At 61.4% G+C, this 105,663-nt stretch carries 87 protein-coding genes, 1 tRNA gene and 5 pseudogenes; 61 read left to right on the top strand and 32 right to left on the bottom strand.

The genetic code is table 11. The features are described 5' to 3' along the window. A partial coding sequence (locus LB536_RS22995; protein WP_263489276.1) for a beta strand repeat-containing protein occupies positions 1 to 2,219 on the bottom strand: 2,219 nt, incomplete at its 3' end. Positions 2,220 to 2,542: 323 nt separating this feature from the next. Between LB536_RS22995 and LB536_RS22990 the strand changes: the two genes are divergently transcribed. Continuing rightward, complete coding sequence (locus tag LB536_RS22990) at positions 2,543 to 3,496, top strand: transglutaminase-like cysteine peptidase (protein ID WP_224596619.1); 954 nt, start codon at positions 2,543 to 2,545, stop codon at positions 3,494 to 3,496. A gap of 111 nt (positions 3,497 to 3,607) precedes the next feature. Here LB536_RS22990 and LB536_RS22985 read toward each other — a convergent pair whose 3' ends face one another. The 7 genes from LB536_RS22985 to LB536_RS22955 all read right to left on the bottom strand — a co-directional run bounded on the left by LB536_RS22985 (position 3,608) and on the right by LB536_RS22955 (position 11,175). Then, positions 3,608 to 4,159, bottom strand: a complete 552-nt coding sequence (locus LB536_RS22985) for a ribbon-helix-helix domain-containing protein (protein WP_224596626.1) — start codon at positions 4,157 to 4,159, stop codon at positions 3,608 to 3,610. Between the two features lie 79 nt (positions 4,160 to 4,238). Further along, positions 4,239 to 5,528 (bottom strand): HlyD family type I secretion periplasmic adaptor subunit, encoded by a 1,290-nt coding sequence (locus LB536_RS22980; RefSeq protein ID WP_224596618.1) that lies wholly within the window; start codon positions 5,526 to 5,528, stop codon positions 4,239 to 4,241. Positions 5,529 to 5,578: 50 nt separating this feature from the next. Next, positions 5,579 to 7,711, bottom strand: coding sequence for a type I secretion system permease/ATPase (locus LB536_RS22975; protein WP_140761034.1), 2,133 nt, complete (start codon positions 7,709 to 7,711; stop codon positions 5,579 to 5,581). A 38-nt stretch (positions 7,712 to 7,749) separates the two neighbouring features. Beyond that, positions 7,750 to 9,198, bottom strand: a complete 1,449-nt coding sequence (locus LB536_RS22970) for a TolC family protein (protein WP_224596616.1) — start codon at positions 9,196 to 9,198, stop codon at positions 7,750 to 7,752. 619 nt (positions 9,199 to 9,817) lie between these two features. After that, positions 9,818 to 10,261: a VOC family protein gene (locus LB536_RS22965; RefSeq protein WP_224596615.1), complete on the bottom strand. Its 444-nt coding sequence runs from the start codon at positions 10,259 to 10,261 to the stop codon at positions 9,818 to 9,820. A 42-nt stretch (positions 10,262 to 10,303) separates the two neighbouring features. Then, positions 10,304 to 10,726 carry a BA14K family protein gene (locus tag LB536_RS22960; protein WP_224596613.1) on the bottom strand — a complete coding sequence of 141 codons (423 nt, stop codon included), beginning with the start codon at positions 10,724 to 10,726 and terminating at the stop codon, positions 10,304 to 10,306. A gap of 26 nt (positions 10,727 to 10,752) precedes the next feature. Further along, complete coding sequence (locus tag LB536_RS22955) at positions 10,753 to 11,175, bottom strand: EF-hand domain-containing protein (protein WP_224596611.1); 423 nt, start codon at positions 11,173 to 11,175, stop codon at positions 10,753 to 10,755. Positions 11,176 to 11,411: 236 nt separating this feature from the next. Between LB536_RS22955 and LB536_RS22950 the strand changes: the two genes are divergently transcribed. From LB536_RS22950 to LB536_RS22930, 5 genes are all read left to right on the top strand, one after another. Beyond that, positions 11,412 to 11,846 (top strand): EF-hand domain-containing protein, encoded by a 435-nt coding sequence (locus LB536_RS22950; RefSeq protein WP_224596609.1) that lies wholly within the window; start codon positions 11,412 to 11,414, stop codon positions 11,844 to 11,846. A 27-nt stretch (positions 11,847 to 11,873) separates the two neighbouring features. Continuing rightward, entirely contained in the window at positions 11,874 to 12,257 is a 384-nt protein-coding gene (locus LB536_RS22945; protein ID WP_224596608.1) for a hypothetical protein, read from the top strand. Between the two features lie 91 nt (positions 12,258 to 12,348). Next, complete coding sequence (locus LB536_RS22940; RefSeq protein WP_224596606.1) at positions 12,349 to 12,945, top strand: RNA polymerase sigma factor; 597 nt, start codon at positions 12,349 to 12,351, stop codon at positions 12,943 to 12,945. Continuing rightward, positions 12,942 to 13,382 (top strand): hypothetical protein, encoded by a 441-nt coding sequence (locus tag LB536_RS22935; RefSeq protein ID WP_140761011.1) that lies wholly within the window; start codon positions 12,942 to 12,944, stop codon positions 13,380 to 13,382. The genes LB536_RS22940 and LB536_RS22935 overlap by 4 nt, the downstream gene beginning before the upstream one ends. After that, positions 13,379 to 13,783: a periplasmic heavy metal sensor gene (locus LB536_RS22930; protein ID WP_224596605.1), complete on the top strand. Its 405-nt coding sequence runs from the start codon at positions 13,379 to 13,381 to the stop codon at positions 13,781 to 13,783. Before LB536_RS22935 ends, LB536_RS22930 begins: the two co-directional genes overlap by 4 nt. Positions 13,784 to 13,817: 34 nt before the next feature. On the opposite strand, the gene LB536_RS22925 is transcribed toward LB536_RS22930, so the two are convergent. The 3 genes from LB536_RS22925 to LB536_RS22915 form a co-directional block, all read right to left on the bottom strand. Then, complete coding sequence (locus tag LB536_RS22925) at positions 13,818 to 14,024, bottom strand: hypothetical protein (RefSeq protein ID WP_140761007.1); 207 nt, start codon at positions 14,022 to 14,024, stop codon at positions 13,818 to 13,820. Positions 14,025 to 14,705: 681 nt separating this feature from the next. Next, a tRNA-Gln gene (locus LB536_RS22920) sits at positions 14,706 to 14,780 on the bottom strand. Between the two features lie 128 nt (positions 14,781 to 14,908). Beyond that, positions 14,909 to 15,253 carry a VOC family protein gene (locus LB536_RS22915; RefSeq protein ID WP_224596604.1) on the bottom strand — a complete coding sequence of 115 codons (345 nt, stop codon included), beginning with the start codon at positions 15,251 to 15,253 and terminating at the stop codon, positions 14,909 to 14,911. Positions 15,254 to 15,478: 225 nt separating this feature from the next. Between LB536_RS22915 and ppdK the strand changes: the two genes are divergently transcribed. The 3 genes from ppdK (at position 15,479) to LB536_RS22900 (ending at position 20,279) form a co-directional block, all read left to right on the top strand. Beyond that, positions 15,479 to 18,157: a pyruvate, phosphate dikinase gene (gene ppdK / locus LB536_RS22910; RefSeq protein ID WP_224596603.1), complete on the top strand. Its 2,679-nt coding sequence runs from the start codon at positions 15,479 to 15,481 to the stop codon at positions 18,155 to 18,157. A 128-nt stretch (positions 18,158 to 18,285) separates the two neighbouring features. After that, positions 18,286 to 19,413, top strand: a complete 1,128-nt coding sequence (locus tag LB536_RS22905) for a glycosyltransferase family 9 protein (protein WP_224596601.1) — start codon at positions 18,286 to 18,288, stop codon at positions 19,411 to 19,413. A 125-nt stretch (positions 19,414 to 19,538) separates the two neighbouring features. Then, positions 19,539 to 20,279, top strand: coding sequence for a polysaccharide deacetylase family protein (locus LB536_RS22900; protein WP_140760996.1), 741 nt, complete (start codon positions 19,539 to 19,541; stop codon positions 20,277 to 20,279). 94 nt (positions 20,280 to 20,373) lie between these two features. On the opposite strand, the gene LB536_RS22895 is transcribed toward LB536_RS22900, so the two are convergent. Both LB536_RS22895 and LB536_RS22890 read right to left on the bottom strand, forming a co-directional pair. Continuing rightward, entirely contained in the window at positions 20,374 to 20,763 is a 390-nt protein-coding gene (locus LB536_RS22895) for a DUF427 domain-containing protein (protein WP_140760994.1), read from the bottom strand. Between the two features lie 92 nt (positions 20,764 to 20,855). Next, positions 20,856 to 21,209 carry a hypothetical protein gene (locus LB536_RS22890; RefSeq protein WP_224596599.1) on the bottom strand — a complete coding sequence of 118 codons (354 nt, stop codon included), beginning with the start codon at positions 21,207 to 21,209 and terminating at the stop codon, positions 20,856 to 20,858. A 333-nt stretch (positions 21,210 to 21,542) separates the two neighbouring features. Between LB536_RS22890 and LB536_RS22885 the strand changes: the two genes are divergently transcribed. Together LB536_RS22885 and LB536_RS22880 are read left to right on the top strand one after the other, a co-directional pair. Then, positions 21,543 to 23,171, top strand: a complete 1,629-nt coding sequence (locus tag LB536_RS22885; RefSeq protein ID WP_224596597.1) for a fatty-acid--CoA ligase — start codon at positions 21,543 to 21,545, stop codon at positions 23,169 to 23,171. An 80-nt stretch (positions 23,172 to 23,251) separates the two neighbouring features. Further along, positions 23,252 to 24,037 (top strand): DUF1499 domain-containing protein, encoded by a 786-nt coding sequence (locus LB536_RS22880; RefSeq protein ID WP_224596595.1) that lies wholly within the window; start codon positions 23,252 to 23,254, stop codon positions 24,035 to 24,037. 63 nt (positions 24,038 to 24,100) lie between these two features. Here LB536_RS22880 and LB536_RS22875 read toward each other — a convergent pair whose 3' ends face one another. After that, positions 24,101 to 25,009 carry an MBL fold metallo-hydrolase gene (locus LB536_RS22875; protein WP_224596592.1) on the bottom strand — a complete coding sequence of 303 codons (909 nt, stop codon included), beginning with the start codon at positions 25,007 to 25,009 and terminating at the stop codon, positions 24,101 to 24,103. Between the two features lie 115 nt (positions 25,010 to 25,124). On the opposite strand from LB536_RS22875, the gene LB536_RS22870 reads away from it, so the two are divergent. From LB536_RS22870 to LB536_RS22795, 16 genes are all read left to right on the top strand, one after another. Next, entirely contained in the window at positions 25,125 to 25,715 is a 591-nt protein-coding gene (locus LB536_RS22870; protein ID WP_224596590.1) for a biotin transporter BioY, read from the top strand. 95 nt (positions 25,716 to 25,810) lie between these two features. Further along, positions 25,811 to 26,836, top strand: coding sequence for an NAD-dependent epimerase (locus LB536_RS22865; protein WP_224596588.1), 1,026 nt, complete (start codon positions 25,811 to 25,813; stop codon positions 26,834 to 26,836). Positions 26,837 to 26,934: 98 nt separating this feature from the next. Next, positions 26,935 to 27,747, top strand: a complete 813-nt coding sequence (locus LB536_RS22860; RefSeq protein WP_224596584.1) for a class I SAM-dependent methyltransferase — start codon at positions 26,935 to 26,937, stop codon at positions 27,745 to 27,747. A gap of 209 nt (positions 27,748 to 27,956) precedes the next feature. Further along, positions 27,957 to 28,838, top strand: coding sequence for a glucose-1-phosphate thymidylyltransferase RfbA (gene rfbA / locus LB536_RS22855; RefSeq protein WP_224596580.1), 882 nt, complete (start codon positions 27,957 to 27,959; stop codon positions 28,836 to 28,838). Beyond that, positions 28,839 to 29,393, top strand: a complete 555-nt coding sequence (gene rfbC, locus LB536_RS22850) for a dTDP-4-dehydrorhamnose 3,5-epimerase (protein WP_224596577.1) — start codon at positions 28,839 to 28,841, stop codon at positions 29,391 to 29,393. Between the two features lie 29 nt (positions 29,394 to 29,422). After that, complete coding sequence (gene rfbB / locus LB536_RS22845; protein WP_224596624.1) at positions 29,423 to 30,493, top strand: dTDP-glucose 4,6-dehydratase; 1,071 nt, start codon at positions 29,423 to 29,425, stop codon at positions 30,491 to 30,493. Then, on the top strand, positions 30,490 to 31,398 hold the full coding sequence (gene rfbD, locus LB536_RS22840; RefSeq protein WP_224596575.1) for a dTDP-4-dehydrorhamnose reductase: 909 nt from the start codon (positions 30,490 to 30,492) through the stop codon (positions 31,396 to 31,398). Before rfbB ends, rfbD begins: the two co-directional genes overlap by 4 nt. 24 nt (positions 31,399 to 31,422) lie before the next feature. Beyond that, positions 31,423 to 32,175 carry an ABC transporter permease gene (locus LB536_RS22835; RefSeq protein WP_224596573.1) on the top strand — a complete coding sequence of 251 codons (753 nt, stop codon included), beginning with the start codon at positions 31,423 to 31,425 and terminating at the stop codon, positions 32,173 to 32,175. Between the two features lie 37 nt (positions 32,176 to 32,212). Then, positions 32,213 to 32,938, top strand: coding sequence for an ABC transporter ATP-binding protein (locus tag LB536_RS22830; protein ID WP_224596570.1), 726 nt, complete (start codon positions 32,213 to 32,215; stop codon positions 32,936 to 32,938). Continuing rightward, positions 32,938 to 34,416 carry a hypothetical protein gene (locus LB536_RS22825; protein ID WP_224596568.1) on the top strand — a complete coding sequence of 493 codons (1,479 nt, stop codon included), beginning with the start codon at positions 32,938 to 32,940 and terminating at the stop codon, positions 34,414 to 34,416. Before LB536_RS22830 ends, LB536_RS22825 begins: the two co-directional genes overlap by 1 nt. Before the next feature lie 79 nt (positions 34,417 to 34,495). Next, positions 34,496 to 35,140 carry a sulfotransferase gene (locus LB536_RS22820; protein WP_224596566.1) on the top strand — a complete coding sequence of 215 codons (645 nt, stop codon included), beginning with the start codon at positions 34,496 to 34,498 and terminating at the stop codon, positions 35,138 to 35,140. A gap of 696 nt (positions 35,141 to 35,836) precedes the next feature. Further along, complete coding sequence (locus LB536_RS22815) at positions 35,837 to 36,484, top strand: hypothetical protein (RefSeq protein ID WP_224596565.1); 648 nt, start codon at positions 35,837 to 35,839, stop codon at positions 36,482 to 36,484. Between the two features lie 245 nt (positions 36,485 to 36,729). Then, positions 36,730 to 37,860 (top strand): class I SAM-dependent methyltransferase, encoded by a 1,131-nt coding sequence (locus tag LB536_RS22810; RefSeq protein WP_224596564.1) that lies wholly within the window; start codon positions 36,730 to 36,732, stop codon positions 37,858 to 37,860. A gap of 380 nt (positions 37,861 to 38,240) precedes the next feature. Next, on the top strand, positions 38,241 to 40,229 hold the full coding sequence (locus LB536_RS22805) for a UDP-N-acetylglucosamine 4,6-dehydratase (RefSeq protein ID WP_224596563.1): 1,989 nt from the start codon (positions 38,241 to 38,243) through the stop codon (positions 40,227 to 40,229). A gap of 65 nt (positions 40,230 to 40,294) precedes the next feature. After that, positions 40,295 to 41,227: a glycosyltransferase family 2 protein gene (locus LB536_RS22800; RefSeq protein WP_224596561.1), complete on the top strand. Its 933-nt coding sequence runs from the start codon at positions 40,295 to 40,297 to the stop codon at positions 41,225 to 41,227. Between the two features lie 86 nt (positions 41,228 to 41,313). Further along, a complete protein-coding gene (locus LB536_RS22795; RefSeq protein WP_140811791.1) occupies positions 41,314 to 41,853 on the top strand; it encodes a sugar transferase in 540 nt (179 codons plus the stop codon). On the opposite strand, the gene LB536_RS22790 is transcribed toward LB536_RS22795, so the two are convergent. Both LB536_RS22790 and LB536_RS22785 read right to left on the bottom strand, forming a co-directional pair. Continuing rightward, complete coding sequence (locus LB536_RS22790; RefSeq protein ID WP_224596559.1) at positions 41,792 to 42,778, bottom strand: NAD-dependent epimerase/dehydratase family protein; 987 nt, start codon at positions 42,776 to 42,778, stop codon at positions 41,792 to 41,794. The two genes, LB536_RS22795 and LB536_RS22790, sit on opposite strands and share 62 nt — an antisense overlap. Positions 42,779 to 42,795: 17 nt before the next feature. Further along, positions 42,796 to 44,148, bottom strand: coding sequence for an O-antigen ligase family protein (locus tag LB536_RS22785; RefSeq protein ID WP_224596557.1), 1,353 nt, complete (start codon positions 44,146 to 44,148; stop codon positions 42,796 to 42,798). Positions 44,149 to 44,230: 82 nt separating this feature from the next. On the opposite strand from LB536_RS22785, the gene LB536_RS22780 reads away from it, so the two are divergent. From LB536_RS22780 to LB536_RS22760, 5 genes are read left to right on the top strand one after another with little or no spacing between them, the layout of a single operon-like run. Beyond that, on the top strand, positions 44,231 to 44,584 hold the full coding sequence (locus LB536_RS22780) for a hypothetical protein (RefSeq protein ID WP_224596556.1): 354 nt from the start codon (positions 44,231 to 44,233) through the stop codon (positions 44,582 to 44,584). Positions 44,585 to 44,628: 44 nt separating this feature from the next. Next, complete coding sequence (cysD, locus tag LB536_RS22775) at positions 44,629 to 45,534, top strand: sulfate adenylyltransferase subunit CysD (protein ID WP_140763037.1); 906 nt, start codon at positions 44,629 to 44,631, stop codon at positions 45,532 to 45,534. A gap of 2 nt (positions 45,535 to 45,536) precedes the next feature. Then, on the top strand, positions 45,537 to 47,474 hold the full coding sequence (gene cysN, locus LB536_RS22770) for a sulfate adenylyltransferase subunit CysN (RefSeq protein ID WP_224596555.1): 1,938 nt from the start codon (positions 45,537 to 45,539) through the stop codon (positions 47,472 to 47,474). Between the two features lie 10 nt (positions 47,475 to 47,484). After that, entirely contained in the window at positions 47,485 to 48,285 is an 801-nt protein-coding gene (gene cysQ, locus LB536_RS22765; RefSeq protein WP_224596623.1) for a 3'(2'),5'-bisphosphate nucleotidase CysQ, read from the top strand. A 54-nt stretch (positions 48,286 to 48,339) separates the two neighbouring features. Further along, positions 48,340 to 49,602, top strand: coding sequence for an O-antigen ligase family protein (locus tag LB536_RS22760; protein WP_224596553.1), 1,263 nt, complete (start codon positions 48,340 to 48,342; stop codon positions 49,600 to 49,602). A 71-nt stretch (positions 49,603 to 49,673) separates the two neighbouring features. Here LB536_RS22760 and LB536_RS22755 read toward each other — a convergent pair whose 3' ends face one another. The 4 genes from LB536_RS22755 to LB536_RS22740 form a co-directional block, all read right to left on the bottom strand. Next, entirely contained in the window at positions 49,674 to 50,816 is a 1,143-nt protein-coding gene (locus LB536_RS22755) for a DegT/DnrJ/EryC1/StrS family aminotransferase (RefSeq protein WP_224596551.1), read from the bottom strand. A gap of 230 nt (positions 50,817 to 51,046) precedes the next feature. After that, entirely contained in the window at positions 51,047 to 51,970 is a 924-nt protein-coding gene (locus tag LB536_RS22750) for a carbohydrate kinase family protein (RefSeq protein ID WP_224596549.1), read from the bottom strand. Beyond that, complete coding sequence (locus LB536_RS22745) at positions 51,967 to 52,413, bottom strand: RbsD/FucU family protein (protein WP_224596547.1); 447 nt, start codon at positions 52,411 to 52,413, stop codon at positions 51,967 to 51,969. The genes LB536_RS22750 and LB536_RS22745 overlap by 4 nt, the downstream gene beginning before the upstream one ends. A 1-nt stretch (position 52,414) precedes the next feature. Further along, a complete protein-coding gene (locus LB536_RS22740) occupies positions 52,415 to 53,641 on the bottom strand; it encodes an ROK family protein (protein ID WP_224596546.1) in 1,227 nt (408 codons plus the stop codon). A gap of 267 nt (positions 53,642 to 53,908) precedes the next feature. On the opposite strand from LB536_RS22740, the gene LB536_RS22735 reads away from it, so the two are divergent. The 10 genes from LB536_RS22735 to LB536_RS22690 all read left to right on the top strand — a co-directional run bounded on the left by LB536_RS22735 (position 53,909) and on the right by LB536_RS22690 (position 69,916). Further along, positions 53,909 to 54,886, top strand: coding sequence for a sugar ABC transporter substrate-binding protein (locus tag LB536_RS22735; protein ID WP_411966572.1), 978 nt, complete (start codon positions 53,909 to 53,911; stop codon positions 54,884 to 54,886). Between the two features lie 155 nt (positions 54,887 to 55,041). Further along, positions 55,042 to 56,103 carry an ABC transporter permease gene (locus LB536_RS22730; protein ID WP_140763009.1) on the top strand — a complete coding sequence of 354 codons (1,062 nt, stop codon included), beginning with the start codon at positions 55,042 to 55,044 and terminating at the stop codon, positions 56,101 to 56,103. Further along, the gene (locus tag LB536_RS22725; protein ID WP_015318692.1) at positions 56,100 to 56,882 is read left to right on the top strand and encodes an ATP-binding cassette domain-containing protein; all 783 of its coding nucleotides are present in this window, start codon (positions 56,100 to 56,102) and stop codon (positions 56,880 to 56,882) included. The genes LB536_RS22730 and LB536_RS22725 overlap by 4 nt, the downstream gene beginning before the upstream one ends. 132 nt (positions 56,883 to 57,014) lie before the next feature. Beyond that, positions 57,015 to 59,477 carry a glycogen/starch/alpha-glucan phosphorylase gene (locus tag LB536_RS22720; protein WP_224596544.1) on the top strand — a complete coding sequence of 821 codons (2,463 nt, stop codon included), beginning with the start codon at positions 57,015 to 57,017 and terminating at the stop codon, positions 59,475 to 59,477. A 69-nt stretch (positions 59,478 to 59,546) separates the two neighbouring features. Next, positions 59,547 to 61,760, top strand: a complete 2,214-nt coding sequence (gene glgB / locus LB536_RS22715) for a 1,4-alpha-glucan branching protein GlgB (protein WP_224596542.1) — start codon at positions 59,547 to 59,549, stop codon at positions 61,758 to 61,760. A gap of 51 nt (positions 61,761 to 61,811) precedes the next feature. After that, positions 61,812 to 63,077 carry a glucose-1-phosphate adenylyltransferase gene (glgC, locus tag LB536_RS22710; RefSeq protein WP_140763000.1) on the top strand — a complete coding sequence of 422 codons (1,266 nt, stop codon included), beginning with the start codon at positions 61,812 to 61,814 and terminating at the stop codon, positions 63,075 to 63,077. A gap of 78 nt (positions 63,078 to 63,155) precedes the next feature. Next, positions 63,156 to 64,601 (top strand): glycogen synthase GlgA, encoded by a 1,446-nt coding sequence (gene glgA / locus LB536_RS22705; RefSeq protein WP_140811846.1) that lies wholly within the window; start codon positions 63,156 to 63,158, stop codon positions 64,599 to 64,601. A 3-nt stretch (positions 64,602 to 64,604) separates the two neighbouring features. Further along, positions 64,605 to 66,233 (top strand): alpha-D-glucose phosphate-specific phosphoglucomutase, encoded by a 1,629-nt coding sequence (locus LB536_RS22700; protein WP_224596539.1) that lies wholly within the window; start codon positions 64,605 to 64,607, stop codon positions 66,231 to 66,233. 55 nt (positions 66,234 to 66,288) lie between these two features. Beyond that, positions 66,289 to 68,292, top strand: coding sequence for a glycogen debranching protein GlgX (gene glgX, locus LB536_RS22695; RefSeq protein ID WP_224596536.1), 2,004 nt, complete (start codon positions 66,289 to 66,291; stop codon positions 68,290 to 68,292). Then, complete coding sequence (locus tag LB536_RS22690) at positions 68,282 to 69,916, top strand: alpha-glucosidase family protein (RefSeq protein ID WP_224596532.1); 1,635 nt, start codon at positions 68,282 to 68,284, stop codon at positions 69,914 to 69,916. The genes glgX and LB536_RS22690 overlap by 11 nt, the downstream gene beginning before the upstream one ends. A 28-nt stretch (positions 69,917 to 69,944) precedes the next feature. On the opposite strand, the pseudogene LB536_RS31250 reads toward LB536_RS22690, so the two are convergent. Both LB536_RS31250 and LB536_RS22675 read right to left on the bottom strand, forming a co-directional pair. Next, positions 69,945 to 71,701: pseudogene (locus LB536_RS31250) on the bottom strand (hypothetical protein). Positions 71,702 to 71,708: 7 nt separating this feature from the next. Further along, positions 71,709 to 72,149 (bottom strand): annotated as a pseudogene (locus LB536_RS22675) (TadE/TadG family type IV pilus assembly protein); the annotation flags it as partial. A gap of 282 nt (positions 72,150 to 72,431) precedes the next feature. Between LB536_RS22675 and LB536_RS22670 the strand changes: the two are divergent. From LB536_RS22670 to LB536_RS22655, 4 genes and pseudogenes are all read left to right on the top strand, one after another. Continuing rightward, positions 72,432 to 73,772, top strand: a pseudogene (locus LB536_RS22670) (peptide ABC transporter substrate-binding protein); the annotation flags it as partial. Between the two features lie 415 nt (positions 73,773 to 74,187). Next, positions 74,188 to 75,111 carry an ABC transporter permease subunit gene (locus LB536_RS22665; protein WP_140762985.1) on the top strand — a complete coding sequence of 308 codons (924 nt, stop codon included), beginning with the start codon at positions 74,188 to 74,190 and terminating at the stop codon, positions 75,109 to 75,111. Next, positions 75,104 to 76,225, top strand: a complete 1,122-nt coding sequence (locus tag LB536_RS22660) for an ABC transporter permease (protein WP_224596521.1) — start codon at positions 75,104 to 75,106, stop codon at positions 76,223 to 76,225. Before LB536_RS22665 ends, LB536_RS22660 begins: the two co-directional genes overlap by 8 nt. A gap of 17 nt (positions 76,226 to 76,242) precedes the next feature. Further along, on the top strand, positions 76,243 to 77,862 hold the full coding sequence (locus tag LB536_RS22655; protein WP_224596519.1) for an ABC transporter ATP-binding protein: 1,620 nt from the start codon (positions 76,243 to 76,245) through the stop codon (positions 77,860 to 77,862). Positions 77,863 to 77,890: 28 nt separating this feature from the next. On the opposite strand, the gene LB536_RS22650 is transcribed toward LB536_RS22655, so the two are convergent. From LB536_RS22650 to LB536_RS22630, 5 genes are all read right to left on the bottom strand, one after another. Further along, positions 77,891 to 78,154, bottom strand: coding sequence for a hypothetical protein (locus tag LB536_RS22650; protein WP_318013489.1), 264 nt, complete (start codon positions 78,152 to 78,154; stop codon positions 77,891 to 77,893). A 214-nt stretch (positions 78,155 to 78,368) separates the two neighbouring features. Further along, positions 78,369 to 78,818, bottom strand: coding sequence for a hypothetical protein (locus tag LB536_RS22645; RefSeq protein WP_224596516.1), 450 nt, complete (start codon positions 78,816 to 78,818; stop codon positions 78,369 to 78,371). Beyond that, positions 78,815 to 78,967, bottom strand: a complete 153-nt coding sequence (locus LB536_RS22640; protein WP_411966569.1) for a hypothetical protein — start codon at positions 78,965 to 78,967, stop codon at positions 78,815 to 78,817. Before LB536_RS22640 ends, LB536_RS22645 begins: the two co-directional genes overlap by 4 nt. A gap of 314 nt (positions 78,968 to 79,281) precedes the next feature. Continuing rightward, complete coding sequence (locus LB536_RS22635) at positions 79,282 to 79,563, bottom strand: hypothetical protein (protein WP_140762970.1); 282 nt, start codon at positions 79,561 to 79,563, stop codon at positions 79,282 to 79,284. 924 nt (positions 79,564 to 80,487) lie between these two features. Beyond that, positions 80,488 to 81,798: a tyrosine-type recombinase/integrase gene (locus LB536_RS22630; protein ID WP_224596514.1), complete on the bottom strand. Its 1,311-nt coding sequence runs from the start codon at positions 81,796 to 81,798 to the stop codon at positions 80,488 to 80,490. Between the two features lie 689 nt (positions 81,799 to 82,487). Between LB536_RS22630 and LB536_RS22625 the strand changes: the two genes are divergently transcribed. The 7 genes and pseudogenes from LB536_RS22625 to scpB all read left to right on the top strand — a co-directional run bounded on the left by LB536_RS22625 (position 82,488) and on the right by scpB (position 87,802). Further along, entirely contained in the window at positions 82,488 to 83,450 is a 963-nt protein-coding gene (locus LB536_RS22625; protein WP_224596512.1) for an ArdC family protein, read from the top strand. Further along, positions 83,447 to 83,854: a DUF2958 domain-containing protein gene (locus LB536_RS22620; RefSeq protein ID WP_224596510.1), complete on the top strand. Its 408-nt coding sequence runs from the start codon at positions 83,447 to 83,449 to the stop codon at positions 83,852 to 83,854. Before LB536_RS22625 ends, LB536_RS22620 begins: the two co-directional genes overlap by 4 nt. A gap of 65 nt (positions 83,855 to 83,919) precedes the next feature. After that, positions 83,920 to 84,285, top strand: a pseudogene (locus LB536_RS31150) (ParB/Srx family N-terminal domain-containing protein); the annotation flags it as partial. Then, the gene (locus tag LB536_RS22615) at positions 84,259 to 85,437 is read left to right on the top strand and encodes a CapA family protein (protein ID WP_263489278.1); all 1,179 of its coding nucleotides are present in this window, start codon (positions 84,259 to 84,261) and stop codon (positions 85,435 to 85,437) included. The pseudogene LB536_RS31150 and the gene LB536_RS22615, both read left to right, overlap by 27 nt. Before the next feature lie 59 nt (positions 85,438 to 85,496). Further along, the gene (locus LB536_RS22610) at positions 85,497 to 85,952 is read left to right on the top strand and encodes a helix-turn-helix domain-containing protein (protein WP_224596507.1); all 456 of its coding nucleotides are present in this window, start codon (positions 85,497 to 85,499) and stop codon (positions 85,950 to 85,952) included. A gap of 215 nt (positions 85,953 to 86,167) precedes the next feature. Continuing rightward, positions 86,168 to 87,121: a DUF1403 family protein gene (locus LB536_RS22605; RefSeq protein WP_224596505.1), complete on the top strand. Its 954-nt coding sequence runs from the start codon at positions 86,168 to 86,170 to the stop codon at positions 87,119 to 87,121. Between the two features lie 2 nt (positions 87,122 to 87,123). Continuing rightward, positions 87,124 to 87,802 (top strand): annotated as a pseudogene (gene scpB / locus LB536_RS22600) (SMC-Scp complex subunit ScpB). 218 nt (positions 87,803 to 88,020) lie between these two features. Here scpB and LB536_RS22595 read toward each other — a convergent pair. Both LB536_RS22595 and LB536_RS22590 read right to left on the bottom strand, forming a co-directional pair. Continuing rightward, positions 88,021 to 89,172, bottom strand: a complete 1,152-nt coding sequence (locus LB536_RS22595; RefSeq protein ID WP_224596503.1) for an ImmA/IrrE family metallo-endopeptidase — start codon at positions 89,170 to 89,172, stop codon at positions 88,021 to 88,023. Beyond that, positions 89,169 to 89,468 carry a hypothetical protein gene (locus LB536_RS22590; RefSeq protein WP_224596501.1) on the bottom strand — a complete coding sequence of 100 codons (300 nt, stop codon included), beginning with the start codon at positions 89,466 to 89,468 and terminating at the stop codon, positions 89,169 to 89,171. Before LB536_RS22590 ends, LB536_RS22595 begins: the two co-directional genes overlap by 4 nt. Positions 89,469 to 89,639: 171 nt before the next feature. Here LB536_RS22590 and LB536_RS22585 point away from each other — a divergent pair, with 171 nt between their 5' ends. The 8 genes from LB536_RS22585 (at position 89,640) to LB536_RS22550 (ending at position 101,492) form a co-directional block, all read left to right on the top strand. Beyond that, positions 89,640 to 90,122: a hypothetical protein gene (locus tag LB536_RS22585; RefSeq protein WP_224596500.1), complete on the top strand. Its 483-nt coding sequence runs from the start codon at positions 89,640 to 89,642 to the stop codon at positions 90,120 to 90,122. Then, positions 90,115 to 90,615, top strand: a complete 501-nt coding sequence (locus LB536_RS22580; RefSeq protein ID WP_224596497.1) for a hypothetical protein — start codon at positions 90,115 to 90,117, stop codon at positions 90,613 to 90,615. The genes LB536_RS22585 and LB536_RS22580 overlap by 8 nt, the downstream gene beginning before the upstream one ends. Continuing rightward, entirely contained in the window at positions 90,569 to 91,084 is a 516-nt protein-coding gene (locus tag LB536_RS22575) for a hypothetical protein (RefSeq protein WP_224596495.1), read from the top strand. Before LB536_RS22580 ends, LB536_RS22575 begins: the two co-directional genes overlap by 47 nt. Positions 91,085 to 91,089: 5 nt before the next feature. Next, positions 91,090 to 92,436, top strand: a complete 1,347-nt coding sequence (locus LB536_RS22570) for a hypothetical protein (protein ID WP_224596494.1) — start codon at positions 91,090 to 91,092, stop codon at positions 92,434 to 92,436. Positions 92,437 to 92,562: 126 nt separating this feature from the next. After that, entirely contained in the window at positions 92,563 to 93,822 is a 1,260-nt protein-coding gene (locus tag LB536_RS22565) for an exonuclease SbcCD subunit D (RefSeq protein WP_224596621.1), read from the top strand. After that, positions 93,819 to 97,289, top strand: a complete 3,471-nt coding sequence (locus LB536_RS22560) for an ATP-binding protein (protein ID WP_224596492.1) — start codon at positions 93,819 to 93,821, stop codon at positions 97,287 to 97,289. The genes LB536_RS22565 and LB536_RS22560 overlap by 4 nt, the downstream gene beginning before the upstream one ends. 1,202 nt (positions 97,290 to 98,491) lie before the next feature. Beyond that, positions 98,492 to 99,949 carry a metallophosphoesterase family protein gene (locus LB536_RS22555; RefSeq protein WP_224596489.1) on the top strand — a complete coding sequence of 486 codons (1,458 nt, stop codon included), beginning with the start codon at positions 98,492 to 98,494 and terminating at the stop codon, positions 99,947 to 99,949. A 166-nt stretch (positions 99,950 to 100,115) separates the two neighbouring features. Next, the gene (locus LB536_RS22550; RefSeq protein ID WP_224596486.1) at positions 100,116 to 101,492 is read left to right on the top strand and encodes a hypothetical protein; all 1,377 of its coding nucleotides are present in this window, start codon (positions 100,116 to 100,118) and stop codon (positions 101,490 to 101,492) included. Here LB536_RS22550 and LB536_RS22545 read toward each other — a convergent pair. The 3 genes from LB536_RS22545 to LB536_RS22535 all read right to left on the bottom strand — a co-directional run bounded on the left by LB536_RS22545 (position 101,489) and on the right by LB536_RS22535 (position 104,515). Next, entirely contained in the window at positions 101,489 to 102,211 is a 723-nt protein-coding gene (locus tag LB536_RS22545; protein WP_224596483.1) for a DUF7002 family protein, read from the bottom strand. The genes LB536_RS22550 and LB536_RS22545 overlap by 4 nt on opposite strands. Further along, entirely contained in the window at positions 102,189 to 103,742 is a 1,554-nt protein-coding gene (locus LB536_RS22540) for an adenylosuccinate synthetase (RefSeq protein ID WP_224596481.1), read from the bottom strand. Before LB536_RS22540 ends, LB536_RS22545 begins: the two co-directional genes overlap by 23 nt. 215 nt (positions 103,743 to 103,957) lie before the next feature. Continuing rightward, complete coding sequence (locus tag LB536_RS22535; protein WP_224596479.1) at positions 103,958 to 104,515, bottom strand: hypothetical protein; 558 nt, start codon at positions 104,513 to 104,515, stop codon at positions 103,958 to 103,960. Between the last annotated feature and the right edge of the window lie 1,148 nt (positions 104,516 to 105,663).

The following is a 105,663-nucleotide window of genomic DNA, read 5'->3' as shown; positions in this document are numbered from 1 at the left end:
GAGATGGTCAGCGTGGTGTGCGACAGATCGCCGTCGCCGTCCTTGATGGTGTAGGTGAAGACGTCGTTGACGCCGCCGAGCGAGCCGGCGTTGCGGGTGTAGGAATAGTCGCCGTTGGCGCCGAGTGTCAGGTCGCCATAGGTGCCGTGGATGACGGCACCGATGGTTGCGGCGCTGTCGAGATTGGCATTGGTGGTGCCGGCGGCGACGCCGGCGACGGTTGCGCCGTCGGCGCCGAGCACGTCGACGCCGGCGACCGGCGAGGTGGTGCCGACCGCGGTCAGCACGTTGCCGGCTTCTGCCGTGAACTGGTTGGCGGCGACGCTGTCGGTGTCGGCATTGGCGGTCGGCACGTCGTCGACGATGTTGATGGTGAGGTTGCCGGCCGGGGCGGTGTCGCCGTCGGCGTCGGTGACGACGACCGCGAAGGAGGTGCTGGTGTTGTCGCCCGAAGTGTTGGTGGTGAGCGTGTAGGCATAGCTGATCGAGCCGATGCCGGTGGCGGCATTGTAGGCATAGCTGGCCGTCATCGAGCCGGTGGCGTCGGTGAAGGTCTGCGGCACGCCGGTCAGCACATGGCCGCCGAGCGAGACGGTCTGGATGCCGTCGGGCGAGGTGAAGCCGATGGTGCCCGATGTGGTCTCGGACGTGTTGGAGTTGTTGTTGGGATTGCCGTCGGCGATCTCGCCGGAGCCGGCCGGCAGCCCGCCATGCGGCGGCAGGCCTGCTTCATAGACGGTGGTCGTCGCGCCGCCCGGCGCCGGGATGCTGTCGGTCGGGGTGGAGTCGCCGATCGAGATGGTCAGCGTGGTGTGCGACAGATCGCCGTCGCCGTCCTTGATGGTGTAGGTGAAGACGTCGTTGACGCCGCCGAGCGAGCCGGCATCGCGCACATAGGTGTAGGTGCCGTCGGCATTGAGCGTGAGCATGCCGTAGTCGCCATGGACCTGGGTGCCGACATTGGCGTCGGCGCCGCCCACGGTCGTGCCCTTGGCCACGCCCACGACTCCGCCAGCTGCGTCCTCGCCGTCGGCGCCGAAGACGTCGTTGACGAACACATCGCCGTTGAGCGCGGCATTGCTGCCGGACGGCACGTTGCCGACGTCGGCATTGGCGGTCGGCACGTCGTCAATGATCTGGACTGACAGTGTCCCGGGAGCCGAGATGTCTCCGTCGGTGTCGGTCACCGTCACTGTCATGTCGTCGAAGATGGAATCGGTTCCCGCACCGGGGTGAACCGCGCCATGGACGAGCGTGTAGGTGTAAGTCACCTGCCCGGTGCTGGCGTCGTAGCCGGTGACGGTGAGCGTGTTGCCGAGTGGGGTGGTGATATCGATGGGCGTGGTGCCGCTGTTGGCAAGGGCAGCGCCAGAAATTACCTGGCCGGCAATGGTCAGCGAACCGATACCGTCGGGTGAGCTGATGGTGAATGTGCCTGTGTTGTGTTCAGACGGGTCGCCGTCAGCGCCGGGCGCGGCCAGTTCGCCCGAGCCTTCCGACCCCGAAGTTGCCGGCAGGCCCTTCTCAGAGACAATGGTGTCGCCGCCGTCGACCGCAGGCGTCAGGTCGAGGATCGACGGCGTGTGGTTCGGTGCCAATCCCGCAAACAGCTCGCGATGGTCCGGCTGACCAAATTGCAGGTCCGTCGGCGGCAGGAGCGCCGACAGGCCGAAGCCGTCGCCGATCCCGCCGGCAGGCTGTTCGAAATTGCCGCCGGCGCTCGAGGTCGAACCTCCCGGACCGGCCGAGATGGAACCATCCGTGCCGAAGGCGACATCGACATGGCTCGCTTCCAGCGCTGCGATCAAGGCCACGCGCGGCACTTCGACTTCGCCGATGATGAAGGTCGGCACATTCAGGGCACCGTCCTTGATGACGATGACCGAGCCGTCCGCCTGCTCGAGCACGAGGTTGTGACCGTCGACCTTGATGTTGTCGATCGAGACATTGGCGGGAAGCTTTACGACGTTGCTTGCGTCCGCGACGTATTCGTGCGGGGCATTTGCCGCTGGCGGAGCAGCCGCGGGCGCGCCGCCGCCGACATCGACCGGCACAGGCTCGGCTGCGGCCGGTGCTGTTTGAGCCGGAGCGGCCGCTTGCTCGGCCGGCGCGGCCTGGGCCACCAACTGGATCGGGGCCGTCAGGTCGTGGTGATCGTTGGAGACGGAATGCTCGTCCCACGAGTTCGAAACGTTGTCCAATTCAATACTGGTCGCCATAGCTTAAACCCCTCCGGCATTTCCCGGAAAGAGACAGGTGGCGGCTTGACTTTGCAACGGTCCGTCAATCCATTCTATATATTTGGATATGCGTTCGATGACTTTTTTTACGCTTGGTAAACTGTGAACATATAATCTGTTATATCATGCCTGGAATGCACGGCGCCTTGTCGCGAGTAACGCGAAAAACTTGGTAAATATAAGTATAAATACGTATAAAATTTTACACAAAATAGCAAAATCACTTTGCGGGAAAGTTATCCACCTTCCTTTCCAGTAATTTGAGACAAGATTGGTAGCGTCCACGGTCAAAGGTGGGCGTCATGAAAAAACAAAAGAATGCTCCGGGGAAGCGCGAACTCAAGTTGCTTCTGCTGGCACTGGGGATAGCCGGCTCGGCGCAGCCGGCCCTTGCCGGGCCAGCCGTCAGGGATTTCCTGCCCGAAACAGCACTGCTTGCGACGGTCCAGGCGCCGTCTGGTCTCGGTGGCATTTCGCTGCAAAGGTACCGGCCCTGGCAGCCGGCCGCCCCCTACCGGATCAGCCTCGTCCTGAACGGCTACAGTCCCGTTCCGGCGCAAGACGGGTCCGCCGCCGCGATGGCGCAGGAAGCCAGGGGTGTCGACCCGATTCAGACTGCGTCGATTATCCCGGGGGTGTTCGGATCGGTTGCGCTGTCCATGCGCAATTTTCCGGTTTCGGCGCGCTGGGCACCGGTCTACCAGGCCATAATCGATTGCACCGCGGGCAGTCCCTGTGATCACGAGAGCCCGGCCTTCGTGGCCATGGTCTCGGCTGCCCAGGGCAAGGGGTTCGTCGAAAAACTGTCGTTCATCAACAGCGGCATCAACCACCTGATCGCCTACAAGAAGGACAGCGTCGTCTACGGCAAGTTCGACTACTGGGCGAAGCCTTCGGAAGTCCTCGCCAATCGCGCCGGCGACTGCGAGGACTTCGCAATCCTCAAGATGACGGCGTTGCTGAGGGCCGGCATTCCGGCACGCAGCATGTCGCTCGTCGTTCTCCAGGACCGCAAGCGAGGTTTCTTCCACGCCGTGCTTGCGGTGAGCACAGCAAGCGGCGCTTACATTCTCGACAGTCTCAACAATACGGTGCTCAAGGACAGCGCGCTTCCGGACTATCAGCCCCTGTACTCGTTCAGCACCGACCGGGCATGGATCCATGGGTCCAAACCGGGGGCCGCGCAGGTGGCCGACGTCAAGGGCGGTTTCGAAACCGTCGCGCCTGGCGAAGGCGCGCAGACGGAAGTCAAGTAAAGACAACGCGCGGTCGCTTTTTTGTCCTGGCCGAATGCCCAGAGCAATTCCTAGGGAAAGCGCTACGCGCCTTTCCCGGGAAAACCGCTACGCACTTCTCCTGGAGTTGCTCTAACCGTTGAAGACAAAAGCCATCAGCAATTCCAGGTCCAGCGCCGGCGCCCGCACCACGTTCAGCTGGCCCCGGTAACGGCGCTCGCCGGCGCCGATCACAAATCCGCTCGCAACGGCAACGTCGCCGTTGGTGTCGAGGCGCGCGAATATATCCGCCACGTTGAGATCCAGCGCCAGCTTCAGGTCCTGCCGCGTGTCTCCGTCGAACGCCGTCGGCAACTGCCGTTTGACCAATTGCTGGAACGGCGCATTGAACGTCACGATCTTCTTCGTCGATGCCAAGGCGAAAGCCGGCGACGGACAGGCAAGCAGAATGGCGTTTACCGTCCTGATCGACGCAAGCCTGCGCAAATTCAGGTTCTCGTGTCCCAACGCGCGTATGCAGGCCACCCGAATTGCCGAGGTCAGGTTTCCTTTCTCCGCGTGACTTTCGGCGATCTCGTCGACCAGCATGCCGATGGTGCATTTGCGGCTCTCGGCCATCTGTTTCAGCGAAAGCCAGAAAGCCCGTTCCAGACGGATGCCGCGCCTTGTGCCGCCGCGCGCCACGACGCGGAACTCGAGCTCGAAATCGTCTGTCGGGAGCGGCAGAAGCAAACGGTCTTTCGGGGGCGGGGGAGAGATGGCGCTAGCGCTCACTCATTGCCTCCTGACGTGCTTTGTTGATCGGCTTCAGCAGGTAGCTCAGGATCGTCTTGCGCCCGGTCTTGATATCCACGGAACAGATCATGCCGGGGATGATCGAATATGCCTTTCCGTCTCGTTCCAGTGTCGATTTGTCGGTTGAAACGCGCACCTGATAATAGGGTTCGCCCGTCTTCTGATCGACCAGGCTGTCGGCGGTTATGTTGGAAACCTTGCCTTCGATGCCGCCAAAGATCGAGAAATCGTAAGCCGTGACTTTTATCAAGGCATCCTGATCGGGGCGGATAAAGGCGACATCGCGTGGCGAAACACGCGCTTCGACCAGCAATGTCTCGGAAGTGGGGACGATGCCGGCTACGACAGTACCGGGCTGGACGAAGGCGCCGACGGTGTTCAGTTCCATCGTGTTGACGATACCGTCCACCGGAGAACGGATGTCCGTTCGCGCGACTTTGTCGGTCGCGCCGCGAATGGTTTCGTCCACCACCGAAAGATCGGCCAAGGCCTGCGTCAGGTCATCGAGCGCTTCCTGCTTCAACTGCAGACCGAGTTCCTCGACCTGGAGTTGCGCCTCGGTGATCGCCGACTTGGCCTTCTTTATCGTCTCGCCGGCCAGGTTCAATTGGCCGTTGAGTTCGGTTTGCTCCTGCTCGACCTTGAGTTGCTCGGTCCTTGCCATCAGACCTTTCTTGACCATCGCCTCGACCAGCTTCGCCTGCTGGTCGCTCACAGCCAGGTTTTTTGTCAGGCGGTCGACATTGGCGTTCGCCTCGTCGAGTTCTTTTTCGCGCTGGTCGAGGCGCGACTTGAGCACCGACAGCTTGTTGTCGAAGTTTTCGCGCCGGGCAACGAGGAGATTTTGCTCGTTGTCGCAGATTTCCGGCGCCACCGACTGAATGTCCTGCGGACACGGAAACGATCCGGTGATGCTGCCGCTCTGTTCGTATTTGAGCCTGGCGATGCGTGTTTGCAGGGCCCGCGCCTTGGCTTGCTGTTCGCCGAGGCTGGACGTGTTCAAAGTATTGTCGAGACGAATGATGAGGTCGTTCTTCCTGACGACCTGCCCCACCTTGACAGCGATTTCCTGAACGACGCCCGGCTCGCTGGCTTGGATGACCTGGGTCTTGGAGGCCGGTATGACCTTGCCATCGCCACGCGCGATCTCGTCGACCTCGGCGAATGATGACCAAGCGACGAAGGCGACGAAGAGCGCCGCTATGATGAATATGGACGCCGTCGCAAAAAGCGGCGGGCGGTCTTCCCTGGCAAGCATTTCCTACGCCCCGTTATCATATCGGTTTCAGCCCGATATAATTTGTTCATTCAGGAATTCGTTCTCTGCAGCGCCTGAATGACTTGTTCTTTTGGTCCATCGGCAACGATCTTTCCTTGCTCGACAACAATAAGGCGATCAGCCAATTCGAGCATGCTGAAGCGATGCGTCGAGACGATCAGCGTCGTGTCGCGGTCAAATGCTGTCTTGAGTTGTTTGATCAGCTGTCGTTCCGAAGCCAGATCCATCGAGCCGGACGGTTCATCCAGAAAGACGATCTTCGGCTTGGTCAAAAGCAGCCGGGCAATCGCCACCGTCTGTCTCTGCCCGCCGGAAAGATTGGTGCCTCGCTCGCCGACATTCATGTCGTAGCCGCGCGGATGGCGAGACACGAACTCGTCGACGCCGGCGGCTTTCGCGGCTTCGATGATCTGTTCGTCGGTCGCCTCGGGAGATGCCATGAGCAGGTTCTCCTTCACCGTGCCCGAAAACAGATCGCCAGCTTGCGCAACGATGCCCACTGCGGCGCGCACCTCCGAAGGGTGATACTGGCGGATGTCGATGCCATCCAGCAGCAGCTCGCCGGAACTCGGCAGGAAAAGCCTTCCGATCAGGCGTCCCATCGTCGTCTTGCCTGACCCGATGCGGCCGATGATGCCAATACGCTCCCCCGGCTTCACCGAGAAGTTCAGGCCGGACAGAACCTCGTTTTCCGATCCGGGATAGACGAAGCCGACATTCTTGAACGTCATCGCTCCATTGCGGATCGGGCGATTGACAAAGCCCACCGTGTCCGGCCGGTCCTCCGGCTGGGACATGATGGAATTCACCATTCTCAAGGAGAGCATGGCCTGGCGAAATCTCGACAAGGTGATCGCGATCTGACCGAGCGGAGCCACGGCCCGGCTCGCCAGCATCACCGTTCCGATGATGGCTCCTGTCGAAACGTGCCCTTCCGAAAAGGCATAGGCTCCGGCCACGACCAGGGCGACCGTCACAAGCTGCTGGATGGCCTGGGTGATGTTGCCGGCCGCCGCCGAGAGCTGCTTGATCTTCTCGGAGGTGTTGGCCGCATTCTTCGAATGCTCGCCCCACTTCCTCAGCAAATAGGCTTCGGCGCGCAGGGACTTGATTGTTTCCAGCGTGGAGATGGACTCGACCAGCAAGGCCTGGCGCTGGGATGCTTCGTTCATCGAGGCGGCGACCCGCTTGCCGATGCGACGTTGCGTGACGAGGCCGACGATTACCGACGCCACGAATGCCAAGGCCGGTATGACGACCAACCAGCCGCCGATCGCGTAGATGACCAGCAGGAAGATGAAGACGAAGGCCGTGTCGATGAAGACGCTGATGGTGTTGGAGGTGAAGAACTCCCTGACGAACTCATATTGAGTGACACGGTTGGCATATTCGCCTGTCGAGCCCGGGCGCGCGGACAAGGATGAATTCAGCACCTTCTCGAACAGCAGATACGATATCCGCAGGTCCGCCTTGCGCCCGGCATAGTCGATGAGCGAGGCCCGGGCCGTCTTCAGCAGCAGGTCGAAGAGAATGACGGCGCCGATACCGATCGCCAGCACCCAGAGCGTCGATATCGCCTTGTTCGGCAATATGCGGTCATAGACGTTCATGGTGAAGATTGGCGAGGCGATGGCCAGCAGGTTGATGAAGATCGCCGACAGCACGACCTTCGAATAGGTGCGCCAGAAAGCGCCCATCGTTCCCGTCAGCCAATGGCGCCGTTCGATCTGCTGCGCCGACCCGACCTTCATGCCTTCGGTGGCGTTGGCATAGGTGATCGAGAAGGATACGCCGCCACTGATGTAACTTGCGGCCAGTTCGGATTTGCCGACAGTCGTGCGCCCGTCTTCCTGCGGCGCCGTGAGATACCCGTCGCCGTCGATTTCCGCCAGCAGGGCGATCGGCAACTGACTGACACGGAAGAGAATTGCCGGAAGATCGACGCGGCCGCGCAAGAAGTCGCGATGGTTGAATTCGCGGGTCTCGAGACCGATGCGTTCGGCAAGATGCCTGATCTCGGCGACCTCGATGCGCGTGTCCGAAATCGGCACCCCGGCAAACAGCACGGTCTCCGCGCTCGGCCTGCCGAGATAGGCGGCGACCGCCGAAAAGCAGGCCTTGAATGCCTCCTTGGGCGACAGAATGTTTGGCTGCTGATTCACGACCGCCCGCCAGGACCCTCAACCCTCGTTACACCGGCTCATTTCTTCCTGACCGGGGCAAGGATGTCGAAGGGTATATCGTTCGTCTGTTCCGACGGGGTCCGGGCATAGGTTTCGGTATCCGCGGTCGCCGGAACGGCAAATTCATCCTTGGCGTAGGCCGTGGCCTGCTTTGGCGGATGGATGTCCATCGTTTTCAGCAACTGCCCGGTCGCCGCCAGGAGCCGGTATTGGGCAAAGAGGGATGCATAGGACGCGGTGTCCGCCAGCGTTGCTGTGTTGAACCGTGTGTTCTGCGCATCCAGCACATCGAGCAGTGAGCGCTGTCCGACCTTGAACTGCTCGCGATAAGAGGCAACCAGCTTCTCGTTGGCGGCGGCTTGCAGCTTCAGGGTCTTTGCCAGGTCGGCTTGCCGGAAGCGGCGATCCCACGACGTGCGAACGGCTTCTTCGATCTCCCGCAGAACCTGATGCAGCCCAAGCCGCTGCTCGCTGGCGCGGCGGATTTGCTCCTGCTCATTCGCCTTGTCGATGCCGCCCCGGTACAGGTTCCAACGCAGCACCAGCCGTGCCTGCAAATCGGACGTGTCCCCATTGTCGCCGTCAATGTCGTATCCGGCCCGGGCCGTGCCTTCGGCGACGATCGAAGGGCCGTATTTCGCCCGAGCGGCGTCAACCTGCGAGGCGGCGGCGGCAATATCACTATTGGCCATGTGGACGCGCGGATTGTTTTCCCGCGCAATGCCCAGCGCGTCGTCCAGGGACCTTGGCAGCGCGGAGGAAACATCGCCTGGCCGCGAGGCATTGGTCAGCGGTTTCCCGACGGTCTTGAAGAAGCGTATCCTCGAGGCCTCGAGTTCCTCGGAGGCTTCCTGCATGCGGGCCTTGGCCGCGAACAACCGCTCCTCAGCCTGCTGCCGATCGGCTTCGTTCAACCCGCCGCCTGCTATGCCTTCCCTGATGTCGTGGAGAATCGCTTGATGAAAGCCCAGATTCTTCTTTGCCTCGGCCACGATCGAGCCCTGAAGCATGTATTCCAGGTAATCCTGGACAACCGAAAGTCCGATGAACTCGGATCGCTCCAGCACGCGGAACGAGGCGCCATCGACTCGTGAGGCCTGACGGTTGAGTTCGGCTCGCCTTGCGCCGCTATCATAGAGCGTTTGCGAAACCGTCAGATCGGTCTCCGCGGGATAAAGCGCGTCGTGCTCGATGGAGAGCGCGCGGCGGGTGGAGTTGTCCAGGCGGCGAGCGCCGGTAGATGCCTCCAGGTCGACGCTTGGGAGATAGAGCCCCTTTGCCTGCCGCAGCTCGAACTCGATCGCCTCGCGGTTTTCGATGGCCTGGCCGATTTCCGGGTTGGATTCAACCGCAACCGCCATGGCCTCCTTGAGCGTCAGCGCATGTGCCCCCCAGCAGTTCAGCATGGTAGCCGTCATCAAGAGGCCAACGCCCATGATCTTGGTCGACAGACCTATCGTCTTCATTTTCCCACCCACGTTTCCCCGCGCTTTTTAAGAGCGCCCCAGCCGGGTTCGGCACCTGGCTTTGTTCGCTATCTTACAAATTAATGTGGACGTTTCATTATTAAGCTGTGACTAAAAGATAGATTTTGGGCAGACGGCCAGAAAATGTAGCAAAAATAGCACACATTTGAGGTGTTGGCGGGATCAAGTGCCGGTGTCGAAACTTGAAGCACCGCAACAAGATATGGAATGTATGCAAATAAGGTTGCTCTTGCGGAGGCAATAAGGGCACCCTCATCAATTCGGGTGCAGTAGGGGCTGGTCCGGCCCATCCCGACTGCCAACATCTCGCGCCTGGCGCGGCGTTTTGAGCAGGGCCGATTCGGTGCGTGCTCAGTCTCAATGAATGTCTGCGCTTGGCTGGGGTTCTTGGAAGCTTTTCGAACTTTCTGGATCGCGCCGCAGCCCGAGTTGCAGTTGCTTATGGACAAGGTGGGTCAGTAGATTCGACCTTCGGGTAAGAGGCGTCGACCTCTGGCACGTGTGCCTTGCTGATATAGCGCGCGTCAGCACGAGCGCTTAAGCATTCCCAACTGCAGCTTTGCGCCCGTTCAGGCGGCGGCATACGTCAAAACAACGCTTAAAACGTGTCGTCTGAATCCGTTTCGACGTGACGCTCGGCTCTGCCGCCCCATTCCTCGGGCGCGACATCGGCGATCGTTTGCGAGAAGGTCCAGGCGTGACCGGCGAGATCGCGGCAGGAATATTGCCGTTCGCCATAGGGGTAGCTCGTCGGCGCGGTCAGCGCCATGGCGCCACGGCGCATCGCGCGGCGGTGGTGCGCATCGACATCCTCGACACGCACCATGACCGAGAATTCCTCGGGCGGCGGCACGGATCCACCGCTCTTCAGGGTTGTGACCACGACGGCGCCGTCACGGAAGCCGAGTTGGGCGCGATGATTGCCGATCGTCAGCCGCAATTCGAATCCGAAGGCTTCGCAGAGCCAACGACTCGCCGCTTCCACGTCTGGGTAGGCAAGCACCGGTATGACCGTATTGGCAGGCATGGAGCGGTTCTGCATGGGCGAGCCTCCTTCCGGCGTCGATGACGGCAGCGCCGAGTTTCAATTATAGGGCGACCGGCATTGCTGCCGAGGGCCGTCATAGGGCTGGTAGCTGTTATCCCAGGCGCGGTAGGAGCGGTAGCGATCGTAGCACCAGCGCACATGGGCGGCCGCCAGGCGCGCCGCGGGGGGCGGGGGTGGCGCGACCGTGGCGGCCCCCACGCCGGCCGCGAAGGCGGCGGCCGGGAACCAGTAGCCGTTGTAGTAGCGGTAGCCGGGCCGCACCCGCCAATAGCCCCGGTAACCATTGTAGTAATAGGCGCCGCCGACGACGTAGAAGCCGCGCCGGTACCAGATCGGCGTTGCCTGGCTCGTCACGGACGTCGGCGCTGCCGGCGCCGCAAGCGGCACGGCCTCGGCCGGCGAGGCAAGGGCCGTAGCGCTGAGCATCACGCCGCACAAAGCAGTGATCGTTCTGTTCATCGATTGTCTCCTCTGGTCTGGTGTGGTCACTGGCGCCGCAGCGCCCGCAACTCGGTGATCGACAATGCTTTGTCGCCGTCGGTGTCCGCCTGCAGCAGCCTGTCGGGGACGGCAGCCGTAAATTCGTCGCGCGAGATCTTTCCGTCGCCGTTGCGGTCCATGCGGCTTGCTTCGGCCTGCAGGCCGGTGAACCGTGCAGCCTGCACATCGCGCTTCGACTTGATCTCTTCGATTGCCGCCCGCACCTCGCCAGGCTCGAGCACGCCATTGTGATTGACGTCCAACCGGTCGAACATCCGCGCCCGCGCTGCCTGGATTTCGCTGAACTCGAGCTTTCGGTCGCCATTGGTGTCGATGCGTCGGAACGCCTCCCTGGCGCCCTGGTCGGCAGCGAACGCGCTGCAGCCGCACAGAAGCAGTCCCGCAAGGGCGGTCACGATCTTGGTCATCTGGGTCTCCGCTGTAATCGACGGCCCGCCGCGGACCGTCCTTGCAGCGTCTCCTACGCAGGCATTCGATGACTCCTACGCGCCGCCTGCGTTTTTTTTCGCGAGTTCGACGCTCGGGACACTGACGCTAAGTGGGCCAACGAAAAAATCCGGCCGCCGGCGTAGGAGTGCGAGCCGGGCTGCGTATTGACCGACAGTCGCTCACCCCGCGACGTCACAATCGAAAGGAACAACCCATGAAACGCTCAGCGATCTTTGCGTGCCTGCTTCTAGGCTTCACGCCGATCTGCGCCGCCGCGGCGCAGGACATCCCCGGCCAACGCATCCTCCAGCGCCTCGACACCAATAGCGACGGCGCGATCTCGAAGGACGAGATCCTTGCCGCCCGCGAACGCATCTTCAAGAGGCTCGACCGCAACGGCGACGGAATCATCGACGAGAAGGAGGTCGAAACCGCCCGGCAGGCCGTAGAAGACCGCGCCGAGGCGGCCGAGGCCCGCCTCGGCAATCGTTTGCGGCGCATGGACAGGAATGGTGACGGCAAGGTCACCGAGGACGAGTTTCAGGCGAGCACGCCGCTCTTCGATCTCGCCGACCGCAACGGCGACGGCAGGCTCTCCGCCGACGAGATCGCGACCATTCGCAACATCGTCTCCGCTCACGCCAACTGACGCGCGACCTGGAAGGAAAAACGTGACATGATTTCCATAGCCAAACTTGCATTGCTAAGCCTCGGCGCAGCGGTGGTCTGGTCGGCGGCTTCCCCTGCCTCGGCGGAAGACTGGACACGCAAGACCGCCCGTGGCGGCGAGTTGAGCCGCAGTGTCAGCCGGGACGGCAACATCTATACCGGCTCGACGACGCGAATTGGACCGAACGGCGGCACTTACACGTCCGGTTCCACTTGCAAGGCCGGCGTTGTTGACCGCTGCTCCAGGAGCTATTCTGCCACGGGGCCGAACGGCAAGACCGTTTCGGGCCAGCGCTATTCCGCGGCCGGGCCGTTTCGCGGCCGTTCGGTCGGCAGCTTCACGGGCCCGAACGGCAATACGGTCCGCGGCTTTCGCCGCTGGCGCCGCTGACATCTGGTGAGGGACTTGACGTCGGAATTCGCCCTTCTGCCGAGCCGGATCGTCGCGGTTTTCGTCCTCGCCGTCGATGCTTCGTCAACCGGTGCCGGCCGCCGTGCCGGGTGAAGCGTCCCGCGGCGATGACGAGCTTCTGGCCCACATCGCCGCGGGGGGGCAGGCGGCTTTGTCCGAGCTCATGGCCCGCCATGGCCGTGGGCTGCGGACGTTCGCCACGCGCTATCTCGGCCATGCCGCCGATGCCGAGGATGTGGTGCAGGAGGTGTTCGTGACCGTCTGGAAGCAGGCCGCGCGCTTCGATCCCGGCAGAGGACGCGCCTCGACGTGGCTCTACCGGATCACGGCCAACCGCTGCATCGACCAGCGCCGGCGCCGCGCGCTGCGCAACTTCTTCCGGCTGGACGACATCGGTGAGGAGCCCGCCGCGCCGGAAGTAAATGCCGAGACCGCGACGGCCGCCAGGCAGGAACTGGCGATCGTGCGCGATGGCCTGTCTCGCTTGCCGGAGCGCCAGCGGATGGCGCTGCTTCTGAGGGCCGTGGGCGAGCTTGACATCGGCGGAATAGCCGAGGTGATGGGCACCAGCGCGGGTTCGGTCGAGCAACTGCTCGTGCGCGGGCGTCGCACGCTCAGGGATCATTTGGCAGATGCGGCCCAGGGCCGCGAAAGGAAGTCCTCATGACACGCGAGGAATTCGAGAAGAACCGGCGCCGCTTCGGCGACGATATCGATGCCTGGCCGGCACCCTTGAGGGGACCGGCTCTGGCGTTCATGGCGCTTGACGGCGATGCCGGCGCCGACGCGGCACTCGACAGGCTCGTGCGGCAGGCCGCGCTGGTCGAGAGCGACGATGATGCTCTGGCGCGCGAGGTGATGGCACGGATCCAGCGTGGCGCGGTGCGGCCGTCCCTGCTCCTGCGCTTCCTTGTTGCGCCGGCGGGCCTCGCCGCTTGCACCGCCGCTGTCCTCGTCGCCGCGACGGTCGCCGGCTACCAGGTGGCGCGCCTTCAGGACCAGCCCCAGGATTCCGAACTTCTGGCGCTCGCTGCGGGCGCCAGGCTTGCAGATGATGGAGGGTCGGCGATCGCGGCCGACCCGGGCGAGGGGGACCAGCTATGACCAAGCGCTCATGGATCTGGGCGGCCGTGCTGGTTGTGCTCGCGCTGTCGCTTGCCCTCAACTTCTTCTTCATCGGCTATGCCGCGCATGGCCTGCGCCAAGCGGCCGTTGCGCGCGGGTTGCTGGCGGAGGTCGCGGGCGCCTACTCGCCAGAGGTGCGCAAGGAATTCCGCACGGTCACGCGCGACAACCGCGCCCGCACGTTCGAAGCGCTGCGGCAGCTGCGCGCGGCGCGCGCTGACCTGACGGCGGCCGAGAAGGCGCGGCCCTTCGACGAAGCGGCGGTCAGCCAGGCGATGGCCGCGGTGCGCGCCGCCACGACCAATCTTCAGGCAACGGTGCAGGATTATCTGCTTGCCGCCATGAAGAACGTCAATGCGAAGCCGGCCGGCGGCGGATGAGCGGTCGCCGCACTCGCGGCACAATTGCCGTGACCTATTTCAACATCGGAAACACGATGACGGTCCAATGCGGCACGACGGGCTTGTCCTGATATTGCTCTGGCGCGAGCTGGTCGCCGGCCTGCGTGCGATGCGGCGCCGCGATCTTGCCTGGATTGCGTTCGGCGGCAGTGGTCTTCCGGCCTATGCGGTCGCCGATATCGTGATCGCCTTGGATACTGGGGCGCCGAAACTCCGCCACGACCAACTTCTATGGACTGTCGGCCTGCCACTTGCCTTGGCGGTGCTCGGAGTGCTCGCCGGCAAAGCGGTGTCCGAGCTCTGCCTTCAACGCGCCTTCGCGCCCTTCCTCAGGGCGCTGCCGCTTGCGCCCGGCAGCGCTGCCATATGGCCGGCGTGGCGACGCTCGTGCTCGCAGCACCGCTCGTGCTGTTGGTTGCCGTTTCGGCCGGCCTTGCCTGCGCTGTGATTGGCAAGCCGTTGGCGCTCGCCGGGGGCTTGGGCGCTGCGATCATCGATGCCAGGTCGAGTACAAGCGGCTCGAGGATCGGCTGCACGCCATGTATCTCGACAAGCTCGATGGCCGCATCGACAACGCATTCTATGACCGGATGTCAGCACATGGCGAACCGAACAGACGCGGCTGTTTCCCGAGATAGAGCGCCATGGTAGCGCCGAAGAATCATACATGGAGGACGGCATCCGGCTGTTGGAACTGGCGCGCAATGCCTGCCGACTGTCTGTGAAACAGCCTGTGCACGAGAAAAAGCGACTCTTGAATCTCGTGCTGTCGAACTGCCAATGGGACAAAGGCGAGGGTCACGCCGTATTCAGGCAACCCTTTGATCTACTTGCGGAAACGGTCGCGTCCGGAGCGGCAACTAGCGCACAGCAAACAGCGTTGCCGACGGGGAGTCCAGTTTGGCTGGGGCGCCAGGATTCGAACCTGGGAATGTCGGTACCAAAAACCGATGCCTTACCACTTGGCGACGCCCCAATAGCCGTCAGAGTCGCTGTGCGGGCGCGTTATTAGCAGAGCAGCCGAAAAGCACAATGCTTATGAGCGACCGCGAAGGCACTCAGCTGACCAGCAGTGCGATTGCCGCCAGATGATCCACAAACGGACTATACGGACCACACAGCCAACTCGTTGCCGGCCGGGTCGACAAAGTGGAAGCGTCGGCCGCCCGGGAATGCGAATATCGGCTTGACGATCGTTCCGCCGGCGCTTTCGACCGCGCCAAGGGTTTCTTCCAGATTCTCACTGTAAAGCACGGGCAGCGGCTTGGCCGGCGCTTCCTCTGCATCGGCCTGAAAACCTCCGTCCAGCCCCTCGGCAAAGGCCGAATAGGTTGGTCCATAGTCGGTGAACGACCAGCCAAAGGCAGCACTATAGAAGCCCTTCATCCGGTCCAGCGTGCCGCCTGTCGCCGGCATTTCCAGATAGTCCAGTTTTCCAGGCTGTTGCATGAGGCACCTCTTTGTTCCCTTTATGTTCTAGGCCTCGAACCGTGAGGTGGCAAGTCTTTTTGACGCATCCCGGGGGATGGCTTTTTCTTAATCGATTGTAGTGACCCGGCGGCTTGCCCGGCGCTTGCCTTTCGCATTGCAGCATCATATCGCTCCAAAGTCGGACACGGGTGGAGCTTTCCGTTTCGCCAATCTTTCCAATCTCCTGCAACCGGAGAGCAAAGCATGACCAAATGGGTTTTCACCTTTGGCGATGGTGCGGCGGAAGGCCGTGCCGGCGACAGGAATCTGCTGGGCGGCAAGGGCGCCAATCTGGCCGAGATGTGCAGCCTGGGCCTGCCGGTGCCGCCCGGCTTCACGATCACCACCGAGGTCTGCAATGCCTACTATGCCAATGGCCGGACCTATCCGGCGGGATTGGAAGCCGACGTCGCCGTCGCGCTCGACCGTATCGGCCGGCTGACCGGCCGCCGGTTCGGCGACCCGTCGAAGCTGCTCCTTGTTTCGGTGCGTTCCGGCGCCCGGGCGTCGATGCCCGGCATGATGGACACCGTGCTCAATCTCGGATTGAACGACGAGACGGTCGAGGCGCTGGCCTCCGATTCCGGCGATGCGCGATTTGCCTATGACAGCTACCGCCGTTTCATCCAGATGTATTCCGATGTCGTCATGGGCCTCGATCACGAGGTATTCGAGGAAATTCTGGAAGACCAGAAAGCCAGCCTCGGCCATGAGCTCGACACCGAGCTGACGGCCATCGAATGGCAAGGCGTCATCGCGCTCTACAAGGCCAAGGTCGAGGAAGAGCTGGGCAAGCCGTTCCCGCAGGATCCGCACGAGCAGCTCTGGGGCGCGATCGGCGCGGTGTTTTCGAGCTGGATGAACAACCGCGCCATCACCTACCGGCGCCTGCACGATATTCCCGAAAGCTGGGGCACGGCGGTCAATGTCCAGGCCATGGTGTTCGGCAATATGGGTGAGACCTCGGCCACCGGCGTTGCCTTCACCCGCAACCCGTCGACCGGCGAAAAGCAGCTCTATGGCGAGTTCCTGGTCAACGCGCAGGGCGAGGATGTCGTTGCCGGCATCCGCACACCGCAGAACATCACCGAGGCGGCGCGCATCGCGGCGGGCTCCGACAAGCCGTCACTGCAGAAGCTGATGCCGGACGCCTTCCGGTCCTTCGTCACCATCTCCGACAGCCTGGAAAAGCACTACCGCGACATGCAGGACCTCGAATTCACCATCGAGCGCGGCAAATTGTGGATGCTGCAGACAAGGTCCGGCAAGCGGACCGCCAAAGCGGCGCTCAGGATCGCCGTCGAGATGGCCAGGGACAGGCTGATCACCAAGGAAGAGGCGGTCGCGCGCATCGATCCGGCTTCGCTCGACCAGTTGCTGCACCCGACCATCGACCCAGAAGCCGCGCGCGACGTGATCGGTGTCGGCCTGCCGGCGTCTCCCGGGGCCGCCACCGGCGAGATCGTCTTTTCCTCCGGCGATGCCGAGGATCTCAAGGCGCAAGGGCGCAAGGCGATCCTGGTGCGCATAGAGACCAGTCCGGAAGATATCCACGGCATGCATGCGGCCGAGGGTATCCTGACCACGCGCGGCGGCATGACCAGCCACGCCGCGGTGGTCGCGCGCGGCATGGGCAAGCCTTGTGTGTCCGGCGCCGGCTCGTTGCGTGTCGATTACAGGGCCGGCACGCTGATCTCGATGGGACAGACCTTCCGCAAGGGTGACATCATCACCATCGACGGCGGCAACGGCCAGGTGCTCAAGGGCGCCGTGGCGATGCTGCAGCCCGAACTGTCAGGCGATTTCGCCGCCATCATGGAGTGGGCGGACGCGGTGCGCCGCATGAAGGTGCGCACCAACGCCGAAACGCCGCTCGACGCCCGCATGGCGCGCTCCTTCGGCGCCGAAGGCATCGGGCTATGCCGCACCGAGCACATGTTCTTCGACGGCGCCCGCATCGTCGCCATGCGCGAGATGATCCTGGCCGACACCGAGAAGGACCGGCGCGCCGCGTTGGCCAAGCTTCTGCCCATGCAGCGCTCGGATTTCCTGGAACTGTTCGAGATCATGGCCGGCCTGCCGGTGACGATCCGCCTGCTCGACCCGCCGCTGCACGAATTCCTGCCCAAGACCGAGGCCGAAATCGCCGAAGTCGCGGCCGTGATGAATGTGTCGCCCGACAAGCTCAGGCAGCGCACCGAGGCGCTGCACGAATTCAACCCGATGCTCGGCCATCGCGGCTGCCGGTTGGCCGTGTCTTACCCCGAGATCGCCGAAATGCAGGCGCGCGCCATTTTCGAGGCGGCCGTCGAGGCCGGCAAGAAAGCCGGCGCACTGGTGGTGCCCGAGATCATGGTGCCGCTGGTCGGCCTGGTGAAGGAACTCGATTATGTAAAGGCGCGCATCGATGCGGTCGCCAAGAGCGTCATGGACGAGAGCGGCGTCAAGATCGATTACCTCACCGGAACCATGATTGAGCTCCCCCGCGCGGCGATCCGCGCCCATGTCATCGCCGAGACGGCCGAGTTCTTCTCCTTCGGTACCAACGACCTCACCCAGACAACCTTCGGCATCTCGCGCGACGATGCGGCCTCCTTCCTGGAAACCTACCGCCAGAAGGGCATCATCGAGCAGGATCCGTTCGTCTCTCTCGACATTGACGGTGTCGGTGAACTGGTGCGCATGGCGGCGCAAAAGGGCAGGGCGACGCGGCCCAGCATCAAGCTTGGCATCTGCGGCGAGCATGGCGGTGATCCTTCGTCGATCCGCTTCTGCGAGGAGGTCGGGCTCGACTACGTCTCCTGCTCACCCTATCGCGTGCCGATCGCCAGGCTGGCTGCGGCGCAGGCCGCTGTGCAGGCGGCAAAGGTAGGACGCGGATAGACCGGTACGAAGCTTGCGGTTTGTATGAAAACTCACGCGGACGTACTGGCGACATGAGCGTAATCTCGACATTGTTTGCGATCAATTTGCGGATGACCGCCAATTGTCTCCGGAAACACACGTTTTAGATGCCACCCGCTCCGTTCCGCTCGATCCTGATTATTCAAACGAAGTTCATAGGCGATATCGTCCTCGCCTCGACGCTCGCCGGAAACCTGCAGCTCGAATTTCCCGGCGCCAGGATCGTGTTCCTCTGCGAAGCCCACTTCGAGAGCTTCGTGGTTGCGCATGGCATCGCTTCCGAGGTGGTTGCGTTCAGGCGAGCCCGCATTCGAGGCAACCCGCTGGAGCGTGGAAAAGAGCTCTATGCCGTGGTGCGGGCGCTGCGCCGCTTCCATTTCGACCTGACGATCGATTTGACCGATTCCAAGACCTCTCGGGTGGTCAGCGGCTTCGTCAACGCCAGGACACGTATCGGCTACAATCCTCCCGAGAGGCCGCTGAAGCTGTTGGAGAGGCAGCCCGCCAATGTGTTTGCCAGACCATTTGGGTTTGGCGGCCAGCATTTTGTCTATCGCTACCTCTCCCCGCTTGAAGCGCTCGGCATCGATCTGCGCGTGACGGTACCGAGCATCCAGCCGTTGCCGTCCGAGGCCGCGAAAGCCTTGGTGCTTCTGGACGGGCACCATATCCACTCGAACGCCTTCGTCGCCATCCATGCGGGCGCGAGTTTCAAGGGCCGGCAATGGCAGCCGGAACGGTTTGCCCAGGCGATTGACGAGATTGCGGCCGAAACCGGACTGGGTGTCGTCCTGGTGGGAGGGCCTGACGAACGTGAAACCGCCGCACGGATCGTTACCGGGACGGCGGCGCCGGTGGTCGATCTGGTTGGAGCGCTGTCGCTCGAGAGCCTGCTGGCGGTCCTGGAACGGGCCCGGCTGTTTCTCGGCAACGAAAGCGGCCCTATGCACATGGCCGCTGCCGCGGGCACCCCGGTTGTCGGCCTTTTCGGCCTGACGCATCCGGCACGCTGGGGACCTGTCGGCGTGCCCAGCATCGTGCTCCGGCCGCCAATGCCGTGCGATTGCGTGGCCAGGGATTTGTGTCGCCGAACCGATCCCAGCAAGGCGTGCTGCGTCTGGCGTCTTGAGGTGAAGCCGGTGGTCGATGCGGTGCGCGAGATCCTCGCACGCACCGAGCTGGAAAAGGAACGCGCTGTCCGAGGGCAATGGACCGGCCGGACTGTCGCCGAATGACGCGTTCACCAAGCGGAAGTTCAAATTGCCGCGTCACGCGTTTTTCTGCTATCCCTCGTCCGATTTTCGCCTTCATGCGGGTTTTGGGATAGCGGCTTGAAGTCGCGGGTCGGGAATTTGGTTTGATGCATCTGCTGCAAAAACATGTCTGCATGATCGCCGTGTCGGTGGCGCTGATATCCAGCGCCCATGCCGCGCCGCTGGTCGAACCCACGCTGCACATCAAGCCGGCCGCAAGCGGAACCGGCCGCGTTGCGCTCACGCTCGATGCCTGCGGCGGCAAGACCGACACGCGCATTCTCTCGGCGCTGGTGGAGAACAAGATACCGGCCACCATTTTCGTCACCGGCATCTGGCTGAAGCGCAACGCCGATGCCGTCGCGATCATGCGGGCGCATCCCGACCTGTTCGAACTGGAAAATCACGGCGGTCGCCATGTTCCGGCGGTCGACACGCCACGGAAAATCTATGGCATAAGCAGCGCCGGCAGCCCGGAGGCTGTGCTCGCCGAGGTCGAGTCAGGGGCCGCGGCTCTGGCCACGACCGGCGAACCGGCGCCGAAATGGTTCCGCGGCGCAACGGCCGAATACAGCCCCTCGGCCATCGCGATGATCCGCAAGCTGGGCTTCAAGATTGCCGGCTTCTCGATCAATGGCGACGGCGGCTCGCTGCTCGGCGCCAAGGAGACGGCCAGGCGTATCGCTGCGGCCAAGGATGGCGACGTCATCATCTCTCATATCAACCAGCCGACCCATGCCGCGGGCGAGGGCGTTGTGCAGGGCCTGCTGGCGCTCAAGGACAAGGGCATGACCTTCGTGCGGCTCGACGACGCCGATGGGACGGGCGATCACGGTACCACCGAGTAGGGCTGTTCAGTGTTTGATGGAATCGCCGAACCGCTCTAACGACTGGGCCTGATCTGAATCTCAATGCACCCGTAGATGCGTCGGGCCGAAGCGTTCAGTCCGGCTTGGCTTCGATGGTGACCTTGCTGGCGTAGAACGCGCCGTGGTCGCGGATGTCGGCCATCTCGTCGAACGGCTGCCGGTAGGCCCACATCGCGTCCTTGCCCGCTTCGCCCGCCGGCAGCACGCTCCAATAGCTGGCGTCACCCTTGTAGGGGCAGTGGGTCGAGTGGTCCGTTCGGCTGAGCTTGTCGAAATCGATGTCGGCGAACGGAACGTAGAAGGCTGCGGGGTAGGGTGCCTCCGTCAGCACCTTCGCCTTCGTGGACGACGCGATGACCGTATCGCCGGCGCGGACCGTGACGGTGCCGGAATACGGCTCTATCGTGATGACCTTGTCGGGATTGCGTTGGAAGCCGGGTGCCGGGTTGGCGATCTTGTCCATGCTGGTTCTCCTTGCCCCGACCTTAAGTGTGGTGGGCGGCCGGATAGAACAAGGCCCGTGGCGCAAGACTAGCCTTCGCGTTGCCGCGGAAATCAGGCGGCGGTTTTGAAGGCGTCCATCAGCCCGGCATAGGCGGCCGCGATGCCCGCCACCGGGTTGCTGCTTCTCGAAATGGTCTCGACTTTCAGCGCCCCGCCGCCGATTGGCAAGGTGAGCAGCAGGAACTGGCGATTGCCGCCATCGCCGACGGATGCCGCCGCGACATGCTGGCCTTCCCCTTCGTTCTGGACGCACATCTTGAACAGCAGCGTGCCGCCGACCGCTTCGAGCGCGCCGCCGACAACTTCGACGAACTCGTCTTCGGAAACAGTCTTTTCGTCCGGCACCAGATCGGCCAGGCTTTCGGCAAGAGTACTCTCGAGAACCTTATCGTCGAGCGCGTCCATGCGAACCTCTTTCCGTCGCCAATCGCACCCCTTTGCCCGTTAACGAAGATTAACGCCGACGATGGCCGGATTATGGCACTTTTTGCGGTTGGTCCGATCACGAGAGTTTGCGCCGGCGTAATGTATTTGAAGCCCATGCCATTCGAATGGCAGCAGGCCAGCCAGGCAAAATCAAAAAGCGTCCGGATTCAATCATTTGCCAAATACAGGCCGAACTCCGACTTTCGTCAGCCGCGCCGGTGGGTGGCTGGACAATTCGCCGGTTCGCTTCACAATGCGGTCAAAAGCGCGAGGCGAAAAGCTCGGGGCAAAAAGCGTCACGGAGGGAACGGCATGCTGGGACTGATGCAGGAATGGCCGCTGCTGTGCCACAAGCTGATCGACAATGCCGAAAGGCAACATGGTGTGCGCGAAATCGTGTCGCGTTCGATCGAGGGGCCGATCGTGCGCACCACCTACGCCGACATCCATCGTCGTTCCCTCAAGGTCGCCCAGCGCTTGGAGCGCGACGGCTTTGCCTTGGGCGACCGCATCGCGACGCTGGCCTGGAACACCGCCCGCCACATCGAGGCCTGGTATGGCATCATGGGCATCGGTGCTGTCTACCACACCCTCAACCCGCGCCTGTTTCCCGAACAGATCGTCTGGATCATGAACCACGCCGAGGACAAGGCCGTCTTCGTCGACCTTACCTTCATCCCGTTGCTGGAGAAGATCGCGGGTGCCGTCCAATCGCTGAAGAAGGTGATCGTGCTCACCGACAAGGCGCACATGCCGCAAACGACCCTGCCCGGTGTCGTTGCCTACGAGGACTGGCTTGACGAGGTCGATGGCGACTTCGCCTGGAAGACCTTTCATGAAGGCACCGCGGCCGGCATGTGCTATACGTCCGGCACGACGGGCGACCCGAAGGGCGTCCTCTACAGCCATCGCTCGAACGTGTTGCACGCCATGATCGCGGCCATGCCCGACTCCATGGGCCTGTCGGCGCGCGACACGATCCTGCCGGTGGTGCCGATGTTCCATGCCAATGCCTGGGGCCTTGGCCAGAGCGGTCCGATGACCGGCGCCAAGCTGGTCATGCCTGGCTGCAAGATGGACGGCGCCTCGATCTATGAGTTGCTCGATCAGGAGAAGGTGACCTTCAGTGCCGCCGTGCCGACCGTTTGGATGATGCTGCTGCAATATCTAGAAGAGACCGGCAAGACACTTCCCTATCTGAACAAGGTCGTTATCGGCGGTTCGTCCTGCCCGCGCGCACTGATGACGAAATTCCAGGACAATTACGGTGTGCAGGTCATCCACGCCTGGGGCATGACCGAAATGTCGCCGCTCGGCACGCTATGCACCTTGAAGCCGGACTATGTCAGCCTTGACGGCGAGGCCCGGCTCGACGTCCAGGGCAAGCAGGGTTATCCGCCCTTCGGCGTCGAAATGAAGGTGACCGATGACGAGAACAACGCGCAGCCCTGGGACGGCAAGACGTTTGGCCGGCTCAAGGTACGCGGCCCGGCCGTGGCCCGCGCCTATTATGGCGGTGCGGGCGCGGAGCAGTTCGATGAGGAAGGCTGGTTCGATACCGGAGACGTCGCTCATATCGATGCTGGCGGCTACATGCAGATCACCGATCGCGCCAAGGACGTCATCAAGTCCGGCGGCGAATGGATTTCGACCATCGACCTGGAGAATCTGGCCGTCGGCCATCCCGATGTAGCGGAAGCGGCGGCCATCGGCGTCCAGCATTCGAAATGGGGTGAGCGGCCCTTGCTGGTCGTCGTCGCCAAGCCGGGCAAGGAACCGACCAAGGCCGAGATTCTCGATTTCATGGATGGCAAGGTGGCCAAATGGTGGATGCCGGACGACGTCGCCTTCGTCGGCGAGATACCGCACACCGCCACCGGCAAGATCCAGAAGACCACCTTGCGTCAGCAGTTCAGGGACTATCGCTTGCCGACGGATTGAGGGGATGTTGCGTGTTTCGGCTTCAAGCCGCCGCAAAAAGGCACTAAACCTCCATCCGGGTTGGGGCAGCGCAGAGAATAATGGTTAGCATTCCCGAACGGCAAACGTCGAAGGCTGCCGGCTGGTCGCGGCGCACGGCCGCCTTTTCGATGGTTCTTTTGCTGACGAACTTTGTCGGCCATCGCTTCGGCCTCGTCCAAACGCCGGTGTTCCTGTGGGTGCTGGGCATTGTCGCCCTGCTGGCGGCGTTGGCGCTGCTGTTTGCCGGCCTGGCCTTTGCGAGGCTGTGGAATTTTGGTGACCGTGGTGGCCGTGATCTCAGCGTCGGCGCCTTGCTGGCGCTGCTGGTGCTCACCCCCTACGGCGTTGCCGTCTACTGGGCGACGATCTATCCGCCGCTGCGGGACATCTCGACCGATTTCGACGAACCGCCCGCGCTCGATGTCGGTGACCGGACCAAGGACATGAACGTACTGTCCCCGCCGACGCCGGGTGAGCAGACGTTGCAGACCGACAGCTATCCATTGGTCACCGCGCGCAGCTACGACCTGCCATTCGAGACCGTCGTCAATGCCGTTGAAACCGTGCTCGACCGGCGCGGCTGGGATCTTTCGGAGCCTTATCCCGAACTCGCCGGACAGACAGAGGTGACCATCATCGCCGTCGCCCCGAGCTTCGTTCTTGGCCTTCCTGCGGACGTCGCCATTCGCGTGAGGGATGACGGCGACACGGTCATCGTCGACATGCGGTCGGCCTCGCGCTACGGCCGCCACGACCTTGGCGACAATGCCGCGCGCATCACCGATTTCCTGGCGGAACTGGATCAGGAAGTCGCCGGCCAGGTCGGCGCGGCGCCGGCCGAGTAGCCATGTCCGGGCGAATTCACGCTCGCGACAATGGCAGGATCAACGCGTGGGTGGTGGGCAGGCCTATCGGCCCGGCGTGAAGATGCCGTCGATGGCGGGGGCGGCGTCCGTCGCCACCACGCCGCGCGCCACCAGGTCCTCCAGATGGGCAAGCACCGACAGGCCGGCGGCGCCGTGCAGCCGGGGATCGGTATCCCTGTAGATCGCCTTGACCATGTCGGGAATGGTCCTGTCGCCGGCTCTGATCCGCTCCAGTATGGCTCGTTCGCGCATCTTGCGATGGGTCTTCAGCCCGCGCATGAAAGCGCGCGGCGCCGCTACCGGTCCACCATGGCCAGGCAGCAGCAGGCGATCGCCGCGCTCGATCAGCCGGTCCAGCGATGCCATGTAATCGGCCATTGCCCCGTCCGGCGGCGCGACGATGGAGGTTGCCCAACCCATGACATGATCGGCTGAAAACAGGATGCCGGTTCCTTCCAGCGCGAATGCCGCGTGATTGGCGGTGTGGCCGGGCGTCAGGACCGTCCGGATCGCCCAGCCGTCGCCGCTGACCAGTTCACTGTCCAGCAACGCGATGTCGGGAACGAAAGCGGTGTCGGCGCTGGCGTCGAGCGCATTGGTTTCGCCGATATGCAAGGGCCTCGCCGTTCGGTGCGGTCCTTCCGCCAGCACCAGGGCGCCGGTGTGCTCCTTCAACCGGGCCGCCAGCGGAGAATGGTCGCGATGCGTGTGGCTGACGAAGATGTGGCTGACCGGCCGTCCGGCGATCACGTCGAGCAAGGTCCGGAGATGCGACCCGTCATCCGGTCCGGGATCGATCACCGCCAGCGTGTCGCGTCCCACGACATAGCTGTTGGTGCCATGAAAGGTGAAGGGACTGGGATTCCGGGCCGTGACGCGCTGCACGTCGGGGGCCACGCTTACGCCCTGGCCATATGCGGGGTCGAAGCTGGTATCGAATTTGAGAGCCATGTCGGCGCATTGTTCCAAGAACGGCAAAACCGATTGCCGCATAGCACGCAAGCCAATATAGGAAAATGCAAGACCGCGATTTCTGGTTCGCGGCAAGATTGAATTGGGGAAGACCATGACAACCGCAACGACGACGCGCCCGCTTGTTTTTCTGGCCTTGCCGCAGGAAGGTGCTGCGCGACTGGCGACGCAGTTTTTGCTGGCGATCGCCGGCACACTGCTGTTGACCCTTTCGGCCAAGACCAAGGTGGTGCTCGGGCCTGTCGATATCTCGATGCAGACGCTCGCCGTCTTTCTGATCGCCGCCGCCTTCGGCATGCGGCTCGGCGTCGCCACCCTGCTGCTCTACATGGCGGAAGGCGCGATGGGCTTCCCGGTCTTCCAGGGCACGCCGGAAAAAGGCATCGGCATCGCCTACATGCTGGGCTCGACCGGCGGCTATCTCGCCGGCTTCGTGGTAATGGCGGCGATTGTCGGCTGGGCCGCCGACCGCGGCTGGGACCGTCATCCGATCAAGCTTTTCAACGCCATGCTGGTTGCCGAAGTGGTGATGATGGCGATGGGTTTTGCCTGGCTGGCGCTGCTCATCGGCCCGGAAAAATCCTGGCAGTTCGGCGTCGTGCCGTTCATCGTCGGCGACCTGATCAAGGTCGCTCTCGCGGCCAGCCTCGTGCCGGCCGTCTGGTCGTTGCTGAAGCGCTCCTGATTTGAGAGCATCCGGCCCGGATCACTCCGGGCCGGGGCTTGGCCTGCGATGAGCTCGGGCCTGTTCCCCAGGCATGTCACGGACGGGCGTTTCTGATGAAGGTTCTGGTCACCGGCGCCGCCGGCTTCATAGGCTATCATGTCGCCAGGCGGCTCCTGGAGCGTGGTGACGAGGTTGTCGGCATCGACAGCATCAACGACTACTACGACCCCGACATCAAGCAGGCGCGGCTGCGGCTGCTGGCCGAGGCGAGCCGCGGCACCAATGCCGGCTATCATTTCATCCATGGCAATCTTGCCGACCGTGGCGTGGTCGATGGCTGCTTTGCCGACCACGCCTTCGACCGGGTGATCCATCTCGCCGCCCAGGCAGGCGTCCGCTACAGCCTGGAAAATCCGCGCGCTTATGTCGAGAGCAACATCGTTGCTTTCACCAACATGCTCGAGGCCTGCCGTGGCAGCCGCGTCGGGCACCTGACCTATGCCAGCACCTCCAGTGTCTATGGCGCCAACACCGACATGCCGTTTTCCGAGCATCGCCCGGCCGACCATCCCTTGCAGTTCTACGCCGCCACCAAGCGCGCCAACGAACTGATGGCGCACAGCTACAGCCATCTATTCGGCCTGCCGACCACGGGGCTGCGTTTCTTCACCGTGTACGGTCCCTGGGGGCGACCTGACATGGCTCTGTTCCTGTTCACCAGGAGCATCCTGGCCGGCGAGCCGATCAAGCTGTTCAACAACGGCAACCACACGCGCGACTTCACCTATGTCGAGGACATAGCCGAGGGCGTGATCCGTGCCAGCGACAGCCCTGCCGCGGCCAACCCGGCCTGGGATTCCGGCCATCCGGATCCGGCGACCAGCAGTGCGCCCTGGCGCATCTTCAACATCGGCAACAACAACCCGGTGAAGCTGACCGCCTATGTCGAGGCGCTGGAAAACGCGCTTGGCCGCAAGGCCGTGGTCGAACTCTTGCCGCTGCAGGCCGGCGACGTGCCCGACACCTTCGCCGACACTTCGGCGCTGCATGCGGCGGTCGGCTACCGCCCCCGCACCTCGGTCACCGAGGGGGTAGGGCGGTTCGTCGAGTGGTACCAGGATTATTTTGGGCGGCGTTGAACGCGCTCTTGGCCGCGTAGAGGCCGGCTCCTGGTCGAAAAGGACCAGGAACTAAAAAATGTGCTAGTCTCCCAAGTCATCAGACGGTGGGGATTGCCATGTTGGAAACGGACAAGCTGTTCGCGGGCTCGATTCCGGAAAACTACGACCGCTACATGGTGCCTTTGATTTTCGAGCCGTTCGCCGTCGATATCGCGCAACGAGCCGCGGCTCTGTCGCCGGGCGCGGTCCTGGAAATCGCCGCGGGCACCGGGGTCGTCACCCGCGCGTTGGCGCCAAGATTGGCCCCTGGCGCAAGCTATGTCGTCACCGACCTGAACCAGCCGATGCTCGACTATGCCGCCTCGCGACAGACACCCGACAGCCGCATCGAATGGCGCCAGGCGGATGCGATGGCGCTGCCGTTCGAGGATGCGGTCTTCGATCTCGTCTGTTGCCAGTTCGGTGCGATGTTCTTTCCAAACCGCACCTCCGCCTACCGCGAAGCCAGGCGGGTCTTGAAGCCGGGAGGACGGTTCTTGTTCAACGTATGGGATCGCATCGAGGAGAATGTGTTCGCCGATGACGTGACCAATGCGCTGGCGCGGATTTTTCCCGACGATCCGCCGCGCTTCCTGGCACGCACGCCGCACGGCTACCACGATAAGGCGCTGATCCGTCGCGACCTGGAGGATGCGGGTTTCTCCGACGTTGCGATCGAGACGACAGCCGAACAAAGCCGCGCATCCTCGCCGCGCCTTCCGGCCGTCGCTTATTGTCAGGGCACCGTCCTTCGCAGCGAAATCGAGGCCAGGGACGCTGGAAAACTGGACGCCGCAACCGATTACGCGGCATCCGCCATCGCCGACAGACATGGCAGTGGCGAAGTTGCCGCCAAAATCCAGGCACATGTAATCATGGCTGTGGCCTGAATGCTGGAACGTCTGCCCTACGGTGATCGGGGCCTCGGCCTTGCCAAGATTGGGATCAGGCGGGTCCGGCCGAAGCGGGAGGCGCCCGTCGATGGACGGTATTCAACATGGCCGACACGTTTGTCGTGTGCCGCATTGACAAGCCAATGCATGAAACCTAAGCACAGGCACTCAGGGCCGGGGGGCTTTGGCATGTCGAGGAGAGCTTCTTGAAAGGAATTATCCTTGCTGGAGGCAGTGGAACACGTCTTTATCCACTAACATTAGCAGTCTCTAAGCAAATTCTTCCCATTTACGACAAGCCGATGATCTATTATCCGCTGAGCGTGTTGATGCTCGCGGGAATACGAGAGATTCTGATCATTTCGACGCCTCGTGATCTGCCGGCTTTCCGTGCTTTACTCGGCGACGGATCGGACTTCGGGCTGGCACTGTCTTATGCCGAGCAGCCGCAGCCCAATGGCCTCGCGGAAGCCTTCATCATCGGCCGCGATTTCATCGGCAAGGACTGCGTGTCGATGATCCTGGGCGACAACATCTATTTTGGCGACGGGCTGTCGCAGCTTTGCCGTGCCGCGGCATCGCGCCAGAGGGGGGCTTCGGTGTTCGCCTACCATGTCGAGGACCCCGAACGCTATGGCGTGGTGTCTTTCGACAAGGCGACCGGAACCGCGCTGACGATCGAGGAAAAGCCGCAGAAGCCGAAGTCCAACTGGGCCGTCACCGGTCTCTATTTCTACGACAACGACGTCGTCGACATCGCCCCGACCATTCGTCCTTCGGCGCGTGGCGAGATCGAGATCACGGCGGTCAACAATGTCTATCTCGAGCGCGGCCAGCTCCATGTTCACCGGCTGGGCCGCGGCTATGCCTGGCTCGACACCGGCACCCATGACAGCCTGCACGAAGCCTCTTCCTTCGTGCGCACGATCGAGCATCGCCAGGGCATCAAGGTCGCCTGCCCGGAGGAGATCGCCTTCGAACAGGGTTGGCTGACGGCGGACATGGTGCTGGAGCGCGCGACCCGCCTGGGAAAGAACGAATACGCCGCCTATCTGCGCAGGCGTGTCGCCGATCTTTCGGAGGGCTAGATGCTGGAGGTGAGATCCCTGGGCATCGACGGGGTGCTCGAAATCGTTCCCAAACGCCATGGCGACGCACGCGGTTTCTTCATGGAGACCTACAATGCCGAGCGCTTTTCGCAGGCCGGCATCGACCTGACTTTCGTGCAGGACAACCACTCCTATTCCGCCGCCCCGGGCGTCCTGCGCGGGCTTCACTACCAGCTTGCGCCGCGCGCCCAGGACAAGCTGCTGCGCGTCATCCGTGGCAGCATCTTCGACATCGCGGTCGATATCCGCCGCGCCTCGAAAACCTTCGGAAAATGGGTCGCGCTGGAAGTGTCGGCCGAAAAGGGCAATCAGATCCTGGTGCCAAAGGGTTTCGCGCACGGCTTCGTCACGCTCGTGCCCGACACCGAGGTGCTGTACAAGGTGACCGACACCTATTCGCCCGAGCATGACCGCTCGATCCGTTTCGACGATCCCGCCATCGGCATCGAATGGCCGTCGCTGGCCGGCGGGTTCCAGCTTTCCGACAAGGACCTCAAGGCGCCGCTGCTGGCGGCGGCCGAGGTGTTCGCCTGATGGAGCGTGTGGTGCATAAGGACGGCGCGATGAATTTTCTGGTGACGGGCGGTGCCGGCTTCATCGGTTCGGCGGTATGCCGGCATCTGTGCGCCAACCCGGCCTACCGGGTGACCAATCTCGACAAGCTGACCTATGCGGGCAACCTGGCCTCGCTGCGGCCGATCGAGAATGTCCACAATTACAGCTTCGCCCAGGCCGATATCTGCGACGAGAGGGCGGTGCTCGATCTCCTGCGCCGCGACGATATCGACATCGTCATGAACCTCGCCGCCGAGAGCCATGTCGACCGCTCGATCGACGGCCCGGGCGCCTTCATCGAGACCAACATCGTCGGCACCTACAAGATGCTCAATGCCGCGCTCGAATACTGGCGCGGCCTGTCAGGCGACAAAAAGGGCCGCTTCCGCTTCCATCACGTCTCGACCGACGAGGTGTTCGGCGACCTGCCTTTCGATGGCGGCATGTTCGTCGAGGAGACGCCCTACGCGCCGTCCTCGCCCTATTCCGCCTCGAAGGCGGCCTCGGACCATCTGGTGCGCGCCTGGCACGAGACCTACGGCCTGCCGGTCGTGCTCTCCAACTGTTCCAACAACTACGGCCCCTATCATTTCCCCGAGAAGCTGATCCCGCTCGTCATTCTCAACGCGCTCGACGAAAAGCCGCTGCCTGTCTATGGCGCCGGCGCCAATGTGCGCGACTGGCTGTTCGTCGAGGATCACGCGCGTGCCCTGGAACTGGTCGCCATGAAAGGCCATCCGGGCGAGAGCTACAATGTCGGCGGCAATTCGGAACGCACCAACCTCGCCGTCGTCGAGACGATCTGCGACCTGCTCGACACCAGGCGTCCGCGCGCCGGCGGCAGGCGCTATCGCGAGCTGATCTCCTTCGTCACCGACCGTCCCGGCCACGACCGCCGCTATGCCATCGATGCCACCAAGATAAGCCGCGAGCTCGGCTGGACGCCGAGGGAGAATTTCGACAGCGGCCTTGCCAGGACGGTGGACTGGTTCCTCGACAACAAATGGTGGTGGGGGCCGATCCGCGAACAGCGTTATGCCGGCGAAAGGCTGGGCGAAGCACGCAAGGTGGGCGCGTGAGGCTCCTCGTCACCGGACGCGACGGCCAGGTCGCGGCGAGCCTGCTGGAGGCCGGCCGCGCGGGCACGGAGGTCGTCGCCCTCGGTCGCCCGGAGCTCGATTTGGCAAGACCCGACACCGTCATCGACGCCATCGCGGCGGCGAAGCCCGATATCGTCGTGTCGGCCGCCGCCTACACCGCCGTCGATCAGGCCGAGGACGAGCCCGATCTGGCCTTTGCGGTAAACGCGACCGGTGCCGGCAAGGTGGCCGAGGCCGCCGCGCGGCTCGGCGTTCCCGTCATCCATCTTTCGACCGACTATGTCTTCGACGGAACCAGGGCCGGCGCCTATGTCGAAACCGACCCGACGGCGCCGCTCGGTGTCTACGGCGCCTCCAAGCTCGCCGGCGAGCAGGCGGTAGCAGTCGCCAACCCGCGCCACCTGATCCTGCGCACAGCCTGGGTCTACAGCCCGTTCGGAAAAAATTTCGTGAAGACCATGCTGAGGCTCGCCGCCGACCGCGACGAGATTTCGGTGGTGGCCGATCAATGGGGAAATCCCACATCGGCGCTCGATATCGCCGACGCGATCCTGCATACGGCCGCCATGCTGCACGCCGACAAGGACTTCGCCGCGTTCGGCACCTATCACCTGGCCGGCACGGGCGAGACCAACTGGAGCGGCTTTGCCCGTCATATCCTCGACACAAGCCTGAAGTCTGGTGGCCCCTGGGCGCGGGTACGGGATATCACAACGATGGATTACCCAACCAAGGCGCGCCGCCCCGCCAACTCCCGGCTATCGAGCGCGAAATTCGCGGGCGTGTTCGCATGGACGGCGCCGGACTGGCGGAAGTCGGCGGAGGAGGTGGTGCGCCGGGTTGTGATGGGCAAGCAACTCCAACCGAACGTCGCCGGACGCTGAAGCGCTACCCTGAAGGAATCGCAAATGAACGCTGACGGATCAATGCTGTGGCTTAGGCTCGCGCAGTTTGACATACGGCTTCGATATCGGAACTCGACCTTCGGCCCTCTGTGGATCACATTGAATACGGCGATATTCGCTGCGTCAGTGGGATTTTTGTACGCTGTCCTGCTCAATCAGCCCATCAAAGAGTTCCTGCATCATCTGGCTGTCAGCATAGTCCTCTGGCAATTCTTCTCAGCGAGTGTGGTGGAGGGCGCTGAGACTATAATTAACTCCCACGACCTCATCCTCAATACGAAGATTTCACCTGCTTCTTGCGTCTTAAGGAGCGTAACAAAGAATTTTATTATATTACTTCACAACATTATTGTAGTTTTTGTAACTATGATAATAGCGTATCCAAATATAGGTTTGAATTTCCCGATGTTTGCTGTCGGGGTCTCGCTGTTGGCAATCCATGCCACATGGGCAGCGTTTATCGTGGCAATAATTTCCGTAAGGTTCAGGGATGTCCCATTGATCACCACCTCAGCGATGCAGCTTCTGTTTATGCTCTCGCCCATTCTGTGGACGGCGAAAATCCTCCCTTCGAATTCTCCGTTTTTAGTTCTCAATCCCATCGCCTACATGATCGATGCGGCGCGAACGCCTATTCTGAATGGCGGTACCGACTATACGAGTGTGGCGGTTTCGGCAGCGATTGCTGCTTTCGGCGCGGTTGCTGCCTACTTGCTCTATCGGAGGACCGAACGCCGAATTCCTTATTGGCTTTGAGTTCTTGATCCATCCTGCCAAATAGCATCGGAATCCTATGTCGTCGCCATCGATTCAACTGACGGACGTTGTCGTCCGAATCCCGATTTGGTCCGCTCCGGCCAATCGTTCGCTCAAGCAGGCCGCCCTCAGGTTCACCACTGGTGGGCGCTTGCTAGCCGATGACTTTGGTCGCTTTGAGGTCGCGGCGCTCGATGGCGTATCGCTTGATCTTCAGGCTGGCACGCGATTGGGATTGTCTGGCCACAACGGCGCAGGTAAAACAACATTATTGAGGGTATTGGCAGGCATTTTGAAGCCTACGAGCGGCACAGCGGCCGTAAGAGGAGATACCGCTGTTCTGATAAAGCCCTCGATGGGGTTATCCCCCGAACTTACAGGTCGAGAGTTTATCCGACTTCAAAGCCTTATGGCCGGGATTTCGCTGAGAGAAGTTGAGCGGCAGATTGATTCGATTATCGACTTCTCGGAGCTAGGCGATTTCATCGACCTTCCCGTGCGCACATATTCCACGGGCATGCAGACACGGTTGTCGTTCTCGGTCGTTACAGCCTATCCCACGGACATCGTTCTATTGGATGAAGGCTTGGGAACCGGCGACGAATCGTTCCAGAAGAAAGCGCGAGATCGAATGGATCATTGGCTCAACAACGCTGCAATAGTTGTTCTGGCGTCTCACTCCGATGCCTTGATACGATCAATGTGTCACTCGGCTATCTATCTTGAAAAAGGTCGAATCGTTAGAGAAGAGGTTTTCAGCTAATGCGTCGTCAGCTTACTGCAACGCTCGCTGGTACTGGGGCTCGTCTATTCGGGCATCAGGAGTTAAAGCAGTCTTATCACAAGATCTTTGACCCGAATGTTAAGTTGCAGAGCTATAAGGGCCGGTTTGCCTACATGTGCATGTCCACGGCCTATCGTCTTGGCTTGCTTGCTGATCTGCAGTCATCCTACCTCGCGCAGCTGCCCCTCGTTCCAGCAGTGGCTCCGCCGAACCATGTCTACGACCGCGATTTCCTTAATCTGCGATTAAATCGCGTCTATGATCTGCCCGAAGTCGAGATTGATGGGGATCGGCCGCAGACGATTAACGTTCTCGTGCCGGCTTTTGACTTCAAGTCGATCTCGGCCGGCTTTTTTGGTGTATTCCAGATGGCGCTTTTCCTGCGGAAAACCGGCATTAATGTTCGCTTGGTGATGTTCGACAATTTTTATTTCAATCTATCGGAGTTTAGAGAGAAAATTCTAAAGTATCCAGGGATGGAGAGAATATTTGACGAGCTAGAAGTGGAGTATATTGGGGAGAGGAGAGCGCCGCTTAGCGTTTCAAAGTATGACTATGCTGTCGCTACCGTGTGGTATTCGGCTTATCTTGCTGACAAAATTCAGTCAGTGACCAGAAATGAGAAATTCATATACCTTATACAGGATTATGAGGCGTTATTTTACCCGGCAAACAGCTTACATGCGATTGCCGACCGAACATATTCGATGAATTATAGTGCGATTTTCTCCAGCGAGAGCTTGATGGATTTCTTTGTTGCAAACGATGTTGGGGGAATAAAATCTCGCGGATTGTCCTATACATTCTTCAACAACGCGTGCTCGTCGAATCTGCTGCCCAAAAATACCTTCATCGCGCGTAACCGCGAAAAAAAGAAGAAGAAGATCGTCTTCTATTCACGTCCTGTCGTGGATCGGAACATGTTCGAACTCACGGCGCTGGCTCTTGCCACTGCATTCAAGCGGGGAATATTCGACCCCGCTGAATGGGAATGCGTCGGGATGGGGCTTGGTGAAGGAGTTGTCGAACTACTCCCGGGGGCTCGATCGGTTTCGCTGCCGAGGATGGATCTCAGCAGGTATATCGAAGAGGTTTCCAGCTTCGATATCTGTCTGACGTTGATGGCGTCTCCGCACCCAAGTATGATTCCGATGGATTTGGCCGGGTCTGGCTGCGTGGTTGTTACAAACACGTTCAAAACAAAAACCGATGAATATTTGAAGGGACTTAGCGAAAACATCATACCGGCTCAACCGGGGTTAAATGAGCTCGTTGCAGCGCTGGAACTAGCGAAAGCGAAGAGTATGAACTTGGACGACCGATACAAATTTGCGAAGGCTATGAAGTATCCGCGCGATTGGGATCATTCCCTCACTTCAAAACATCTGAATTTCTTCAAGCGGCGTTTGCAAGCAAAATCAACTGCGGGATCAAGTAGTAATCGGACGGCGCCGTAGGTTCTTGGATTCCACTGGCCCCTGTGCTCCAGCCAACAATCGAGTTCCGCAACCGAGATACCGAGCAAGAATCGAGACGATGACAACAACACATACAGCGATCAAGTTTGCCTCACCAGGAGTTCAACGTACTCTGATAGTGGTGGGATGTGGTCGGGGCGGAACAAGCCTTGTTGCGGGCGTCGCCGCCATTCTTGGTGTGCCGATGGGAGCACCACATGGTTCCACCAACCATGAGGATGTGGAGCTTGTTAACTTAGCTCAAGGTCGGGATCTTGACGGCAATCCGATCGGGTTGTCCGCAGAAGTTCATTTGGAAAAGCTGAGGAGCTTAATTCAAGCCCGAAACCGGGCCAATGACCTCTGGGGCTGGAAAGATCCCTCTGCCGATATGTATCTGGATGCGGTTTCGGACGTTTTAAGAGACCCCTTGGTGCTATTTGTTAACCGCGATATGGCCGCAATCGCGCAGTCCGAAGTCAATCAGATGCAGGGTTCGATTGAGCAGGCCTATGACATGGCGCTTCAGCGGTTCGGTAGGTATTGGGGACTGCTGCAGCGACTCCAGTGGCCCACCCTCCTGGTGAGCTATGAGCGGGCCGTTTTGGACCCTGAAGCATTGCTTTGCGAGATTGCCGATTTTGTGGGGCTTACGCCGCCGACGGAAGAGCAGCGGGGAGTGGCCAGAAGATTCGCCGAAGATCGAGAGTACCGAACGCTATAGCGTTTGGTGCATCTAAATTAGTTGTCCTCTCGTTCTGTTCTGCTGATCATGCCGATCAACTGCTGAGCTTGGGCGAATCAATCTTTGTTTGGCTTTATAGTCGGCATGACGGGGCTCAGAATTGGTCTGAGCCGGAGCATTTACCTTTTTCACCTAAGCCATTCGGCAAGGTCGCGGGGGCTCATCAGGAAACATTGGACTCTGTCGCTCGGTTTCTCGCTATCAAGCCGTTCCCTCGTTTGTCCCCGCGAAGGGATCGCCTTGGATAAAACGGGAAAACAACCTCCGAGCGGAAGATGTGGCTCACTTGCGCGAGATCTTATATGATGACACAGTCGAATTTCCAAAATTTCTTGGCTCTCGGATTCTAGTTGGCCGACGGTTGATTTGAGCTTAGCGGTGAAAGGCTGATGGGCGGCCGAATATCTGTGCATGCTGGTCGACTATCCCAGTCGCTGATCGCACTATCAGCCCCTTTGTATCTCGCAGGCGGCGTTCCTGCGCTTTCTGTTCCGTTCCGACTGCAATGCGAGCCAGAACGTCCGTTCTCTAATAATGTCGCCTCACGAAGTGTTGGGGCAGCAGCGCTCGAAAGGGTGACGCCATCCAGGACCAAGGCGCCGGAAATATTCTAAAAAATTGCTGAACTCTGTACTTGCAATGTCGCAAAGGGAACGCCGGGGATAGTGGACGGGGATGATCAGTATACATAGGGCAGCCAATTTGCCTGAATGCTCGGATCAGCTAACTTTGATTGTGATCGGATGCGGGCGCGGCGGTACTAGCCTTGTTGCTGGTGCGGCCAGTATCTTAGGCGTCGATATGGGATCTCCTCACGATTCTATCAATCACGAGGATATGGAAATTGTTTTTGCAGCACAAAATAGAAATTCGGATGGCATCCTGATCGACGAAACTGTAGAAGTAAATATAGAAAGGGTCGTAAATATAATTCGGAAAAGAAATATCGAAAAAACCATATGGGGTTGGAAGGACCCTTCGGCGGACATGTATCTTGCGGAAGTCGCGAATGAGCTGAGGAATCCGTTTGTATTGTTTGTCAATCGTGACATGGCGGCGATAGCGCAGTCCGAAGTTAAGCAAATGCAATGCTCAATTGAGCAGGCCTACGAGATGGCTCTGCTCAGGTTTGGGCGGTATTGGGAGTTGTTGCAGAAGTTGAGATGGCCAACTCTTTTCGTCAGCTACGAGCGTGCGGCATTGGACCCGGAATCACTTCTTTCCGGAATTGCGGATTTTGTCGGGCTTGACCAGCCATCCGGATGCCAGCTCGATTTGGTCCGCAGGTTTGCCTCGGGGCGTGCCTACCGGGCGCTCGCTTGAGCGACGCTGTTGCCCTTGGGCCATCACACTTTCATGTTAGCTTTGTAGGCCGCTTTGCCTTGCAATGTTGATTGCCGGCTCGAACGATAATGCATAGGCTACCCCACCGGCAAAATAAGATCTAGCTAATATAACGGGATCAGTTTCGACAGGAAGCGACCACTTAACTTGAAGGGCTACTTCCGGAGTTCCATGCGGCTGTCGATTGCCGTTTGGGGTGGTTATGCCACGCACAAAGTTACCTGGTGCCGCTCGAAATTGCCCGCATGCGACGGGAGTTTTTAGTGAATCGCCTAGACCAGCTTAGAAGGAACCTCGACAAAGACACAATGGTCGGCGTCGAAATTGGCCCATTCTTCAATCCGGTTGCCCCAAAGGCGGATGGCTGGAACACGACTGTTATTGACTACCAGGACGGTGAGACGCTTCGCAAGATTGCACGAAAGCACTCGGACAGGGGTATTCGCAGCAAGGTCAACGTAATCGAGGATGTCGATATCGTATGGCATGGCCAGCCACTGGACAAAGTGACGCTACAACGGAATCCCGACGGCTATGACTTCTTCATCGCCAGCCACGTAATCGAGCACACTCCCGACATTCTTCGCTTCCTGCAGCAGTGTTCGCGCGTTCTGAAGCCGGACGGGATCGTGTCGCTTGCTGTTCCCGATATGCGAAAGTGCTTTGACCTGTTGAAGTCGCCGACTAGCGTCCGGGAGATCCTTACCGCCTATAGAGAGCGCCGTGTCAGGCACACTCCTGAGGCGCTGTTCGAAGCCCGTGCCTGGGCGACGACTCGGGACGGCAAAACAGCATGGGTTCGTGGTAACCATTTACCCATTGGTTTTGCCCACTCCTTCGGGAGCGCGCTAAAAGGCTACAAGAGCGATGTCAGGCGAGTTGGGAAAGCTCATCCCTATATAGACGCACACACTTGGTTTTTTACGCCGGCGTCGTTCGAGCTTGCGATTTTGCAACTGAATCAGATCGGCTTTCTTGATCTCAATATCGCGTGGCTGGAAGAGAACCATGGCTCTGAATTCATCGTCCAGATGAGGCACGCCGAGGAACCAGGAACAATCCCACGCGAGAAGTTCGACGCAGAAAGAATAAGGCTGGCACTTAAGCACCACGCCGAGTTCGACAGTGAGGTAGGCCCGAGTTACCGCGAGATACCGCCCATACCAGAGCCGGAGCGAATGATTGTTGAAGTCCCTGTAGAGGTGAGGGTTGAAGTTCCGGTGGAGGTGCGAGTTGAAGTTCCAGTCGAGGTATTTGTGCCAGTTGAGCCTCCGATCGAGTCCACCGTTGATCTGGCGAAGCGATTGGCTCTCCGTATCCACCGAAAGATAATGTCGCTCGTTGGGCTAGTCTAACGGCAGCATCCGGTTCCTTGAAAGCATACCTGCAACCAGATCCGGACCTCGCTATGGTATTTGGAGAGGCTGGTCCACGGGTTGGTATTCAGTTGCTTTTCTGCCCTGTCAGGTTTCCTAATTTCGGCAATCGCCGTTCGGGGTTGCCTATTAACTTGAGTCCTAAGCCGCCGGGTTGCACGTGGCTGGGATAAGCTTGGTCGGAGCCCAACGTCTGTACAAGTTGCTGGAACCCAAAAAACATCTGGCTATGCCTCGTCCCCCGCAGTATGCGATACAGCAGGCGGGGGCCGGAGATGCTACTTGGAAGTGTACGAATGATTCTCATGTTCACACTTTGCTGGTGGTTTCGCCGACAGCCCGGAGTTTAGTACTGCCTAATGAATACTTCCCTGGAAGCTGTGTTCGGACTCAGGCCCGGGATGCGGCGCGCCTTCATCATGGTCCAGGACGTGGCCATGGTCCTGGTCGCGGTCGCGCTCAGCCTTGTCCTGTCGCGATCGGATCTTTCATTCGGGGCGCTCTCCACGGAGGGGCTTCTCACCTGGGCAAGCATCGTGCTCATCAGCCATCTTCTGTTCAGATATTGCGGCCTCTACACCACGGTCTGGCGCTTCGCCTCGACGCCCGATTTCTTCAACATCCTGAAGAGCTGCGCGATCCTGACATTCGTGCTCTACGCCGTTTCGCTGGTCGTGCGTTCCTTCCAGCCGGTCGCGGGCCTCAACGAGCGCCAGTTCATCGTCTTCCTGCTCGTCTCCTTCACCATCATCTCGGCGCCCCGGCTGTTCTACCGCTTCCTACGCGACGGCGCGAGCTGGGGTATTTTGAACGGCAAGGCCGACAAGACACGAACCAAGCAGGCCCTGTTCGTCGGGCGGCTCGGCGAGGCCGACCTGATCATTCGTTTCACGCGCACGGCGCAGCCCGCCGACCATTCCATCGCCGGCATCATGGCGACCGAGCGCGGCGCGCCGCTCGGCACGCGCATCCAAGGGGTTCCCGTGGTGGCGACCCGGCCGCGCCTAATCGATGTCCTGGAGGACTATGCGACCGGCAGCAAGAGCCTCGACCTGCTGATCTTCGGCAGCGGCGCCGAGCATGAGATCGAGGAATATTCCGAGCTGGTCCGCGTCGCGCGCCACGGCGACATCGGGGTCGTGCAGTTCGCGGGGCTTTCGCAGGTCGGCCAGGAGGGCAAGCTCGTTCTCGATGCCGTCGAGATGGAAACGATCCTGCGCCGCCCGACGGTGCCGTCCGACATCGAGCGCATCGGCGCCTTCGTCGGCGGCAAGCGCGTCCTGGTCACGGGAGGCGCCGGCTCCATCGGGCGAACGCTGGTCAAGCGGTCGTTGGAGCTTGGGGCCGAGGCGGTGCTGGTAGCCGACAATTCCGAATTCGGCATCTTCCAGCTGAGCCAGTATGTCGACGAGAAGGACCATGACCGCCTCAAGGTCCGCATCGTCGATGTCGCTGACAGGCGCCAGATGACGCGCGTCGTCACCGAGTTCAAACCCGACATCCTCTTCCATGCCGCGGCGTTGAAGCATGTTCCGTTGCTGGAGGAGAACTGGGAATCGGCCATCCAGACCAATGTCTTCGGCACGCTTGTCTGCGCCGAGGTCGCCGCCAGGTGCGGCGTGGCGCAATTCGTCATGGTCTCGAGCGACAAGGCCGTCGATCCGACGTCCGTGCTCGGCATGACCAAGCGGGCCGCCGAACAGATCGTCAGCGCCTTGCACGGAACGCCAGCCGGCGAACCGGGCGGCCGCCGAGCCGCCACCAAGTTCATCGCGGTGCGCTTCGGCAATGTCTTCGGCAGCAATGGCTCGGTGGCGACCATATTCCAGGCCCAGATCGAGGCCGGCGGGCCGGTCACCATAACCGACCGGCGCATGACGCGCTATTTCATGACTGTCGCCGAGGCCGTCGACCTCGTCATCATGTCGGCGGCCGATGCCGCGTCGCGGCCGGCCGACCAGGACTATGCCGTCTACATGCTCGACATGGGCAAGCCCGTGCCGATCGTCGAGGTCGCCGAAACGATGATCCGCATGGCGGGAAAAAGCCCCTATACGGACATCCCAATCCGCTTCACGGGCATCCGGCCGGGCGAAAAACTCCACGAGACCCTGCACGGCGAAGACGAGGAATTGGTCGAGCTCAGCATTGCCAAGATCTTTGGCCTCAGCACCGATGTCGCCCGGTGGTCGGATGTCCAGGCAGCACTCGCGGCGCTGCAGCAATCCATGAAGAGCCAGGACAAGGCGGCCTCGCTCACCATCCTGGCCGATCTCGACCGCGCGACGAAGACAAGGGCGAACGCGCAGCAGGACGCGGTCCCGAAGACGGCCGGGCAGGCGAGCTAAAGCAATTCCAGGAAAGTCTGTATTTCGTGGCTCGGAAAACCTCGCGCGCAAGGCGTTTGACATCGGTGGATAAGACAGATCTGCGCATTGCGGTCCTGATGGCCACGAAGGACGGCGCCGCCTTCATCGACGAGCAACTGCAGTCGCTGCTCGCGCAGTCCCATCCTCTGATCGACCTCTGGGTATCCGACGACGGCTCCGTCGACGGCACGGTTGCCGTCATTGAAGCCTGGAAGCGCCGCTGGGCAAAAGGTCGGATAAATCTGGTGGAGGGGCCGCGGCAAGGCTTTGCCGCCAATTTCCGGTCGATGATCCTCGACCCGCGCATCGATGCGGATTGTTACGCCTTCAGCGATCAGGACGATGTCTGGGAGCCCGACAGGCTTGAAAGCGCCCTTGACTGGATGCAGGCATTTGACGCGGAAGTCCCGCTGATGTTCTGCTCGCGAACCGCGACCATGACCGAAACCGGAAGCCTGGTCGGCCATTCGCCGTTGTTCAGCCGTCCGCCGACCTTCCGCAACGCGCTGGTGCAGAGCATTGCCGGCGGCAACACCATCCTGCTCAACCGTGCCGCGCGCGATCTGTTGGCCAGGGCCTCCGCCCGCACCGGTTTCGTCAGCCACGACTGGTGGGCCTATCTTGTTATCACCGCCGCCGGCGGCGTCGTCCGCTACGATCCGCGGCCATTGGTGCGCTACCGCCAGCATGCGGCAAACCTGGTCGGCGCCAATGCATCGTGGCAGGCGCGGATCTCGCGGCTCGGCCGCCTGTTCAAGGGCCAGTTCGCGGACTGGACCGATGTCAATCTTGCCGGCCTTGCCGTCAATCGCGATCTCCTTACGAAGGAGGCGCTGGCATGCCTCGATCTGTTCGCGAAAGGTCGGCGAGGCAGCCTTTTCCAGCGCCTGGGCGCGCTGCGCAAAAGCGGCGTCTATCGACAGACCTTTGCCGGGACGCTCGGGCTCTATCTCGCCTTCGTGCTGGGTCGTATCTGAATATCGAGACGGCGTGGCGCGCTTGGTCAGGAAGGCGACCTCGTGCTACCGCGTGAAGCCCTGGCAGGGAGCCCTATCGGCCACTCATGAAGACAGACAAGAAAATCTTCGATCTCGCCGGTGCCGCTGTGCTGCTGGTGGCAACCTCTCCCATTCTGTTGCTTGCCATTCTTGCCGTCCGTGCATCGTCACCTGGCCCGGTGATTTTTTCCCAAACGCGGGTTGGCCGCGAAGGCGCGCTCTTTCGCTGCCACAAGTTGCGGACGATGTACCAGGGCACGCCATCCTTGCCCTCGCATGAAACCCCGGTGAGCGCCGTGACATCGGTTGGAAAAGGTCTGCGGAAATTCAAGCTCGACGAGTTGCCGCAGCTCTGGAATGTCCTGCGCGGTGAAATGAGCCTGGTTGGGCCGCGCCCCTGCCTGCCGACCCAGACGGAACTGATCGAATGCCGCAGGCGGCTGGGGGTTTTGCGGGCTCTGCCCGGGATGACAGGCTTGGCCCAGATCAGGGGCATCGACATGTCGAACCCGCAACTTCTGGCCGAAACCGATGCCACCTATCTCAGGACCGCGTCGTTCTGGCTCGACCTTCGGATCCTGTTTGGAACGCTCTATCGCGGCTGAGCTGCCGCGCTATCTCGGTCAGCCGCTCCAGAGTGCTGGTTTCCGGCGCCCAGCCTTGCGAGGCAAGCAGCGAAGGGTCGCATATCTGTGTCGCGGTCAGGCTGTCCCAGAACGTCCGCTTGCCAAGCAGTATGCCGGCCGCCCGCATCGGTGCGGCCGGCATTGTCATCAGGCGCGTCGGCCTCCCGAAACCGCGGCGAAAGGCACCGATGATGGCAGCGACGGAAACCGGCGGCACGTCGCTGGCGGTATAGATCTGATGAAGCGGCCGCGAATGGCAAAGCAGATGCCACACCGCCCGTGCCGCCGATTGCGATGACAGCAGCGAGCGGTTTGCCGTCAATGCGCCTGTTGGCATCGGCAGAGCCGTATCGGCGAGCCGCATCAGCGTCACCAGGTTTCCTTTCATGCCGATCCCGTAGACTGGAGGCAGCCGCAATATGGCGGCGTCTGTGCGGCCATGCGAGGCATAGGCGCCCAGCACTGCGATTTCCGCTTCGCGCTTCGAGCGCCCGTAGGCGTCTTGCGGTTCGGGGACCGTGTCTTCGTTGATCGTTGCGCTGGCACGCGCGCCGATCACGGCCCGGACCGAGGAAAGATGGATGAACCGTCCGCTTGCCTGCGTGGCTGCGGCATGCGCCAAACGTGCGCTCAATTGCGCGTTGGCTGCCAGAAAATCGGCTTCGGTGGCATTGCCCTGGTCATTGTTCAGACCCGCGCAATGGACGATATCCGTAACGTCCGTGGTCAGCGCCAGGAAAGCCGCGGCCGGTGCATCGAACCCCGGCATCGGCACGGCGCCGGTCCCCGCATCTAGTCTCTCCGGCTGGCGGGAGGCGAGGCGAAGCTCGACACCGGCCTCACGAAGCCGATGGACCACTTGGCGGCCGATGAAGCCCGTCGCGCCCGTAACCAGGACTTTCATCGTCTCGCCCGGACCGGCTATTGGGCGACTGGCGGAGATGCCAGGCCTTCCACTGCTGGAGCGGCTTGGCCCTTCGCTCGTGACATCGCCTGGGTTTCCACAACTGGTGGAAGGGCTTGCCCTTCCACCAACGCAACCTGGCGCCCACAGGCAAGATATGTTCCCGACACCAGGAAGACCATGAAGACCGAGTCCAGAATGTCATGACCGATCAGGATGCCCGTCATTCCGGCGGTCAGATAGGTGATCACGACGGCGACAATCATGGTGGCACCAAACCGCTCGATCGGATCGGTGCTGTCGCGAAGGACCCGGGCGGCATTTCTGGCGGCAACCACAAAGATCGCTGCCAGCGTCACCGCACCCAGGATCCCGGCCTGCACCAAGGCGGTCAGGAAGCCGTTGTGGAAATGATTGAAACCTTCATCCATCCCGAACTGATCCTGAAAGCCCTGCTTGATCAAGAGCCGGGTGGCGCCCACTCCATGTCCGAAAAATGGCATCTCACGAAATGCCTTCAGCCCGATGTCCCAAAGGGCGACGCGCGATCCCAAAGCTGTCGCGTAGTCACCGTGGGCCGCCAGCGCATCCCAGTCGGAGTGCAGAAATTCGACACGCCCCGCTATCGTCTGGAACCCGAAAACCGCGATCGTGACGGCGATCGCGGCCAGCAGCAAAAGCACGCGAACGGCATTTCTACCTCTCAGCCTCTGCTGGTTGATCAGCAGAACGGCGATACCGGCAATCAGCAGTGCCAGCCAGACAATGCGCGTACCGGAGTAGACGATGGCGATCGTTCCGCCGAGTGCGGCGCAGATGAGGGCGATCCTGTATCTCTCTATGCCGGATAGTGCAGCGGCCACGCAGGTTACCACCGCAAGGCAGAGGACCTCAGCGAAAACGATAGCATTCCCGGCCCCGCCCTCGGCGCGTATACCAAGCCGATACTGCTGGTAGACCGCCAGCAGCAACGCGCCAAAACAGGCCGCCATGCTGGCCAGCACAATGATGCGGACGAGCATTGTCTTTTGCGAAATGCTCCAGGTCGAATAGGAGATGGGAAAAAACAGAAAGGTGATCAGCGGGATAAGATGCCGCGCGTCCTTGACGATCGCGTGGTTGACGAGGGACGCCAGGACATTGCTTGCGCAATAGGCATAGATCGCGATCGTCAGCGCCATCATCGCCCGGTCGACATTGAAGCGTCTTCTCTTCAAGGCAATCAACAGGACGGACCACAGGCCGCCACCATTGAACACGAAGCTGACCACCGATCCCAGGACCGGAGGGAAAAAGAAGCAGAGAATGGAGAAGTAGATATTGATCCGCGAAGGCGTGAATTGCTGCCTTATGGATGAAAGCCGGTTCAATTTTCGGACCTGCTATCCAGAGAAATTTTATGCGGCACATCGTGTTTGGTCAAACCGAATGCGCTCGCCTCGAAACTGCCCCATGCTTCATCACGCACTTGCCCGCTCTCGAAAAGCGTATAGCGGCTGGGTCGCTGTTTCGATAGTGCGCCAGGATCGATTGCCGCCGAAATCCCGCAGTCGGGCCCAACTGACCCCTGCAGCGTCGCCGCAGCGTCCCTTACAGGCAATATTTTCCCTGCCTTTTCCCGGCCGGAGGGCTTTCAAGCAGAAATTTCCGGGTTTTGCCAAAAGCATGGAAAATTCATTCCCGAACGGACTGCTGCCGGGCTCGTCTTGCATTGTTCTGGGCCGCGACGATCTGCTAGAACGCCCGCACGAAACACTTTGTCCAGAAGCGAAGCTTGAACCGGGCGCAAAAGGCTCGATGATTTGATGCAGGATCTTCTGTTGCAAGGCATGAGAGAACGCTCACGGTCCATGATATCAGCGCTTACGCATCTGCAGCGGCTTGAAGCCGAATCCATTCACATATTCCGCGAGGTCGCGGCCGCCTTCGCCAAGCCGGTCATGCTCTATTCCGTCGGCAAGGATTCGTCGGTGCTGATGCATCTGGCGATGAAGGCGTTCTATCCGGCCAAGCCGCCATTCCCCTTTCTTCACGTCGACACCACCTGGAAATTCCGCGAGATGATCGCATTTCGCGATCAGATGGCGCAGAAGTTGGGTTTCGACCTTCTGGTTCATGTCAACGAAGACGGCGTACGCGACAACATCAATCCGTTCGATCACGGTTCGAACACCCACACCCATGTGATGAAGACCGTGGCGTTGCGCCAGGCGCTCGACAAATACGGCTTCGATGCGGCCTTTGGCGGCGCCCGTCGCGACGAGGAGAAGTCGCGCGCCAAGGAGCGCATCTTCTCTTTCCGCAATGCCCAGCATGTATGGGATCCGAAGAACCAGCGGCCCGAAATGTGGAAGATTTTCAACACACGTATCGCGCAGGGAGAATCGATCCGCGTCTTTCCCTTGTCGAACTGGACCGAACTCGACATCTGGCAGTACATTCTGCAGGAAAACATCCCGATCGTACCGCTCTATTTCGCCAAGCAGCGGCCGGTTGTCGAACGCGATGGCATGTTGATCCTCAAGGACGATGATCGCATGAAGCTGCTGCCTGGCGAGGTCGTGGAGGACCGGTTGGTGCGGTTCCGCACGCTTGGCTGCTATCCGCTGACCGGTGCCATCGAATCCGACGCCGACACTCTCGAAGCCATCGTTGGCGAGATGCTGACGGCACGCACATCCGAACGGCAGGGTCGCCTGATCGACCGCGATGAAGCCGGTTCGATGGAAAAGAAGAAGCGCGAGGGGTATTTCTGACCATGCGCCACATCATGGCAAAGAGCCTCGCTCCCACGGACGGCGTCCGCGATTATCTGGCCGCGCAGGAGAAGAAATCGCTGCTGCGCTTCCTGACCTGCGGTTCGGTGGATGATGGCAAGTCGACGTTGATCGGACGCCTGCTGTCCGACACCAAGCAGATTTTCGAGGATCAGCTCGCCGCGCTCGAACGCGATTCGCGCAAGCACGGCACGACGGGCGACGACATCGACTTCGCGCTGCTGGTCGACGGCCTCGAGGCTGAGCGCGAGCAGGGCATCACCATCGACGTCGCCTACCGCTTCTTCGCCACGCCAAAGCGCAAGTTCATCGTCGCCGACACGCCCGGCCACGAACAATACACCCGCAACATGGCGACCGGTGCCTCGACCGCCGATCTGGCGATCGTGCTGATCGATGCCCGGCAGGGGGTGCTGCACCAGACTAGGCGCCATTCGATCATCGCCTCGCTGCTCGGCATCCGCCACATCGTGCTGGCAGTCAACAAGATCGATCTCGTCGATTTCGACCAGGCGGTCTTCGACGGGATTGTCGAGGACTACGGACAGTTCTCGCGCGATCTCGGTTTCCAGACCATCGCGCCGATCCCGATGTCGGCCCGCTACGGCGACAACGTTAGCGCCCGCTCCCAAAACACGCATTGGTATTCAGGCCCGACATTGATCGAGCATCTCGAAACCGTCTCGGTCGACGAAGCCACGGCCGAGTTGCCGTTCCGCTTTCCGGTTCAGTACGTTAACCGCCCCAATCTCGATTTTCGCGGTTTTGCCGGCACCATTGCGTCCGGTACCATTGCGCAAGGCGACGAGGTCGTCGTCGCCAAATCGGGCAAGTCCTCGCATGTCAAACGCATCGTCGCTTACGGCGGCGATCTCAAACAGGCGGTGGCCGGCCAGGCCATAACGCTCGTCCTTGACGACGAGGTCGAGGTTTCCAGGGGCAACATGCTGGTTTCGCCGGCCGCACGGCCGCAGGTCGCCGATCAGTTCGTCGCCAACATCGTCTGGTTCGACGAGCACGCGCTTCTGCCGGGCCGGTCTTATATCCTGCGCACCGAGACCGATCAGACCAGCGCCACCGTCACCGACTTGAAATACCGCATCAACGTCAACGATTTTGCCCATGAGGCGGCCAAGTCGCTTGAGATGAATGAAGTCGGTATCTGCAACATTTCGACGCGGGCGCCGATCGCCTTCGATCCGTTTGGCGAGAACCGTACCACTGGCGCCTTTATCCTAATCGATCGCATCAGCAACGCCACGGTTGGCGCAGGCATGATCGTGCACTCGCTGCGTCGCGCCGAAAACATCCATTGGCAATCGCTCGATGTCGGCAAGCGCGTGCGCGCCGACATGAAGAATCAGCGGCCCGCCGTGTTCTGGTTCACCGGGCTTTCGGGCTCCGGTAAGTCGACCATTGCCAACCTGTTCGAGAAGAAGCTGTTCGCCACTGGCCGCCATACCTATATTCTCGACGGCGACAATGTCCGTCACGGTCTCAACCGCGACCTCGGATTCACCGACGCCGATCGCGTCGAGAACATTCGCCGCGTCGCCGAAGTGGCCAAGCTGATGGCCGACGCCGGGCTGATCGTCATTGTCTCCTTCATTTCGCCGTTCAGCGCCGAGCGGCGCATGGCCAGGGAATTGATGGCAGATGGCGAGTTCATCGAGGTGTTTGTCGACACGCCGTTCGAGGAATGCGCCAGGCGTGATCCGAAGGGCCTCTACGCCCGCGCGCTGAATGGCGAGATCAAGAATTTCACCGGTGTCGATTCTCCTTACGAGGCACCGGAGAAACCGGAAATCCATCTGAAGACGCTCGGCAAGTCGGCTGAAGAGATGGTAGATGCCCTGGAACACTGGCTGAACGAGCGTGACATTGCCGAAGACCAATATGACAATGGCGGCGGCATCTGACGACACGTCGATGCTTGAAATCTTCGAGCGGCTGGCTCTAGCCGCCGGGCGCGAGGTCATGCGTGTGTTCCACGCCGGCTGCGCGGTCGACCGCAAATCGGATTCCTCGCCGGTGACCGAGGCGGACCGCGAGAGCGAGAAGATCATCCTAGCCGGCCTGCGCGCGGAATTCCCCGACATTCCCTGCGTGGCCGAGGAGGAAGCGGCGGCCGGTGTCATGGCGGGCGAACTTGGCGAGGCCTTCTTCCTCATTGATCCGCTTGACGGCACCAAGGAATTCGTCAACCGGCGCACCGACTTCACCGTCAACATCGCGCTGGTCCGCCATGGCGTACCGGAAGTCGGCGTCGTCTTCGCGCCATGCAGCGGCCGCTTCTTTTCCGGTCTGCCGGGCAGGGCGGAAGCCCTCGAAGTCGATGGCGACTACCAGATCGTTTCTCGCCGGCCGATCTCGGTGAGAACGGCCGCGACGCCGCTGGCCGTGGTTGCCAGCCGCTCGCACAATACGCCGGAAACCGAAGCCTATATTCGCGACCTTGGTGCTGCCGAGATCGTCTCGGTCGGTTCGTCGCTGAAATTCTGCCTCCTTGCCAATGGCGAGGCGGATGTCTATCCGCGCTTCGGCCGCACCATGGAATGGGACACGGCGGCGGGTGACGCGGTGCTGCGCGCCGCCGGCGGCACGACACGCACGCTGGACGGCAAGCCCTTGGCCTATGGCAAGCGCAACCAGGCCGATGACGAGGACTTTGCCAATCCGCATTTCATTGCCAGCGGCAGGGTTGCAACCGGAGGACGTATCGAACGTTGAGGTGCCTCCGTCGATGACCTATCCTGTATCGGCGTTCCCTGAGTCGGTAGTTGAATGTCCTTTTTTCAGAAATGCCATACCGTCATTTTGGGCGGGTTTCCGGTATGGACCAGCAGTCGTGACGAAATAGTCCTCAGGATGTTGCTGGGCCTCTACGCCCTCTCTCCCGCCCTTTTCGTCTTCATCGAAATGTCTCCGACGGCCCTGGCACTTGTCGCGGGTGTCATGGGCGCTCTTGCCCTTTTGACGAAGGGTGCACGCTTTGGCCGGGCAACGACAGGCCTTGCCGTCACTCTGGCCCTGTTGTCCGGCTTTTTCCTGTCGAGCGCCCTGTGGTCGGTCAGCCCGAGCCGCTCTCTCATGGCGGCGAAGGACGTCTTTGGCTACTCGGTCGCCGCCATCCTGCTATTCGAGTGCATTCTGGCGCTTCCGAGCGCTCAACGCGACCGGCTCGCGCGGGTCTCATTGGTCGGCATGCTGATCGGCCTGGAGTCGGTGATGGGTTGGGAACTGTATTTTGCGTTTTTGACCGAAGATCCACGATTTGTGGGAAATGTTTTCACCCTCCACAAGATCACGGTCTACGGAGCTTTTTTTGCCGTCATATTTCTTACCCAGCCGAGGCTGGTCTGGAAGGGGCTCGCGGCTCTCTTTGCCGTGCTGACATTGCTCTACGGTCAATCGACCGGCGTCAATCTGGCGATTGTCTTCGTGGCGGCGATGTTTGTCATGCCCGCGAAATGCCGCCAACACGCCTTGGTCGGATTCTTCGCCGTCTACCTGTTTCTTGCCCTGATCGCCCCCTTCGTCGTCTCGCCGCTGTTCGCCTACCTCAAAACGACGGGATTGCTGACTTTCTATCCAGGAACGTTCGCGGCGCGCCTTGATCTTTGGCAGATGATCTCGCCCCACATTGCGGAGCAGCCGTTTCTCGGCCATGGCGCCAATACGATGAGAAACGCGGTCGGGGTTGTCGTGAGTCCAACATATTATGCGCAGGTGGATCTCCCAAGCGCACACAATATCGTATTCGATTTGTGGTACGAACTGGGAGCGTTGGGCATCATTGTGTACGGGCTGGTCCTGGGTGCGATCATAAGAATGATCGGCGGTTTGAGCGGCCCCGGACATTTCATAGCCAGCAGCTACCTGATCATAGCTGTGGTCGAACTGTCGGTCGACCATCGGATCTGGTTGTCATGGGTGCTGGGCACTTTGGTCTTCACAGCGGGCATCTGCATATTGCAGTGCCGTTCCGTGACCCGGCCGGGAATGGATGAGTGGATCACAAGACGCGCGGCGAGCTTCTCAAAATAACGGCGCGAAGCGCACGTCCTGCGCCCCGCCACCCTGTGCCGACGAAGTGTCGGCCTTCTGGTATCCGACGCCTATTCGGCCGCGGCCTGCGCCGAGTTCGAGCCGATATAGTTGCGGATGGTTTCGATGATCCGGTCCTGGTCGGCCTCGCTGAGATAGGGATGCATCGGCAGGCAGAGGATACGTTTCGGCAGGTCCTCCGAAACGGCAAGACCGGTCGGTGTGCGCGGATAGTCGCGATAGGCGATCTGCTCATGCAGCGGCTTGACGTAGTAGATGACAGACGGGATGCCCTTTTCGCTCAGATGCGCTTTAAGGCCGTCACGTTTGGGCGTTTCGATCGCGTATTGCGCCCAGGCCGAGCGGCTGCCATCCAGATTGCGGGCCGCGGTGACGATGTCGCCGAGGCCTTCTGAGTAGCGCTGGGCTACCAGTTGCCGCGCCACCATTTCTTCCTCGAGGATAGCGAGCTTCTCGATCAGGATTGCCGCCTGCAGCGTGTCGAGCCGTGAATTGATGCCGACGCGGATGTTGTCGTACTGCGTCTCGCCCTTGCCGTGGAAGGCGAAGGAACGCAGCGCGTCGGCCAGAGCGTCGTCATTGGTGAACATCGCGCCGCCGTCGCCATAGCAGCCGAGCGGCTTGGCCGGATAGAAGCTGGTCGAGCCGACATGGCCGAACGCGCCGCACATCCTGCCTTCTAGCGAGCCACCCATGGACTGGGCGGCATCCTCGATCACCAACAAGCCTTCGCGATTGGCGATAGCCATGATCGCCTCATAGTCGGCGGCAAGACCGAACAGGTCGACGGGGATGATCGCCTTCGGCTTCAGTCGGCCTTCCTTCTTGATGGCCGCGATCGCCGCCTCGAGGCTGGCGATGTCGATGTTGTAGGTCTTCGGATCGACATCGACGAAAACCGGCTCGGCCTTGGCCAGCGCCACCACTTCTGCCGTGGCGGCGAAGGTGAAGCTCGGCACGAACACTGCGTCACCTGGGCCGATGCCGGCGGCAAACAGCGGCAAAAGCAGTGCGTCGGTGCCGTTGGCGCAGGCAACCACATGCTTGACGCCGACATAGGCGGCGAGCTTCTTCTCGAATTCGGCGACCTGGGGGCCAAAGATGTAGCGGCCATCCTCGACGACGTGGTCGATCGCGGCTTTCAGCCGGTCGCGGATTCGTTCGCGCTGCGCGCCAAGATCGATGAACTGCATGTCGGCCTCAATACCTGCCAATAACCGGCCCGCTGGTACCAGACTTGGCGCGGCTGAAAAAGCCGGCTGCGGACCGGGCATCGGGTGCAAGTGTCGCAGCCCGTTACCGTGTTTTGCCGGCGCATTGCCCCAAAAAACCCGGAATCCGGGCTTGGCGGTGCAATTCAGGGCCATTTTTATCGCGGTTTTCCGGCGCATCGAAACATAAAGTGATCGCGTCGGAGAGCCGATCAGCCGATCTCGTGCCGCCAGGGGGGATTGGCGCCGGCCCGTGATACCGTCACTGCCGCCGCCTTGGCGCCGAGCGCCAATGCTTTGCGGATGGCATCTTCGGACAGGCCGGAAATCGCCGCCTTCGTCAACAGGCCTTGCTCATGCAGGGAGGCAAGGATGCCGGCGTTGAACGTGTCTCCGGCGCCGACGGTGTCCACCACCTTCACCGTCTCCGGCATGACTGTGACACGGTGCTGCTTGCTGTAGCCAACGGCACCTTGGCTGCCATGCGTGACGACGATCAGCTTCGGGCCGCGGTCGAGCCAATTGCGCACGACATCCTCGTGCGAACCGGCTTCGCCGAACCAGTTTAGGTCCTCGTCCGACAGTTTGACGATGTCGGCCATCGCCATCATCTGCCGGATGCGTCCGAGGTGCTTGGCCTTGTCGGGGATGAAGTTCGGCCGGATGTTGGGATCGAGCATCATCACTCGGGCCTCATGCTCGCGCCGCATGAATTCCTCATAGGCCGAGCCAGCCGGCTCCGAGATCAGGCTGATGGCGCCGAACAGCATCGCCTCGATCTCGCCGCCGAGTTGCGGCAGGTCATCGATGGTCAGCATGCGCCCGGCCGTGTTCTCGTCATAGAAGGTGTAGGTCGCCTGGCCGTTGTTCAGCCGCACGAAGGCCAGTGTCGTTGGCCGGGGCGAGGTGTGCGCGTAGGTTGAACTGACCTTGCTTGCCCCGAGCGCCTCCCTGAACTGACCGCCGAACAGGTCGGACGACAGGCCCGAGAAGAAGCCGGCCGGCGCGCCGAGCCGGCCGAGCGCGATCGCCGTGTTGAAGACAGCGCCGCCGACATAGGGAGCAAAGGCCGGCTCACCCTGCGTGGTGGTGCGCGGCAGCATGTCGATCAAGGCTTCGCCGCAGCAGAGGATCATGGCTTCTTGGTCTCCGGCGGATAGATCACGCCCTTGCGGATGATGATGTTGGCGTAAAGCCGCGGCTCGCTTGTCGCGACGATGGCATGCGCCGATTTGACCCGTGCATAGAAGTCGGCGCCGGCCAGCGCAACCACCTTGCGGCCCGGCGCGCGTTTGGCGCAGATCGCCTCCATTTCGCGATGGACAGGGTCGGCAAGCGACGGATCGCCTTTCACCGAGGCGCGAAACAGCGCCTCCGGAACGACATCGTCGACCGGAAGCAGCATCAGTACCGCGTCGAGTACGGGAATGAGGGCATGGCCGTCGGTCCGGATGAGGCGCCTTGCTTGGTCCTGCGCCGGATAGTTCCCGTCGACGAGGGCAATCTCGTCACCATGGCCCATGGCGCGCAATGTTGCCAGAAGCTCCGGACCAAGCAGCGCCGGAATCCCGATCAGCATTTCAGGCGCTCCTGGAGATCGTCGTCGAACCGATCAGGAAGCGTTCGGAAAGCGGCAGGCTGGCGCCGCCGAGCGCCCGGGCATGGATGCCCACGCTTCCCTCGCGGACAGCCGGAAGTTTCAGCCCTTCGCCGTCGATCGCGTCGATTGCCGTCACCACCGCCTCGACCAGCCTGTGGCGCACGGCCTTCGGCATCCAGCCGTCGATCACCGCGGCCTCGAAATCGATGACCGAGGACGCTGCGACGATGGCGTAAGCGAGCGCCTGCGAGGCGCTGGCGATCCACTCGTCGAGTTCGGCGCCGATCTCACCCCAATCCTCGGGTGAGGTCCACAGATACGACGCCTCGACGCCACGCGCGTTGAGTGTTTTTTCGAGCATGGCGATCGAGGCCACGTCGATCAGCTGGGTTGGCTTTCCATCTGGCCCGGGCACGGGCATGGAGCCGAGCGCGCCGGCATTGCCGGTGGGGCCGCCGAAGAGCCGGCCGTTGAGCACGATGCCGCCGCCGGCAAAGGCGCCGATGTAGAAATAGACGAAGTCCCGCGCCGCGCTCGTCTGGCCGAAGACCAGTTCGGCGCCGCAGGCGGAGGTGGCATCGTTCTGCAGATAGACCGGAAAATCGCACTGCGCCTGGATGTCGGCCCTGATGTCGCGGTGGCGCCATTCATCCATGACGTCGCGAGGCGCGCCGGCCGTGTCGGCCCAGTTCCACAGTTCGAATGGCATGGCGATGCCGAGTCCGGCAATGCGCTTGTCCTGCGTCGGTGTCAGCTCGCCACGCATCGTCTTCATGCCCGCTGTGACGAACTCGACCGTCTCGCGTGGGGCAGGGTAGCGGTAGGAATGCTGCAGCATCGCGCGCACCTGCCCGAGGAAATCGATCAGCACGAGTTCGGCGCTGCGGCGGCCGATCTTGAGACCGATGAAGAAGGCGCCTTCGGGGTTGAGCGCCATGGGGATCGAGGGCTGGCCGATCTTGCCGCGCAAAGGCGCCTGGCGCACGAGCAGACTCTCTTCCTCTAGTTCGCGCATGATGACCGAGACCGTCTGCGCCGAAAGTCCGGTCATGCGGGCGATGTCGGACTTCGCCAGACTGCCATGCTGGCGCACCAGCGAAAGCACCAGGCGCTCGTTATGGTCGCGCATGCCGCTCTGGTTGGTGCCGCGGTGAATGAGGCTCTCATTCGCTTCGGGCGAACCATGCCTCGCAGTGGCGGTCTCCACCCTGTTCCTCCCGTCGTTTCCCCGGCAATGCTTTTGGGCCAGAATGAGTGAAGCACGCAAGGCTGTCAATAATAAATAAGAGTGATTTAATTATTGACAGATGCCTTGGTCTGGTGTCTGTTTGACCGGGCATCCGCGCTGGGAGAAGTCGCTTGGATGTCGTACGGTGCCGGTTGGCCGGCATTGAAAATGTTCCACTGGGAGGAAATCGTGACCAATACAAAATTGTTGAAGTCCACCGTTTTTGCGGCGGCCGCGCTGGGCCTGATGGCGTTCGCTTCGTCCGCATCCGCCGCTGGCGTCGGCGCCTGCCTGATCACCAAGACCGACACCAATCCGTTCTTCGTCAAGATGAAAGAGGGCGCGACCGCCAAGGCCAAGGAACTTGGCGTCGATCTCAAGACCTATGCCGGCAAGATCGACGGTGACAGCGAGAGCCAGGTGGCGGCGATCGAAAGCTGCATCGCCGACGGCGCCAAGGGTATTCTGATCACCGCCTCCGACACCAAGGGCATCGTGCCGACGGTGAAGAAGGCGCGCGATGCCGGCCTGCTTGTGATTGCGCTGGATACGCCGCTCGATCCGGTCGACGCCGCCGACGCGACCTTCGCCACCGACAATCTGGAGGCCGGCAAGCTGATTGGCGCCTGGGCGGCCGCTACACTGGGCGACAAGGCCAAGGACGCCAAGATCGGCTTCCTCGACCTGACCCCCTCGCAGCCGACCGTGGACGTTCTGCGCGACCAGGGCTTCATGATGGGCTACGGCATCGACGTGAAGGACCCCAACAAGATCGGCGATGAGACCGATCCGCGCATCGTCGGTCATGATGTGACGAACGGGAACGAGGAAGGCGGCCGCAAGGCGATGGAAAACCTTCTCCAGAAGGACAACACCATCAACGTCATCCACACCATCAACGAGCCGGCCGCGGTCGGCGCCTACCAGGCGCTCAAGGCCGTCGGCCTCGAAAGCCAGGTGCTGATCGTCTCGGTCGACGGCGGTTGCCCCGGCGTGAAGTCGGTCGCCGAAGGCGTCATCGGCGCCACCTCGCAGCAATATCCGCTGCAGATGGCCGCACTCGGCATCGAGGCGATCGCCGCCTTCGCCAAGGACGGCACCAAGCCGAAGCCGACCGAGGGCAAGAATTTCTTCGACACCGGCGTTAACCTCGTCACCGACAAGCCGGCCAAGGGCGTCAAGTCCATCGACACCAAGGAAGGCCTCGCCAAGTGCTGGGGCTGATACTGGCCTGACCGGAACAAAACCGATCGGCCGGGGGCTTGATCCCCGGCCGCATCGGGAGGACGATGCATCACTGTAAACGCGAATAATCCCGGCGACAGACCGGAAGGCGTGGACGGCGTCAGCGCGTGGCTGAAGCCCTACGGGGAGGAAACATGGCTCAAGCTCAAGAATTCGAGAAGGTTCTCTCGGCCAGCGATACAAGCGTAGCCGCTTTCGACGATCACAAATCAGCCGTCAAGCGCATCCAGCATTTTCTGCATTCGACGCCGGCCGCGGTGCCGCTGATCGTGCTGCTTCTGTCGGTCATCATCTTCGGCATCGCGATTGGAGGACGGTTCTTCTCGTCCTACACGCTGACGCTGATCCTGCAGCAGATCGCCATCGTCGGCATTCTCGGGGCCGCGCAGACGCTGGTCATCCTGACCGCCGGCATCGACCTGTCGATCGGGGTGATCATGGTGATTTCGGCGGTGATCATGGGCAATTGCGCGGTCAGCTACGGCATGCCGAGCGTGCTCGCCGTGGCGATCGGGCTCGCCGCCGGTGCGGCTTGCGGGCTGCTGAACGGGCTGCTGGTCGCCTATATGAAACTGCCGCCCTTCATCGTGACGCTTGGCACCTGGAACATCGTCATGGCCACGAACTTCATCTATTCGGCCAATGAGACGATCCGCGACACCGACGTCGACAATCAGGCGCCGCTCCTGCATCTGTTTGCCCTGAGCTTCAAGGTCGGCACCGCGGTGCTGACGCTCGGTGTCATTGCCACGGTCGTGCTCGTGCTGGTTCTTTGGTACGTGCTCAACCACACCGCATGGGGCCGTCATGTCTACGCCGTCGGCGACGACCAGGAGGCGGCGAAGCTGTCGGGCATCCAGACCAAGAAGGTGCTGATGACGGTCTACGCCCTTGCCGGGCTGATCGCCGCTTTCGCGGCCTGGGTCTCCATCGGCCGCAACGGCTCGATCTCGCCGTCCGCCGCCGTCACCGACTACAATCTGCAGGCCATCACCGCGACGGTGATCGGCGGTATTTCTCTCTTCGGCGGCCGCGGCTCCATCCTCGGCACCTTGTTCGGCGCGATGATCGTCGGCGTCGTCTCGATGGGCCTCAACATGCTGGGCGCCGATCCGCAATGGAAAGTGCTGCTCACCGGCGTGCTGATCATCGGCGCCGTCGCCATCGACCAATGGATCAGAAAGGTTTCGGCATGACCCAGGAACCCATCCTCACCGCGCGCGGTCTGGTCAAGCGCTATGGCCGCGTCACCGCTCTCGACAATGCCGACTTCGACCTTTACCCCGGCGAAATCCTTGCCGTCATCGGCGACAACGGCGCCGGCAAGTCGTCGCTCATCAAGGCGATTTCCGGCGCGGCTGTGCCGGACGAAGGCGAAATCCGGCTTGAAGGCAAACCCGTTTCCTTCAAATCGCCGATGGAAGCGCGCGAAGCCGGCATCGAAACCGTCTACCAGAATCTCGCGTTGTCGCCGGCGCTGTCGATCGCCGACAACATGTTCCTCGGCCGCGAGATCCGAAAACCCGGCTTCGTCGGCCAGTGGCTTCGCATGCTCGACCGTCCGGCAATGGAAAAGCGCGCCCGCGACAAGCTCACCGAACTCGGCTTGATGACCATCCAGAACATCAGCCAGGCGGTGGAGACGCTGTCGGGCGGCCAACGCCAGGGCGTGGCGGTGGCCCGCGCCGCCGCCTTCGGCTCGAAAATGGTCATCATGGACGAACCGACGGCGGCACTCGGGGTCAAGGAGAGCCGCCGCGTGCTCGAACTGATCCTCGACGTGAAGAAGCGCGGCCTGCCGATCGTGCTGATCTCGCACAACATGCCGCACGTCTTCGAGGTGGCTGACCGTATACACATCCACCGTCTGGGCCGTCGCCTATGCGTCATCGACCCCAAGCAATACACGATGTCCGATGCCGTTGCCTTCATGACCGGGGCAAAAACGCCCCCGGAGGCAGCATTGGCGGCCTGAACTGCCAAGTTGCCGCAGGGTAAGCAGGCAGGGGTGTGCTCTAATCGATTGAAAACATGCTGCAATGCACTAGGATGGGCTGGGAGAAACGGTGAAAGCCGGTATGATCAGGCTAACCGAACGAGAGGCGATATGACATCCGGCATGACGATCGAAGCCCCCGCTCTCGACAATCCCGATCCCAAGACGCTCGCCGAAGAAGTCTTGATGTCGCTCAAATACCGGGTCGGCAAGGACACCACCGTCGCGACCCAGTACGACTGGCTGACCGCCTCGATCAAGGTCGTGCGCGACCGCGTCGTCGACCATTGGATGCAGGCGACCAAGGAAGCCTACGACCAGAAGGAAAAGCGCGTTTATTACCTCTCGCTCGAATTCCTGATCGGGCGTCTGATGCGCGACGCCTTTTCCAATCTCGGCCTGATGGAGAACATGCGTGAGGCGCTGTCGTCGCTCGGCGTCGATCTCGACCTGATCGCGGCGCTCGAGCCGGACGCCGCCCTTGGCAATGGCGGCCTTGGCCGGCTCGCCGCCTGTTTCATGGAAAGCATGGCGACCGTCGACATCCCCGCGCATGGCTACGGCATCCGCTATGCCAACGGCATGTTCCGTCAGGAAATCCATGACGGCTGGCAGGTCGAACTGCCCGAGACCTGGCTTGATCACGGCAATCCGTGGGAGTTCGAGCGGCGCGAGCGCTCCTTCGAAGTCGGCTTCGGTGGTTCGGTCGAATCGATCACCTCCAGGGAAGGTCGCCTCGAACGCCACGTCTGGAAGCCGAGGGAACATGTTCTGGCGGTCGCCTACGACACGCCCGTGGCCGGCTGGCGGGCCAAGCGCGTCAACACGCTGCGCCTATGGTCGGGCATGCCGATCGACCCGATCCTGCTCGACAAGTTCAACGCTGGCGACCACATCGGCGCGCTGGCCGAAAGCAACAAGGCCGATGCGCTGTCGCGGGTGCTCTATCCAGCCGATTCCCACATGGCGGGGCAGGAGCTAAGGCTGCGCCAGGAGTATTTCTTCTCCACCGCTTCGCTGCAGGACATCCTGCAGCGGCATCTCAGCCAATATGGCGATCTCAGGTCGCTGCCCGACAAGGCGGCGATCCACCTCAACGACACCCATCCGGCGATCGCCGTGCCAGAGCTTATGCGGCTCTTGATGGATGTCCACGGCATGGATTTCGACCTCGCCTGGGACATCACCAAGCGCACCTTCGGTTACACCAACCACACGCTGCTGCCCGAGGCGCTGGAAAGCTGGCCGGTGCCGCTGTTCGAGCGGCTCCTGCCGCGCCACATGCAGATCGTCTACGCCATCAACGCGCAGGTGCTGCTCGAAGCCCGCGCCACCGATCAGTTCTCGGACGAGCAGATCAGCCGTATCTCGTTGATCCAGGAGAATGGCGACCGCCGGGTGCGCATGGGCAATTTGGCCTTTGTCGGTTCGCATTCGATCAACGGCGTGTCGGCGCTGCACACCGAGTTGATGAAGGAGACGGTCTTCGCCGACCTCCACAAACTCTATCCCGACCGCATCAACAACAAGACCAACGGCATCACGCCGCGGCGCTGGCTCATCCAGTGCAATCCGGGCCTCACCGCGCTTGCCCGCGAGGCGATCGGCGACCGCTTCATGGATGACATCGAGGCGATCAAGGGGCTCGATCCTCTCGCCGACGACTCTGCCTTCCGCGAAAAATTCGCCGCCGTGAAGCGCCAGAACAAGGTGAGGCTTGCCAATCTGGTCGCCGATCGCCTCGGCATCAGGCTCGACCCTTCGGCGCTCTTCGACATCCAGGTCAAGCGCATCCACGAATACAAGCGCCAGCTCCTCAACATCCTGGAAGCGATCGCGCTCTATGACCAGATCCGTTCGCATCCCGAGCGCGACTGGATGCCACGCGTGAAATTCTTCGGCGGCAAGGCCGCGCCCAGCTACCACAACGCCAAGCTGATCATCAAACTGGCCAACGATGTCGCCAGGGTGATCAACAGTGACCCTTCGGTGCGTGGCCTGCTGAAGGTCGTGTTCGTACCGAACTATAATGTCAGCCTGGCCGAGGTGCTGATGCCGGCCGCTGATCTGTCCGAGCAGATCTCGACTGCCGGCATGGAAGCGTCGGGGACCGGCAACATGAAGTTCGCGCTCAACGGCGCGCTGACCATCGGCACGCTCGACGGTGCCAATGTCGAGATCAAGGAGCATGTCGGCGACGACAACATCTTCATCTTCGGCCTGACCACCGAAGAGGTCGCCGAGCGGCGCAACAATGGCTACAATCCGCGCGGCGTCATCGAAGCATCCTCCGAACTGGCGCAGGCGGTCGCGGCGGTTTCGTCGGGCGTCTTCTCGCCCGATGATCCCAATCGCTACCGCGACCTCATCAATGGCCTCTACGACACCGACTGGTTCATGGTCGCGGCGGATTTCGACGCCTATGCCGCCTGCCAGCGCGACGTCGACGCCGTCTGGCGCAACAGCCCGGACTGGTACGCCCGCGCCATCCGCAACGTCGCCCGCGTCGGCTGGTTCTCCTCCGATCGCACGATCCGCCAATACGCGAAAGAAATCTGGAACGTGCCCGTCTGATGTGATTGCATAGGCCACAACGATGGCTGCAAAAACAAACACTTGGTGCCCGGGGAGGGCGACCGCCTGATGAGGAAGCCGCGCGCGACCGCTGCGACAAGCGGGCCGGACGGACTGGCGCCAGCCAGCGATGTTGCGGCGATTGTCGCCGGTACGCACGGCAATCCCTTTGCGGTTCTCGGTGTCCAGGAAGCCGGCAAGAGCCTATTCGCGCGCTGCTTCGTTCCGCACGCGCAGTCGGTCACCGCCTACACGCTGACCGGCATCGAGGCAGGCGAATTGACCAGGCGCGACGAAGCCGGTTTCTTCGAGGGCAAGCTGTCGATCAGGAAGCGCCAGCCGCTCCGCTATCACGCGCGCAATGCCGGCGGCGACTGGTGGCTGACCGATCCCTATTCGTTCGGTCCGGTGCTCGGGCCGATGGACGATTACTACATCGCCGAGGGTTCCCATCTCAGGCTGTTCGACAAGCTTGGCGCACATGTCATCGAGCACGAGGGCGCCACCGGCGTGCATTTCGCGGTATGGGCGCCCAATGCCAGGCGCGTCTCGGTGGTCGGCGATTTCAACGACTGGGACGGGCGCCGGCATACGATGCGCGACCGTCGCGACACCGGCATCTGGGAGCTGTTCATTCCCGATATCGGTGCCGGCCGGCCCTATAAATACGAGATCATAGGTCCAGATGGCGTGAGATTGCCGCTGAAGGCCGATCCGTTCGCCTTCAAGTCGGAACTGCGCCCGGCAACCGCCTCGGTGACCGCGGTGCCGCCGGCGCATGCATGGGGTGACGAGGCACATCGCAATTACTGGCGCAACGCCGACCCTCGGCGCGAAGCCATCTCGATCTACGAGGTCCACGCCGGTTCGTGGCAGCTTCGAGACGACGGCACCTTCCTGTCATGGGATGAACTGGCCGACCGGCTGATCCCCTATGTGGTCGAGACCGGTTTCACCCACATCGAATTCCTGCCGATCTCCGAGCATCCCTATGACCCGTCCTGGGGCTACCAGACCACCGGCCTCTACGCGCCATCGGCCCGCTTCGGCGATCCGGACGGCTTTGCCCGCTTCGTCGATGGCGCCCACCGTGCCGGCGTCGGCGTCATCCTCGACTGGGTGCCGGCGCATTTTCCTGTAGACGAGCACGGTCTGGTCCACTTCGACGGCACCGCGCTCTACGAGCATGCCGACCCACGCAAGGGCTTCCACCCGGACTGGAACACCGCGATCTACAATTTCGGCCGCCGCGAGGTGGTGTCGTTTCTCGTCAACAACGCGCTATTCTGGGCGGAAAAGTACCATGTCGACGGTCTTCGCGTCGACGCGGTCGCCTCGATGCTCTACCTCGACTATTCGCGCAAGCAGGGTGAATGGATTCCCAACGAAAAGGGTGGGCGCGAAAACCTCGAGGCGGTCAGCTTCCTGCAGAAGATGAACAAGGAGCTCTACGGACACCATCCCGGCGTCATGACCATCGCCGAGGAATCGACTTCATGGCCAAAGGTCTCGGCGCCTGTCCATGAAGGCGGGCTGGGCTTCGGCTTCAAGTGGAACATGGGCTTCATGCACGACACGCTGGAGTATTTTTCCAAGGAGCCGATTTTCCGCAAGCACCACCACAATGAGCTCACCTTCGGCCTGACCTACGCCTTCTCGGAGAATTTCGTGCTGCCGCTCTCGCATGACGAGGTCGTGCACGGCAAAGGCACGCTGCTGGGCAAGATGGCCGGCGACGACTGGCAGAGATTCGCGACCTTGCGTGCCTATTATGGCTTCATGTGGGGTTATCCCGGCAAGAAGCTGCTGTTCATGGGCCAGGAATTCGCGCAGCGCCGCGAATGGAGCGAAGCGCGCGCGCTCGATTGGAACCTGCTCGATTTCCGCCCGCATCGCGGCGTCTGGCAGACGGTGCGCGATCTCAACTATCTCTACCGTTCACGACCGGCCCTGCATGGCCGCGATTGCGAGGCGGAAGGGTTTTCCTGGCTGATCGTCGACGACAGCCAGAACTCGGTTTTCGCCTGGGTGCGCAGCGCTCCCGGCGGCAATCCGGTCGCCGTCATCTCCAATTTCACACCGGTGCCGCGCGACAATTATCGTGTGCCGCTGCCGACAGCCGGCAAGTGGCGCGAGATCATCAACACCGACGCTACCGAATATGGTGGCTCCGGCATGGGCAATGGCGGCATGGTCGAGGCAAGGGCGGAGGGCAAGAGCATCTCGGCAACGATGCTTCTGCCGCCGCTGTCGACGATCATGCTCGAACTCGCCGCCGACTGAACTCGTTAAGGCTGGTCAACGCATAAAGACGAGTAACTTGGGAGGGTATAAATGGCAGACTTGAAAAGAACCCAGCCGCTGGCCCGCGACGCCATGGCCTATGTGTTGGCGGGCGGGCGCGGCAGCCGCCTCAAGGAACTGACCGACCGGCGCGCCAAGCCGGCGGTCTACTTCGGCGGCAAGACGCGCATCATCGATTTCGCGCTCTCCAATGCATTGAACTCCGGCATCCGCCGCCTCGGCGTCGCCACCCAGTACAAGGCGCATTCGCTGATCCGCCACCTGCAGCGCGGCTGGAACTTCCTGCGGCCCGAACGAAACGAGAGCTTCGACATCCTGCCGGCCAGCCAGCGCGTGTCGGAAACGCAGTGGTATGAAGGCACGGCGGACGCCGTCTACCAGAACATCGACATCATCGAGGCCTATGGCCCCGAATACATGGTCATCCTGGCCGGCGATCACATCTACAAGATGGATTACGAGATGATGCTGCGCCAGCATGTCGATGCCGGCGCCGATGTCACGGTCGGCTGCCTCGAAGTGCCGCGCATGGAAGCGACCGGCTTCGGCGTCATGCATGTCGATGCCAAGGACAACATCATCGCCTTCGTCGAAAAGCCCGCCGATCCGCCCGGCATTCCGGGTAATCCGGAATTCGCCTTGGCCTCGATGGGCATCTACGTCTTCAAGACCAAGTTCCTGATGGAACAGTTGCGCCGCGACGCCGCCGAGCCGGGCTCCAGCCGCGATTTCGGCAAGGACATCATCCCCTATATCGTCACGCACGGTAAGGCGATCGCGCACCGCTTCACCAAGTCCTGCGTGCGTTCTACGGCCGAGAACGAGGCCTACTGGCGCGATGTCGGCACGGTCGATGCCTACTGGGAGGCCAATATCGATCTGACCGACGTGACGCCCGAACTCGACCTCTACGACCGCGACTGGCCGATCTGGACCTATGCCGAACTGAAGCCGCCGGCAAAGTTCGTCCATGACGAGGACGGCAGGCGCGGTTCCGCCGTGTCGTCACTGGTTTCGGGCGATTGCATCGTCTCGGGCGCCTCGCTGAAGAAGAGCCTGATCTTCACCGGCGCGCGCATCAATTCCTATTCGACGCTGGAAGAGGTTGTCATGCTGCCCGACGTTCATGTCGGCCGGAACGCAAAGTTGAAGCGCGTCGTCATCGACCACGGTGTAAGGATACCGGAGGGGCTGGTGGTCGGCGAAGATCCCGCGCTCGATGCCAAGCGCTTCCGCGTTTCGGAAAAGGGTATCTGCCTGATCACACAGGACATGATCAACAAGCTGTCACTTTAGGGTGTTTTGTGCATGTCGCAGTCCCAAAGCCGCTGCGCGGTTCCGGGCGACATGGACCAGGAGCGGATCGTTAAGCGCATGCATGTTCTGTCGGTCACGCCCGAAATCTTCCCGCTGATCAAGACCGGCGGGCTAGCTGATGTAACCGGCGCGCTGCCCATCGCGCTCGCGGCCAAGGGCGTGACCATGCGCACGCTCGTTCCGGGCTTTCCCATGGTGATGGGCGCCTTCAAGAAAAAGAAGGCCGTCTATCAGTACCCCTTGCTGCAGGGCGGCAAGGCCTCGGTCCACGCCGTCGAGGTCGCCGGGCTCGACCTGTTCGTGCTCGACGCGCCGCATCTGTTCGACCGCCCCGGCGGTCCCTATGGCAACGCCTCGGGCGCCGATTGGCCGGACAATTGGCGGCGCTTCGCGGCGCTGAGCCAGGCGGGCGCCGATATCGCCGGCGGCGCCATCTCGGGCTACCTGCCTGACATCGTCCATGCTCATGACTGGCAGTCGGCGATGACGCTGGCTTATATGCGCTACGGCAAGGCCGTTGGCATACCCTCGATGATGACCGTCCACAATCTCGCCTTCCAGGGCCAGTTCGGCGCCGGCATCTTCGGCGAGCTCGGCCTGCCGGCCGCGGCGATGGCGCTTGACGGCGTCGAATATTATGGCGGTGTCGGCTTCCTCAAGGCCGGTTTGCAGGCCGCCTGGGCGATCACCACCGTCAGCCCGACCTATGCGCAGGAAATCCGTTCGCCGGAATTCGGCATGGGCCTCGACGGTCTCATCAACATGCGTTCAAGCGATCTCCATGGCATCGTCAACGGCATCGACACCGCCATCTGGGATCCGGCAACCGACAAGCATCTGGTATCGACCTATACGGCCGAAACGTTGAAGGCACGCGCGCCCAACAGGGCCGCCGTCGAGGACCGTTTCGGCCTCGACCGCGACGGCAGCCCGATTGTCTGTGTCGTCAGCCGGCTGACCTGGCAGAAGGGCATGGACATATTGGCGACGGTGGTCGACGGCATCGTCGCGACAGGCGCCAGGCTGGCCATCCTCGGCTCGGGCGACGCCGGCCTCGAAGGCGCACTGCTGGCCGCGGCCGCACGCCACCGTGGTCGCATCGGAGTGGTCGTCGGCTATGATGAGGGGCTGTCGCACATCATGCAGGGCGGCTGCGACGCCATCGTTATTCCCTCGCGCTTCGAACCTTGCGGACTGACGCAGCTTTACGGCCTGCGCTATGGCTGCGTGCCGGTCGTCGCCCGCACCGGCGGCCTCGCCGATACCATCATCGATGCCAATGAAGCAGCGTTTGGCGCCGGCGTGGCGACCGGGTTCCAGTTTGCGCCCAACAATGGCGGCGCGCTGCTCCACGCCATCCGCCGGCTGGCCGACGCCTACGGCAGTTCAGCAACCTTCGAGACCATCCAGCGCCAAGGCATGAAGAGCGATGTGTCGTGGGATCGAAGCGCCGAAAAATACGTCGAACTCTATCGCCTGCTGCTTTCGAAAAGGGTTGCCTGAAGCATGATACGCACCGTTCCCACCAAGCCCTATTCCGACCAGAAGCCCGGCACGTCGGGACTGCGCAAGAAGGTGCCGGTGTTCCAGCAGGAGCACTATGCCGAGAACTTCATCCAGTCGATCTTCGACGCGCTCGACGGATTTGCCGGCAAGACCCTGGTGATCGGCGGCGACGGCCGCTACTACAACCGCGAGGTCATCCAGAAGGCCATTGCCATGGCCGCCGCCAACGGCTTCGGCAAGGTGATGGTCGGGCAGGGCGGTATCCTGTCGACGCCGGCGGCCTCACATGTCATCCGCAAATACAAGACCTTCGGCGGCATCATCCTGTCGGCCAGCCACAATCCCGGCGGCCCGCACGAGGACTTCGGCATCAAGTACAATGCCGGCAATGGCGGCCCGGCGCCGGAAAAGCTGACCGACGCCATCTTTGCCAAGACCAAGGCGATATCGAGCTTCAAGATCGCCGACATCGATCCGATCGACATCGATACGGTCGGGACCGTCAAGGCTGCGGGCATGACCGTCGAGATCATCGATCCGGTCACCGACTATGCCGAGCTGATGGAGAGCCTGTTCGATTTCGATGCGCTGCGCAAACTGTTCAAGTCGGGCTTTCGCATGCGCTTCGACGCCATGCATGCGGTGACCGGACCCTACGCCAAGGAAATCCTCGAGAACCGCCTCGGCGCACCGAACGGCACCTGCCGCAATTTCAAGCCGTTGCCGGATTTCGGCGGTCATCACCCCGATCCCAACCTGGTCCATGCCAAGCACCTCTATGACGAGATGATGGGACCGGATGCGCCGGATTTCGGCGCTGCATCCGATGGTGACGGCGACCGCAACTTGATCATCGGCAAGGGTATTTTCGTCACCCCGTCGGATTCGGTCGCCATGCTCGCCGCCAATGCCCACCTGGCGCCGGGCTACAAGGACGGGCTGAAAGGCATCGCCCGTTCGATGCCGACGAGCGGTGCCGCCGACCGCGTTGCCCACAAGCTCGGTATCGGCATGTACGAGACGCCGACCGGCTGGAAGTTCTTCGGCAATCTGCTCGACGCCGGCATGGCGACGATCTGCGGCGAGGAAAGCGCCGGCACCGGCTCCAACCATGTCCGCGAAAAGGACGGTCTCTGGGCGGTGCTCCTGTGGCTCAACATCCTGGCCGCGCGCGGCGAAAGCTGCAAGCAGGTCGTCACCGAGCACTGGGCGGCCTACGGGCGCAACTACTATTCGCGGCACGACTATGAGGAGGTCGAGAGCGACCGCGCCAATGCGCTGGTCGACGACCTCAGGGCCAAGCTCGGCTCGCTGCCGGGGACCAGCGTTCGTGGCCTGAAGATCGCCAACGCCGACGATTTTGCCTATCACGACCCGGTCGACGGCTCGACCAGCGAGCACCAGGGCATAAGGGTGTTGTTCGAAGGCGGCTCTCGCGTCGTCTTCCGGCTTTCGGGCACCGGTACGTCAGGCGCGACCCTGCGCGTCTATATCGAGCGCTACGAGCCGGATAAGGCAAGGCACGATCTCGACACACAGGAGGCGCTCGCCGATCTCATCGCCGCCGCCGACGACATTGCCGGGATCAAGAGCCACACCGGCCGCAACAAGCCCAGCGTGATTACTTGAGGGTGGCGGATGAGGCCGTCCCTTCTCCCACAAGGGGAGAAGGGAAGGCGCGCGCATGACGTCGCTCGGCGCCACCATCACCCCCGAAGGCATCCGCTTCGCCGCATGGTCCTCGTCGGCCCGTCGCCTCTGGGTTTCGATCTTCGACGAGCACGGAAATCGCGAACGCGATCGCCTGGAGCTGAAGCCGGAAGGCGACGGCGTGCACGCACTCTTCGTCTCCGGCCTGACCACGGGCGTGCGCTATGGCCTGCGTGCCGATGGGGACTATGCACCCGAGCGTGGGCTGTGGTTCGACCCCGACAAGCTGCTGACCGATCCTTACGCCGTCGAAATCGACCGGCCCTACGCCTATCACTGGCGGCTCGCCGCGCGGCGCTATGAGGGCGCCGACACCGCGTCGCTGATGCCCAAGACCGTGGCCAGGGCCTTGCCCACGGCTCCACCGGTCCTGCCGCCGCTGTTTCGTCCGGGCGGTCTGATCTACGAACTGAATGTCCGCGCCTTCACCAAGCTCCACCCGGATGTGCCGGAAGAACAGCGCGGTACGATCGCCGCACTTGCCCATCCGGCCATCATCGAGCATCTGCAAAGGCTCGGCGTCTCCGCCGTTGAACTGATGCCGGTGACGGCGTCGATCGACGAGCGGCATCTGCCGCCGCTGGGCTTGAGCAACGCCTGGGGCTACAATCCCGTCACCTTCATGGCACTCGACCCACGCCTCGCGCCCGGCGGCCTGACGGAATTGCAGGACACGGTCGCCGCGCTGCGCCGGGCCGGCATCGCCACCATTCTCGACCTCGTCTTCAACCACACCGGCGAAAGCGACAGGCTGGGGCCGACGCTCTCGCTACGCGGCCTCGACAACCAGGCCTACTATCGGCACCGGCCGGATGGTGGGTTGGTCAATGATACTGGGACCGGCAACACCATCGCCTGCGACCATCCGATGGTGCGGGAAATGGTGCTCGACACACTCCGTCATTTCGTGCGCCAGGCCGGCGTCGACGGCTTCCGGTTCGATCTGGCCCCGGTGCTGGGCCGGGTCGATGGCGCCTTCGATCCGGAAGCGCCGCTGCTGCGGGCCATCACCCATGATCCGCTGCTTTGCGATCGCGTGCTGATCGCCGAGCCTTGGGATATCGGGGCAAACGGCTATCAACTGGGCAATTTCCGGCCCCCGTTCCTTGAGTGGAACGATCGCTACCGCGACGATGTCAGACGTTTCTGGCGCGGCGATGCCGGCATGGTCGGTGCTCTCGCCACGCGCCTTGCCGGTTCGTCCGACGTGTTCAACGGGGCAGGGGAGCCAACAAGCCGCAGCGTGAACTTTATCGCCGCCCATGATGGCATGACGCTGGCCGACATTGTCACCTATGAGCGCAAGCACAACGCGGCCAATGGCGAGCAGAACCGCGACGGCCATAGCGAAAACCTGTCCTGGAACAATGGCGCCGAAGGCGAGACGGACGATGTGGCGATCATCAAGGCGCGCTTCGACGACCAGCGCGCGCTGCTCGCCACGCTGTTCGCCTCTCGCGGCACCATCATGCTGACAGCAGGCGACGAGTTCGGCCGCACCCAGGAGGGCAACAACAATGCCTATGCGCAGGACAATGCCATCACCTGGCTGGACTGGGCAGGCCGCGACCAGGCATTGGAGCGTTACGTGTCGGCGCTGGCGGAACTTCGCCAGGCGGTGTCGGCACTGTCGGGCACGCGTTTCCTGACCGGAGAACCCGAGGCCTCGGGCGTTCCCGACGTCGCTTGGCTGACCGAAACCGGTGAGCTGCTAGACGAGAGCGGCTGGAACGACTCCAGCCGGCATCGCCTCGTCATGCTGCTTGGCGGCGAGGATGGCAGGCTTGCCGTCATGATCAACGGCGACCGCCGCCAATGCGTCTTCACCTTGCCGGCGCGAGATGGCTTCCAGTGGCTCGCGGCAATCGAGACGCAGGCGATCGACCTCCTACGCCCGCTGCCGGGCCGCAGCGTCAATTTCATGATCGAGCGCCGGACCGGAAACGGCGGCGCAAGGAGGGTTTTTGATGACCGGTGAGAATGTGGAGCAGGGAGCCGAGTGGTGGCGAGGCTGCGTCATCTATCAGGTCTATCCGCGCTCTTTCCAGGACACCACCGGCGATGGCAGCGGCGATCTCGGCGGCATCACGTCGAGGCTCGCCCATATCGCCTCGCTCGGCGTCGATGCCGTTTGGCTGTCGCCCTTTTTCAAGTCGCCGATGGCCGACATGGGCTATGATGTATCGGACTATCGCGACGTCGACCCGATGTTCGGCACATTGGCGGACTTCGATGTGCTGGTCGCCGAAGCGCATCGGCTCGGCCTGAAGATCGTCATCGACCAGGTGCTGTCGCATTCATCCGACAAGCATGAATGGTTCATCGAAAGCCGCGCCAGCCGCGATAATGCCAAGGCCGACTGGTACGTCTGGGCCGACGCCAGGCCGGACGGCGGCGCGCCCAACAATTGGCTGTCGGTTTTCGGGGGACCGTCCTGGGAGTGGGACGCGACCCGCCGGCAATACTACATGCACAATTTCCTCGCCTCGCAGCCGGACCTCAATTTCCACAACCCGGAAGTTCGGGAGGCGTTGCTGGACACGGTGCGGTTCTGGCTGGAGCGCGGTGTCGACGGCTTCCGGCTCGACACGGTCAATTATTATGTCCACGACCGCTGGCTGCGCAGCAATCCGCCCTTGGCTTCGAGCGTTGCCGGCACCAACACAGAGACCAATACCTACCTCTATCAGGAGCATCTGTTCGACAAGACGCAGCCGGAAAACCTGGCGTTCCTCAAGCGCTTCCGGGCATTGCTGGACGAGTATGAGGGCCGCGCCGCCGTCGGCGAGATCGGCGATGAAGGCCGCTCGCTGCAGACGCTCGCCGCCTACACCTCCGGCGGCGACAAGCTTCAGATGAGCTACACTTTCGACCTGCTCGGTTCGCAGTTTTCGGCGGCGCATGTGCGCGGCTGTGTCGAGGCCTTCGAAAGCGCGGTTGCCGACGGCTGGGTCTGCTGGGCATTCTCCAACCATGACGTGGTGCGCCATGTCAGCCGCTGGATGCGCCCAGGTGGCGATCCCGACCTTATGGCCAGATTCTCGATCATGCTGCTCGCCTGCCTGCGCGGTTCGATCTGCCTCTATCAGGGCGAGGAGCTCGGCCTTGAGGAAGCGGAGCTTGCCTACCAGGATCTGCGCGACCCCGTCGGCATCCGTTTCTGGCCCGGCGTGAAGGGCAGGGATGGCTGCCGCACGCCGATGGTCTGGGAGGCAGGGGCCGACAATGCGGGCTTTTCCACCGCAAAACCCTGGCTGCCTGTGCCGGCAAGCCATCGCGCCCGCGCGGTCGATGTGCAGAACGGCGAGGAGCAATCGGTGCTGTCGGCCTACCGCTCGGCGCTCGCTTTGCGTAAACAGCACCCTGCGCTGGTCGGTGGATCGATCAGCTTTCTCGACACCGAGGGCGACGTGCTCGCCTTCATCCGCGAGGGTGGCGGAGAAAGGCTGCTCTGTGTCTTCAATTTCGCCGGAGAGCCGGCGACTTGGCCGTTGCCTGAGGGTATCGGAACTGTCGCGGCCGTCCTGGGCGGCACTGCGGCTGTTGAGGAAAACGCGCTCTCGCTGCCGGCTCTCGGTTGCTTCCTCGGCAGGCTCGACTGATTGCCGCTTCGGTTGCGGCCAAGCGGTCCTACTGAACGAGCACTGCCCGTCCGCAGGTCGCACCGGTGACGCGCACGTCGGCCTGGCCGACACCGACGCCCAGGGCTGACAGCACATTGTAGAGCAGGTCGTCGACGGGCGCCGTCACGGTGTTGAGCAGGGCCACCACTGCTGGTTTGACCGTTCCGAGCAGGGTGGTCACATCGATCCCGAGACCAAGCACATTGGCCGAAAGCGACAGGTTGTTGACCAGGGACGTGGTGAGCGACTGCGAGATGTTTCGCGTCGAAACGGTCTTCACCGTCTTGTTGGCGATGTCGGTCGCGTTGAAGGTCAGGGTCTGCGGACTATTGTTGGTGATCGCGGTCGCGGCCGAACCCATCACCTGAATCAACGGCATCAACAGCAGCTTAACATCGGCGATGTCTGCGTTCGTAAAGGTCTGCGGCTGGCTGAAATCGGCGAAGCCGGACGGATTGTTGCTGTTGGCCAGGTTCAACTGGGCAATACCGGGGTGCGCGGCGATGGAAACGCTGATGCTGGACGGCCCTGTCGGACAGGTGATGTCGGTCAGCTTGGCCTCGGCATAGGCGACTTCCACGTTGAGCGGCAGATTGACGGCGAGCAGGCTGATGCCGCCGGCCAGGCCGGGCGTGCCGATACCGACGGAGGCCGTCAGTTTGATACGGGTCTGGGCGGTCCGCACGACAGTGCCGATGCCATCGAGCGCCAGCCAGGGCGAGGATTGCATCGGCTCCCCGATGGCGACGTTGAGCTTGGTGGAGAGCAGTCCCGGGATGGTGGCGCCGAGATCGACGGCGGCCTGGTTGGTGCCGTTGGCGAGTACGGCCGCCGCCGTCAGCATCCCCATGGCGCTTGCGTCCACGCCAAGGCCGGACGGCTGTTGCCCGAGGCCAGTCTGCCGACGGAACCGAGGTCGACAAGACTGCTGAGCGGGATCTTGACGGTGCTGGTCGACTTGGAGGCGATGGTCTGCAGGGCGACCTTGGCGGTGTTGCCGAGGCCAGGAACATTGGCCATGGCCGTGGCGATCTGGCCGATGGTCGCCTTCGAGGCCAGAACGTCGGAATAGGTGCCGGCGGTGATGTTCAGTTGTGCGCCGAGCGCACTGACGAAGGAAAGCACGCTGACATCGGCCGAGATCAGCCCGTTGTAATCCATGACGCTGAGCGAGATGTTGCCGCCGAGAAGTCCGCTCAAAAGTGCGTTGAGGATGCCGCCATTGACGCTGAGCAATCTCGACCCGACCGAGAATGTCGCCTGCGGCGTCATGCTGGCGGTGGCTTGGGTGCCGATGACGGGAGTGGGGATCAGCGAGCTTGCGAAGTAGCGCTTGGGGATCTTCGCCAAAGTGACCCGGACGGCATTGTAAGGCGTCACGCCCGCCTGGAAGCGCTGGCCGACATTGGCGGTCGATGACGCGTATCGGCCCTGCGTAACCGTCACCACCGTCTTCCCGGCGGCTGCTGGGATGGTCTGGCCCGAGCCTTGAACGACGACGCCCGGCATGCCGTTGTCGGTGAGCGTGGTGACGACCGCTGTGTTGACGTTGTTGATGTTCGAGGCGGCGGTGATCGCCGCCAGGTCGACCATCGCCTGGGCTTCCCGGCGCTCGGTGTAGATGGAGGCTTCATCTATGGCCACAGCTGCCAGCGCCAATGCGACCGGAGCGCTCAATGCGGTCATGACGGCGAAGTTCGCCTTCCTGTCTCCCATCATCGACCGTGCAAGCCGGCCGATGCCCTTGCCCGCCCGCTGCAGCATTCAGATACCCCCCGACCCTGATCGTTGACTGACGGTTGATGGTCGTCCCTGGCATGGCTATGCCCGGGAACAGATTCCAGATCGGCAGGTTGCGGGCATCGTACGAGACGGACACCACGAATTGGCTTCCGTCGGCCACGCTGTCATTGGCCTGGTAGGTCAGTTTGCTGGCGTCCACGAAGGGGTAGCCGCCGGCGTTGTTGGCGAGATAGCTGGCCACGAGCGTCTGCCGCTCGGTCTGGTTCACCCCGGCAATGGCCGTCCGGGCGGCGTCGGCTGCAATTTGCTGGATCGAGTTAGCGGCGCCAAAATAGATGCCGTATGCAACCATTCCGAGCAAAATAAGGATGAAAAGCGGTGACAGCAGGGCGAACTCGACCGCTGAAGTTCCCGAATCGTCTGTTCGGAACTCGCGCCTTCGGACCCTGGAAATGAGGTTGTGAACCATGGCACCAGCATGCTCAAGTTCGCATGCAGAAAGCGGAAACTCCGGGTGCAACCAAAGGATGCGCTCGATTGAAAACGCCTCTCTAATTTAGCCGTTGCTTCTGCGATAATGAGGATTGACTTAGGGTCAATCAGTACTCGGTTGAAAAGAGCTTACCTCCTGTCTAGTCTCCTGCCACCAGCCGTCGGAGGGAACCGGCGGCGCGCTCAAAGGACCAGACATCGGTTCCGGGGCGTCAACACGTAAAGGCGCGCCGATGGCAGCGCCGACAGGGAGAACTTCATGCTGAAAAACATGCTGAAGGCGACGGTATTCGCCACGACAATGACCTTGGCTGCCGGTACGTTCTTGACGCCAGCCTTTGCGGAGACCGTCTATAACAGGGGCACCTCCGCTGAATCGGAGTCGGTCGACCCACACAAGACCTCGACGGTCTATGAAGCCAACGTACTGCGTGACCTGTTCCAGGGGCTGGTCATGCAGGATGAAAAGGCCAATCTCATTCCGGGCGCCGCCGAAAGCTGGACGGTGTCGGATGACGGCACGGTCTACACCTTCAAGCTGCGCAAAGACGGCATGTGGTCGGATGGCAGCCCGGTGACGGCGGACGACTTCGTCTACTCCTTCCACCGGCTCGAGGATCCGGCGACCGGCGCCGAATACGCCTCGATGCTGTATCCGGTGAAGGGCGCGGAGGACGTCAACACCAAGAAGGGCAAGCCGGAGGACATGGGCGTCAAGGCGATCGACGCCAACACCCTGGAAGTGACGCTGAAGGCGCCGACGCCGTACTTCCTGGAGATGCTGACCCATCAGGCGACCTATCCGGTGAGCAAGGCCTCGATTGAGAAGCTCGGCGCCGACTGGATAAAGCCCGGCAATCTGGTTTCGAACGGCGCCTATACGCTGGCCGAATGGGTTCCCAACGACCACATGAAACTGGTCAAGAATCCGAAATTCTGGGACGCCGCGACGGTCAAGTTCGACGTCGTCAACTACATCCCGACCGAGGATCGTTCATCGGCGATGAAGCGCTTCGAGGCCGGCGAACTCGACAGCTATGACGATCTGCCGACCGAACAGCTCGCCGACCTCAAGACCAAGTTCGGCGACCAGATCCATGTCGGGCCGTATCTCGGCACCTACTATTATGCGATCAAGACCGACAAGGCGCCGTGGAACAATCCGGAACTGCGCAATGCCATCTCGATGGCGATCGACCGTGACTTCATCGCCGAAAAGGTCTGGCAGAACTCGATGCTGCCCGGTTATTCGATGGTGCCCCCCGGCATCGAGGGCTACACGCCCGCAATGGCCAAATACGCCGACATGCCCCAGATCGACCGCGAGGACGCAGCCAAGAAGATCTTCGAGAAGCTTGGCTACACGCCCGAGCATCCGCTGAAGATGGAGATCCGCTACAACACCTCGGAAAACCACAAGAACACGGCAGTGGCGATCCAGGAGCAATTGAAGCCGCTTGGCGTCGACGTCACGCTGCTCAACACCGACACCAAGACCCACTACTCCTTCCTCGAGCAGAAGGGCGACTATGACGTGGCACGTGCCGCCTGGATTGCCGACTACAAGGATCCGGAAACCTTCCTCGGCATCACACGCAAGGCCAGCGGCAACAACTATTCGAACTACAACAGCCCCGCATACGAAGCGGCAATGGACAAGGCTGCGGCCGCCGGCGGCAAGCCAGAAGAGCGCATGAAGGACCTCGCCGAGGCCGAGCGCATCCTCATCGACGATGTCGGCCAGATCCCGCTTCTCTACTACAGCTACCACGATATCGTTTCCTCGAAGCTGCATGGCTTCGTCGACAATGTGATGGACGTGCATCCGTCGCGCTTCGTCAGCAAGGACTGATCCCTGGCCAAGCCGCCGCGCAACCGAATGCGCGGCGGCGCTGGTTTGCCATCGCATCGGCCCGGGAAGCGGAATCGATTTTCGGAAGGTTCGGTGCGAGATTTGAAGGCTGGAGCGCAATCGTCCGAGTGGACGGGCGTGCTCCGGATCAAGCGGGGCACCGATGCTGCGATACGTATTCCGGCGGCTTTTGACCGCCATTCCGACGCTGTTCGTCATCGTGACGCTGGCGTTCTTCCTGATGCGCGTCGCGCCAGGCGGTCCGTTCAACCAGGAGCGGGGTCTGAGCCCCGAGATCAAGGCCAATCTTGAAGCCCAGTTCGGCCTCAACGATCCGCTCTGGCTGCAATATGTCCACTATCTCGGCAATCTCTTACGCGGCAATTTCGGCCCGAGCTACAACATGCCGGACTTCACCGTCACCGAACTGTTTGCCAAGGGCCTGCCCATTTCCGTCCAACTCGGCTCCTCGGCGCTGATCCTGGCGCTGCTGCTCGGCAGCGTGCTCGGCACCATTGCCGCGCTCAACCAGAACAAGCTTGGCGACTATACGGTGATCGCCCTGGCGACCGCTGGCAGCACCATCCCCACCTTCGTTATCGCGCCGGTGATCCAACTCGTCTTCGGGCTGACCTGGAGGCTGTTGCCGATCGGGGGATGGGGCGACGGCGCCTTCATCAACAAGATCGGTCCGGTGCTGACGCTTGCCTTGCCGCAGATCGCCATCGTCGCCCGCCTGATGCGCGGCTCGATGATCGAATCGCTGCGATCCCATCATATCCGAACGGCCCGCGCGCTCGGCCTCTCCGACTGGTCGGTGGTGGTCAAGCACGCGCTGCGCGGCGCCATCCTGCCGATCGTGTCCTTCACCGGCCCGGCGGCGGCGGCACTGCTGACCGGCTCGGTCATCGTCGAGACGATCTTCTCCATTCCGGGCGTCGGCCGCTATTTCGTCGACGCTGCGCTCAACCGCGATTACACGCTGGTGATGGGAACGGTGGTGGTGATCGCCATTTTCACCATCGTCTTCAACCTGATCGTCGACGTCATGTACGCGGTCGTCGACCCGAGGGTGCGCTATGACTGACATCGCAGCCACGGCTCCCGCCATCGTTGGTCGTTCGCTTTGGGGCGATGCCTGGGCGCGCCTCAAGGCCAACCGCGCCGCCATGTTCAGTCTCTACTACCTCGTTCTGATCGGGGTCGTCAGCGTCTTTGGCCCCTGGTTCGTGCCGCATCAATACACGACCATCTACGCCGACTATGTGCGCATGCCGCCAAGCCTGTCGGCCTACCCGAAGCCCGATATGATCGAGACGGCGCTCACCGAAGCGATCAAACGTATGCGGGTCGACATCAAGGAGTGGCACCAGGAGGGCAATCAGGTCTTCGTCACGGTCAAGTCGACCAAGCCGATCGACGACCGCAACATCCGCTACCTCGACCGGTCCGATGCCTTCGACGACACCAAGATCGAGAGCAAGTCGCCCGACGGCCTCGAAGTGACGATGAGCGCATCGGTCAAGCAGCAGTATTTCCTGTTCGGAACCGACAACACCGGCCGCGATCTCTTGTCGCGCACGCTGATGGCCGGGCGCATCTCGCTTGCCATCGGCCTGCTCGCGGGCATCGTGGCGGTGGTGATTGGTGTGATCTATGGCGCCGCCGCCGGCTTTTCAGGTGGCAAGGTCGACGAGGTGATGATGCGCATCGTCGATGTGCTCTATTCCTTGCCGTTCATCTTCTTCGTCATCATGCTGGTGGTGTTCTTCGGCCGCAACTTCGTGCTGATGTTCCTGGCGGTCGGTGCGGTGCTGTGGCTGGACATGGCGCGCATCGTGCGCGGGCAGGCGCTGTCGATTCGCCGGCAGGAATATGTCCAGGCGGCGGAAGCCATGGGGATCGGCCAGCGCGGCATCCTGCTGCGCCATGTCATCCCCAACCTGCTTGGCCCCGTGGTGATCTACATGACGCTGCTGGTGCCGCAGGTCATCATCCTGGAAAGTTTCCTGTCGTTCCTCGGTCTCGGCATCCAGGAGCCGATGACCAGCTGGGGCGTGCTGATCTCGGTCGGCGCCAAGAACATCGGCACTGCCAACTGGCTGCTCCTGTTTCCCGCCTTCTTCCTCGTCTCGACGCTGTTCGCCCTGAACTTCGTCGGCGACGGCCTGCGCGACGCACTCGACCCGAGGGATCGATAAAGATGGGGATCGCTGACATGGCCACTCCCGAAACGATCCTCAGCGTCAAGGACCTGCGCGTCCGCTTCCGCACGCTCGATGGCGCGGTCGAGGCGGTGAACGGTATCAACATCCACGTCAACGCGGGCGAAACCGTTGCCGTCGTCGGCGAATCCGGCTCCGGCAAGAGCCAGACGATGATGGCGGCGATGAGCCTGCTGGCCTCCAACGGCGAAGCGTCGGGCCATGTCGACTATCGCGGCCGAAACTTGCTCACAATGAGCAAATCCGAGCTGAACAAGGTCCGCGGCCGCAAGATCAGCATGATCTTCCAGGAACCGATGACCTCGCTCGATCCGCTCTATTCGATCGGCAACCAGCTGATCGAGCCGATCCGCCGGCATCGGGGCCTGAGCGTCACAGAGGCGCATGAAGAGGCGCTCAAGCTGCTGCGGCTCGTCCATATTCCCGATCCGGAACGGCGGATGAAATCCTATCCGCACGAGATGTCCGGCGGCCAGCGCCAGCGCGTGATGATCGCCATGGCGCTCGCCAACGACCCCGACATCCTGATCGCCGACGAGCCGACGACGGCGCTCGACGTGACCATCCAGGCACAGATCCTGATGCTTCTGGCCGAGCTGCAGCGCAAGCTCGGCATGGCGATCGTCTTCATCACCCACGATCTTGGCATCGTTCGGCGCTTCGCCGACCGGGTCTACGTCATGCGCCAGGGCGAGGTCGTCGAGGAAGGCGAGGCGGAAGCGATCTTCGCCAACCCCCAGCATGCCTACACCAAGATGCTGCTGGCGGCCGAGCCGACGGGAACCAAGGCGCCTCCGCCAGCCAACGCGCCCGTGGTGCTCGAAGGCAGGAATGTCGAAGTCACATTCAGGATCGGCGGCGGGTTTCTCGCCGGTGAACCGCTGATGCTGCGTGCGGTCGATCACATCTCGATCCGGTTGCAACGCAACCAGACCATCGGCATCGTCGGCGAATCCGGCTCGGGCAAATCGACGCTCGGCCGCGCCTTGCTGCGGCTGTTGCCGAGCGATGGGCTCATTCGGTTCGGCGATCGCGACATTTCCACGGCCGACCGGCAGCAGATGCGGCCGCTGCGGCGCCAGATGCAGCTCGTCTTCCAGGATCCCTTCGGTTCGCTGTCGCCACGCATGACCGTCGGCCAGGTCATCACCGAAGGGCTGCTGGTGCATGAGCCGAACCTTTCGGGAAAGCAGCGCGACCAGCGTGCGGTCGAGGCCCTGCGCGAAGTCGGGCTCGACCCCAACGCCCGCAACCGCTACCCGCACGAATTTTCCGGCGGACAACGGCAACGCATCGCCATTGCCCGCGCCATGATCCTGAAGCCGAAGATGGTGGTGCTGGACGAGCCGACCTCGGCGCTCGACCGCTCGGTGCAGAAACAGATCGTGGAACTGCTGCGCAAGCTTCAGGCCGACCACGAACTGTCTTACCTGTTCATCAGCCACGACCTGGCGGTGGTGCGCGCCATGGCCGATTACATCATCGTCATGAAGCAAGGCAAGATCGTCGAGGAGGGGCCGACCGAGGCCATCTTCAGCAACCCGCAAGCGCCTTATACGCAGACGCTGATGAATGCCGCGATCGACGCCACGCGATTCCGGTTGAGCGCGTGATAAGCCACTGTAGGTGAGGCCTGTTCGCTCAGCCGGCCGCGCACTTGCGTGCGCGTACGGCGACAGCGGCATCCTGCTGTCGCTTCAACTGGTCGATCGTGGCCGTTTCACGATTGGCGACCGCCATCTTCACGCTCGTTCCGCCAAGCAGCCAACGCGGCACGCTGGTGTTGGCGACCTTGCCGCGGGTGATCGCGGCTTGCGAGATGTCGCTCGCGTTGCTTCCCACGGCGCTGTTGAGCTCCGTGCAGGTCATGCTCTCGTATTTGGCCGGATCGGCCGCCCTGCCCATCGATGAGCATCCGGCAACAAGAGACATCGCAGCCAGAAGAACCGGTGCCGACCCTGTCGTCGAGATCAAATTCATGTCCGCGTCCGGTTCGCCGTTTTACCGGCTCCCTCATATTCATCGATCAAACTAGGGCCGATGCCCATTTCGTCAAAGTTTGAACGGCCGGCCAGTGCTCGCGCTCGGCCGTCTATTCTATTCAATGTCATCGAAATTATTATGCTGCTTCGGCGGCCAATCCGTTCACGGGGACACAACCGCCGCCGAGCACCATTTGGGCAATATCGGTCGCGTTCTCGTCGACATGGGCCGTCACCAGCACAATCCCTTCGCCGACGCTTCGACGCTCAGGCCTTCCGGCGGCCGCGAGCCAGGCTCCGAGCAACCCGCCGAGGACGCAGCCGCAGAACGTGCCTGTCAGGGCTATCGCCGACAGGCCGGTCGTAAAAGGATTGATGCCGTGGACAGCAAAAGCGGCCAGGCATGCCAGCAGCCCGGCGGCAGCGCCAAGCATGACGGCGGGAGACTTCAGGACACGGATTTCGTCGTGGTAGGGCCCGATGATGACGATCTGTACGCGAGGAACCCCGGCCGCCAAAAGGTTGCCGGCGATCCGGGCTGCTTCGGAATGGGAGTCAAAAAGCCTGCTGATTGTTGGCATGGTCATTCAGGGCGTGTCGTGTCCGTCAGCACGTCGATGACGAAGGATGCGGCGATCAGATCGTCGCCATCGATCCGGCCCTGACCGTCCTCCATTACGGCCGCGACCTTTTGGAAGGTCTGGATTTCGCCCTCGGTGATGCGCGCGTCGCGCATCCTGCTCCTGAGATCTGCCACTCGCAGCTGCAAGGCATCGGATCTTGCGTTGTCACGATTCGAGATTGTGGTGGTCATCCATTTCCGCTTCGTTTTGATGGCCCTCGCGCCCAATCAACCGAACTTGGGGCGCGAGCAAACGTTCCAGGGCTGGGCTTCGGTCTGGTGGGACGAGGGACTTAAGTCTTGCAGCAAGACGCAAGGTGCTTGCCGGCGCGGAGCCCGGACCGCGCATGAAGCGTGCGCGTGTAGCGTGCCAGGGAAAAGTCGTCTGGTGGCCAGGCTTGATCGAGAGCCGAGCCACCAGGCGGCGATCAGTAACCGCCGTTTTCCATTACCACCGGACGATGGTGGCGGTGAGTGGAGACGGAGCCGGTGACAACGACGGTATCTCGACGATGATGCCTACGCCCCTGGTCGTAGAAGGCGATGGTTCCGTGGTGACGGTGATGGAGCCGCTGGCCCTCCTCATTGATGATCCTGACGTGGTTATGATGTCGATGATGGGTCCTGATGACAACGTCAGCCTCGGCGGCCGAAGCCAGGGTGGGCAATCCCACCGAAAGCGCCAAAGCGCAAATGATCATTGTTTTCATTGCAATTTCTCCAATGCCTTGATTAGCCCTTCGTTGGATACAACTGCTGCTGATCTCTTTGGTTCCGGGTTTCGCGGGACAACCGGGACCTGGGGCAACGCGAAGGGCCGGCCATCGCATCGCGCGACCAGACCTGGAGAAAAATCGCAATATTCGGCGGTAGACTCCTGCGGTTCCTAGCTCAGGGATGATCGCGATATCGCCTTTTCTACAATTACGATTGGTCCTCCCGGGCAGTTACGCTGCCGCATCGTCCGTCGTCCGTCGTCCGCGCGGGCAGGCAAGCGCGGCTGGTGCTGTGAGGACCAATCTGTCTCTGCCCTACAAAAGCAGTCCGCTCGGCCATTTCGAAATCCTGTCAGCGGCGGAACATTAGGTAAAACTAATGGTTTTATCTCGACAGCAGGCATCACGGTTTGAGGTCCGCTGAAGATCAGCAGGCAAAGGCTGATCGGCCCGCGTCCTCGGCCAGAGGCGCGGGCTCATCGAGCAACAGGAGAGAGATCATGAACAATATAATTTGGCTCGTGGGAGCGGTGGTCATCGTGATAGCGATATTGAGCTTTTTCGGCCTCCGCTAGGCGACGACGCACACCGCGCGCCCCGTCGGAGTGTGATCAGTGACAGCGAACGCCCCCGCGGATTGACCGGCACGATGGGAGGAACTTCGTTGCCCATGCGTCGTGAGAGGAAAGGGATTTCGTGTCCGTTTCCTGTCCCGAAGGAACAGGCATCAGCCCGGACCAGAGCTCTATCTCAGGTGAATCTAGGGTGGCGCCAGTCGGGATGCGCTAACACATTGTATTTTCTGGTCGGAGTGGCAGGATTTGAACCTGCGACCCCCTCGTCCCGAACGGGCGGGTTAGCCAGCAAAAGCCCGGATTTCCGCCATTTCTGATGGCGTCTGAAGGCCAATGTTCACGTTTATTTCCGGTATAGCTGTGGGGTAACTGTGGGGTAGGTGGAAATGTTCTCTTTCTGTGCCGCGGGCATCCCGACTGTGTTTTTGGGCATTTTTCGCAAGCGTGACTTGGAGACGATCGCCTCGGCGGCTTGGGCCTGAAAATCGGGGTGATGATGGCCATAAGTCTGAATGAGCACTTGAACGCTCATGCCGAGGTATCCGGCCGCCGCCCAGGGGTCGGTACCCTGCTGCATTAGCCAGGTAGCCGCCGTGTGGCGGAAGACGTGCGGGGTGATGTCGGTGCGGAAGACGCGCCGGACGCTACCGTCCGGGGTCCCAATCTCCTCATGCCAGCCTAGTCCGGCCGCCTCGACCACCGAGCGGAAGGCCTTCTTGATCGACTGCACCGGTTTGCCGTTCCACTCAACCACGTAGTCATGGGCGACCATGCGGCCAATGCTGGCGCTTTTTCCTCGGCCCTTGGTCTTGATCTCCAGCGGTGTGCTCGCCCAGCGGCGCACATGTGCCAGGAGGCGATCAGGCAACCTGACGGGCGGCTGCCGTTTCTTGGTCTCGCGGCGACCGCTGGCGCGGCGGTAGAAAACGCCGCGGTCGATGTCCACATGTCCCGCGCCTTCTGTCGGGCGGACGGCCGCGCCGCATATCGCGGCGGAGCGCGTGCCCGTGTAGAGAGCGACCAGGATAAAGCGCGCGATGTGGCATGCGGTGCGACGATCGCTTGGCCTTCCCTTCCACGACTGGCGCATGCGCCACGCAGCGCGAAGCAGGGCGGCTGCCTCGTCGCGGGTCAGCCAGCGGTCGCGCGGTGCTGCCTTCGCGGGCAGCACAATTGCTGGTGCAGAGCTTACATAGCCTTCCCGATGATAATTGTTCAGCGCCGCTCTCAAATCCTCCAGCTGACGCCTGGCAGCTGCGCCGTTGCCGTGTGCCTTGGCGTAGTCGCGGCACATCTTGCCATCGATGTCGCCCATTCTTTTGTCGCCGAACCACGTTAGAATAACGATCAGCCGGTCGGCGGTTTCCTTCGGCTTGGCGTGCGATGGCGCGACGTCGGTAAGATATACGCTTACGGCGTCAGCTACCGGGACCGTGGCGGGATCACGACCGCGCTCGCGGGCCGGTCGGTATTTTTCCGTGATGTGACTGGCGAGCCGCTTTTCAGCGCGTTCGCGGTCGCCAGTGCCGCCACAAGCGCTGATGAAGGTTGCGCCATCGCGGATGAACCAGCCGGCTGCGTTGCGCAGCTTTCCGTCCGCCCTTCTGCTTTCGGCACGCCAGACGAGGCGCGCCCCTTTCGACGTCCGCGGCATAGCTCTCTCATTTTTGCGATCGCCGCCAAAGTGACGTATTCCTTGCCTGCGATCAACTCTGTCTGAAGACGGCCAGCATCTCGTTCTTTTCGCAGACCTGCCGCCCCCATAGAGCCGTCCGGAAAGGCGATATCGGCAGCTATGTTGAGCCGTAGCGGCGTATCGTCGTCCAACTGCTCTTGGATCGTCATGGCTTGCCTTTCCGCACGCGCAGAAGAATTAAGCTGCGCGCAACTGTTGAGGACTATGCCTCTGCGATGGATCCGACACCGATCAGTAAGCCGCTCGATCGCGCGATCTGGCCGGCAGTCGACCCGACCATTGGACAATCGCTCTCGACCCTTTGGCGAAGGGACCGGTCCGAGAAGACTTCTCACCGCGAGGCGATTATCTGACCGGAAATGTAAGGGCATGAGAGCGATCTGTGAACGGGATCAAATCGCTCGTGCGGTGATTGGGACCCTCTGGCGTTAAAAACGGCGGGATCCACCATGATGTGCGGGCAGTCTCGCGATGCGACGAGTGCCGGCAACTCAGGCCCCCGGCCTCATGAGGTGCCTCGGGGGTGGGCTCCCCTCCTGCTGGGGATTCCCGATCTTCGAAAATCGAGAGTGAGAGTGCGAGCGGTTTTTTCGTGACGGGTAGAGAGCCGGAGGAGAGGCCTCCGACGCCCGTCGCGGAGAACCGCGATGTCCTATCAAAGCAATCGAGCCCGCGTCGTTGCCGACCGGACCAACCTCTATGACGACATCACCAACAAGATTATCGCCGAGTTGGAGGCAGGTCGTTTCCCTTGGGTCCAGCCGTGGGGGACCGCCGCCGCGAAGGCGCCGCTGTGTTTGCCGAAGAACGCCAGCACCGGCAAAGCCTATAGTGGGATCAACGTGCTCATCCTCTGGGGCGCCGTCATCGAGCGCGCCTATCGGACGCAAAGCTGGCTGACCTTCCGACAGGCACAAGTGCTCGGTGGGAATGTCCGGAAAGGCGAGCATGGCACCACTATCGTCTATGCGGATCGCTTTATCCCGAACGATGAGAAGAAGCGCGCTGGCGAGACCGGCGAGGATGCCAGGGCGGTTCCATTCCTCAGGCGCTTCACTGTCTTCAACATCGAGCAATGTGAAGGTTTGTCCGAGGAAATGGAAGTTTTGCCGCCACTCCCGGACGCCGGATTGATCGAGCCTCGGCTCAAGGCGCTGATCAAAGGCACCGGCATCGAATTCCGTATCGGCGGGAACAATGCCTTTTATGTGCCGGCAAGAGACTACGTTCAGGTGCCGCCCCCGCAAGCCTATTTCGAGCCGATCAACTGGCATCGCACAGCGCTGCATGAGCTTGGTCATGCCACAGGTCATGCCTCACGCCTCGGCCGCGATTTCTCCGGCTCCTTTGGGACGAAGAAATATGCGTTCGAGGAACTCGTGGCCGAGATCAACGCAGCTTTCTGCTGCGCCGCGCTCGGAATCGTGCCCACGGTACGGCATGCTGACTATATTGGCTCCTGGCTAGAGGTTCTGCGCGAAGACAATCGCGCCATCGTGCGCGCCGCCAGCCAGGCCAGCAAGGCGGCTGACTGGCTTCTCGGCCATTTGATCGAGGATACCGCGCTGCCGATTGAAACGGATGCGGGAGATGACAGGAGGGCGGCATGATCCTGCTGTGCCCAGACCTACACGAGCGCCTTCTCGCCAATGGCCGCCGCCGCGAAGCTGACCACGTCCCGGCTGTCCGCTTCTTCAATCCGCTCGGCGCCGGCACATGGCTCGCGACTGAACTCGACGAGGATGGCGACACCCTGTTCGGGCTGGCCGATCTCGGTTTCGGCTGTCCCGAGCTTGGCTCCTTCAGCCTCTCGGAATTGCAATCGATCCGCCTGCCATTCGGCATGACCATCGAACGCGATCTCCTTTTCACCGGCCGACACCCGATCTCGGTCTATGCGGAGGCTGCCCGCATGACTGGGAGCATCCCGGAGGGCGAACGCATCCTGCACGCCGCTGCTGACGGGCAGCGGCGTGACGGGTCGAGCCCGAAGGAAGGAGAGGAAGAGGATTGAAGGGATTTCGTGACGGGTTCAGGACCGAGAGAGAGGCTCTCGGCGCCCGTCGTGGAGAAACCCCGATGGCCACTGCCGTTCAAAAGATCACCCTGTCGCCCTCGCGCGACATTCCCTTCAACAAACTTGTTCTCGCCCAGACCAATGTCCGTCGCATCAAGGCCGGCGTCTCGATCGAGGACCTTGCTGCCTCGATCGCTCGGCGCGGCCTGATCCAGGGCATCCACGTCCGTCCCGTTCTCGATGCCGATAGCCAGGAGACCGGCATGTTCGAGGTGCCTGCCGGTGGCCGCCGCTACCGCGCCCTGGAAATGCTCGTGAAGCAGAAGCGGCTCGCCAAGACCGCGCCCGTTCCCTGCGTTGTCGGCGATTCTTCCAGCGCGATTCTCGCGGAGGAGGTCTCGCTGGCCGAGAACATTGATCGCGCTCCGCGGCAAGGTGACGTCGTCTTCACCAATTTCGAGTCGACGATCCTCGGCAAACATGGTGGTTGGCCGACCAAGGGCAAGTTCTTCGGCTATTCCACAGCCGAGGTGCTGGACGCATTGCAAGCCATCGGGTTCAACGCGCTTGCTCTGGCCAACAACCACGCATTCGATCTTGGCCCTTGCGGGGTTCTCGCCACGCTGGGGGAGGTCGAAGCGCGCGGCTTCCTGCATGCTGGGATCGGGATCGACGAGACCGATGCCACGAAACTCGGCCATCGCACTCTGGGAGCCCGCCAGGTCTCTCTTCTTGCAATGGATGCAGGCCCCGGTCCGGCCAACATGTATGCCGAGAACCGCACGGCTTCGCGCCCGGCACGGCCTGGCGTCAACCGACTCAAGACCGTTCGCAAGCTTGGGGTGCCGAACGGTCATTTCCGAAGGCTGGCAAGGCTTGGCGACCATTTGCAAAGCTCGCATCTTGAAATCACCAACTACGCGCAACCGGAGGATCCGCCCCAGCTGGCGAGCGGGAAGGAGCTGAATTTCTACGGAACCGTTTTCACCCAAGCCGCTGACTTCAGCCGCTTGATCGAGATCGATCCGCAAAGTGCAGATATTCAACTGTCCGCCATCCGGCAGGCGGTTGCGAAAGGCGATTTTGTTATCGCCTATCTGCACCACCACCATTGGGAACCAGGTTGGCAGAACGTGCCGCGCTGGGTACAGGCCTTTGCCCGTACATGCATTGACGCCGGCGCAGACCTTTTCGTAAGCCACGGTGCCCCCGTTCTTCAAGCGGTGGAAATCTACAATGGCTCGCCAATTTTTTATGGTCTCGGAAATTTCCTCTTTCACGTTCATCCGGAGGAGAGCGAATGGGATCCTCCGGAAGTCTGGCAGAGCATTGTCGCCGCTTGCCGCTACGATGCGCACGGAACCCTCGAAGCCATAGACCTTCTGCCCGTCGTGATCGGCGAGGCAATTGGGCGCTGCGGATCCGAAACAGGCGGATTGGTTCCCGTCCCCGCCGGCGGACACGCGGCGCGAGATATTCTTGAGGGTTTCGCAAGCCGCTCGCGTGCTTTCGGTACAGAGATCGAAATATCCGGACATATCGGCAGAATAGCCGCGCCGCTTGCGCGCAAATTTGGCTGACGATCAACACAAACCCTGGGCCACCGGAAGGAGAATGGCCTGCTGGAGCATCGAAGGCATTGTCGGAACCGAAACATTGGCGTCCTTTGAGGATAGCGTCAAAGCCAAAGATCAGGCGTGATCCTCACCCCGCCGATCTTCACGTCGGCAGACAGATCGCGACGGTTCGCGTGCTGACGGACGTATCGCAGGCTCAGCTTGCCCGATCGATAGGCGTCAGCGTTCAACAGCTCCAAAAGTACGAGAATGCAAGGAACCGCGTCAGTGCGTCCATGATCTACGAGATTGGCAAGTCCCTGGGTGTCCCCGTCAGTCGTTTTTTCGAAGGTCTCCCGGAGAATGGGGAGTCCGGCTGTGAGGCTTCCTATCTACCGCCCGATGCGCGCATTGGCTTCATTGCCAGCTCAGAAGGACGGCGCCTGATCTCGGGATTCCTTCAATTACCTCCGCGGGTGCGCGTCAAGTTATCTGCCCTGATCGCTGCTATCGGGGAAGAATTGACCGTCCCTCAATGACCATTGACAACGAGGCTGGCAGGAAAACCGGCACCGGCAGACGAGGTGCTTGGCAACCGGTCTGAAAAACGACTTCGAACGCGGCCGGCTTCGTCAACTCTTCGCCTAAATGACTGATAATGCAACATTATCATTCGTTTTATGTTGCCGACAGGCTGTGCGTTTAGGGCCGAAATCGATGGCGCAAAGCGCACAAGCCCTTTACCCTCTTAATCATGATTCGCCTCGATCCCGCGATCGCCAGCCCCGCCGCGCCGCCCACCGTTCCGGCGTGGGCGCTCGCGTCCGGTGCCGCGCTCAACGAGGCCGACGCCGCCTTCCAGGCTGGCGACGCCTTGGGCGCGCTCGACACACTTGCCCGGGCAGAGCGTTCCTGGGCTGGTGCCTGGCGCCAGCGGCTGGCGGTTCGCTGCGCCGGCGCCAGCATGCGGCTCGCCGGCCGTGCCGAGGACGAAGCCGCGCTGCGTGACACCTGGCACTTGCGCCCGGCCGGCGCCGATCCCGGCCCCGCCGGCGCCATTTTGGGCGCCTGGCGGCAGTTGGCCGCGCAGCCGCCCGTCGCCAACGCCGAACGGCTCGAAAAGATCGTCGACCAGCTTGGCCTTCACTGGGACGGCGCGGCGCTCACCGACCTCTGCACGGAGATCGAGGAACTGGTGCGATCACAGCGCACGGCGCCATTCGCCGCCGCGGCAATCGCCGCGCATGTCGTTGCCATGCGGCCCGATGCCGAGCTGTTGGCCTGGTGGCTGGCCGACCTGCTGCTGGCGCAGGCCCTGCGCTGGCCGCGACCGCTGCCGCTGCTCGTGAACCAGGTTTTTTCGTCAGCCTTCCGCGCTGAAGGTGGCGGCAAAAGAATCCGGCCGGGCGAAAAGAATTTTGAGCGGGCGGTCTGCGTTGCGCTGGTTCAAGCGGCGGCCGAGGCCTGCCGGCTCGCCGCCGAATTGTCGCGCCGCGCCGAAAAGCTGCTGGCCGTCGCACCAAAATTGCGCGCGAAAGGCGCCGGCGACGTGATTGTTTTGCTCCTGAATGAAGATGCCGTTTCCGGCTCGCTCGTGACAAAGAACCTGTCGCGCTTTGCGGCGCGCCGCCTGTTCGAGCGGCTGCAACAACTCGGCGTCGTGCGCGAGTTGTCGGGCCGTCCCAGCTTCCGGCTGTTTGGACTTTAGCGATGAGCGAAGCGTCCGCCCGCCGCAGGACAAACGACCAGCCGGCTTTGCTGGACACAGAGCTCGAGCACTTGCCGCCTGAACTGCGCTGGCGCGAATGGATGGGCCGCGTCGAAGCGGTGATTTTTGCCGCCGGCGAACCGGTGACACGTAGTGTGCTAGCGCGGGTGGTGGGAAAGAACTGCAATATCGAGCTGATCATCGACGACATTCGCGCCGAGCTCGCCGGCCGCCCCTATGAGCTGGCGTCAGTCGCCGGCGGTTGGCAGCACCGGACCAAAAAGGCTTTTGGGGACGTCATCCGCAGTGCCTTTGGCGCAGACGGGCAGGAGGCGAAAGAACTGTCGCAGGCGGAGGCGCTCGTGCTGATGTGCATCGCCTATTTCCAGCCGATCACGCGTGGCGAGTTGTCGAGCTTCTTCGGCAAGGAGGTATCGCGCGACCTGATCGGCGTGCTGCGCGCGCAGGAGCTGATCGCCTCGGGGCCGCGCAGCCCCACTCAAGGCGCGCCCTACACCTATGTGACGACCAAGAATTTTCCTGTCGCAGTTCGGGCTCGACACGCTGCGCCAGCTGCCGGATTTCGAGGCGCTCGAGGACGCCGGGCTGCTGTCGAAGGAAAAGCTCCTGGCCGGCGACATCATGCCCGAGTTTACCAGCTGCCAAGACGACCTCGAGTGAAGTCGATAGCCGGCTGCGTCCCCTGACGGTCGCTGAACTGCAAGGTGCTTATCGGCAACAACCTTCGTGAGCAAACAAGCGTTAGAACAGCGCCTCAAATGTAATCCCAAGGTCGTTAGGCGCAAGACCGGTCGCACGAACGTAGCCGCGTCTTCCACGCATGCTGAGCCCGTTTCTGGAGCACGTCAGAGGCGATAGATGGATCCGTCTTTGCCAGATTATTCCGCTGTCAGCGCTGCCTTCACCTGGCCAGGCCCCAAGAGCTTGGAGAACCGTCGATAGTCCGAATATTGAAACCGCCATCTTCCGGCGGCGATTGCCGGATGAACTCCGGCTTCCTCCGCCACCGCGAGAAGGTCTTCCGAACGGCTCTCTTCGGTCACCCTTGCCCATATCTTGTCCGGAATGAGTGCGTCCGTCGCGAAGCGATCAGCCTGCTTTTCGACCTTGTCGTCGCTCGCCACATCCAGATCATCCAGAATTATCGGTGTCTCGCCACTGAGGTGACAAGCAACATGAGCGAACTCGTGGAGAAGCGTGAACCAGAAATTGTCCAGACGATCATGTCGAAGTGTAAGAGCAATCACGGGGGTTCCATCTGCCCTGCGCATGGCCGCGCCGTCCAGGTATGTTCCTGGCAAGTGCTCCAATATGATCAGGACAACACCAAATCCGTCGAGTGTTTTTTTCAGGTCATCGTGCCACCTATCGTTCGCGCTTACTTGAGCTAACTTCCTAGCGGCTGCTTCCCAATCGACTACCTTGACGTTTTGCTTAACAGAGACCTGTTCTGCGCGCAGCAGGACGGCCGCACACCATGCCTCCAGTGCAGATAGATCGGTTTTTGCGTTGGTTCGTTCTGTGCGCGTCTTGCGCAACATTGCTACCGCTGGCGCAACGATGTTGGCGCGCGAGACAAAGCTCGAGAGACTTTCAGTAGGTTTCATCATTCGAAGTGCGCGAAGCCTTTTGGCAGCTGCTAGCGATGCAGATGATTGTCGCGTTGCCGGTTCATGCTTGGCCGATCCAACCAATGACCTAACCGGGATTTTCAGATGCTGATTTAGAGCTCGAATTTGATCGACCGTCGGCTGCCTCTGTCCGTTTAGTATTTCAGAGACACGGGACTTACTCCCTAAATAAGGAATGAGATCTCGTGGACTCAAATTCAGGTGATTCATACGGAAGTGGATAGCTTGAGCTGGGGTCGCGCCCTCGATGCCGTGATGCTGCTTTTCCCATTTCTCAATCACAGCCTGGAGCACCTCCAGATCGTCAATTGATCGTTTATCATGGCGAACGATCAGTGAGTGAGCCTGTTCGAGCGCGGACTGGTAATCCTCGTCAGATCGAATTGGTCGTATAGTCATGCGGCCCTTCTCCCCTTCTTACGTACATGTTTGGACGCGGCTGCTGCGCCAGCGAATTCAATGAGCATCATCTCGGTTTCAAAGTTGACGATAAGGTCGGCGCAAAGCCCGTCCTCGATCGGGATATGAACGTGCGCGCCATCGACAATCGCTGACGGATAGGACCTGACGAGCTCGGCCGCGGTCGGCCATCGCCCATCTTCCAGTTCGGCGACGAGTGCCGACACCGCCCCGCTCACTTCTTCGCTGCAGGAGCAGGCCAGCTGCTTCAACTTCGATGTGCCCATCAGCTTCATGGCTACCGCCAACAAAGATATCGTTCCCAAAAATGGAACCATCACGGTTGCCAGCCGACGCAGCTTATGGCATATCAGACTCGTTCCACGGAATGGAACTATCATGTCACCGCGCCGGTGCCAAGCATCCGGCCCAACCCTCGATTATTGCCAACGAAAAGGAGGCGAAAAATGAATAACGACGACAAGAAGGTTCGCGCCGAGCTCGAGTTCGAGACGATCCCCGATGTAAAAACCGTCGAGATCGCCAAGGGCGATGTCGACGCTTTGCTCGTCATTGCTCGCGCAGTGGCCGGTTTCGAGCACGCACACGTGTTCGAACACGACAGCGACGACCCGTTGACCGGGATCGGCGATCGCCGCGCCATCGTGTTGCTGGTCCATCGCTGCCGCCATATCGCGGTAGAGATCCGCTATGACGGCGACACGAAGAAGCACAAATTCTCGCCTGCCGCGACCGTCCTACGCATCCTTCACTGGGCCACTGGCAAGCAGGGTTTCAACCTCGACGCCAATGCCGCGGCCAAGGCAAACCTCATCCTGCCCGGAGCCGATCAGCCGCTGCCGAAAGACGCAATGATCGGCCGCTACGCAGATCACGCCGACTGCGCGGTCACGGTCGACTTGACCCTCAAGGACTTCACGAATGGCTGAGGAAAAAGAAGTTACGCCCTCATTGCAAACGCTGCTGAAGCAAGTGGAGACGGTTCGCTTTCTCGCCGGTGTCGACCAGGGCCGGTGGACGGTGTTGAACGTCAATTGGCCGTGGCTCCTCGTCCGCGTTCAGTTCGTGACCAGGCCCGATAATTTTGCGTTCTCGCACGATTTCCGACTGGAGTGCTCGGGCTTTCCCGATCCGGGCCCGTATGTAGAGCGCTGGGCATATGCCGACGATGCCCAGGGCGGAGTGCGCCCGGCTCCGCCAACCTCAGGAGCCCCCGGCTTTGTCGAAGCCATGAAGGAATGGGGCAGCGCGCCGATAGGCGGCATCTACAGGGCCTGGAACCGCGGAGCAGCTCAGCACAACGACTGGGCAATGAAGCGGCCGGACGAAGCCTGGAATCGAACCCGCGAAATCTCGTTCATCATGGAGCAGCTCTATGCGTTGGTTGCTGAACAGGCTCTTTGGCTGGCTGCACGGGCCTGAGCCGCGAATCATTTGCGATACGGCCGTGTGGATGGATGGGGCGGCTGAACTCGGCCGGCGCACCCTAGGGCGACGTCGTGAGAGTGGCGCGTTTTTGATCGGCGAGGCTTCAGAAAGCGGTCCCAAGATCATCCGCGCCTTCATCTACTACGACGACATCGACGAGCATGCGCTCGACACCGGCATCGTGAAGTTCAACGGCAACAAGCTTCCCAGGCTTTGGGAAATATGCCGTGCGCGCGGCTATCGGGTCGTCGCCGACATTCATGTACACCCCTATGGCTACGGACAAAGCCCTTCTGACAAGGCCGATCCGGTCATGCCGCGGGCCGGGCATTTCGCGTTCATCCTGCCGGATTTTGCCTCAGGGTTCGTTACGCCCGGCGGTATCGGTCAGTACGAGTATCGCGGCAACGGCGCATGGATCGACCATTCGCGCGCAAGCGCACCGTTTCTCATCTTGAGGTGACCTCGATGAACCAGATTCCCCACCTCGGCCGTTCCCGGATCGTGAAGGCCATCACCGATGCAAACGATTCCGACAAAGGCTTCGAGCAGGGTACCGCCATGCTCGATGCGGTGCATTTTGCAGTTATCATCGATGCCGAACAAGCCGCGACGCCGGCCGGGCAGGCCGCCGTGCTGACGGCTGTCGTGACCGCCGTAAAGTGCTTCGGCAGCGCCACACTGGTGTGCGGCGACGATGTCGCTCTCACTCGTCGGTTTCGGCTGGACAGGACCCTTGTCGAAGCCGCTCGGCTGCACGGTGCGGAGATCGCGCAATCTATCCCCAAGGACGCAACTCACGTGGTCGCAATTGGGCAAGCCGACGCCGAAGAGGTGTTTGTCCGATGCTGGTGGAATGGTTGGATGTCTGGCGTCCTACCGGCCTTTGATGATGAGCCAATCGGTAATTCGGACAACCCACTCGCTGGCATTTTTGCTGGCGCACTTGCCGTGCGAGAGGTCTTTGCCAAGGCCCTTGGTCGGCGCCGTAGCATTGCGCGGCGTGCGACTATATCGCTCTGGAACCCCTGGCGGCTGAACGGCGATCAGAACCCGCCAACAACGCTCTCGCTGCCGGACAAGCTGTGGTTTGTCGGTCTGGGTCACCTGGGCCAAGGTTTCCTATGGAGTCTCGGTTTCCTGCCTGTTGCTGGTTGTCATGCGGTCCTGCAGGACGATCAGGTCGTGGGCAAGGAAAACGTCGCAACCGGGCTACTGACCAGTTCCCTCGACTTCGAGACCGAGAATCACAAGACCCGCGTGGCGGCCCGCTGGCTCGAAGCCGCGGGGTGGAAAACATCAATTCTTGAACGCCGCAACTTCGGCAATCTGCGGCTGACAAGTGAGGATCCGGTTATCATGCTGATGGGACTCGATGAACCGGCCGCTCGGATCGCAATCGCCAAAGGCTGCCACGACTTCGTGCTCGACGCCGGCGTCGGGTATGGCGCAATCGACTTCGAAATTGCCCAGATCCGCGTGATCCCGCGGGGCGTCGACCCAGAAACACTTTGGTCGCGCCCCGCTGCTCCCAAGAACGTCGACGCTGTGCTGGATAAGCCCGCCTACCGCGAGCATGCCCGCAAGCACGGCAATTGCGGCACATACAGCCTTGCTGAAGCCAGCGTGGCAGTGCCCTTTGTCGGCGCCGCGATAGGAGCGTTGACGATCGCACAGCTGTTGCGCCTGGCTGCCTTGCGTCCCACCAACCAGATCAGCCAGGTCGAGCTCGGCACGGTCGAGGCCGCGAGCGCTGGCGTCTTCAATCCGGTGCCTGGCAGGGGGCTGGGCGGCTTCGAGTTCTCCTTCGCGTAGCTTTGCCTTGTCCTTTGCCGGCAATTCTTGCTGAAGATCGTGGATGAAATACGCGCGGCGGCCGCCCGCCGTGATTTCATATCTTGCGACGGCGAAAGTCCTTTAGGCTCCACTGCGGAGGCAGCAATGGTATTTCGATTCGTCCACACCGCCGACATTCATCTCGATTCGCCCCTGCGTTCATTGGCGATGAGAAACGCAACTCTTGCCGAACTCGTGGGAGACGCCAGCCGTCAGGCTTTCGTCGCAATCGTCGACCTTTGCCTGACGGAGCGTGTCCACGCTCTGGTCATTGCCGGCGATCTTTACGATGGCGACCAGACCTCGATGAAGACGGCACGCTTTCTGGCTTCCCAGATGGCGCGTCTCCATCAAGCTGGCATCAGGGTCTACATGATCCGCGGGAATCATGACGCCATGTCGCGGATTACGAAGCAGCTCATATTGCCCGACACGGTGACCACTTTTGGCGGCCGCTGCCAATCCCTGATCCAGCCTGGCGATGGGATCGACGTCGCGTTCCATGGGCTAAGCTTCGCCAGCCCCAAGGCGTCCGAAAGCCTGCTGCCCAAATATGCCGCCCCACAGGAAGGAGCTGCGAACATCGGCATCATGCATACGAGCCTGGCCGGCTCCCCAGGCCATGACGTTTATGCACCTTGCAGCGTCGCCGACCTGCACGGCCAAGGCTTTGACTATTGGGCGCTTGGCCACATTCACGTTCGCCAGGTGTATTCCGGTGCGAGCACGCTGGTGATGCCAGGGATCCCGCAGGGGCGGGACATCAATGAGGCGGGCGAGAAGTCGGTTACGCTGGTCACCGTTCGCGACGATCGCTCCGTCGAGATAGAGGAGAGGCTCACCAGTGTCGCGCAATTTGAGCGGGTGAGTCTCGATCTGACCGGGGTGTCGGAATGGAGCGAAGCCATCAGTCGTATCCGAGCAGGGCTGGAGCAATCCCGGGAGGGTGCCAGATCCCGCTACCTTGTTGCCCGTCTTCGCCTGGTCGGTACGTCTGCCCTTTCATGGTCGCTGATGCGCGACCGGGACCTGGCCGTGGCGGAAGCCGAACAGGCGGCCGAGCAGGTGGGCGACACCTGGGTGGAGAAGCTGGAGCTTCATCTTTCGGCTTCCGCCGTCGGAGATTTGGAAAGTGTTGCCGATCCTACCTTGGAACTCGCGCAGTCCATGCGGGCCAATGCGGGCTCAGAAGCATTTCGGTCCGAAGCTCGAGAATTCGTGTTGAAGACGATCGCAGACCTGCCGCCCGATGCCCGCGGTTTCGCAGGCAAGGATGAAGCTGGGCTGGAACGATTTCTCGACGACGTGCTTGCCGGAAGCGTCGACCTGGTCACGGCAAGGCTGAAGGCAGGGGCGACGCGATGAGATTGCGGCGCCTCGATCTGACCCGCTACGGCAAGTTTACCGACAAGGCGATCGACTTCGGAGAGAAGCCGGTTTCAGGTCCGGATCTGCATATCGTTTTCGGGCTTAATGAGGCCGGCAAGTCGACCGCGCTTGCCGCCTACCTTGATCTGCTCTTTGGCATCGAAGAGCGCAGTCGCTATAATTTCCTGCACGAATATAGCTCGATGCGCATCGGCGGGCTGCTCGGTTTCGACGGACGCGCGCTCGCCGTTTCCCGCACCAAAGGCCGCAGCAACTCATTGCACGACGCCGAAGGCAGACCGCTGAGCGAGGTTGCCATTTCGGCGCAGCTCGCCGGCCTGTCCCGCGAAGCCTACAGCAGCATGTTCTCGTTGGATGACGAGACGCTGGAAGCTGGGGGCAAGGCGATCCTTGAATCGCGTGGCGATCTGGGCAAGCTCCTCTTCACCGCAAGTGCTGGGCTTGGCCATGCCAGCGATGTCTTGGCCGCACTTGAGACAGAGGCCGATGGGCTTCACCGAAGACAGGCCCAGACCACCGAAATCGCGCTGCTGAAAAAACGGTTCGCGGAACTCAAGTCCCGTAAGGAGGCGATTGACACCCTGGCCTCGACATTCGAGGCGCTCGAGGCGGAACGGGCGGAGGCGCAGGAGAAGTATGACCGCAGCTTGGCTGAACGCGCGGCGTTGTCGGCGCGGCTCGCCACGATCGAGCGAAATGCGCGCGCCGCGCCCCTCCTGGGGGAGATAAAACGCAAGGCAAGCAGGCTGGCTGAACTGCCGGACATGCCGTCTCCTGCCAGGACTTGGAGTGGTAGCGTCGCGGGCTTGATTGATCAAGACGCACGCTTAAGAACCCGTCTCCAGGCGAATGCCGATGAGATCGATCGCGCGAAGGCAAAGATCGAAGCAATCGCCGTCGAGGAGGCTGTGGTGGCGATCTCGGAGCAGGTGCGAGGACTTGCCGAGCGCAAGGCACGCTATCTGTCCGCGGGCATGGACCTGCCGACCCGCAAGATGGAAGTCCAGCTGATCGACCAGACGGTGGCCAACTGTCTCGCCGCGCTTGGAAGGGCGGCCGAACAGGATCCGTCCCGGCTCATGCTGCCGGCCGTTGTGGTCGGCACGCTTCGCACCATGGTCGAACAACGCTCCGGCATCACGACGAGCCTACGGATGGCCCGCGATGAAGCGGCTGCCGCGCTTGACGGGCTCAACGCAGCGCGTGGTCGCGTTGGCGAGGAGAGGGCGGTGCCCGAGCCCGCAAGAGCCAGGCTGATGGCAGCAGTGTCGGAAGCCAAGGCCAGTGGTCACAAACGCGAAATCGCAGAGGCGCGCGCGTTCGAGGACGAGCGGCAAACAAGTTTGGCCGATGCGATGCGGCGCCTTCGGCTGCGGTCGGGAGATGCGGAGGCGCTTTCGCAAATGTCGATTCCATCGCCGATGCAGATCGCTGCTTGGAAGGAACTTGCCGCCGATCTTCAAAGGGACAAGGCAGTCTTTTCCGAGCGTCTGGCTGAGCATGAACAAAGCCGGATCTCAACGTCTGCTCGTCTGGCCGCAGTCCGCGCCTCGGCCGATATCGCCGACGACGAAACAGCCGCAGCCGTTCGCCGTGATAGGGACGAGGCCTGGCAAAATCACCGCGCAGATTTAAAGGCCGAAACCGCAGACGCATTTGCCGCGGCACTGGCCAGGGACGATCATGTCGGTAGGGCGCGGTTGGCTCATGCGGGCGAGCTCGCGGACCTGCGCGCAATCAAGCAACAGGCGACCGAGACCGAGGCGGCGATAGGGCGCGTCAGGGCCCAGCTCGGTGAGCTGGAAAAGCGGGCTGAAACGGCGTCGACTGAAATCAAGCAAAGGGCCAGCACCTTGCTTAAGGATTGCCAAGCGCAGTCGCTCGACCTCTTGATCGGACTTTTGGAGGAGCGGCTGTCCGCGCGCGCTGACGCGCTTGGCGCCTGGGACGACATCCTGCTCGCACGCGCGAGAATTGAACGAACAACAGCCGAAGGAGAGCGGATCCATTTAGGATTGGCCTCGGCTCTTCGAAGCGTTGGAATTCAGCCGGAAGCCGGTGAGGCCCTGGAGGCGATGGTGGTCGCTGCTGACCGCTTTCTGGACAGGCAGGCGAAGGTCGACGCGGAACGCGCGGAAGCGATGAGGAGCGTCGCCGCGAAAGAAGAGGAGATGGCCGCCAGGCGGCTCGCTGTTGAAATTTCCGAGCGGCGAGATGCTGCATGGCAGGCCGAGGTGAAAGAAACGCTGAAGGGCACCTGGCTCGAAGACGGCATCGCCGGAACCGGGCTTGGCAGCGTGCTCGATCAGTTGTCGGAGCTGTCAAAGGCGCTGCAGGATCGTGAGGCTATGCGTAGGCGCATAGGCAAGATGGAGGCGGACAGGACTGGATTTGCTGAAGAGGTGGCCCGGCTTTTGGCGCAGGCCGGGGAGCCTGCGAGCGACACGGCGCCGGAACAGGTGAGCGCCTGGCTGACCGAGCGCCTGGAGCAAGCCGAGCGTGCCCGTGAGGCGAGGGCGAATCTCCTCATTGATGTTCAAAAGTTGCAAGACGTTCAGGAGGCATTGAAAGCCGAGATCGCGGCACACGAGACCACCAAGCAGCAAGTGCTCGATACTTTCGGGGTGAAAACTCTGCCTGAAGTCGCAGAGCGCGACGAGCAGCTTCGCGAGCGAGACGGCCTCCAGAGCGCAGTGGCCGAGCTTGAAGAACGACTGACGAGCGAACTCGCTCTCGATGACTTCGCCCAGGCGCGCTCATTGCTGGAGAGCGTCGATCTCGACGCGTTGGCAATTGAAAAGGCTGAAATCGAGCGGCGCCTCGCTGACCTCGATGAAGCCATACAACAGCAACTCGTCCGGTGTACCCGAGCGACCGACAAGCTCGACGCGATTGGCGGCGACAGCCAAGTTGCCCGGATCGATGCGGAGCGCCGCACAGTGCTCCTCGAAATCGAGGAGAAGGCTGCCCGCTATATCGAGTTGAAGCTCGGCGTCATGTCGGCAGCAAGCGCGCTCCGGGTCTACCGCGAACGTCACCGCTCTGGAATGATGAGCCGGGCCTCCGACGCCTTCGCACTGATAACGCGCGGCCAATACACAGGCTTGACGACCCAGCCGGTAAAGGGCGGTGAGGTCCTCATCGCCACGCAGCGGGATGGCCAGTCGAAGATCGCAGACGCTTTGTCGAAAGGCGCGCGTTTTCAGCTCTACTTGGCTCTACGCCTCGCAGGATATTACGAGTTTGCCAAGCTCAGGCCCTCTGTTCCGTTCATCGCCGACGACATCATGGAGACCTTCGACCATCTCCGGTCGGAGGAAGTTTTCCGACTGTTCAGTGAGATGGCCAGTGTTGGCCAGGTGATCTATCTCACCCATCATCAGCACTTATGTGAGATTGCGAAATCGGTCGTTCCCGACGTCGCCATCCACGAACTCGGGTGATTCAAAACAGCATTGTTGTTGGCGCGCCTCGTGGTAAGGCGCATCGCAATGACGGCTTCGCGCCTTTTCGGCCGCTCTCTCTCAGGCTCTCGGCGGGATCCCAAAAGGTGCCGGTCTCCCGATCTGACACGATCACCGCAGGCCTCAGACGGGGGGAATCAGACAAGTTGAGAGTTAGCAGCGGCTGGAGGCTAAGCGCCAGAACCTGCCAGCCCTTGAACACGAAAAGAAAGGGTGAACAGCGCAGACTTCTGCGCTACTTCTGGATCACGATCACGAACGTGGAGCCCGCCGCTGCGCCTTCCTCAACCTCACCCACTCGACTTCGACTGGCGATATTCCGCCGCATCAGTTCAGGCGATATGTGGCTTAGTTTCGCGAGAGGCAACAGTCCTCGCCGTAGGCACGCCCTCTATTTCTCGCTACCTCGATCTAGCTTCTAAGGATTCGATCCTGGTTGATCGGCAGCCGTTTCAAAACGTCAGGAAACACATCGTAGCCGACGTCGGAGAAGTGACGCTGAAGATTAAGCAATCGATGGCAATTCTGGATCCACCTTGGTATCCAGCCGAGGCGAAGCGGTGGATAGCTTGGGCAGCTTCGGTCGTCGGCCAAGGAGGGCAAATCCTTGTAACCCTTTGGCCAGAGCATACCCGGCCAACCGCGAGGGTGGAACGAGAAGAACTCGTTGGCTGGGTCGATGGATGGGGGAGGCTCGAGGATGCGGGCATCGCGGTAGAATACCTTTCGCCAGAGTTCGAACAGGCAGCCGTCTGGAGGCATGGGGGCGGCCGTCCCGACGGAGAGCCTCGCCGTGGCGACCTTGTCAGCATATCGGTCAGACGCGAGCCTAGTATGCCGCCACCCCACTCTGAGCCGTGGCGATGGATTCGTTTCACGATCAATGACTATCAGCTCGCCGTCCGTGATGCGCCGTACTCCACCGGTCTGTCCACAGTGGCACAAGTCCTCGGTGCCGAGGGATGGACCTGGCCTCATGTAAGTCGTCGAGCGCTTGGCCGGGATAGTATCGGTTTGTGGAGTTCCCAGAACGAAGTCGCCGTGGTCAGCGACGGCCATCATCTGATTCAGGCATTGAGGGCGTATCTGACCTCGGAAATACCGCCGACAGAACTGTTTCGCGCGTATCCGGCACTTGAGCAGTGGCGCGTCCCGAAACCACCCTTTTGGAGAACTGCAGAGTGGCAACACCGTTCATAGCGCTAAGGTTCAGGGACACCACGCCGGGCGTCGACACCATTCAATCCCACCGCGAGATTATTTTGAGCAAGGGTTTCGTCTGGTGGGGCTGGTGGAAGAAGACGTTCGAGGACGAGCACCTCGAGGCGCTCGACACCATGAATGGCCCAACGATCGCTTATATCGTCGACCGCTCCACCAGACGCATGTTTACTGCGAAAGTTGAGGTCTGGCGCCGTGGGTTGCTTGACGGTGACGAGCTGGTAGCCGTTCCTAACTACTATGTCGACGAGCGGGACCGCATCTTCGGCTGGTTCAAGCTCACCGATATTCAGGCGTGCGAATATCTCGACGAGGTAGCAAACAGGTTTGGCGATCACACTCTGGTACCACTCGGCGGGAAGGCCCATCAACCGGATCGTGTAGCCGCGACGACCCGCGCCAATCGCTCGGCGATTCTCCACCTGTCCGATCTTCATTTCGGACCGGACTACGACTTTCTCCTACAGGGCGAAACACCGGCTATCGGCAACACGAAGAAGACGCTCACGGAGGCCCTTCTGGATGATCTGGGCAGGATAGGTGCCCACAACGATATCGGCACAATCCTAGTTACCGGCGACTTCACCACGAAGGGCGACTGGAGCCAAGCCAGGCGCAGCAGCATCCTGGCTGAGTTCGCGAGCCTGACTAGGGCGCTCGGTCTAGAGCGAGACCAGATAGTCGCCGTTCCCGGCAACCATGACATTGTCCGCGCAATGGATCCGTCGAACGTCGATGCCGCGAAGCTGGCGGTGAGCAATCAGGCAACATACGAGCATGAGCTTCAATACCGCGTATTCTGTGAGGAGCTCATAGGGCGCGGTTGGAAGGAGACGCTGAACTACGTTCGACGATTGCAGCTGGGTGAAGTAGATGTGTTGATCGGGGTGCTGAACTCATGCACCATCGTTCAAACAGAATGGAGCGAGTACGGCTACATCGGCGACAGTGGAATCGACGCGTTGCGCGAACTGGGCGCCGAGCGGATCGATCGACCGACATACAAAATCATGGCCCTGCATCATCATTTATTGCCGGTAACCAATGTCGCGACGCTGAACAACAAGGGGATAACGCTTTCGGTAGATGCCCCACGAATTCTGGACGCTGCTCAGCAGGCCGGCGTGCAGCTAGCTGTTCACGGCCACGAGCATATGCCGCGGGTGGTCAAATATGACAATCAGCCACTCGCTGGTGCTCCGCAACAGGCGGCGATCTATGTCGTTTCAAACGGCAGTACCGGCGTCTCGCCGGTGCGGCGTCCCGGCAACGAACGCAACACCTACTGTATCTTCCGCTTGAGCGACAAGGAAATGCACCTGACGATGAGGGAGCTGCGTCCCGATGGCAAAGTGGGTTTATCCCTCTTCAGTGGCAACTTAGATATCTCCCCCATTTTGCCTAAGGCGGCGGCCTAACCCTCATCCCTCGCGCGTCAAGGTGCGAAGTTGAACCTACGGTGCAATTATTCGTGTCTGTGCAAAACTGGCGGGAAAGCGGGGATCACTGGCTCGCCTATGTGGCGCGAAGGCCTAGTATGTGCCCATTACCGGGACGGCTTGCTATTGCCATGAAGAAACGGGAATGGGTATCGCTTTGAATTTTCGCAAGGATGAATCGCTAGACGCGTTGGCTCGGGCGGGGAATGTTGCGCAATTTATCAGCTTCTTTCCCACGTCCGGTGGGGCCTTCTCTCAGAGCTACTCGCGGGTCTTCGGTTACCCTTCCAATCACCACTTCGGGGACGCCCAAGAGGCACTTGCCGCGCTGTTGGCCGCGAGTGTGGATGCCTCGATAAATCTGCGCAGCTACGCCCCGGACAGTCCGCGGAGCAAAGAGTTTGTCTACGGGGTACGCGACGTGCAGGAAGCCCTCGCCGGACTGAAGCGGCTTATTTCATTGGGCCTGTTCGTGATCGCCAATGAGACCATCGACATCAATGATGGTGGGGTTTCCGGGGTGATCCAGGGCGGCATTATGGAGTTCGCTCCTGATGACACACCGCGGTGCGTGGAGAAGCCCGGAGTGGCCTCCCTACCCGTGCCTTGGGCGCTTGATCTGCTCACGAAGGTCTATGGATTTCGACCTGAGCTAAAGATGCAGAGCAAGGGACGGCTCGAGTTCAGCATTCATCCTCGGCCACGCGGATGGAAGAACAGCCACACGCTATGCTGGGAGTCGGAGCCCGAAAATACGGTGGCGGCGACTGCCAGCATGAATTGGCCCAACCGCTTCAGCCGACATATCGGTGACAAGGCGTTCGGTCTGCTCATGGCCGAGCTCGTAGGCGCAAATGTGCCAGCTACCACTGTCTTCGGGCGGCGCGTTGCCCCATTCACCTTCGGAAAGCCGACGGGAAGTCACGAGGTCTGGACCCGCACCAGTCCGGATGAGCCAGAGCCAGGAAGGTACACAACCCTCAAGGGCTGGACTGACCCATTCAAGCTTATGTCCGCAGAGGATCCCAACCACACTGCCATCGCTTCCGTAATTTGCCAGGCCGCGGTACCGGCTGCCTATTCAGGCGCTGCCATTGTCACGATCGACGGGACCCTGCTCGTGGAAGGTCGCTCCGGTGAGGGCGATGGTTTGATGCTGGGTATCGATCACCCCGAAGAGCTGCCATCTGCAGTCGCCGAGCAGATCGACTCGGTTTACGACATGTTGTCCCGCTCGCTTGGAGCCGTGCGCTTCGAGTGGGTCTATGACGGACAGACAGTCTGGGTGGTACAGCTCCATCGCGGTGCGACCCACACCTCACAGGCTGTTCTGGTGCCTGGAGAAGCGGCCCGCTGGCTGACCTTCGAAGCGGCCGAAGGGCTCGAGGCACTGCGAACATTCCTGCATGACATGCCGGCCGATGCGGGGGTGAAGATTCAAGGCGAGATCGGACTTACTAGTCACTTGGCCGACCTCGTCAGAAAGGCCAAGCGACCAGCCAGGTTGGCAGTGCCAGCCTAGAGGCCCTCGTGCCGATGGCTGCCTGGCTTCCGCCAAAGGTCTTCGATTTCGTCACCGTTGACGCGTTGCGCTACCAAAAGGTGACTGGCGGCATCCGGGACGCTGTAGGCGACCGTCAGCTCGACCAAGGCATTTTCCAAGGGTCTCGTTTTCCTTCGCTCGGCAAGCGGATAGTCGGCAATCTTCATGAACGTACTTTTCCCCCTCGGTTGGGGATTCATGATAGTGGACCCGCTGTTTATCGGGCTGAGGAGGATGCTGTCGCGGTGGGCGGCGACCAGGGACGCAGTGTCAAACGTCAGAATTGTGTGCGGCCGATCGCGGTATGCCTTGGCTGCCAGAAGCCTGTACAACCGCTTCTTGTGCAGCCAGAAGAAGGTTTTGCCATTGAGGATCTTGTACCACTGAAATGGTGTCAGCCCGTCCTGAAGGCACTTCTGGAGCGCGCTGTCGCTCATCGGCTTGTTGTCGCGGATGACGGCGTTGGGCAGTCCATCCTTTGCAATGTCGACGCTCTCGGGCCGAAGCCTCTCCTCAATAGCAAGTCGCTGATCGCCAGAAATCCCATAGGCATCGAGGAGCGCCGTCGCGCTCATCAGCCCGTGGTCACGGATCGACGGGAACGAACCGTCCTCCGCCATGTGGTACAGCCGCGGATAGATGCTGATCAATTCGTTTTCCTGCACCGGCAGCTCCTCAGTTCCACTGCCGCCGGTCAATGATGATGGCGTCCTTCCCGAAATCCTTGGAAATCAGCGACACCCGGGCGTTGGTGACCTTCTCCACCCGCTCGATGAAGTCCCTAGTGGTCGCGTTGAGTTCCTCGAAGGTTTTCGCCTTGCGATTGTCGATTCCGAGATAGTCGGCGAAGGTCAGCGCGATATCGGTTACCCCGTTGATGCTGGCGGCGCGCCGCACCTGCTCCCAGTCAAACTCGGCGATGCGGCGTTCCTTCCCGGAAACGGTGCCAACTTCGATCTTATGCAGGTCCGACGCCGGAATATCGCTCCGCGCAGCAATGTCCTCGACCGTAATCTCGTGCATCATCGGCCCCGACGTGCCGCCAACGCGGATAGGGTAGGTCCGCATAACCATTATCACCCGTCGGACTCTGGTTGGTCCTATGCCAGCATCGGCGAGGCAACCGGACGCTGTTGTCTCGCGCGAGGTTACGAATGGGTATTCCCCGTGATGCAGGCTGAGATCGGTTCCCTGAGTGCCCTCGAGGAGGACCGACTTGCCGGCAGCATAAGCCTTCTCGAGCTCGACCTTGGTGTCACGAATGAACGGCTTAAACTCCGCTATCTGTTTGGCGAGGCGGACGTTGCTGCCCCAGTACTCGTTGCCGTCTCGCCCTAAAATTTTCCGTGCCGTAGCAACTCCGACACCCTTTTTCGTCGAGCCGATCACCTCGAGGGTGCCCGCTTCCCGTGCGATGTCGCTGTCCTCGATGATGATGGCCTGCGGATCGATCGACAGCCTGTCTTCGGTGAGCTTGAGGTCAGTAATCTCCTTGAGCACCTGCTTGACTGAGAGGGTTGCGCCGGCGCCGATCAGGATTTTCGCACCAGGGTTGCTTTGCGTTCCTGATGGCAGCTGAATGTAGTCGTATTTGGGATCGGCGACCTTATGCCCGGCATTAGGTCCGCCTACCCGCACCAGAACATCGTAATCCCTGGCGATGAAGGCGCAGATATTGCCCTTCCCCTCGCTTCCGTACTGAGCACCGACCAAAACGTCGACACACCGGGCAACCTCGCGGGGAAACAGGCCCAGTCCCGCAGTTGCCTGGGCTAGCAACGATCGGGGGCTGGAACGGTGGGTTTCCAAAGCCACGTTAGCGACTTCCGCGAGCGCCTCGATCTTGCTTTCCGTCGCCCCGTGCTCGCGTGCCTCGTCGTAGCTGTTGAACTCCCGGATCTCCGCCTTGCGTGCTAGGTAACGCTCGCGCAACACACCAATCGGCGCAGTGAGGTGGACGTGAACGACCCTGTCACCGAATTCGTCTCGGAAGTGCTTAACTTGGTCCAGCGTCCGGACCGCATCCACCAGCCAGATCCGATCCGCCGGAGCCCCGTTCGTTTCAGCCAGAAACTGATCGAGGACCCACTTTCCGTTCGTCTCAATGTCGAGCTTGTCGCCAAGCTTGATCAGTGCGTCGCGCTCATCGGTATCGCTAGCGCGAAGCAATAGCGCCCGTGTAGATACGCGCTTCGCGTCGAAACGTGACGTCAATTGCTCGGTAAACATCGATTTTCCGACCGCAAGCGTACCGGACACCAAGAAAATTGGTTTCAGCGCAACCTCCTGCCACTAGAGAACCAGACCCTTCCCCGATTTCCATCGGCCCTAGGACTCAGGCTCTGCTTGTCGAAGAGATACGCATCGATTTCAATTCAATCTATAGCTCATGCGAAGTTTTCTTGTTGAGAAATGCCTGACTGAGTTTGTTTCTGCTGATAAATCTATTGCAAGGCGTCATATCGCCGAAGGAACGCGCTCTTTGCTTCGCGCGGCGAAAGGAAGCGTACCTTTACTAGGGCGGGCGCAATCCGTTCGCGCTTAGCCCATTCGTCCGTGCCTGCCGGCATGATCTGAGCTTGCTCGGCGGCCAGCACACGCAGATCGGCTTGCTTGATTGCCGGGCTTGACTGAGTGCTGATACCAAACCGCTCAGCGATCGCGCGCTGCATCTCAGCTTCAATCTGCCTGTAATCCGGAAGCATCTGCTTGAGGGGACGCGTGATATCGCCAAGGAAAGCTTCCGCCGCATCGTGCAGCAAGGCGGCCAATGGATCCTCTTCCACAAGGTCGCTGACCAGCAGGCTGTGCTCGGCCACAGAATAGAAATCCAGACACTGGCCCGCGTAACGACACTGAAGCGCCAGGCCGTGGGCAATATCCTCGATGGTAAAGTCGCTAGTATGAGGCGACAGCAGGTCCAGCCAGGCGCCACTGTGCAACATTATCGAGGGTCCGACATCGACCTTCACTGCTGTTACCCGCTGCCTGCTCCACGCCATCCCCATCTCCCCTAAACTACCGCTCTGCTATCACAGATCAATGAACTTGCAAATTTGCAATTTCTATCTTATCCGAGATGGATGAGGCTGACAACTGAAGAAGCATCGAGAATCGCGAGAGACCTTAGGATTGCCATAGCTGATCGGCGCCTCTCTGCAGCTAATGCAGCACGTCTGAGTGGGATGCAGCCCAGTCGCCTCAGCCGCATACTACGTGGGCAGTTTGCAACACCAAATCCCAATGTCGTTCAAATTTGCACGTTCTTGGGCGTGACGCTCCCGCGGAGCCAGTACGCCGAGGGCGCTGCACGCATAATTGGCAGCGCTCTAGAGGTGTGGAACGGAAGTCCGGATGATGTCGAGGACGTGGTTAAGCTGTTTAATCAGATTGCCGCCCTACGCCGTCGCTAGCGCAGCGCAAATGCAGCGCGAAATATTGGGGCTAGGGTTGAGCGCGGCGAGCACTACCAACGGCCCCCATCGCGGCCATTGGTAATGCTCGCCGGAGCTGCGGAGCGGGCAGGGCTACTGACGACGAAAACACACGCCGTTCGCCTTTTGTGCTTCGAAAGTCGCATAATTGGCAGTCTGGTGTGATGTCCGGAATTGTTTGGCATTTCACGGGGTTTACCAGTCCGGAATTATGAGTTGGCGGCGGGTGAACTATGTGATTGAAAACAGGAGTTTTCCGACCCTAACATCGAGTTTACCAATGGACCCAAGGACAGTTAATTCTGGATTGGCATTAAGTGATTAGATTTGCATAGAACATAACTGCCCTTATTGGTAAACCCGCTTGCGGTCGGCAACGAATTGGTCAACCCAAAAGCCCACGATTGGTAAACCGAAGCAGCAGCCCTATCGACCAAGATTCAGCTCTTTACTTCCCCCACAATCCCTTGAGACAGTGGCGTCAGAATCTCAGCGTAGGCAACTTGCGCGCCACAGCGACGCCGTTCTGATTTAATTCCGGACGACGACAGATAGTTCCGGACGTCACACCGTGATCGCCATCGGCCGCCGCATCGATTGCAGCCAGGGCGCGTTCAAGGAAAGCGGATGGAGTGTCCCGACGAAATCCTCTGACACCGCACCCATGGATGGTTTGATCCTGCGTGCGCCAAATGATGCGGCAATCGCGGTTGCGA

Origin of the sequence: Mesorhizobium sp. ES1-3 (assembly GCF_020164795.1) — a bacterium.
Taxonomy (GTDB): domain Bacteria; phylum Pseudomonadota; class Alphaproteobacteria; order Rhizobiales; family Rhizobiaceae; genus Mesorhizobium.
This window is presented reverse-complemented; position numbering and strand designations above follow the sequence as displayed.

Coding starts and splice junctions, on each gene's coding strand:
- LB536_RS22990 (WP_224596619.1), top strand. CDS start 2,543: ATGAAAAAACAAAAGAATGCTCCGGGGAAGCGCGAACTCAAGTTGCTT.
- LB536_RS22980 (WP_224596618.1), bottom strand. CDS start 5,528: ATGCTTGCCAGGGAAGACCGCCCGCCGCTTTTTGCGACGGCGTCCATA.
- LB536_RS22970 (WP_224596616.1), bottom strand. CDS start 9,198: ATGAAGACGATAGGTCTGTCGACCAAGATCATGGGCGTTGGCCTCTTG.
- LB536_RS22965 (WP_224596615.1), bottom strand. CDS start 10,261: ATGCAGAACCGCTCCATGCCTGCCAATACGGTCATACCGGTGCTTGCC.
- LB536_RS22960 (WP_224596613.1), bottom strand. CDS start 10,726: ATGAACAGAACGATCACTGCTTTGTGCGGCGTGATGCTCAGCGCTACG.
- LB536_RS22955 (WP_224596611.1), bottom strand. CDS start 11,175: ATGACCAAGATCGTGACCGCCCTTGCGGGACTGCTTCTGTGCGGCTGC.
- LB536_RS22950 (WP_224596609.1), top strand. CDS start 11,412: ATGAAACGCTCAGCGATCTTTGCGTGCCTGCTTCTAGGCTTCACGCCG.
- LB536_RS22945 (WP_224596608.1), top strand. CDS start 11,874: ATGATTTCCATAGCCAAACTTGCATTGCTAAGCCTCGGCGCAGCGGTG.
- LB536_RS22935 (WP_140761011.1), top strand. CDS start 12,942: ATGACACGCGAGGAATTCGAGAAGAACCGGCGCCGCTTCGGCGACGAT.
- LB536_RS22930 (WP_224596605.1), top strand. CDS start 13,379: ATGACCAAGCGCTCATGGATCTGGGCGGCCGTGCTGGTTGTGCTCGCG.
- LB536_RS22915 (WP_224596604.1), bottom strand. CDS start 15,253: ATGCAACAGCCTGGAAAACTGGACTATCTGGAAATGCCGGCGACAGGC.
- ppdK (WP_224596603.1), top strand. CDS start 15,479: ATGACCAAATGGGTTTTCACCTTTGGCGATGGTGCGGCGGAAGGCCGT.
- LB536_RS22905 (WP_224596601.1), top strand. CDS start 18,286: ATGCCACCCGCTCCGTTCCGCTCGATCCTGATTATTCAAACGAAGTTC.
- LB536_RS22900 (WP_140760996.1), top strand. CDS start 19,539: ATGCATCTGCTGCAAAAACATGTCTGCATGATCGCCGTGTCGGTGGCG.
- LB536_RS22895 (WP_140760994.1), bottom strand. CDS start 20,763: ATGGACAAGATCGCCAACCCGGCACCCGGCTTCCAACGCAATCCCGAC.
- LB536_RS22890 (WP_224596599.1), bottom strand. CDS start 21,209: ATGGACGCGCTCGACGATAAGGTTCTCGAGAGTACTCTTGCCGAAAGC.
- LB536_RS22885 (WP_224596597.1), top strand. CDS start 21,543: ATGCTGGGACTGATGCAGGAATGGCCGCTGCTGTGCCACAAGCTGATC.
- LB536_RS22880 (WP_224596595.1), top strand. CDS start 23,252: ATGGTTAGCATTCCCGAACGGCAAACGTCGAAGGCTGCCGGCTGGTCG.
- LB536_RS22875 (WP_224596592.1), bottom strand. CDS start 25,009: ATGGCTCTCAAATTCGATACCAGCTTCGACCCCGCATATGGCCAGGGC.
- LB536_RS22870 (WP_224596590.1), top strand. CDS start 25,125: ATGACAACCGCAACGACGACGCGCCCGCTTGTTTTTCTGGCCTTGCCG.
- LB536_RS22865 (WP_224596588.1), top strand. CDS start 25,811: ATGAAGGTTCTGGTCACCGGCGCCGCCGGCTTCATAGGCTATCATGTC.
- LB536_RS22860 (WP_224596584.1), top strand. CDS start 26,935: ATGTTGGAAACGGACAAGCTGTTCGCGGGCTCGATTCCGGAAAACTAC.
- rfbC (WP_224596577.1), top strand. CDS start 28,839: ATGCTGGAGGTGAGATCCCTGGGCATCGACGGGGTGCTCGAAATCGTT.
- rfbB (WP_224596624.1), top strand. CDS start 29,423: ATGAATTTTCTGGTGACGGGCGGTGCCGGCTTCATCGGTTCGGCGGTA.
- LB536_RS22835 (WP_224596573.1), top strand. CDS start 31,423: ATGAACGCTGACGGATCAATGCTGTGGCTTAGGCTCGCGCAGTTTGAC.
- LB536_RS22830 (WP_224596570.1), top strand. CDS start 32,213: ATGTCGTCGCCATCGATTCAACTGACGGACGTTGTCGTCCGAATCCCG.
- LB536_RS22825 (WP_224596568.1), top strand. CDS start 32,938: ATGCGTCGTCAGCTTACTGCAACGCTCGCTGGTACTGGGGCTCGTCTA.
- LB536_RS22820 (WP_224596566.1), top strand. CDS start 34,496: ATGACAACAACACATACAGCGATCAAGTTTGCCTCACCAGGAGTTCAA.
- LB536_RS22815 (WP_224596565.1), top strand. CDS start 35,837: ATGATCAGTATACATAGGGCAGCCAATTTGCCTGAATGCTCGGATCAG.
- LB536_RS22805 (WP_224596563.1), top strand. CDS start 38,241: ATGAATACTTCCCTGGAAGCTGTGTTCGGACTCAGGCCCGGGATGCGG.
- LB536_RS22795 (WP_140811791.1), top strand. CDS start 41,314: ATGAAGACAGACAAGAAAATCTTCGATCTCGCCGGTGCCGCTGTGCTG.
- LB536_RS22790 (WP_224596559.1), bottom strand. CDS start 42,778: ATGAAAGTCCTGGTTACGGGCGCGACGGGCTTCATCGGCCGCCAAGTG.
- LB536_RS22780 (WP_224596556.1), top strand. CDS start 44,231: ATGCTTCATCACGCACTTGCCCGCTCTCGAAAAGCGTATAGCGGCTGG.
- cysD (WP_140763037.1), top strand. CDS start 44,629: ATGATATCAGCGCTTACGCATCTGCAGCGGCTTGAAGCCGAATCCATT.
- cysN (WP_224596555.1), top strand. CDS start 45,537: ATGCGCCACATCATGGCAAAGAGCCTCGCTCCCACGGACGGCGTCCGC.
- cysQ (WP_224596623.1), top strand. CDS start 47,485: ATGCTTGAAATCTTCGAGCGGCTGGCTCTAGCCGCCGGGCGCGAGGTC.
- LB536_RS22760 (WP_224596553.1), top strand. CDS start 48,340: ATGTCCTTTTTTCAGAAATGCCATACCGTCATTTTGGGCGGGTTTCCG.
- LB536_RS22755 (WP_224596551.1), bottom strand. CDS start 50,816: ATGCAGTTCATCGATCTTGGCGCGCAGCGCGAACGAATCCGCGACCGG.
- LB536_RS22750 (WP_224596549.1), bottom strand. CDS start 51,970: ATGATCCTCTGCTGCGGCGAAGCCTTGATCGACATGCTGCCGCGCACC.
- LB536_RS22745 (WP_224596547.1), bottom strand. CDS start 52,413: ATGCTGATCGGGATTCCGGCGCTGCTTGGTCCGGAGCTTCTGGCAACA.
- LB536_RS22735 (WP_411966572.1), top strand. CDS start 53,909: ATGGCGTTCGCTTCGTCCGCATCCGCCGCTGGCGTCGGCGCCTGCCTG.
- LB536_RS22730 (WP_140763009.1), top strand. CDS start 55,042: ATGGCTCAAGCTCAAGAATTCGAGAAGGTTCTCTCGGCCAGCGATACA.
- LB536_RS22725 (WP_015318692.1), top strand. CDS start 56,100: ATGACCCAGGAACCCATCCTCACCGCGCGCGGTCTGGTCAAGCGCTAT.
- LB536_RS22720 (WP_224596544.1), top strand. CDS start 57,015: ATGACATCCGGCATGACGATCGAAGCCCCCGCTCTCGACAATCCCGAT.
- glgB (WP_224596542.1), top strand. CDS start 59,547: ATGAGGAAGCCGCGCGCGACCGCTGCGACAAGCGGGCCGGACGGACTG.
- glgC (WP_140763000.1), top strand. CDS start 61,812: ATGGCAGACTTGAAAAGAACCCAGCCGCTGGCCCGCGACGCCATGGCC.
- glgA (WP_140811846.1), top strand. CDS start 63,156: ATGCATGTTCTGTCGGTCACGCCCGAAATCTTCCCGCTGATCAAGACC.
- LB536_RS22700 (WP_224596539.1), top strand. CDS start 64,605: ATGATACGCACCGTTCCCACCAAGCCCTATTCCGACCAGAAGCCCGGC.
- glgX (WP_224596536.1), top strand. CDS start 66,289: ATGACGTCGCTCGGCGCCACCATCACCCCCGAAGGCATCCGCTTCGCC.
- LB536_RS22690 (WP_224596532.1), top strand. CDS start 68,282: ATGACCGGTGAGAATGTGGAGCAGGGAGCCGAGTGGTGGCGAGGCTGC.
- LB536_RS22665 (WP_140762985.1), top strand. CDS start 74,188: ATGCTGCGATACGTATTCCGGCGGCTTTTGACCGCCATTCCGACGCTG.
- LB536_RS22660 (WP_224596521.1), top strand. CDS start 75,104: ATGACTGACATCGCAGCCACGGCTCCCGCCATCGTTGGTCGTTCGCTT.
- LB536_RS22655 (WP_224596519.1), top strand. CDS start 76,243: ATGGCCACTCCCGAAACGATCCTCAGCGTCAAGGACCTGCGCGTCCGC.
- LB536_RS22650 (WP_318013489.1), bottom strand. CDS start 78,154: ATGGGCAGGGCGGCCGATCCGGCCAAATACGAGAGCATGACCTGCACG.
- LB536_RS22645 (WP_224596516.1), bottom strand. CDS start 78,818: ATGACCATGCCAACAATCAGCAGGCTTTTTGACTCCCATTCCGAAGCA.
- LB536_RS22640 (WP_411966569.1), bottom strand. CDS start 78,967: ATGCGCGACGCGCGCATCACCGAGGGCGAAATCCAGACCTTCCAAAAG.
- LB536_RS22635 (WP_140762970.1), bottom strand. CDS start 79,563: ATGAAAACAATGATCATTTGCGCTTTGGCGCTTTCGGTGGGATTGCCC.
- LB536_RS22630 (WP_224596514.1), bottom strand. CDS start 81,798: ATGCCGCGGACGTCGAAAGGGGCGCGCCTCGTCTGGCGTGCCGAAAGC.
- LB536_RS22625 (WP_224596512.1), top strand. CDS start 82,488: ATGTCCTATCAAAGCAATCGAGCCCGCGTCGTTGCCGACCGGACCAAC.
- LB536_RS22620 (WP_224596510.1), top strand. CDS start 83,447: ATGATCCTGCTGTGCCCAGACCTACACGAGCGCCTTCTCGCCAATGGC.
- LB536_RS22605 (WP_224596505.1), top strand. CDS start 86,168: ATGATTCGCCTCGATCCCGCGATCGCCAGCCCCGCCGCGCCGCCCACC.
- LB536_RS22595 (WP_224596503.1), bottom strand. CDS start 89,172: ATGACTATACGACCAATTCGATCTGACGAGGATTACCAGTCCGCGCTC.
- LB536_RS22590 (WP_224596501.1), bottom strand. CDS start 89,468: ATGAAGCTGATGGGCACATCGAAGTTGAAGCAGCTGGCCTGCTCCTGC.
- LB536_RS22585 (WP_224596500.1), top strand. CDS start 89,640: ATGAATAACGACGACAAGAAGGTTCGCGCCGAGCTCGAGTTCGAGACG.
- LB536_RS22580 (WP_224596497.1), top strand. CDS start 90,115: ATGGCTGAGGAAAAAGAAGTTACGCCCTCATTGCAAACGCTGCTGAAG.
- LB536_RS22575 (WP_224596495.1), top strand. CDS start 90,569: ATGCGTTGGTTGCTGAACAGGCTCTTTGGCTGGCTGCACGGGCCTGAG.
- LB536_RS22570 (WP_224596494.1), top strand. CDS start 91,090: ATGAACCAGATTCCCCACCTCGGCCGTTCCCGGATCGTGAAGGCCATC.
- LB536_RS22565 (WP_224596621.1), top strand. CDS start 92,563: ATGGTATTTCGATTCGTCCACACCGCCGACATTCATCTCGATTCGCCC.
- LB536_RS22560 (WP_224596492.1), top strand. CDS start 93,819: ATGAGATTGCGGCGCCTCGATCTGACCCGCTACGGCAAGTTTACCGAC.
- LB536_RS22550 (WP_224596486.1), top strand. CDS start 100,116: ATGGGTATCGCTTTGAATTTTCGCAAGGATGAATCGCTAGACGCGTTG.
- LB536_RS22540 (WP_224596481.1), bottom strand. CDS start 103,742: ATGTTTACCGAGCAATTGACGTCACGTTTCGACGCGAAGCGCGTATCT.
- LB536_RS22535 (WP_224596479.1), bottom strand. CDS start 104,515: ATGGCGTGGAGCAGGCAGCGGGTAACAGCAGTGAAGGTCGATGTCGGA.